At 41.7% G+C, this 104,851-nt stretch carries 96 protein-coding genes and 3 pseudogenes; 42 read left to right on the forward strand and 57 right to left on the reverse strand.

Going from position 1 to position 104,851, the window contains the following annotated elements; translation table 11 throughout:
* The 6 genes from PN457_RS02230 to PN457_RS02255 all read left to right on the forward strand — a co-directional run.
* A partial coding sequence (locus tag PN457_RS02230) for a DegT/DnrJ/EryC1/StrS family aminotransferase (RefSeq protein ID WP_271731037.1) occupies positions 1-682 on the forward strand: 682 nt, incomplete at its 5' end.
* A gap of 48 nt (positions 683-730) precedes the next feature.
* A complete protein-coding gene (locus PN457_RS02235; RefSeq protein WP_271731040.1) occupies positions 731-1,090 on the forward strand; it encodes an ATP-grasp domain-containing protein in 360 nt (119 codons plus the stop codon).
* A 119-nt stretch (positions 1,091-1,209) separates the two neighbouring features.
* Complete coding sequence (locus tag PN457_RS02240; protein ID WP_271731041.1) at positions 1,210-2,115, forward strand: LbetaH domain-containing protein; 906 nt, start codon at positions 1,210-1,212, stop codon at positions 2,113-2,115.
* On the forward strand, positions 2,112-2,741 hold the full coding sequence (locus PN457_RS02245) for a hypothetical protein (protein WP_271731042.1): 630 nt from the start codon (positions 2,112-2,114) through the stop codon (positions 2,739-2,741). The genes PN457_RS02240 and PN457_RS02245 overlap by 4 nt, the downstream gene beginning before the upstream one ends.
* A gap of 16 nt (positions 2,742-2,757) precedes the next feature.
* Positions 2,758-3,678, forward strand: coding sequence for a ketoacyl-ACP synthase III (locus PN457_RS02250; protein WP_271731044.1), 921 nt, complete (start codon positions 2,758-2,760; stop codon positions 3,676-3,678).
* 50 nt (positions 3,679-3,728) lie between these two features.
* The gene (locus PN457_RS02255) at positions 3,729-3,980 is read left to right on the forward strand and encodes an acyl carrier protein (protein ID WP_271731046.1); all 252 of its coding nucleotides are present in this window, start codon (positions 3,729-3,731) and stop codon (positions 3,978-3,980) included.
* 1,760 nt (positions 3,981-5,740) lie between these two features.
* Here the strand turns inward: PN457_RS02255 and PN457_RS02260 are convergent.
* Positions 5,741-7,060: a dihydroorotase gene (locus PN457_RS02260; protein ID WP_271731047.1), complete on the reverse strand. Its 1,320-nt coding sequence runs from the start codon at positions 7,058-7,060 to the stop codon at positions 5,741-5,743.
* A 262-nt stretch (positions 7,061-7,322) separates the two neighbouring features.
* On the opposite strand from PN457_RS02260, the gene lepB reads away from it, so the two are divergent.
* From lepB to PN457_RS02275, 3 genes are all read left to right on the forward strand, one after another.
* The gene (gene lepB / locus PN457_RS02265) at positions 7,323-7,946 is read left to right on the forward strand and encodes a signal peptidase I (RefSeq protein ID WP_271731049.1); all 624 of its coding nucleotides are present in this window, start codon (positions 7,323-7,325) and stop codon (positions 7,944-7,946) included.
* Positions 7,947-8,224: 278 nt separating this feature from the next.
* A complete protein-coding gene (ldpA, locus tag PN457_RS02270) occupies positions 8,225-9,310 on the forward strand; it encodes a circadian clock protein LdpA (protein ID WP_271731051.1) in 1,086 nt (361 codons plus the stop codon).
* A 76-nt stretch (positions 9,311-9,386) separates the two neighbouring features.
* Positions 9,387-11,123, forward strand: coding sequence for a R3H domain-containing nucleic acid-binding protein (locus PN457_RS02275; RefSeq protein ID WP_271731053.1), 1,737 nt, complete (start codon positions 9,387-9,389; stop codon positions 11,121-11,123).
* A 327-nt stretch (positions 11,124-11,450) separates the two neighbouring features.
* Here PN457_RS02275 and PN457_RS02280 read toward each other — a convergent pair.
* The 7 genes and pseudogenes from PN457_RS02280 to PN457_RS02310 form a co-directional block, all read right to left on the reverse strand.
* Positions 11,451-11,660 (reverse strand): annotated as a pseudogene (locus tag PN457_RS02280) (IS701 family transposase); the annotation flags it as partial.
* 3 nt (positions 11,661-11,663) lie between these two features.
* Positions 11,664-12,044, reverse strand: coding sequence for a type II toxin-antitoxin system VapC family toxin (locus PN457_RS02285; RefSeq protein WP_271731055.1), 381 nt, complete (start codon positions 12,042-12,044; stop codon positions 11,664-11,666).
* A complete protein-coding gene (locus PN457_RS02290; protein WP_271731058.1) occupies positions 12,044-12,349 on the reverse strand; it encodes a hypothetical protein in 306 nt (101 codons plus the stop codon). Before PN457_RS02290 ends, PN457_RS02285 begins: the two co-directional genes overlap by 1 nt.
* A 120-nt stretch (positions 12,350-12,469) precedes the next feature.
* Positions 12,470-13,099 (reverse strand): nucleotide exchange factor GrpE, encoded by a 630-nt coding sequence (gene grpE / locus PN457_RS02295; protein ID WP_271731060.1) that lies wholly within the window; start codon positions 13,097-13,099, stop codon positions 12,470-12,472.
* Positions 13,100-13,185: 86 nt separating this feature from the next.
* On the reverse strand, positions 13,186-13,677 hold the full coding sequence (locus tag PN457_RS02300) for a Dps family protein (RefSeq protein ID WP_271731062.1): 492 nt from the start codon (positions 13,675-13,677) through the stop codon (positions 13,186-13,188).
* Positions 13,678-13,705: 28 nt separating this feature from the next.
* Positions 13,706-13,969 (reverse strand): sulfiredoxin, encoded by a 264-nt coding sequence (locus PN457_RS02305; protein WP_271731064.1) that lies wholly within the window; start codon positions 13,967-13,969, stop codon positions 13,706-13,708.
* A gap of 429 nt (positions 13,970-14,398) precedes the next feature.
* Positions 14,399-17,761 (reverse strand): type ISP restriction/modification enzyme, encoded by a 3,363-nt coding sequence (locus PN457_RS02310; protein WP_271731065.1) that lies wholly within the window; start codon positions 17,759-17,761, stop codon positions 14,399-14,401.
* Between the two features lie 400 nt (positions 17,762-18,161).
* Here PN457_RS02310 and PN457_RS02315 point away from each other — a divergent pair, with 400 nt between their 5' ends.
* Positions 18,162-18,911, forward strand: coding sequence for a TspO/MBR family protein (locus PN457_RS02315; protein ID WP_271731068.1), 750 nt, complete (start codon positions 18,162-18,164; stop codon positions 18,909-18,911).
* 459 nt (positions 18,912-19,370) lie between these two features.
* Here PN457_RS02315 and PN457_RS02320 read toward each other — a convergent pair whose 3' ends face one another.
* The 6 genes from PN457_RS02320 to rimI all read right to left on the reverse strand — a co-directional run bounded on the left by PN457_RS02320 (position 19,371) and on the right by rimI (position 25,816).
* The gene (locus PN457_RS02320; RefSeq protein WP_271731069.1) at positions 19,371-20,498 is read right to left on the reverse strand and encodes a restriction endonuclease; all 1,128 of its coding nucleotides are present in this window, start codon (positions 20,496-20,498) and stop codon (positions 19,371-19,373) included.
* Positions 20,479-21,372 carry an adenine-specific DNA-methyltransferase gene (gene yhdJ, locus PN457_RS02325; RefSeq protein WP_271731071.1) on the reverse strand — a complete coding sequence of 298 codons (894 nt, stop codon included), beginning with the start codon at positions 21,370-21,372 and terminating at the stop codon, positions 20,479-20,481. The genes PN457_RS02320 and yhdJ overlap by 20 nt, the downstream gene beginning before the upstream one ends.
* Before the next feature lie 177 nt (positions 21,373-21,549).
* On the reverse strand, positions 21,550-21,903 hold the full coding sequence (locus PN457_RS02330; RefSeq protein ID WP_271731073.1) for a type II toxin-antitoxin system HicB family antitoxin: 354 nt from the start codon (positions 21,901-21,903) through the stop codon (positions 21,550-21,552).
* Positions 21,900-22,157, reverse strand: coding sequence for a type II toxin-antitoxin system HicA family toxin (locus PN457_RS02335; RefSeq protein ID WP_200987732.1), 258 nt, complete (start codon positions 22,155-22,157; stop codon positions 21,900-21,902). Before PN457_RS02335 ends, PN457_RS02330 begins: the two co-directional genes overlap by 4 nt.
* A 201-nt stretch (positions 22,158-22,358) precedes the next feature.
* A complete protein-coding gene (locus PN457_RS18445; protein ID WP_271731173.1) occupies positions 22,359-24,851 on the reverse strand; it encodes an ATP-dependent Clp protease ATP-binding subunit in 2,493 nt (830 codons plus the stop codon).
* Positions 24,852-25,273: 422 nt separating this feature from the next.
* Positions 25,274-25,816, reverse strand: a complete 543-nt coding sequence (gene rimI / locus PN457_RS02345; protein ID WP_271731076.1) for a ribosomal protein S18-alanine N-acetyltransferase — start codon at positions 25,814-25,816, stop codon at positions 25,274-25,276.
* A gap of 185 nt (positions 25,817-26,001) precedes the next feature.
* Here rimI and lysA point away from each other — a divergent pair, with 185 nt between their 5' ends.
* From lysA to PN457_RS02380, 7 genes are all read left to right on the forward strand, one after another.
* Positions 26,002-27,420, forward strand: a complete 1,419-nt coding sequence (gene lysA / locus PN457_RS02350; protein ID WP_271731078.1) for a diaminopimelate decarboxylase — start codon at positions 26,002-26,004, stop codon at positions 27,418-27,420.
* Positions 27,421-27,570: 150 nt separating this feature from the next.
* Positions 27,571-28,494 (forward strand): diadenylate cyclase CdaA, encoded by a 924-nt coding sequence (gene cdaA / locus PN457_RS02355; RefSeq protein ID WP_271731079.1) that lies wholly within the window; start codon positions 27,571-27,573, stop codon positions 28,492-28,494.
* Positions 28,491-29,240, forward strand: coding sequence for an isoprenyl transferase (locus PN457_RS02360; protein WP_271731080.1), 750 nt, complete (start codon positions 28,491-28,493; stop codon positions 29,238-29,240). Before cdaA ends, PN457_RS02360 begins: the two co-directional genes overlap by 4 nt.
* A 357-nt stretch (positions 29,241-29,597) precedes the next feature.
* On the forward strand, positions 29,598-30,662 hold the full coding sequence (locus PN457_RS02365) for a sulfate ABC transporter substrate-binding protein (protein ID WP_271731081.1): 1,065 nt from the start codon (positions 29,598-29,600) through the stop codon (positions 30,660-30,662).
* A 22-nt stretch (positions 30,663-30,684) separates the two neighbouring features.
* Positions 30,685-31,533 (forward strand): sulfate ABC transporter permease subunit CysT, encoded by an 849-nt coding sequence (gene cysT / locus PN457_RS02370; protein WP_271731082.1) that lies wholly within the window; start codon positions 30,685-30,687, stop codon positions 31,531-31,533.
* On the forward strand, positions 31,523-32,395 hold the full coding sequence (gene cysW, locus PN457_RS02375; protein WP_271731084.1) for a sulfate ABC transporter permease subunit CysW: 873 nt from the start codon (positions 31,523-31,525) through the stop codon (positions 32,393-32,395). Before cysT ends, cysW begins: the two co-directional genes overlap by 11 nt.
* A gap of 138 nt (positions 32,396-32,533) precedes the next feature.
* Positions 32,534-33,685: an alanine--glyoxylate aminotransferase family protein gene (locus PN457_RS02380; RefSeq protein ID WP_271731087.1), complete on the forward strand. Its 1,152-nt coding sequence runs from the start codon at positions 32,534-32,536 to the stop codon at positions 33,683-33,685.
* A gap of 49 nt (positions 33,686-33,734) precedes the next feature.
* Here the strand turns inward: PN457_RS02380 and pyrR are convergent, their stop codons facing one another.
* The 3 genes from pyrR to PN457_RS02395 all read right to left on the reverse strand — a co-directional run bounded on the left by pyrR (position 33,735) and on the right by PN457_RS02395 (position 35,805).
* The gene (gene pyrR, locus PN457_RS02385) at positions 33,735-34,277 is read right to left on the reverse strand and encodes a bifunctional pyr operon transcriptional regulator/uracil phosphoribosyltransferase PyrR (RefSeq protein WP_200987724.1); all 543 of its coding nucleotides are present in this window, start codon (positions 34,275-34,277) and stop codon (positions 33,735-33,737) included.
* Between the two features lie 86 nt (positions 34,278-34,363).
* Positions 34,364-35,335, reverse strand: a complete 972-nt coding sequence (cbiB, locus tag PN457_RS02390) for an adenosylcobinamide-phosphate synthase CbiB (RefSeq protein WP_271731089.1) — start codon at positions 35,333-35,335, stop codon at positions 34,364-34,366.
* Positions 35,336-35,361: 26 nt separating this feature from the next.
* Positions 35,362-35,805 carry an Rrf2 family transcriptional regulator gene (locus PN457_RS02395; RefSeq protein ID WP_271731091.1) on the reverse strand — a complete coding sequence of 148 codons (444 nt, stop codon included), beginning with the start codon at positions 35,803-35,805 and terminating at the stop codon, positions 35,362-35,364.
* Between the two features lie 393 nt (positions 35,806-36,198).
* On the opposite strand from PN457_RS02395, the gene PN457_RS02400 reads away from it, so the two are divergent.
* Both PN457_RS02400 and PN457_RS02405 read left to right on the forward strand, forming a co-directional pair.
* A complete protein-coding gene (locus PN457_RS02400; RefSeq protein ID WP_271731093.1) occupies positions 36,199-36,612 on the forward strand; it encodes an AbrB family transcriptional regulator in 414 nt (137 codons plus the stop codon).
* Between the two features lie 207 nt (positions 36,613-36,819).
* Positions 36,820-37,191 carry a hypothetical protein gene (locus tag PN457_RS02405; protein WP_271731096.1) on the forward strand — a complete coding sequence of 124 codons (372 nt, stop codon included), beginning with the start codon at positions 36,820-36,822 and terminating at the stop codon, positions 37,189-37,191.
* Between the two features lie 15 nt (positions 37,192-37,206).
* On the opposite strand, the pseudogene PN457_RS02410 reads toward PN457_RS02405, so the two are convergent.
* Positions 37,207-38,529: pseudogene (locus PN457_RS02410) on the reverse strand (ArnT family glycosyltransferase); the annotation flags it as partial.
* Between the two features lie 257 nt (positions 38,530-38,786).
* Between PN457_RS02410 and PN457_RS02415 the strand changes: the two are divergent.
* Positions 38,787-40,364, forward strand: a complete 1,578-nt coding sequence (locus tag PN457_RS02415; RefSeq protein ID WP_271731098.1) for a hypothetical protein — start codon at positions 38,787-38,789, stop codon at positions 40,362-40,364.
* On the opposite strand, the gene PN457_RS02420 is transcribed toward PN457_RS02415, so the two are convergent.
* Both PN457_RS02420 and PN457_RS02425 read right to left on the reverse strand, forming a co-directional pair.
* The gene (locus tag PN457_RS02420; protein WP_271731100.1) at positions 40,354-41,646 is read right to left on the reverse strand and encodes a recombinase family protein; all 1,293 of its coding nucleotides are present in this window, start codon (positions 41,644-41,646) and stop codon (positions 40,354-40,356) included. The two genes, PN457_RS02415 and PN457_RS02420, sit on opposite strands and share 11 nt — an antisense overlap.
* Complete coding sequence (locus tag PN457_RS02425) at positions 41,643-42,002, reverse strand: VOC family protein (protein ID WP_271731102.1); 360 nt, start codon at positions 42,000-42,002, stop codon at positions 41,643-41,645. The genes PN457_RS02420 and PN457_RS02425 overlap by 4 nt, the downstream gene beginning before the upstream one ends.
* A gap of 280 nt (positions 42,003-42,282) precedes the next feature.
* Here PN457_RS02425 and PN457_RS02430 point away from each other — a divergent pair, with 280 nt between their 5' ends.
* The 3 genes from PN457_RS02430 (at position 42,283) to PN457_RS02440 (ending at position 45,327) form a co-directional block, all read left to right on the forward strand.
* Positions 42,283-42,969 (forward strand): rhomboid family intramembrane serine protease, encoded by a 687-nt coding sequence (locus PN457_RS02430; protein ID WP_271731104.1) that lies wholly within the window; start codon positions 42,283-42,285, stop codon positions 42,967-42,969.
* A gap of 55 nt (positions 42,970-43,024) precedes the next feature.
* Positions 43,025-44,452 carry an IctB family putative bicarbonate transporter gene (locus tag PN457_RS02435; protein ID WP_271731106.1) on the forward strand — a complete coding sequence of 476 codons (1,428 nt, stop codon included), beginning with the start codon at positions 43,025-43,027 and terminating at the stop codon, positions 44,450-44,452.
* Between the two features lie 371 nt (positions 44,453-44,823).
* On the forward strand, positions 44,824-45,327 hold the full coding sequence (locus tag PN457_RS02440) for a transposase (protein ID WP_271731108.1): 504 nt from the start codon (positions 44,824-44,826) through the stop codon (positions 45,325-45,327).
* A gap of 198 nt (positions 45,328-45,525) precedes the next feature.
* Here PN457_RS02440 and PN457_RS02445 read toward each other — a convergent pair whose 3' ends face one another.
* Positions 45,526-45,801: a WGxxGxxG family protein gene (locus PN457_RS02445; RefSeq protein ID WP_271731110.1), complete on the reverse strand. Its 276-nt coding sequence runs from the start codon at positions 45,799-45,801 to the stop codon at positions 45,526-45,528.
* A gap of 133 nt (positions 45,802-45,934) precedes the next feature.
* Positions 45,935-46,402, reverse strand: a complete 468-nt coding sequence (gene smpB / locus PN457_RS02450) for an SsrA-binding protein SmpB (protein ID WP_271731112.1) — start codon at positions 46,400-46,402, stop codon at positions 45,935-45,937.
* Positions 46,403-46,823: 421 nt separating this feature from the next.
* Here smpB and PN457_RS02455 point away from each other — a divergent pair, with 421 nt between their 5' ends.
* Positions 46,824-47,507, forward strand: coding sequence for a response regulator transcription factor (locus PN457_RS02455; RefSeq protein ID WP_271731114.1), 684 nt, complete (start codon positions 46,824-46,826; stop codon positions 47,505-47,507).
* 2 nt (positions 47,508-47,509) lie between these two features.
* On the opposite strand, the gene PN457_RS02460 is transcribed toward PN457_RS02455, so the two are convergent.
* From PN457_RS02460 to murC, 4 genes are all read right to left on the reverse strand, one after another.
* Complete coding sequence (locus PN457_RS02460; protein ID WP_271731115.1) at positions 47,510-47,995, reverse strand: low molecular weight protein-tyrosine-phosphatase; 486 nt, start codon at positions 47,993-47,995, stop codon at positions 47,510-47,512.
* Between the two features lie 103 nt (positions 47,996-48,098).
* Positions 48,099-48,449 (reverse strand): YbaB/EbfC family nucleoid-associated protein, encoded by a 351-nt coding sequence (locus tag PN457_RS02465; RefSeq protein ID WP_271731116.1) that lies wholly within the window; start codon positions 48,447-48,449, stop codon positions 48,099-48,101.
* A gap of 93 nt (positions 48,450-48,542) precedes the next feature.
* The gene (gene murB / locus PN457_RS02470; RefSeq protein WP_271731118.1) at positions 48,543-49,565 is read right to left on the reverse strand and encodes a UDP-N-acetylmuramate dehydrogenase; all 1,023 of its coding nucleotides are present in this window, start codon (positions 49,563-49,565) and stop codon (positions 48,543-48,545) included.
* A gap of 119 nt (positions 49,566-49,684) precedes the next feature.
* Positions 49,685-51,148 carry a UDP-N-acetylmuramate--L-alanine ligase gene (gene murC, locus PN457_RS02475; protein ID WP_271731120.1) on the reverse strand — a complete coding sequence of 488 codons (1,464 nt, stop codon included), beginning with the start codon at positions 51,146-51,148 and terminating at the stop codon, positions 49,685-49,687.
* 411 nt (positions 51,149-51,559) lie between these two features.
* On the opposite strand from murC, the gene nadD reads away from it, so the two are divergent.
* Both nadD and PN457_RS02485 read left to right on the forward strand, forming a co-directional pair.
* Positions 51,560-52,186 carry a nicotinate (nicotinamide) nucleotide adenylyltransferase gene (gene nadD / locus PN457_RS02480; protein WP_271731121.1) on the forward strand — a complete coding sequence of 209 codons (627 nt, stop codon included), beginning with the start codon at positions 51,560-51,562 and terminating at the stop codon, positions 52,184-52,186.
* A gap of 116 nt (positions 52,187-52,302) precedes the next feature.
* Positions 52,303-53,316 carry a type I glyceraldehyde-3-phosphate dehydrogenase gene (locus PN457_RS02485; RefSeq protein ID WP_271731122.1) on the forward strand — a complete coding sequence of 338 codons (1,014 nt, stop codon included), beginning with the start codon at positions 52,303-52,305 and terminating at the stop codon, positions 53,314-53,316.
* A gap of 245 nt (positions 53,317-53,561) precedes the next feature.
* Here PN457_RS02485 and thiL read toward each other — a convergent pair whose 3' ends face one another.
* Together thiL and PN457_RS02495 are read right to left on the reverse strand one after the other, a co-directional pair.
* Complete coding sequence (thiL, locus tag PN457_RS02490; protein ID WP_271731123.1) at positions 53,562-54,572, reverse strand: thiamine-phosphate kinase; 1,011 nt, start codon at positions 54,570-54,572, stop codon at positions 53,562-53,564.
* A 78-nt stretch (positions 54,573-54,650) separates the two neighbouring features.
* On the reverse strand, positions 54,651-55,757 hold the full coding sequence (locus PN457_RS02495; RefSeq protein WP_271731124.1) for a peptidylprolyl isomerase: 1,107 nt from the start codon (positions 55,755-55,757) through the stop codon (positions 54,651-54,653).
* A 290-nt stretch (positions 55,758-56,047) separates the two neighbouring features.
* Between PN457_RS02495 and efp the strand changes: the two genes are divergently transcribed.
* Together efp and accB are read left to right on the forward strand one after the other, a co-directional pair.
* Positions 56,048-56,605: an elongation factor P gene (efp, locus tag PN457_RS02500; protein ID WP_271731125.1), complete on the forward strand. Its 558-nt coding sequence runs from the start codon at positions 56,048-56,050 to the stop codon at positions 56,603-56,605.
* 110 nt (positions 56,606-56,715) lie between these two features.
* Positions 56,716-57,195 carry an acetyl-CoA carboxylase biotin carboxyl carrier protein gene (gene accB / locus PN457_RS02505; RefSeq protein WP_271731126.1) on the forward strand — a complete coding sequence of 160 codons (480 nt, stop codon included), beginning with the start codon at positions 56,716-56,718 and terminating at the stop codon, positions 57,193-57,195.
* Between the two features lie 429 nt (positions 57,196-57,624).
* Here accB and PN457_RS02510 read toward each other — a convergent pair whose 3' ends face one another.
* The 9 genes from PN457_RS02510 to der all read right to left on the reverse strand — a co-directional run bounded on the left by PN457_RS02510 (position 57,625) and on the right by der (position 68,794).
* Positions 57,625-58,212, reverse strand: a complete 588-nt coding sequence (locus PN457_RS02510) for a GerMN domain-containing protein (RefSeq protein WP_271731127.1) — start codon at positions 58,210-58,212, stop codon at positions 57,625-57,627.
* A gap of 356 nt (positions 58,213-58,568) precedes the next feature.
* Positions 58,569-60,377, reverse strand: coding sequence for a proline--tRNA ligase (locus PN457_RS02515; protein WP_271731128.1), 1,809 nt, complete (start codon positions 60,375-60,377; stop codon positions 58,569-58,571).
* A gap of 172 nt (positions 60,378-60,549) precedes the next feature.
* Complete coding sequence (locus tag PN457_RS02520; protein ID WP_271731129.1) at positions 60,550-63,225, reverse strand: DEAD/DEAH box helicase; 2,676 nt, start codon at positions 63,223-63,225, stop codon at positions 60,550-60,552.
* 73 nt (positions 63,226-63,298) lie between these two features.
* Complete coding sequence (gene proC, locus PN457_RS02525) at positions 63,299-64,111, reverse strand: pyrroline-5-carboxylate reductase (protein WP_271731130.1); 813 nt, start codon at positions 64,109-64,111, stop codon at positions 63,299-63,301.
* A 112-nt stretch (positions 64,112-64,223) separates the two neighbouring features.
* Positions 64,224-64,826, reverse strand: a complete 603-nt coding sequence (locus tag PN457_RS02530) for a cell division protein SepF (RefSeq protein ID WP_271731132.1) — start codon at positions 64,824-64,826, stop codon at positions 64,224-64,226.
* A gap of 359 nt (positions 64,827-65,185) precedes the next feature.
* Positions 65,186-65,854 (reverse strand): YggS family pyridoxal phosphate-dependent enzyme, encoded by a 669-nt coding sequence (locus PN457_RS02535; protein WP_271731133.1) that lies wholly within the window; start codon positions 65,852-65,854, stop codon positions 65,186-65,188.
* Complete coding sequence (gene pipX / locus PN457_RS02540) at positions 65,851-66,129, reverse strand: transcriptional coactivator PipX (protein WP_271731134.1); 279 nt, start codon at positions 66,127-66,129, stop codon at positions 65,851-65,853. Before pipX ends, PN457_RS02535 begins: the two co-directional genes overlap by 4 nt.
* 284 nt (positions 66,130-66,413) lie before the next feature.
* Complete coding sequence (locus PN457_RS02545) at positions 66,414-67,343, reverse strand: energy-coupling factor transporter transmembrane component T family protein (RefSeq protein ID WP_271731135.1); 930 nt, start codon at positions 67,341-67,343, stop codon at positions 66,414-66,416.
* A gap of 86 nt (positions 67,344-67,429) precedes the next feature.
* On the reverse strand, positions 67,430-68,794 hold the full coding sequence (gene der, locus PN457_RS02550; RefSeq protein ID WP_271731136.1) for a ribosome biogenesis GTPase Der: 1,365 nt from the start codon (positions 68,792-68,794) through the stop codon (positions 67,430-67,432).
* A 157-nt stretch (positions 68,795-68,951) separates the two neighbouring features.
* Between der and PN457_RS02555 the strand changes: the two genes are divergently transcribed.
* Positions 68,952-69,677, forward strand: a complete 726-nt coding sequence (locus tag PN457_RS02555; RefSeq protein WP_271731137.1) for a cytochrome b/b6 domain-containing protein — start codon at positions 68,952-68,954, stop codon at positions 69,675-69,677.
* Between the two features lie 94 nt (positions 69,678-69,771).
* Here PN457_RS02555 and PN457_RS02560 read toward each other — a convergent pair whose 3' ends face one another.
* From PN457_RS02560 to PN457_RS02580, 5 genes are all read right to left on the reverse strand, one after another.
* Positions 69,772-70,407, reverse strand: a complete 636-nt coding sequence (locus tag PN457_RS02560) for a hypothetical protein (RefSeq protein WP_271731138.1) — start codon at positions 70,405-70,407, stop codon at positions 69,772-69,774.
* Between the two features lie 24 nt (positions 70,408-70,431).
* On the reverse strand, positions 70,432-71,667 hold the full coding sequence (locus PN457_RS02565; protein WP_271731139.1) for a hypothetical protein: 1,236 nt from the start codon (positions 71,665-71,667) through the stop codon (positions 70,432-70,434).
* Between the two features lie 489 nt (positions 71,668-72,156).
* On the reverse strand, positions 72,157-73,266 hold the full coding sequence (locus PN457_RS02570; RefSeq protein ID WP_271731175.1) for a hypothetical protein: 1,110 nt from the start codon (positions 73,264-73,266) through the stop codon (positions 72,157-72,159).
* A 135-nt stretch (positions 73,267-73,401) separates the two neighbouring features.
* Entirely contained in the window at positions 73,402-76,788 is a 3,387-nt protein-coding gene (locus tag PN457_RS02575; protein ID WP_271731141.1) for an acetate and sugar kinases/Hsc70/actin family protein, read from the reverse strand.
* Between the two features lie 131 nt (positions 76,789-76,919).
* Complete coding sequence (locus PN457_RS02580; RefSeq protein WP_271731177.1) at positions 76,920-79,481, reverse strand: P-loop NTPase family protein; 2,562 nt, start codon at positions 79,479-79,481, stop codon at positions 76,920-76,922.
* Between the two features lie 663 nt (positions 79,482-80,144).
* Here PN457_RS02580 and PN457_RS02585 point away from each other — a divergent pair.
* From PN457_RS02585 to recJ, 4 genes are all read left to right on the forward strand, one after another.
* Positions 80,145-80,354 (forward strand): hypothetical protein, encoded by a 210-nt coding sequence (locus PN457_RS02585; RefSeq protein ID WP_271731142.1) that lies wholly within the window; start codon positions 80,145-80,147, stop codon positions 80,352-80,354.
* 26 nt (positions 80,355-80,380) lie between these two features.
* Complete coding sequence (locus PN457_RS02590) at positions 80,381-80,974, forward strand: tetratricopeptide repeat protein (protein WP_334310742.1); 594 nt, start codon at positions 80,381-80,383, stop codon at positions 80,972-80,974.
* A gap of 306 nt (positions 80,975-81,280) precedes the next feature.
* Positions 81,281-82,513 (forward strand): exonuclease SbcCD subunit D, encoded by a 1,233-nt coding sequence (locus PN457_RS02595; RefSeq protein WP_271731145.1) that lies wholly within the window; start codon positions 81,281-81,283, stop codon positions 82,511-82,513.
* Between the two features lie 54 nt (positions 82,514-82,567).
* Positions 82,568-84,379 carry a single-stranded-DNA-specific exonuclease RecJ gene (gene recJ, locus PN457_RS02600; protein ID WP_271731146.1) on the forward strand — a complete coding sequence of 604 codons (1,812 nt, stop codon included), beginning with the start codon at positions 82,568-82,570 and terminating at the stop codon, positions 84,377-84,379.
* A gap of 110 nt (positions 84,380-84,489) precedes the next feature.
* On the opposite strand, the gene psb30 is transcribed toward recJ, so the two are convergent.
* Positions 84,490-84,612, reverse strand: coding sequence for a photosystem II reaction center protein Ycf12/Psb30 (gene psb30, locus PN457_RS02605; RefSeq protein ID WP_200987685.1), 123 nt, complete (start codon positions 84,610-84,612; stop codon positions 84,490-84,492).
* 125 nt (positions 84,613-84,737) lie between these two features.
* Between psb30 and PN457_RS02610 the strand changes: the two genes are divergently transcribed.
* The 3 genes from PN457_RS02610 (at position 84,738) to PN457_RS02620 (ending at position 85,908) form a co-directional block, all read left to right on the forward strand.
* The gene (locus PN457_RS02610; protein ID WP_271731147.1) at positions 84,738-85,088 is read left to right on the forward strand and encodes a YkgJ family cysteine cluster protein; all 351 of its coding nucleotides are present in this window, start codon (positions 84,738-84,740) and stop codon (positions 85,086-85,088) included.
* 92 nt (positions 85,089-85,180) lie between these two features.
* Positions 85,181-85,579, forward strand: a complete 399-nt coding sequence (locus PN457_RS02615) for a TMEM165/GDT1 family protein (RefSeq protein ID WP_271731148.1) — start codon at positions 85,181-85,183, stop codon at positions 85,577-85,579.
* 38 nt (positions 85,580-85,617) lie between these two features.
* Positions 85,618-85,908 (forward strand): TMEM165/GDT1 family protein, encoded by a 291-nt coding sequence (locus PN457_RS02620; protein ID WP_271731149.1) that lies wholly within the window; start codon positions 85,618-85,620, stop codon positions 85,906-85,908.
* 26 nt (positions 85,909-85,934) lie between these two features.
* Here PN457_RS02620 and PN457_RS02625 read toward each other — a convergent pair whose 3' ends face one another.
* The 8 genes from PN457_RS02625 to psbP all read right to left on the reverse strand — a co-directional run bounded on the left by PN457_RS02625 (position 85,935) and on the right by psbP (position 94,250).
* The gene (locus PN457_RS02625; RefSeq protein ID WP_271731150.1) at positions 85,935-86,426 is read right to left on the reverse strand and encodes a hypothetical protein; all 492 of its coding nucleotides are present in this window, start codon (positions 86,424-86,426) and stop codon (positions 85,935-85,937) included.
* Positions 86,427-86,679: 253 nt separating this feature from the next.
* Positions 86,680-87,456: an HAD family hydrolase gene (locus tag PN457_RS02630; RefSeq protein ID WP_271731152.1), complete on the reverse strand. Its 777-nt coding sequence runs from the start codon at positions 87,454-87,456 to the stop codon at positions 86,680-86,682.
* Between the two features lie 57 nt (positions 87,457-87,513).
* Positions 87,514-88,227: a DevA family ABC transporter ATP-binding protein gene (locus PN457_RS02635; RefSeq protein ID WP_271731153.1), complete on the reverse strand. Its 714-nt coding sequence runs from the start codon at positions 88,225-88,227 to the stop codon at positions 87,514-87,516.
* Positions 88,228-88,359: 132 nt separating this feature from the next.
* Positions 88,360-89,514: an ABC transporter permease DevC gene (gene devC, locus PN457_RS02640; RefSeq protein WP_271731154.1), complete on the reverse strand. Its 1,155-nt coding sequence runs from the start codon at positions 89,512-89,514 to the stop codon at positions 88,360-88,362.
* Between the two features lie 107 nt (positions 89,515-89,621).
* The gene (locus tag PN457_RS02645; protein WP_271731155.1) at positions 89,622-91,061 is read right to left on the reverse strand and encodes an HlyD family efflux transporter periplasmic adaptor subunit; all 1,440 of its coding nucleotides are present in this window, start codon (positions 91,059-91,061) and stop codon (positions 89,622-89,624) included.
* Between the two features lie 1,031 nt (positions 91,062-92,092).
* Positions 92,093-92,830 (reverse strand): phycocyanobilin:ferredoxin oxidoreductase, encoded by a 738-nt coding sequence (locus tag PN457_RS02650; protein ID WP_271731156.1) that lies wholly within the window; start codon positions 92,828-92,830, stop codon positions 92,093-92,095.
* Between the two features lie 147 nt (positions 92,831-92,977).
* Positions 92,978-93,571, reverse strand: a complete 594-nt coding sequence (locus PN457_RS02655; protein ID WP_271731157.1) for a Maf family protein — start codon at positions 93,569-93,571, stop codon at positions 92,978-92,980.
* 133 nt (positions 93,572-93,704) lie between these two features.
* Entirely contained in the window at positions 93,705-94,250 is a 546-nt protein-coding gene (gene psbP, locus PN457_RS02660) for a photosystem II reaction center PsbP (protein ID WP_271731158.1), read from the reverse strand.
* A gap of 378 nt (positions 94,251-94,628) precedes the next feature.
* On the opposite strand from psbP, the gene PN457_RS02665 reads away from it, so the two are divergent.
* Positions 94,629-95,255: a J domain-containing protein gene (locus PN457_RS02665; RefSeq protein ID WP_271731160.1), complete on the forward strand. Its 627-nt coding sequence runs from the start codon at positions 94,629-94,631 to the stop codon at positions 95,253-95,255.
* Between the two features lie 63 nt (positions 95,256-95,318).
* Here the strand turns inward: PN457_RS02665 and PN457_RS02670 are convergent, their stop codons facing one another.
* From PN457_RS02670 to PN457_RS02680, 3 genes are all read right to left on the reverse strand, one after another.
* Positions 95,319-96,965, reverse strand: coding sequence for an alpha-keto acid decarboxylase family protein (locus PN457_RS02670; protein ID WP_271731161.1), 1,647 nt, complete (start codon positions 96,963-96,965; stop codon positions 95,319-95,321).
* Between the two features lie 391 nt (positions 96,966-97,356).
* A complete protein-coding gene (locus PN457_RS02675; protein ID WP_271731163.1) occupies positions 97,357-97,734 on the reverse strand; it encodes a DUF2267 domain-containing protein in 378 nt (125 codons plus the stop codon).
* Between the two features lie 44 nt (positions 97,735-97,778).
* Complete coding sequence (locus PN457_RS02680) at positions 97,779-98,222, reverse strand: DUF2267 domain-containing protein (protein ID WP_271731164.1); 444 nt, start codon at positions 98,220-98,222, stop codon at positions 97,779-97,781.
* Between the two features lie 315 nt (positions 98,223-98,537).
* Between PN457_RS02680 and thrC the strand changes: the two genes are divergently transcribed.
* From thrC to PN457_RS02695, 3 genes are all read left to right on the forward strand, one after another.
* Entirely contained in the window at positions 98,538-99,842 is a 1,305-nt protein-coding gene (thrC, locus tag PN457_RS02685) for a threonine synthase (protein WP_271731165.1), read from the forward strand.
* Between the two features lie 88 nt (positions 99,843-99,930).
* The gene (locus PN457_RS02690) at positions 99,931-100,206 is read left to right on the forward strand and encodes a MoaD/ThiS family protein (RefSeq protein ID WP_271731166.1); all 276 of its coding nucleotides are present in this window, start codon (positions 99,931-99,933) and stop codon (positions 100,204-100,206) included.
* A gap of 55 nt (positions 100,207-100,261) precedes the next feature.
* Positions 100,262-100,810: a DUF2996 domain-containing protein gene (locus tag PN457_RS02695; RefSeq protein ID WP_417006586.1), complete on the forward strand. Its 549-nt coding sequence runs from the start codon at positions 100,262-100,264 to the stop codon at positions 100,808-100,810.
* Here the strand turns inward: PN457_RS02695 and PN457_RS02700 are convergent.
* Positions 100,807-101,304, reverse strand: coding sequence for a TM2 domain-containing protein (locus PN457_RS02700; RefSeq protein WP_271731168.1), 498 nt, complete (start codon positions 101,302-101,304; stop codon positions 100,807-100,809). The two genes, PN457_RS02695 and PN457_RS02700, sit on opposite strands and share 4 nt — an antisense overlap.
* Positions 101,305-101,837: 533 nt before the next feature.
* Between PN457_RS02700 and acsF the strand changes: the two genes are divergently transcribed.
* Positions 101,838-102,914: a magnesium-protoporphyrin IX monomethyl ester (oxidative) cyclase gene (gene acsF, locus PN457_RS02705; RefSeq protein WP_271731169.1), complete on the forward strand. Its 1,077-nt coding sequence runs from the start codon at positions 101,838-101,840 to the stop codon at positions 102,912-102,914.
* A gap of 230 nt (positions 102,915-103,144) precedes the next feature.
* Here acsF and PN457_RS02710 read toward each other — a convergent pair whose 3' ends face one another.
* Positions 103,145-103,717 carry a TIGR04376 family protein gene (locus tag PN457_RS02710; RefSeq protein ID WP_271731170.1) on the reverse strand — a complete coding sequence of 191 codons (573 nt, stop codon included), beginning with the start codon at positions 103,715-103,717 and terminating at the stop codon, positions 103,145-103,147.
* Positions 103,718-103,751: 34 nt separating this feature from the next.
* Positions 103,752-104,177 carry a hypothetical protein gene (locus tag PN457_RS02715; RefSeq protein ID WP_271731171.1) on the reverse strand — a complete coding sequence of 142 codons (426 nt, stop codon included), beginning with the start codon at positions 104,175-104,177 and terminating at the stop codon, positions 103,752-103,754.
* Between the two features lie 413 nt (positions 104,178-104,590).
* Between PN457_RS02715 and PN457_RS02720 the strand changes: the two are divergent.
* Positions 104,591-104,851 (forward strand): annotated as a pseudogene (locus PN457_RS02720) (ATP-binding cassette domain-containing protein); the annotation flags it as partial.

The raw sequence follows: 104,851 nt of genomic DNA on the forward strand, positions 1-104,851 counted from the left end.
TGATCTCAAGCTGATGTTTGATGCTTCCCATGCTTTTGGGTGTTCCCACGGTGGTAAAATGATTGGTAACTTTGGCAGCGCGGAGGTGTTTAGCTTCCATGCGACCAAGTTTATGAATACCTTTGAAGGGGGTGCAATTGTTACCAATGATGATGAGTTAAATCAGAAGCTGCGGTTAATGAAAAACTTTGGCTTTTCTGGTTTTGATAATGTCATCTATTTAGGTACTAATGGTAAAATGTCGGAGGTATCCGCCGCTATGGGGTTAACTTCCCTAGAAAGTATGGAGGAGTTTATTGAGGTTAACCGCCGCAACTATGACTGTTATCAAGAAGGTTTAGCTGGTATTCCTGGGGTGTCCTTGTTTCCTGTGAATCAGGCTGAAAAGCATAACTATCAGTATATTGTCTTGGAGATAGACGAGGAGAAAGCCCAAGTTAGTCGGGATATGTTAATCAAGATTCTCCATGCTGAGAATGTGATTGCGCGGCGCTATTTTTATCCCGGTTGTCACCGTATGGAACCCTATCGCTCTTATTTCCCCCATGCGGGTTTGTTGTTACCTGAGACTGAGAAGTTAGGTCAGAGGGTGTTGGTTTTACCCACGGGGACAGCGATTTCTGAGGAGGATATAGGAAAAATATGTCAGATTATCTACTTAACTAGTAAATCAAGCAAATAACTCATAAACTCTAATCTCAGTTTAAGATATTTTGATATAAAAAATGAAATGGTTAAAAATTTATTAAATACAAAAATTCTAATTACAGGAGCTTGTGGCGTTACTTCTCGATCCGTAGTAAGAAGTTTAAAAAAGAGTTCAATATTCAATAATGTGCGAATTATTGGTACTGATATTTGCGAAAATCCATATGGATTATATGAAGGACTTTATGATCGTATATATAGAGTTCCTTTCTGTAGTAATCCTGAATATCATAATATCATGACCTCAATTTGTGCTGAGGAAAAAATTGATGCTGCAATTATCATTCCAGAATTAGAAGTGCTTTACTGGTGTAAAAATCAAATTCCAGTTAAAACCTTATTACCGCCCCCTTTATTCCAGAGAAATGTTTTTTGCCATTAGAAGCTAAGAAATAAGTTGATAACCGGAGTATACACAATTATTAAATTTTTATAATTTTATTAAACTTAAAAAAAAGAAACCAGGTAACAAGGATTAAAGTCTAGGAGATATTAACAGTAATGCCCATAAGAGTGCCGGATAATCAATTATCACTATCTCAGCTTTTCCCCGACCAAAGAATTATTAAAGATGGCGATTTTTCCCATCTTAATAAACCCGATGCTGAAGATGAAGGAGCTTTAGTCTATTGTGAAAATGAAAAGTTTTTCCAGCAAGCGGTACAGAATCCTTATGTTTCAGCCATAATTACAACCAGGGTGTTTGCCGAAAGATGTCCCATTTCCTGTGTTATTAGTGACACTCCCAGGTTAGAATATTATCGTCTTTACAATCATCTCCAAAGCCAAGGGCTGTTATCGCCGGTGATGGAATTTGGCAGGGGAAATTTATGTCAAATACATCCCACAGCCCTTATTTCTCCTAAGTCCTTGATTGATGATGGTGTAGTCATTGAACCCCAGGTGATTATCGGGGATAATGTGGTGATTGGGAAAGGAACTTATATTGCAGCTGGTACGGTGATTGGTACAGATGGATTAATGCCACTTTGGGATACTGATGGTACTGCTTTGAGAGTACATCATGCGGGCAGTGTGGTCATTGGTAATCATACAAATATTTTAGCGAACTCAGTAATTGTCCGTTCCGTGTTTCCAGAACCCACAACTATTGGTAATAACACTTATATAGGCATCATGACAAATATTGGCCATGATGCCTATGTTGGTAATCAATGTTTTATTGCTGGTAATTGTGTCATTGCGGGTGTGGCTCGTATTGAAGACGGAGTAAAAATCTGGGCTTCATCTAGCATTACTCATGGTTGCCATGTGGCTAAAAATGCTCAAATCATGATGGGCAGTGTTGTCATTAGTAATGTGAAGGAGGGAGAGGTTATTTCGGGCAACTTTGCCTACAATCACCGCCAACATACTACTAAATATTTAAAGGAAAGCAAAGGATGATCATTATACCGGATTTTGATATAGAAATTCCCTTCAAAGGCACACGCAATTATTTACAGAGTTCAGATGTGTATAATGCTCTATGTAATGGGATTATGGAATTTACTGGTATTACTGATTTTCATCTAATGAGTAAAACTAAACTAGTATTTAGAAATTTTGCTCAACACCCCCTGCGCGCCGTGTTTCAATCACATCATACTAGTGCCAAGGCGGTATTTAGCTTTGAAATTAATGATGTTAAATATAGATGTGAATTGATAGAAAGGGAAGCAGAAGTACAAAATCGGATTGCGTTTAACGAAGAAGCAATTATCACCGAATGTGTCTTTGATTTAGATCACAAAACAGTTGCTTTTGCTTCTATCGCAGATTTTCCCTATACTCCCATAGAAATAGTTGTCGCCGCTAATAAAAGCTTACATATGCAGTATTTTTACCAAAATCCTGGGAAATGGTTATTCACGGAAATTTTTACCGAAAAACCTCTAAAAGATATATATTTTGACACCATGAAAATTATGTTAAAAACCTGTTTAGGTACAAGGTTAACCAAAAGTGCCATCATTTTAGATGATACCGAGTGCGGTTATATTTGTTTTTCCCTTAGCCCAAGTAACACCTGATGCAATTAACAAACCTATGATTGGTATAGAAGAAGTTGCTTATTATATTCCCCCAAATAGACATAGCAATTATAATTACCTGGAAAAATTTAGTTTAGATTCCTCTTTTATAGAAAATAAATTAGGAGTGAGACAGGTTGCTATTGCCTCGCCATCAGAAACCACCTTTGATTTATGTACCCAGGCTTACACAGAGCTTTTAAAAAAAGTTACGATTAATAGTAATGAAATTGACTGCATCAGCGTTGTTACTCAAACTCCCGGCGAAAATATTCCTCATATTGCTGGGAAGATACACGGATATATCAACGCCCCTCCCACTTGTGCTTGCTTTGATATATCCTTGGGGTGTTCGGGTTATGTTTACGGGTTAACTATACTTAAAGCCCTGATGGAATCACAAGGATATAATAGGGGGTTACTATTTACTTGTGATCCTTATTCTAAAATCATTAACCCCGATGATAAAAATACATCTCTACTATTTGGTGATGCGGCTACTGTAACCTTATTATCCCACGAGCCAGTTTTGAGCATAGGAGTCAGTACAAATAACACTTTAGGCAAAGGTGCTCAGGAATTAAAAACCGAGAATGGTAATTTAGTCATGAATGGCAGGGCTGTTTATAATTTTTGTGTGCAGAACATTCCTCAAGATGTTAAAAAAGCATTAAGTTTGAATAGGGTTAACATAGAAGATATTGATATGTTTATTCTACACCAGGGGAGTAAATTTATTGTGGATTCCATCCGCCAGCGGTTAGGGATAGCGGCAGAAAAAGTCCCTTTCTTTGCCCATGAGTATGGAAATACAGTTTCTTCTTCCATACCCATCATCTTATCTGATTTTATCGATAAAAATCATGTGAAAAAAATCTTGATTAGTGGATTTGGTGTAGGTTTGTCATGGGCTACTAATGTGCTGATGCGTATATAGTATAATATAATTTTAATCTAGTTTAATCTAGTGATTTTTGAGGAGAATTTATGAGTTACTGTACTGCCCAAGATATTATCGAGATTGTTCGAGAGTTGGATTTAAGTACCATTAAACCACAACAACAAATATTTGCAGATGTGCCACTAAGTCAACAGGGGGTTGATTCTCTAGACAAAATGAATATCTTTATGTTATTGGAGGAAAAATACGAGATTAAAATACCTGATGAGGACTTTGATGATTTGAACACTTTTACGATGATTTCCGATTATATTAATCAAACAATCCCCAATTGTTGATACAGAGTAAGAGCATCTTAATTAGGCTTGACATAAGGGCTGAGAGGAATCTAATGTAGAGTCAATGAAACATCCTCTGAGAACTCGAATCATGTAATCGTTATCCATACCAGTGCGTTTCATTTATTTTACCCGGAGTAATTATTGAGGAATGTGTAGCAATTGGTACTTTAAGCCTGGTGAATAAAAATTGTCAATCTTTCACAATTTATGCTGGTTATCCGATCAAACGAATTGCACCCAGAAAACAGGATATTATAGAAGTTGAGAAATCTTTTCTCAAAACAGAGAAACTTATCTCAGCACAAAAGCTCAAGCGAAAAATCGCCTGAGTAGTGAAACTAAGGTTATCAATTTGAGAAAAGGTTAAAGTATTAACACTGACAGTTGTCAAGGTGCAGCATTTTCCTAATAACCTTGCTTGTGGAATATTCATACTAAATGCATGAAGATACCACTATCTACCACTACCACGCTCATCAGCAAAACTTACAGTTATCATTGTTGTTTTCATGATTCCAAAATCAATTAAATATTCCTCAACATTTAAACCGGGGATAATTGACACCTACTAGCTGTTGACTGCGGTTAACTAGGGTTACCTATTCTCGCAGATAATATAGAACTATAGGTATGTCAACTAACTCAAACCATCCGACGAGATTGCTTTGATCAGCAATATCCCTAAAGTTGCCAGCAGTTTTTAATACTTACACTGTTTTTTTATCTGCCGCCACTACTGTTATTCCTATTGCTTCATTGTTTTGATTGTCCCGATAAATAGTGGTTAAGTGTCTGTCATAGGATGCTGATTCATCTGGTCTTGTTCCGATTTGCTCCCTAGTATTAAGTTAGTCAGCAAAGTTAAGGAAGAAAATCAAAAATAATCAGAAATATCAGAATTAAGTTTTCAGACCTTCAATTAAATGAATACAAAATTTTTATATGTATCAAACATAGTTTTGAAAAAAATGCCTGTTTACTTAACCCTAGTTATTGAATACCTGGTTTAAATCCAAAATCCGGATAGTTTACACACAAAAACTCATATTCAAAATATATATCCTCAACTTATCCTTGTCAGTGGTATTCCCCTGTGGGATTGGGGATTTACAGAGCAACAGTTACTGATAGTAGATGAATGAGATTAATTTATTTAAATGATTTTTATCAGAAGTTATACTTATAAATCTATGTAGGTGAAAATAGCTATAAACATCAGATTGTATATTGACATATAGTATTTCCCATGATCGTGAGTTACAAAGTTTTTTAGTTTGAGGGAACAGGGAATAGGGAATAGGGAACAGAATATCAGGGGGTATCGTGGTTTCGACTTCGCTCAACCACCGAAATCAATAAGTTCCGGTAAGCGCAGTCGAAGGGAACAATATCAGGGGGTATTGTGGTTTCGACTTCGCTCAACCACCGAAATCAATATCTTCCGGTAAGCGCAGTCGAAGGGAACAATATCAGGGGGTATTGTGGTTTCGACTTCGCTCAACCACCGAAATCAATATCTTCCTGTAAGCGCAGTCGAAGGGAACAATATCAGGGGGTATTGTGGTTTCGACTTCGCTCAACCACCGAAATCAATAAGTTCCGGTAAGCGCAGTCGAAGGGAACAATATCAGGGGGTATTGTGGTTTCGACTTCGCTCAACCACCGAGATCAATAAGTTCCGGTAAGCGCAGTCGAAGGGAACAGAATATCAGGGGGTATTGTGGTTTCGACTTCGCTCAACCACCGAGATCAATTCACTAGATAAAGCTTAAAGCCCGTCCCCGTACTTGTGTATTTACCTTACCTTGGTCATAAACAATTTCACCACCGACGATAGTGGTTACAGGCCATCCTGTGAGGTTCCAGCCCTCAAAAGGACTCCAACCACACTTAGTTAACAGTTCCTCCCGGCGTACAGGATGATAGGTGTTTAAATCTACTAGAACTAAATCCGCATCGTAACCAGGAGCGATCGCCCCCTTATTAGGGATACCATAAGCCACCGCCACGGCGTGAGACATCCAATTAACCACTTGAGACACAGTACAGCGACCTTCCTGAGCCGCAGTTAACATCACTGGTAGAGAAGTTTCTACCCCCGGCATTCCAGAGGGAGTATTGGGGTATTCTTGGGCCTTTTCTGCCAAGGTGTGGGGGGCGTGGTCTGTAGCAATAAAATCAATCACACCGTCGCGCAGAGCTTGCCACAGTACCTCATTATCATGGGGCGATCGCAAAGGTGGATTCATCTGGGCTAAAGTGCCAATTGTATCATAAGCACTAGTATTTAATACTAAATGCTGTGGTGTTACCTCTGCTGTCACCCAACTTGGTTTATCCTGACGCAGTAACTCAGCTTCCTCCGCCGTGGACATATGGAGGATATGCAGACGGCGTTGATATTTACGAGAAAGTTTTAAGGCTAATTGAGTGGCTAAAAGTGCCGCTTGATTATCTTGAATCTGAGAGTGAACCGCCGGATCATGAATACCGGCAAATTCCTGACGACGTTGGTTAATTCTCGCTTGGTCTTCCGCATGAACAGCGATTAGGCGATCGCCTCGAGCAAATATAGCATCTAAAGCCTCTTCTTGATCCATCAGTAACTGACCATGCATCGACCCCATAAAAACTTTAATTCCTGGGGTCGGCGTTGCCAAAAGTAAATCTGGCAGATTCTCAGGGGTAGCGCCAATAAAAAAGCCATAATTAACCACGCACTTACTGGCTGCACGTTGCAACTTATCATCTAAAGCTTGCTGAGTGGTAGTCAGCGGGCGGGTGTTAGGCATTTCCAAAAAGGAAGTCACACCACCTTTGGCGCAGGCGCAACTGGCTGTAAACAAGTCTTCCTTATATTCTAGGCCTGGTTCCCGGAAATGCACCTGGGGGTCAATAACTCCCGGCAACAAAGTTAACCCTTGAGCGTCAATTTCTGTAGTTGGTGCGGTGGTGGAAATCTGGGGCGCAACTTCGACTATTTGGCGATCGCGCGTTAGCACATCCCCCACCATTGACTCACCATTGGGGAGAATAATATTAGCGCCGCGAATTAGTAAACTATATGGAGATGACATGAGGTTAATAGGATTTGAACAGATACTCGTGCTTTTAGGATGAACTTGATTGCCAGTTAATTTCCCTGATTGGGATGTATTTTTACATATCCTGACTACCTTTGGCATCCCAAAGCACAAAAACTTAATTTTTAATGGCTTCAAGCTTTTATGATCAATGATCACTTCGACTCAGAAAACAGAATTTACTCGTTAAGATTAAAGAATATATTCTCCGCCAACGAGTTAATTACTGTCCTCCTGCCAAATTTTCAGTAATTTCATGCAAAATCAAGTGTCTGATAACAACTCCGCTCAACAATCTGATAATTCGTGGTTTGCCGAACTAGCTAGAACAGTTGTATTAAGCATTGTGCTAGCTCTAGGCATTCGTACCTTTGTAGCCGAAGCTCGCTGGATTCCTTCTGGCTCTATGGAGCCTACACTCAATGGTACTCCCGACCAGTGGAAGGCAGACAAGATAATTGTCGATAAATTGAAATATAGGTTTTCTCGACCACAGCGCGGAGATATTGTCGTCTTTTCTCCCACACAAACACTACAAAACGAACAATACAAAGACGCGTTTATTAAACGTATAGTAGCCCTACCAGGAGAAAAGGTACAACTTAAGGATGGGCAAGTGTACATTAATAATCAACCCCTGAAGGAACTTAGCTACCTGTCCTCCGAGCAGCGCACAGAAATTGATGTTTGTACATCAGTCGCCCAGCAAGCATACTTAGCACAAACGCAAACCATACCCCCTGACTCATACCTAGTTTTAGGTGATAATCGCAACAGTAGCTATGACAGCCGCTGCTGGGGTGTTGTTCCCCGGGAGAATATTATCGGTCGTGCTGTACTCCGTTTTTGGCCGCTAAATAATATTGGGGGACTGAATTAGCCGCTATTGTATGCCTAGATTCAATTACAGTCAAACCCCCCGGATGGGGAATTGCCCTCAATTCCTGGCGTTCATTCTTGTTCAGCAGCAATGAATACCAGGAGGTATGAATTTATGCAAAAAATCAAATAGTCACAGCCAAATATCTATCTATAGAGGCTTGACAGACTATTCACACAATGAGACTCTAACTACTAAGAACTTAAGATTCAGAAAATCAAGACTTTTTTATATATTCGAGACTACTATTTTTAGTTTGATAACAGCATAATAGAAATGTGACTGATTTGTTAGCCCCTTTACAATCCTTGAAAGCAGGAAACTGGTTCAAACTGATCTGCGGAGCCAGCTACCAACATTTGCCGGCCGTCAGAAGTTTAACATTAGCCTATACATTGGCGGGTGCTGACTGTATAGATGTGGCTGCTGACCCTGCTGTGATCGCAGCGGCCCAGGAAGGGTTACAAGTAGCCAAGAGTTTGGTCAAGGATGCACAACTGAGGGGTTATAGCTATCAGGGCAATGTACCTTTTTTGATGGTGAGCTTGAACGATGGGGAAGATCCCCATTTTCGTAAAGCCGAGTTTAACTCTAGTGAGTGTCCCCCAGATTGCTCTAGACCCTGTGAAACTATTTGCCCAGCACAAGCGATCGTATTTAACAGTATAAGTGAATTTTCGGGGGTTGAAGCCCAAAAGTGTTACGGCTGTGGACGTTGCCTACCCATTTGCCCATATGATAAAATTTATACAAAATCCTATATATCCAGTGGCACAGCGATCGCACCATTAGTGATTTCCCAGGTAGTAGATGCCTTAGAAATTCATACAAAAGTCGGAAATTTGGCAAAATTTAGGCAACTATGGCAAACAATTGCACCATGGGCTGACCAACTGCAATTAGTAGCCATTAGCTGCCCAGATGGGGAGGGAATAATTGACTACCTCCGAGAAATTACTGAGATAATCACACCCTTATCTGGTGCCTTAATTTGGCAGACAGACGGCCGCCCTATGAGTGGTGATATTGGGGATGGCACCACCTTAGCAACGGTGAAATTAGGGCAGAAAGTTTTGACAGCTAACTTACCGGGGTATGTCCAATTAGCAGGTGGCACTAATAGCTACACAGTTGCTAAGTTAAAAGCAATGGGGCTATTGAAATCTCTCAACAGTGCTCATGTTTCTGGCATCGCTTACGGTAGCTACGCCCGTGTGCTGCTGTCACCAGTGCTCGAACAGTTAGAGAATCAGGAGGTGAGTCAAACCAGTGTTAAGGCCAAACCGCGCCTGGAAGAAGAACCCGAATTACTCTGGCGAGCAGTCAAGCTTGCCCATTCCCTAGTTTCCCAGATCAAGTCATAGCAGGAGCTATAACTCCTCCTTCACTTTGGCCGCCTTCAGTGTAAACGTTATCTCTCAAAAGGTCACCATAGAAAGCATGACGATTAAAGAAGACCTTCAAAAGTTATTAGACATTTTACCCCAAGACCTGCAGAAAGTTCTAGAGAGTCATCCCCAACGAGATAATTTAGTAGAAGTGGTCTTGGATCTTGGGCGTTGTCCAGAGGCTCGCTTTCCCAATCAAGCTGAGTATCTGAGCGAAACACCGGTGACTCAAGCACAAATCGACGATTGTATTCAGCGCGTGGGAATTTTTAGCGGAGATAACCGAGCCGGAATTGAGCTAACTTTACACCGTATCAGTGCTATCCGTAACCGCAGTGGTAAAATTATTGGCTTGACCTGTCGTGTGGGTCGGGCAATATTCGGCACTATTGGCATGATCCGCGATTTAGTGGAAACTGGTAAATCAATTCTGATGCTGGGGCGACCAGGTGTGGGTAAAACCACGGCTTTAAGAGAAATTGCCCGGGTTTTGGCGGATGATTTACGTAAGCGAGTAGTAATTATTGACACATCCAACGAAATCGCTGGGGATGGTGACGTGCCGCACCCGGCTATTGGTAGGGCTAGACGGATGCAGGTCGCACAACCGGAACTACAGCATCAGGTGATGATTGAGGCTGTGGAAAACCATATGCCAGAAGTGATCGTTATTGATGAAATTGGTACGGAATTAGAAGCTTTAGCGGCTCGGACTATTGCGGAACGGGGTGTACAGTTAGTTGGTACTGCTCACGGTAATCAAATTGCCAACCTGATTAAAAACCCGACCCTTTCTGATTTAGTTGGCGGTATTCAGGCTGTGACTTTAGGGGATGACGAAGCTAGAAGGCGGGGTAGTCAAAAAACGGTTCTGGAGCGCAAAGCCCCACCGACTTTTGAAATTGCTGTGGAAATGTTAGAACGGCAGCGCTGGGTAATACATGAAAGTGTAGCTGATACTGTAGATACCCTCCTGAGAGGTCGTCAGCCTAGCCCACAAACTAGAACCGTAGATGACCAGGGGAAGGTTTCCATTACGCGGCAGTTATCCCTGGTTAAAGGTCTGGGTGGGGAGTTTCCCAGCACAGAGGAATCTTTGCCACCAGTGCGACCAACTAATGGCTGGCGTTCATCAGGACAAATGGTAGCACTACCTCCCCTGTCTTTAGAACGGGAGCGGGTAAGTGCACCTACTGAGTTTGACCGCTTGCTAGATGAGTCTTTTAACTATTCTGAGAGTTTTGATGTCAAGACCAGTAGATACACCGGCCCCAATGGTGAAGATTTACCACTACATATTTATCCCTATGGTGTCAGTCGTCACCAACTAGAACAGGTGATTGGTGTATTAAATCTGCCAGTGATTTTGACTAAAGACATTGACACATCTGATGCAATTTTAGCACTGCGATCGCACGTGAAAAACCAGGCGAAACTCAGGCAAATGGCTAAAGCCCGTCATGTGCCAATTCACATGATTAAGGCTAGTACAATTCCCCAGATTACCCGTGGTTTGCGGCGGTTGCTGAACATGGAAGATCCGGAAATGACCGATGAGCTAGAACTACAACTGTTTTTACACAGTGGCACTGATGATGAGGTGGATGCCCTAGAAGAAGCTAGACTGGCTGTGGAGCAGATTGTAATTCCTAAAGGACAGCCTGTAGAGTTATTACCCCGTTCTTCTAAGGTACGGAAGATGCAGCATGAGTTGGTAGAACATTATCGACTCAAGTCTGATAGTTTTGGGGAAGAACCAAATCGGCGGTTACGGATTTATCCAGCTTAATTCAAAACTGGGGATGGGGAAAATTACCCTACTTTCCTCATCCCCTATTAACCCTCTTTTGTCACTCTAGGCAGAGGAAAAGTGGAAATACGGGATATTGCAGTTTTGAAAAATTGAAGGAGTTAGATTATTGACAAGCATTTGAAGTTGAAAACAACCGTCAGATAATTGTCGTTATTTGCCAATATCTAATTTCTGATTTTTTCCCACATATAGTCATCCTATTTGAGTTGAGAAATTATCAGTGAGGAAAGGGAACAGGGAACAGGGAACAGGGAACAGGGAACACACCGAACAGAAATTGTTCATGAATCATTTAGGATTGCTATATCTATTTTCGTAACTTAAATCTGAGAATACACGCTTGAATCTTTGCCAATCAGAGTATTTTACTTCCGAGTCTGTAATTCCCCATTATCTGTGATTTGAGCGAATCGCTACCAGAAAATTAAGATTTAATTCATTGAGGACACTTACAAAATTTTTACCACTTTCACCATATAAACTATCTGCCAAGAGAAGATTAAATCTAAACCCCTGTTATGCAATTATTAATAACGGAACATCATACAATTTAAACTTATGGTCTACCGTAATTATTGTTAGACCTTCTACCAAAGCCTGAGCAATTAACATTCTATCAAAAGGATCTTTATGATGCATTGGCAAATCAGCAACCTTTATTGCATGTGCCAATTTCATCGCTAAAACCTCTAATCGACTAAAACGCAAAGCTTCCTCTAAATTATTAGGAGCTATTAACTTTCCTAAAGACTGTTTAATCGAAATTTCCCAAGCACTAATAGCACTAACAAAAATTATATTTTTAGGATTAATAATTACTTCTCGTACCTGAGTTGACAACTTAGAATCATTTTCTAAGAACCATAACAGGATATGAGTATCTAACAAAAAACTCATTAGTCTTCACCATAAAAAGCAGCAATCACCTCTTCCAAAGTATCATCAAAATCCTCAGAAATCTTAACTTGTCCTTGCCAAAAACCTGGAACTCTTGGTTCTAAGACTTCTTCACCATTGATCGCCATTGAGCCATGATTTAAACCCGCTTTTTCAACTGTAGAGTCTTCTGGCTCAAGAGGTAAAACTTTTGCCCAAGGAACGCCCTGACGAGTTAGAGTAATTTCCACATGATTTTGAATATCTGATAATAAATCAACTAAATTTTCAGATAAGTAAGCAATATCAAAAGTTTTTTCTGACATTTTTATTTGTGTCCTACTCACTACAAGTATTATATAGCAATCCGGTTTGACAATCTCGTTTCTTAGCCTCTAGCTGGGAACACAATTCTCAGAGGATGTCTGAAAAGTAAGAAAGCCCACCTAACTGACTTTAGCTCGATAAAGTAGCTTTTCGCCTTGTACATAGCCTGTGTAACGTACTCTCACTGTTGCGCCTGGTTCTGCTGTCCCTTCGATTAATTCGTGCATTTGGGGATTATATGCTACCTCTGCTCCCACTGGGGCGATCGCCTCTATTCCCCACTCCTGTAACAGTCTTTCTAAGGGTTTCTGCACCAAAGGGACAATTTTAATTGCAGCTAGCTGGGGATTTTCCTCAGCTTTATAGGCTACTGTGGGCCATTGTAATAATAAAGATTCCAGTAGTTGTAAACTCGACTGCTGGAACTCCTGTATTAACATTTCTCGCTGTTGTTCTAATTGCTGTTGCGATCGCTGGTACTCTGTTTTTAATGCTTCTATCTCCGTTTGGCTCCGGGGTAGGTCATCCTGAGTAGTCACCGGTGAAAAAGTCTCTATTAATTCACCCAATGAAATCTTCAGCACTTGGGATAACTTCAGCAGCACATCCACCCGCATTTGTGTTAATTTCCCTTGTCGCAGCCGTAAAATTTGCCGTTCTGAAACCCCAGCATCACGACTTAAGGCTTTAAAACTAGGGATATTTACACGCTGCATCAAATTTTGCAGCTTTTGGGTGTGATTACTCATTGGTTAAGCTGTGACATATTTAACTTACATACCATGGGCGGGCAGGATGCCCACCCCACAAAAGTTTCATGTAAATATTTTTTAGGTTATTCTTCCAGTAAACTTCTCAACATCCAAGCGGTCTTCTCATGAACTTGCATCCGTTGAGTTAATAAGTCGGCGGTGGGTTCGTCGTTCACCTCTTCCAATACAGGAAAAATAGAGCGTGCAGTTCTGACTACCGCTTCTTGTCCTTCCACCAGCAAGCTAATCATTTCCTTAGCTTTAGGAACTCCCGCAGTTTCCGCAATTGAACTGAGTTTAGCATATTCGCTGTAGGTTCCCGGTGCTGGGTATCCCAAGGCTCTAATCCTTTCTGCAATTAAATCTACCGCTAAAGCCAGTTCTGTATACTGTGTCTCAAACATTAAATGTAAGGTTTGGAACATTGGACCGGTAACGTTCCAATGAAAGTTATGGGTTTTGAGATACAGTGTATAAGTGTCAGCTAATAAACGAGATAACCCCTCGGCAATTTTCGCTCTACTTGCGTCGTCAATACCGATATTGACATTTTTAGCTGTTGCTTGAGATGACATATTTTTTCTCCTGTTTACTTCTATCCGATTATGCTAAGTGCATCTTGAGTACCCTAGGTGTAGCTTTACGGACTCTCGCCTTGATTGTTGCTTTACCTAAGCGCTGACAAGCTTCATAACGGTGACAACCGGAAAAACCATAATACTGTCCGTCCACTTCTAGGACATCGATGGGTTCCTGTTGTCCGATCGCTGCAATAGACTCCATTAAGGCTTGGACTTTATCAGGGTCGTTGACACGGGGTAAAGGGCGTTTGATTTGATTTAAGGGGATTTCTTCAACTCTCATCATCCTTCTTTGCTCTCCTGTCTTAATCATAGTCGTTATGAGTTTGATTTTACAATTAAGTTGAGTAAAAAATTGTAAATGTATATTAAATAACTACTTACCGTAAAGTAGGCGATCGCCTTCACACCAGCAATATCCTTAAATTTTGGAGCTTCTGAAAATTTAGTTATAGCAGTTTATACCTAGATAAAATACAGATATTAATTGTAGAACTATTGTGGGGTGGGCATCCTGCCCGCCCTGCCATACCCACTTAGAGGATGCTTGATAAGTTGTCAGCCGTAATTTTCATCACATCCTTACCCCCTTTAATTCCTTAAATCCAGTCCCCTTTCCCTTTATAAGGGAAAGGTGAGGGTGGGGTCAAATAATATTCGATACACTAATCATGACTTGACAAACATCCTCTTAGATGAAGTCCGCTGTAAGTGCTTACTCACCTTCTGCATCTATTTCTTGTATATTGAAAATTGGTAACTCTGTCTCCACTTCTAAAGAGTTGGACTTTTCTAACTCTGTTGGTTGTGGAAACTCCGTAGCTGCAAATAATTCACTGTTAATCACTTCCTCAAATAAGGAAGATAAACTAGGATATAAATCTACAGTAGCATCTAAAACCCACAGTAAATCAAGCAATTCACCATCAAATTGCCAAGCTTGAGGACGAATATCATCCAAAGGTGAGGACTTTTTACCAGCACCGTCTCTCATCCTATAAGCTAACCAGGACTTGACAACTTCTAAACCTGAAACACTAAAATTATAAACTTCTGGGCGGACATTTTCAAATACACCTTTACCAACTTTTAATTCTTGTGTACCCACATCATAAGAAAATTCCGTGGGATAATCATTGACTGTATTGGGTATTCCTACTTGACAACGAACTTTACCAACAGGAATTTTACCTGGTTTTTTACCACTGGGAACAAACCTTTCACCATAGGTATGTAACCAAACTAAAGTGCGTCCTATTTCCACTACTTTGATAAATAAATCCCTATTTTTAGTAATGGGAATCCTTGGTCCAGGTGTTTCTAGTTCATGCCAAAATTCTTTGACATATTTGGGAGTTGCTAGTATAGCATAACAATAAGCAAAAAAATCTTGTGGTGAAATATTGCAATTGAGTATATTACTAATAACTTCTAAAACTCCAGTCGTAATATTAGGTTGATTACCTTGCGAATTTCTCCAGAGAGGAATAATATTTTTACCCCCAAAAGAACCACGAAAATGATGTAAATCAGGAATTAAAGCAGTAACAACAGCAGCAGAACCTTCACCTATAACATTAGTTAATAAACTTGTCATATAAACCTGCTGATCACTGTGAGAACGTCGTAAATTGGGTCTAGGGCGATCGCACAATCTATTATCTAATAAAGCCCACTGGCGATCAAAACTGCGATAAGCATAACGAATTGGTTCTACAGGTAAATCCTTAGATAATAAATTAGCAATGGGAGCTAATAAATTTCCTTTATCTTCTAAAGATGAATACTGTTTACTAATTTTTCTAGCATCTGTTTCTTTAAACAGTTTTTTCTGTATCCCTGGCGATTTACTAGCATTAATCAAATTTTCCCAACGTTTATGTAAAACTTCCTTATTTTCACCAATAGTCCATTTTCTTTTAAATTGAATACCATTTTCTTGCCAAGGAAATAAATCAGTTAACTTTGCCCAATTCCAATAATCTGTATCACTAACAGGTAAAAATAAATCAGTCCAATTCTTGGGACATTCACGCCATTGTAAATCTTTAAAAGAGTGAATATTATCTAAAACTGCTAGTTTTTCTTGAGTTGTACCATCAATTCTAGTAAAATGAACTTTAGCAGCAACTTCAGGTTGAGGTTGGTTGTAACAAACCCCAATAGCAATAGCCACAGGAGTTTGAATTGCAAACACATTATCTGTTTTTCTAGCCCCTAAATTATCACCTTCCAAATCAATAATCCACAGTTCATCAAACGTTTGACGCATCACCTTACGCATTCCCGCAAATCCAGGGCCACGCAAATAGGAAGAAGCTGTTATAAAACTGATAATTCCGGCTTGATTTTCTGTGTTAGCTTCAAATACTTTCCACAAAGCCCATCGCCAAAAATAAACATAGTCATTATATAAATTTTTAGCATGAACACCATAACCCATTTCTGTTAATGGTTCTAGAAAATCCTCTAAAATAGGACGTTTTTTAATTAATTGCCGATTTTCATCTACCTTTTGCTCATCATCTCCAAATCTGACCCATCCACCCTTTCTTTTTTGATTAATTAAATCATCTTCATCAATTGTTTGACGGTTATAAGGTGGATTTCCTAAGCAAACCATCACCGGTGTATTTTGTTTAATTTTTTGAGCGCGTTTATATTCTTGACCTAAAGATTTGTAAATTAAAGGTAAATTACCACTTAATTCAGCATAGGGAGATTCTAAAGTATCACTCAAATAAACATGAACACCATTTTCAGGTAAAGTACCACCTTCACTTAAAATTTGTTGAGTGAGACGTAAATGAGCAACAGCATAAGGGCCAACTAAGATTTCAAAAGCGTGAATATTTGCTGCTGCATTTGTAGCAGCAGAAACTCTCATTCCTTTTCCTCTTAAATTACTAATTTGATCTAGTCCATGTTTAATAGCTGTTAAAATATAAGTTCCTGTACCACAAGCAGGATCTAAAGTAATAACTTTATCATCTACAAAGGAAAATTCAGCATCAAAATGCTCTCCTAATAATTCAGCTACTAATCTTACTTGTGTTTTAATAACAGGAATAGGAGTATAATAAACTCCTCTTTCTTTTCTCATCTTTGGATCATATTGAGCCAAAAAATCCTCATAAAAATATAACCAAGGGTCTTCAGAATCATTTTCATTTAGTGCTGTAATATCAATAGCTGCAATTATTCTTTCTAATAGACTTACAGAAACTTCTATTTGTTCGCGTGCTCCTTCATCACCTAAGATTTTTAAAGCATCAGCTAGTAAATTATGACCAGTTCTAATAGTTTTAACAGCTTGTGGTAAAGATAGATCATCAGCACCGGAAAACCTCGCCAATAAAAGTGCATAGGTTAAGGTTTGAGCATAAGCATCTGCAAATTGTTGATTATCCGCATCAGGAAACAAATAATGTCGCCAATCTTTAGCTACTTGACTTAAATTAGATTCAGGATTCTCAAGAGCATTCAAAACATCTTTTCTTAATAACCGACAAATAGGAGCAAGCATTTCTGCTAAAGCTTTTGGCGTAGAAGGAACAATTGGATGCCAATTGAAAAAATCTCGTAATAATATTAGTAAATCATTAGCATTTTGAGAACTAATAGCTGATGCACCCTTGCAAGTAATATCTCCTGAAAATTTAATGATCTTTCCGACCTTTTCACCTGTGCGATACAGTCCCCAAGTATTACCATCTGTGTAAATCACATTTGGGATATTTTTAAACTTTTCCCACTGTTGTTTATCATCTCCTTTCAATTTACTAGTATCTGCGCCCTTTCCTGGTGCTTTTAGTTCAATATGTCCAATTAAAAGACCATTAATTGTTATTCCCATATCTGGTCTTCCTGAAAGTAGCTTTTCTTGTACCTCAGTAACTACTACAATAGATAGATTCAGAATATTTGCTGCTGATTTTAACAAATTTTCTATAGGTGATTTCAGTTGATCTTCAGCACCAAAAGAGACAGAAGAAAGTGAGAATTTATTAGTTAATTCCTTTGCGTAAGCTTGAAGATTAGATAAAAATTGACTCTGATTATTTTTCGCCATATTCATAAATAAATAACAATTATTGATACATAATCTCTGTATCAAAACATTTCATATGTATTTTATAATGATTGGTGATTCATAGAAAAATATACAAAAAAATTAATACTTATATTACTTTTTAATAAAAATAATTGTGTAATATTTGTGCTTGTAAGTTTTACAGCCCCTGTCATCTGAGTTAGGTACACTAGAGCGTCCAGGATGCCCACCCCACAACATATATGATATTGTGGATCAAAATTAGTCAGCCAAATATTACCCCGTCTAGGGACAGAAGAACTAATAATCAAGTCTCCTGTCTGTAATTCTTGCCATTCTTGATTATGCTGGTAGTGCATTAACATTAGATGATCATATAATTAATTATTGTTAATACTTACCAACTACTCACCATCTCTTGATTATGAACCAAGCCAAAACAGGAATACTGGAAAAGTTCGTCAACACAGTTATGGGGGTCAAACCTGGTAAACAAAACCCCCCTAACACCTCAAAAGCGACCACACAAGAACTAGATATCAACGCAGTTTTAGTTTATAAACTAGGGACTATCCTACAAATAGCAGTGATGATTCTTGTGTTGCTGGGAATGGAAAAATTAATCATATTCATTGATCATAATTCCGGTTTCCCCAGTTGGGTTAGCACTGCATTAACTGCATTATTTTTTGCCGTCTTAAGTATCCGTTCCCGGATTTTTTCCCTTTTAGATAATACTCGTTCTCGTACCACCTATGACCAAGTAATTAGACCCAGATGGTCTCCCCCACCTTTAGCATTTCCCATCGTTTGGATGATCATAGCAGTTTTGCGGGTTATTTCCTCTGTATTAGTTTGGCAAACAATGAATCACCAATTTTTGGTATTACCTTTAATTCTGTTTGTGGTACATCTAGCTTTAGGGGATACTTGGAATACAATTTTTACCGTAGAACGGAGATTAGGCGCTGCTGTTCCGGTGGTGATTTTAGGTCCTTGGTTGTCTGCGCTAGTGGTGACAGCAATTTATTGGGAAACTAATCCTTTAGCAGGGATGATTTTATCATTTTCCTGTGTTTGGTTAACTGTAGCTGCTGTACTAGTGTGGAGAATTTGGCAATTAAACGGATCAGAGCCATTGTATCCCTTAAAGCTTGCATCTGGGGAGAAATAAATAGGGCTGGCTGAATAATAAATGTAAAACCTATATACAGCACTTTTCAAGTAAATAAAGTACACACCTTAATATCATAAATCTTGTGGGGTGGGCATCCTGCCCGCCCTTTTGTACCTACTCAGATGAAATGCGCTGTAAATCAAAGGTTTGAGGTTGCTAAAAAAGAAAACAGGTGCAGGGTTTTTGAAGGCTCTACCATCAAAAGTGTACATTTTGGGTTAAATAAATCAGAAAATTTAGGGATGACAGATAGCTGAAACTGTTCCCTGTTCCCTGTTCCCTGTTCCCTGTTCCCTACCCCCACGAAAAGACTTCCTGTTGCAAACCCTAAATCATTAAAATTTACCTGGGAAAACAAGGGACAATCTCACTTTATTTTTGAGTAGTGGATTCAAGATACCTGAAAACAGGTAGGGAAAAATTATTCTCTACCTCTTATTTAAAGAATTTTAAAACTTAGTCCTCAAATCCTTCTTCGTGTATATTGAACTCAACTCGACTTTGTAGAACTATTTCTTCAATTACTTTGAGTCCTTTACTCAATTCTAATACTTTATTAAGACGAAGAATTAATTCAGGGATATTTATTACTTCTTCCACGCATTCCATGTATTTATTGATAATATCCTTTATTTGATACCTTATACTTGCTTCTTGCTCTATTTTTTTCCGTACATATTCAACTGTTTGCTCAGTTTTAATAACAAAAGTAACTGGATATTTTTGTACTTTATCAATATCTAAAAAGTATTTTCCCGTATCTATACTTTCTGTCACTTGAAAAAAACGTCCCAGAGGCTTCATTACAAAATCTATACCGCCATCATTAGCATTAGTACGTCCTGTTTTATACAATATCAAATGCTCAATATTTAATTCATCCTCTGACCACCCCCAGTATATTTTCTGGTCAGCATAATACTGTTTTAAAATTGCATAACTAACAATCTCAAATACTCTAGCATCTATATTTGGCTTTAATAAACCTCTAATAAATTCAATTGCTTTTTCTGGTGATTGTTCCTGAATTGCCATCAGTGTTTCACAAGAAATCATAAATTCATTAAACGAGTCCATTCTTGCTTTAACATAAGCATTAATGATATCTCTAATAGGTTCCGCAATATTGATTACTTGATTATCAGCTTCGATTATTAAAAGATTTGGATTTATCCAATATCTATTAGTTTCTGCATCTCTTATTATTGGTAAATAAGGTGATGTGCGAAAAAATTTTTTAAACTCTTGATTCAAACGATGATTTAAAGCATGATTTTGAAGTTTACTACCGAAAGGTAGTTCTCTTTGCCTCTTCAAAAGCGCTTTATATTGTGCTCCTTCATAATCTTCGTAGCCATTTTTAATATGAAATTCTTTTTGCAAATAATCTTCAATTAAAACATATATAGCATAATGATTAGCAAAGCTAGCTCTTGATTTTGAACCTCGGTTTGCAGCTTTGGTTTTAAGATTGATATATTGCAATAATTGACTGTTACCTAAAATAATATCTCCATAACCAGGGAAATATTTATTAATAATAGTAATTATTGTTTGCGTAAAATCATGTTGTAGTATTTGCATCAAAAATACTCCCTTGTATAAAATTTAAATCAATTTCTTTACTATTTTTGTTTTTAACCTGATGATTTTTCTGAGGTGGTAAAAGTTGCTCTCCTTTATATTCTAGTAATTCTAAAACCCGTCTCAAACCAATTTTGAGATATTCTTCCTGTAGTTCAATACTGATAGATTTTCTCCCTAAGCGTTTAGCTACCGCAGCAGTTGTAAAAGTACCAGCAAAGGGATCAAGTATTAAACTTCCCTCATGACTACTTGCTAAAATAATTCTTTCTAGTAATGACTCCGGTTTTTGTGAAGGATGGTTTTCATATTCCGCCATGCGATATCTCACACGGGGAAAATACCAAGCATTACCGGGTACTTTTTCCGCACTATAAGGAGTAGGTACAGATTTTCTGTAATCGATTAATTTACGTTGTGCGCCTGTTTTGGCGGCAATTTTAATATTATCACTATTGAAAATATAATTGTTTTTATTTTTGACGCAATGGAGAATGGGTTCATACATTGAACCAAAGTATTTTGTAGCTTGTACTCCGGAGCTATCATAATGCCATATGATGCGACTGAGAATAGTTAACTTTTTTCTCAGGTAAATGTCAAAATAAGGCATTGCTTGGGTGCTGGTCATGAGATAAATTGTCCCATTTGGTTTGAGAATGCGAATACACTGATCAAGCCATTGATATGACCAATTTAAATATTCTGCTTCTGATTCCCATTTATCATGGAAATTGCTAAATTGCTTACCTATGTTATAGGGAGGATCAATAAAAATTAAATCTACGGAATCTGCATGAATATATTTTGATAAGGTGCTGATAGTATCACCATGAAAAATGGTATGTTGTTGATTTTGGTAGCGATCAATCATAATTATCCTTGACAAGTTTACCATGTTTACATAAACATAAAAGCAATAAAAGAATATATGGAGGTGATCACATCGGATCAATCCATACTTCAATATCACAGCTAATAGTATCAAAACGTAAAATCATGGTTAGGCGATACTTAATTTTGTTTTTTGGTACTTCAAATCCGCAATTCCTCAAGCATTTTCCAACGATTCCCCTTTCAGATAACATTCTAGTGCATCCGTCACCAACTTATTGAGATTCACCCCCCGTTGTTGAGCAAATAAAGCCGCTTGACGATGAAGTTGGCTACCTACACGCACATTAAAACTACCCTTAAACGGCTTCTCAGGCTCAATCCCTTTTTCTGCACACAGAGCCAAATAATCATCAATTGCTTCCTCAAAACTAGCCCTGAGACTAGCCACATCTTCCCCTTCAAAACTGATTAAACTGCGGATATGTTCCACTTGTCCGTAGAAGATTTTATCATCATCACTATAGTGAATCGACCCGAAATAATCCTTGTATTGCATCATGTTATTCATAGCAATTCTTCTCCTTGGAGAATCTTGATAATCTGTTCAATCTGATATCGTTTGAGAATATTTTGAGGATGGGGTTCATGTAAAGTAATAATCACTCCCCCATCATTGAGAAAACGCCGCCGAGAACCTCCCGTTTTTCCCGTCGTGCTGACCTCCTCAAACCCAAACCCCGAAAGCAAAGTAACTAACTCCTCCCAGGTGAAATCTTTGGGAATACTAAGAAACCGCTTAATTAATTTCTCCCTGCGGGTCATGAGAACTCCCGACTGCTTACTTCCATTATCTGTCCTCAGAAAAATTTTGCAACTAGAATTAGTTACATTATTCCATATACCTGATCCGAAATTAGGTTAGCCACAAAACCCTCCTTTCTTTCTCTTGTACCTGGTGCTTCACAAAAAAAACGGTAGAGAACGGAAATTCCCCACCGCTGATTTAACTTTTATAGTTTCTAACTAGGAATCAACACCCTGAGTTAATAACTCGCGGCGCTGTCCAGCACTAACTTGAACGTTACCACTCTCGTCAACATCAACTAAGGCTGTATCACCATCCTTAATGCGACCAGAAAGAATTTCTTCAGCTAGGCTATCTTCTAATAAGCGCATGATAGCTCGACGTAATGGCCTAGCGCCGTAGCTGGGACTGTAACCCTCTTGAATTAGTCTGTCCTTAAAGCGATCGCTCACCTCTAAAGTGATACCCTTTTCAGTCAGACGACCAAATACTTCCTTGAGCATGATTTCGGCGATTTCCGTCACCTCAGCCTTACTCAATTGACGGAAGACGATAATTTCATCCAGACGGTTGAGGAATTCAGGACGGAAGTACTGCTTGAGTTCTTCATTCACCAGAGAGCGAATGCGGTTGTATTGAGTCTCCGTCGCATCATCAGCGAATTCAAAGCCGATACCGCCGCCGCCTTTTTCAATTACCTTAGAACCTATGTTAGAAGTCAGAATTAACAAAGTGTTCTTAAAGTCCACCGTGCGACCTTTCGCATCTGTTAACCGACCGTCTTCGAGAATTTGCAGCAGCATATTGAAGACATCGGGGTGAGCTTTTTCGATTTCGTCGAATAGCACCACAGTATAGGGTCGGCGACGCACAGCTTCAGTTAACTGACCGCCTTCGTTGTAACCAACATAACCAGGAGGCGAACCAATCAACTTACTAACGGTGTGGCGTTCCATGTATTCCGACATATCCAGGCGAATCATTGCTTCTTCAGAACCGAAGAAGTAGGAAGCCAAGGACTTAGCCAACTCAGTTTTACCTACCCCAGTTGGACCGGAGAAGACAAAACTAGCGATGGGTCGGTTAGGATTCTTCAAACCGACACGAGCGCGGCGAATGGCGCGGGAAACAGCTTTCACCGCATCTTCTTGACCGATTAACCGCTGATGTAAGGTATCTTCCATGTGCAGCAGCTTTTCGGATTCTGATTCCGTAAGCTTGTTCACTGGTACGCCAGTCCAGGAAGCCACAATGTGAGCAATGTCCTCTTCGCCGACTACAGGCTCAACGGCTGGGATCCGGGCGCTATCACTTGGGCTGGTAGAGGTATTAGTTTTACCTTGGGCGATGGCGCGAATTTCGGCTTTGATTTCCATTTCGCGATCGCGCAGTTCCCCAGCTTTGTCAAAGTCTTGGGAGCGGACAGCTTCGTCTTTTTCTTTTAAGATTTGCCGTAGTTCTTTGTCTAACTCTTTAGCTGCGGGTGGTAATTGGGAGTTCATTAAACGTACCCTAGAACCAGCCTCGTCAATTAAATCGATAGCCTTATCTGGTAGATAGCGATCGCTAATGTAACGGTCAGATAATTTTGCCGCCGCCACCAAAGCCTCATCAGAGATTTTCAGCTTGTGGTGTTGCTCATAGCGTTCGCGCAACCCGTGCAGGATTTCAATGGTTTCATCTACAGAAGGTTCTCCCACCATCACCGGTTGGAAGCGTCGCTCTAGAGCTGCATCTCGCTCAATGTGCTTGCGGTACTCATCTAAAGTCGTAGCGCCAATACACTGTAACTCACCCCTAGCCAAAGCCGGCTTGAGGATATTAGCTGCATCAATAGCCCCTTCTGCAGCACCAGCACCGATGAGAGTGTGTACCTCGTCAATTACCAGGATGACATTACCCGCCGAGCGGATTTCATCCATGATTTTCTTGAGGCGTTCTTCAAACTCACCCCGGTACTTGGTACCTGCTACTAGCAAGCCGATATCTAGGGTTACCACCCGCTTATCTTCTAGGATGTCGGGAACATCCCTGTTAGCTATGCGGGATGCTAGACCTTCGGCGATCGCTGTTTTCCCTACCCCTGGTTCACCGATTAATACTGGATTATTTTTAGTCCGGCGCCCCAAAATTTGGATCACACGCTCAATTTCTTTAGCGCGTCCTACAACTGGGTCTAGCTTGTTGTCCGTCGCCATTTGGGTTAAATTCGAGCCAAACTCATCCAAGGTGGGAGTTTTGGTGCGTCCCGATGGCCCTGTGGCTGAAACCTCTGCTGTTTCTCCGAGCATTCGGATCACTTGGGTTCGTACCTTAGATAAATCTACCCCTAGGTTTTCTAGCACCCTGGCTGCTACACCTTCCCCTTCCCGGATCAGGCCCAACAGCAGATGCTCGGTGCCAATGTAGTTATGCCCTAATTGGCGCGCTTCTTCCAAGGATAGCTCTAGTACACGCTTTGCCCGTGGCGTAAACGGAATTTCCACGGCCACAAAGCCCGAACCCCGGCCTATGATTTTTTCTACCTCAATCCGGGCATCTTTGAGATTGACACCCATTGATTTCAACACTTTAGCCGCAACTCCCGTACCTTCCCCAATCAGACCTAGGAGGATCTGTTCGGTTCCCACGAAGTTGTGACCTAAGCGGCGGGCCTCTTCTTGGGCCAGCATGATTACCTTAATGGCTTTTTCTGTGAAGCGTTCAAACATGGCATTTTTCCCATCACCTGCGTCGTGCCGGTATGCTGATTTTAGCACAGGCTCTGCTTTTGGATGCCTGTATAAAGATTATAGGCCACGAAAAAATTTCGCCCCACATCCTGGCTTAATTGTTAGTTTTTTATTACTTTTTTTATGGTTGCTATACTTAGGGGCTTGATTTTACTAGTGTTTCCCTGCTTTACAACTATCCAGCAAGCCGCTATGCTTAGGCTTTTATTTAACTATTTCCAAATATAGACTTATAACATACTTATCAGTCTCTATTCAAGAATATGCTGGACTAATAATTTATTTGAAATTTAAAAAAATTATTGATTAAATATTTTAATAGTACATAGCAGCAAAAACATGAATTTTTTCTCCCTAATGTGATCCTCATCCGGGTTTAGCTAGGCATAATCACCCATGAGTCAACGCATTTGCCAAAAAGATTTCCTTAACCCATAGACCACAGTAGTATGCCAATTCTCCAAAGTTTCTGCTTGCGGAGATTGTAAATCTGACAGCCACAACACCTTAGCATCCTCTCCATTATCCTGGTAATAACCCCGCCGCCGTCCGGCTATCTTAAAGCCAAATTTTTCATATAAGGATATGGCCGCCAAATTAGAAGCGCGGACTTCCAGGGTGGCTCGCTCCAGTCCGCGATCGCTTGCGGTTTGAAGTAGAGAATACAGTAAAGCCTGTCCCAAACCTTGACGGTGATATTGGGGATGAATTGCCAAAATTGTAATGTGTGCTTCTTCTAAGATTGCCCAAAAGCACCCCATTCCTAGCAGTTTTGACCCATAAACCGGGGAAAATAAACCTAATAATACACTGTTAGGACTGTTTAACTCTCGTTGATAGCCATCCATAGTCCACAGACCGCCAAAACAGGCTTGATCTAGTTCCAGGATGGCAGTTAGATCATTTAAAGTCAGGGATTTCAGTTTTAAGTCTAATAAGATCACGTTAATGGCGAATGGGTAAATAAATATGAAGATTGAAACATCCTTGAGGGGAAAAAAGCGCCGTCAACTGAACCTAGGCATATCTCCTGTTTCCACGCTATTTTGGTTAAACTGAAAATCGGGACGCTGAATGACCCCACGCCCAAAAAAATTTCAACTTTGAGCAAGGACAATTTATAAAAACTATGGTATCCACTCACCCCACTGGCGTTCAATATGCTGGTAGTCAATATTTACCTCAAATTCAAGGACGTGAAAACATCAATGTTTCCCCCAACCAGGAACTTTTACCAGTTACCGCCAAACTTAACAGTCAGGACATCCTAGAAATTGGTGGGTGTGATGTCAAAACCCTGGTGGAGCAGTTTGGTTCACCTTTGTATATTTTAGATGAAGAAACCCTGCGTTTAGCTTGTCAGCAATATCGAGATACATTTAAAAAATATTACCAGGGTGAATCTCAGGTACTATACGCATCCAAAGCCTGGAACTGTTTAGCAGTTTGCGCGATCGCAGCATCGGAAGGATTAGGTATAGATGTAGTTTCGGGAGGGGAATTATATACAGCTATAAGTGCCGGTGTGAACCCGGAGAAACTCTACCTCCATGGCAATAATAAATCTCATGAAGAACTGCTTTTAGCTATAGAGTCTGGTAGCACCATTGTGGCAGATAACTGGCAAGAACTGCATACCTTGGTAAAGATGGCAGAACAAGCACCGGGGACATCCACCCCCATCCGGGTGATGTTGCGGTTAACCCCAGGAATTGAATGCCATACCCACGAATACATTCGCACGGGACATTTAGATAGTAAATTTGGCTTTGACCCTAATGATTTGGACGAAGTATTTACCTTTGTCAGTCAGCAACCTTCTTTAAACTGCGTTGGGTTACATGCTCACATTGGTTCCCAAATTTTTGAACGCCAACCCCATCGAGATTTGGCTGCTGTCATGGTGCAGTGGTTAAAAAAGGCGGCAAATTATGGTTTAAGCGTCACAGAATTAAATGTGGGCGGTGGTTTAGGAATTAGGTACACTGAATCTGATGATCCCCCCAGTATTACAGAATGGGTAAAGGCGATTTGTGAAGTTATACAAGCAGCTTGTACTGCCGAAAATCTCCCTTTGCCAAAATTGTTGTGTGAACCAGGGCGATCGCTGATTGCCACAGCGTGCGTCACAGCCTATACTATGGGATCATCAAAGGTTGTGCCCGACATTCGTACCTACGTGACAGTTGACGGTGGGATGTCTGATAATCCCCGACCCATTACTTACCAGTCAGTTTATCGAGCAGTAGTCGCTAACAAGATGTCTGCTCCCCTCACCCAAACAGTGACAATAGCTGGTAAGCATTGTGAATCAGGGGATATTCTGATTAAAAATGCCCAACTGCCGGAAACTCAACCAGGGGATATACTCGTAATCATGGGGACTGGTGCGTACAATTACAGTATGTCATCAAACTATAATCGCTTACCCCGCCCGGCTGCCGTTGTAGTAGCCAATGGGGAAGCAAATTTAATTTTGCGGCGCGAAAGTTATCACGACTTGATTCGACAAGATTGTCTACCAGACAGGCTCAACGTGCAGAACTAATAACCGGTTTGTATAGTCACTAGCTAGGAAAATATCACTAATAGCTAATGACTCAACACTTGCTGTTTCCTCAAGGGTTAACCTTTGGGGCATGAAAATAACAGCAAAATGACAGAATATTGAGGGATAACAAAGAGTAATCCAGATGTCATGAGAGATTGGTGGAAGCAATGGCTGACAAACCTGGGATGGTCGCAGTCCTTGCTGCTTGGGACTCTGGATATCTTGTTGGTGTTAGCGCTGACCTACATGATACTAGTTATTATTAGTGAGCGCCGAACACTGTGGATGGTGCGGGGTTTTATTATCTTAATGCTAGCTTCAGTACTCAGTGGCAGAATGGGTTTCCCTCTGCTCAATTTTGTTTTGGAAAAGTTAGTGATTGGCTGCGCTGTAGCAATGGCTGTGGCTCTCCAGTCTGAATTTCGCCGATTTTTGGAGCAGGTGGGACGCGGTGAATTTCAGCAGTTATTTAAACCATCCAGTTTAACCATCCCCAACTCTGATAGTGTAATTGATGAAATTGTAGATGCGGTCAAAGAACTTTCAAAAAACCGCATAGGGGCTTTGCTGATTTTGGAAACCACAGGTCCAATTCACGAGCGGGATTTTTCTGTGCCTGGAGTTAAGCTAAATGCTGATGTTTCTAAGGAACTTATACAGACTATTTTTCAGCCGAAAACTTTACTCCACGATGGGGCAACCTTAATCCGTGGCTCGCGTATTGTATCATCTGGTATAATTCTACCACTTTCGGGACGCACGGCCTCCCGCCAGTTGGGAACACGCCACCGGGCAGCCATGGGGATCACTGAGCGGGTAGAAAATTGTATCTGTGTGGTTGTATCAGAAGAAACGGGTTCTATTTCCTTAGCGGAACGAGGAACTCTCAATAGACCACTGACGATTAGGACACTCAAGGAGTCCTTAGAGGCTCGATTATCAACCACTGTAGACCGGGAAGCTGTTGCTCCTAGTCTCTTAGGTTGGGGTCGTCAGATAGGTAGTAAAGCAATAGTAATAATTTCAGGTTTACTTGGATTACCATCGACCGCTTCTCGAAATAAAAAATGACAGCACAACAAACTCAACTGCAATTTTTACCTTCTGACTTAAAACGAGAACTACTGCCAAAGCACGTCGCAGTGATTATGGATGGCAATGGTCGATGGGCTAAACGTCAAGGTCTACCCAGAATTATGGGACATAAGCGCGGAGTGGATGCGCTCAAGGATTTGTTGCGCTGTTGCAAAGACTGGGGGATTCAGGCACTAACGGCTTATGCTTTTTCTACCGAAAACTGGAAAAGACCCCAGGAAGAGGTAGATTTTTTGATGACTTTGTTTCAAAGGGTTCTCCGCCAAGAACTTCGGGAAATGCTCCAGGAGAATGTTCAAATCCAGTTTGTCGGGAATTTGGATGCTCTACCTCCATCGCTGCAAGCTGAAATCTCCCGCTCAATGGCAGAAACTCGCAATAATCGCGGTATTCGGTTTACTGTAGCTACTAATTATGGGGGACGCCAGGAAATTTTACAAGCCTGCCGGGCGATCGCCCAAAAGGTACAGCAAGGTGTCCTTAAACCTGATCAAATTGATGAACAGTTGTTTGAGGCTCACCTCTACACAGCAGGAATTACTGACCCGGATTTATTAATCCGCACCAGTGGCGAAATGCGACTTTCTAATTTTCTGCTTTGGCAAATGGCTTACGGGGAAATTTATATTACTGATGCTCTGTGGCCAGATTTTGACCGCACTGAGTTTCACCGCGCTTTGTTTGCCTACCAGCAACGAGATCGGAGGTTTGGAAAGGTTTAGGTTAAGGAGATTATAGCAAAATTAAAAAGTGAAAATACTTACTCCGAAATGGTTTGGTAATTTTATCATGTCCCCAGCGCCCTGTCCATTGCTATAAATGCCCGAACACTTAAGTTTTTAATAGTTTTTAATCACGAACCCCACAGGCACAGGGAACACAGAGGAAAAACATGGCTAATCACCATATTCTTGATTGGGATTTTGGAGATTGTCTTGCTATTCCATGGTAATATGTGTATGATTTATAACTAATATCAAAATACTGTAACTTGATAGATTAAATTAAGAGAGCAGAAAAGGGGTAAAAAATGCTACATTACTCCCTGACACAGAGAAATTTAGGAGTCTCAAACCGGTATGTGGGTGCATAATTGGAATCGATGGCAAAGGCAGCCTTTAAAAAGATATATTGCGCTATTTTTAATAGTAGTGTGTTTAAGTAGTGCGATCGCCGCTTGCTCTCCTAGTAATAGTGCTAACACCGGCAGAAAAGAACTAACTCTAGTGAGCTACGCTGTCACCCGTGCTGCGTACAAAAAGATTATTCCCCTATTTGTTGAATACTGGCGAGAAAAAACCGGAGAGATAGTCACCTTTGGCCAGAGCTACGGCGGGTCAGGCTCCCAAACCCGCGCCGTCATTGACGGTTTAGAAGCGGATATTGTCGCCCTAGCACTATCAGCAGACACTCAGCAACTCCAGGAAGCCGGGCTAATTAAACCAGGCTGGGAGAAAAAGACACCCAACGGCGACGGCATTGCCTACCGTTCCGTAGGGGTTATAGTTACCCGGGAAGGCAACCCCAAAAATATTCAAGACTGGGAAGACTTAGCCAGGGATGATGTCAGTGTGATTACTGCTAACCCCAAAACATCTGGTGGCGCTCGTTGGAATTACATGGCTTTGTGGGGAAGAGTGACCCAAACAGGCGGCACTGAAGAACAAGCCCAAGACTTTGTGACTAAGGTTTATGCTAACGTGCCCGTTCTACCCAGAGATGCCCGTGAAGCTACTGATGCTTTTTTCGCCCAAAAACAGGGAGATGTATTGATCAACTATGAGAACGAACTCATCTTAGCTAAACAACAGGGACAGAATTTACCCTACATAGTTCCCGACATTAATATCTCCATTGATAATCCCATTGCCGTAGTTGATAGCTATGTTGATCAGCGAGGTAACCGGGAAGTAGCAGAAGCCTTTGTACAGTTTCTCTTTACCCCCGCAGCCCAGCGGGAATTTGCCAAAGTAGGCTTCCGACCAGTAGTACCAGAAGTAGTCGCGGAATTTGCCGATACTTATCCCCAAATCTCAAACCTGTTCACCATCGACGATTTTGGCGGTTGGAGCCAAGTCAGCCCGAAATTCTTTGCCGATGGTGCAATCTTTGACGATATCCAAGCCAATATTGCCCGACCTTAGGGCTAACTTTTATCCTGAAGCCATGACAGTTTCCAACTCACAGTCCACCTTCCCCTTCGCCCTGCAAAAGCTGAAGCGGTTTTCTTTACCCTGGGGCATCACCATTACCTATCTATCCGTAGTCCTGCTGTTACCTGTAGCCGCCTTGATGCTGCGGGCTGCAACCCTTTCACCGGGGGAATTCTGGCGGCTAGCTACCGCTCCCGTTGCCCTGTCAACCTACACCATCACGTTTGGTACTGCCTTCTTGGCCGCTGCTATTAACTGCGTTGCTGGTACCGCTACTGCATGGGTGCTGGTGCGCTATGATTTCCCCTTTAAACGGGTTTTAGATGCCGTCATTGACCTGCCCTTTGCCCTACCCACAGCAGTTGCAGGTATTACTCTAGCTACTGTTTACAGTGAGCAGGGCTGGATTGGCTCATTTCTCTCCCCCTTGGGCATCAGAGTCTCCTTTACTCGCTTGGGGGTAGCGGTGGCAATGGTGTTTATTTCTGTGCCTTTTGTCGTTCGTAGCGTTCAGCCTGTACTGCAAGAGCTAGATTATACTATCGAAGAAGCTGCCTGGTCTCTGGGGGCTTCCCGCTGGGAAACTTGTTGGCGGGTGGTGCTACCACCACTTATACCTGCTATCCTCACGGGTACAACCCAAGCTTTTGCTAGGGCAGTGGGAGAATATGGCTCGGTGGTTTTGATTGCCGCTAATATTCCCTATCAAGACTTAATTGCCCCCATTTTAGTATTCCAACGCCTGGAACAAAACGACATAGCCGGGGCTACCGCGATTGGTACGGTGTTACTGCTGATTTCCTTGGTACTGTTGCTCATGGTCAACTTACTGCAAGCTTGGAGGCAAAGTTATGACGGTTGAACCTAAATCTAGCCAGTCTTTACCAAGATTGGTCAACTCCCAGAAGGATAGAGAGTGGGGTAAATTTGCTTTGATTGCCGCAGTAATCACTTATTTAGCGCTGGTGTTACTTCTCCCGACCCTTTATGTATTCATTGGAGCCTTTAGCCGGGGTATCGCCCCGTTTTTCGCCACTCTTATCGACCCGGATTTTACTCAGGCTTTGCGCCTCACAGCCATGGCTGTGGCAGTAGCTGTACCACTAAATGTAATTTTTGGTTTGTGTGCAGCTTGGGTAATCGCCCGCCGGCGGTTTCGAGGGCGCACTTTGTTACTCAGTATTATTGACTTGCCATTTTCAATTTCCCCCATTGTCACAGGTTTAATGTTGGTTTCCCTCTACGGACGCAATGGGCTACTTGGATCTGTGCTACAGTCTCTGGACATCAAGATTATCTTTTCCTTCCCCGGTATTGCTCTGGCAACTATGATGGGGGGTATGCCTTTTGTGGCTCGTGAAGTCATCCCTATTTTGGAAGAAGTGGGAACTCAAGAAGAAGAAGCTGCCAAAACCTTGGGGGCTGGTGAATGGCAGACTTTCTGGCGGGTGACATTACCTTCTATTCGCTGGGGATTGTTCTATGGTATTATTCTTACCACGGCTCGCGCTATGGGAGAATATGGTGCTATTGCTGTCGTCTCTAGTAATTTAATTGGCCGTACCCAAACTCTGACTCTGTATGTGGAAGGGGCTTACCGCAATTACGATTCCCAAAGTGCTTTTGCAGCTTCGGTGGTTTTAGCGGGACTTGCTGGTGCAACGCTGCTGATTAAGGAGCTGTTTGATCGTCGCATCCGGATAAAAGATCAAGAGAACAGTTAGTAATGCTGTGAAGTTTCTGGTTTTTCAATGATTTTGGCTCAGTACCTTCGAGCCTTGGTTAAAAGGTAATTTGGCTTTTTAACTTATCTATTTATTTATTGGCAAATATTAGTAACAAAGTATCAGCGAAAATAAATTATGATAGCCATGATGTCAATTAACAACAGTCAGCACTTACAACTTAAACCTCTAGAAATTCCCTTGCGTCTGCTATTGGGCCCTGGTCCGTCCAATGCCCATCCCGCTGTTCTTCAAGCTATGAATCACTCACTGGTGGGGCATCTTGACCCGGCTTTTCTGGAACTGATGGATGAGATTCAATCTCTACTCCGGTACGTATGGCAGACAGAAAACCACCACACCATAGCAGTTAGTGGTACTGGTTCAGCGGCAATGGAAGCAACCATCGCCAATGCTACAGCACCAGGTGATGTAGTTTTGATTGGTGTAGCTGGTTACTTCGGTAATCGCCTTGTGGATATGGCTGGGCGATATGGTGCGGATGTGCGCACTATTACTAAGCCTTGGGGGCAAGTTTTCAGCCTTGATGAAATCCGCATGGCTGTAGAACAACATCGTCCGGCAATTCTGGCTTTGGTTCACGCTGAAACATCTACCGGAGCACGTCAACCTTTAGAAGGAGTGGCTGAGGTATGTCGTGAATTTGGGACTTTGCTGTTGGTAGATACGGTGACCAGTCTGGGCGGTGTGCCTATATTTTTGGATGCCTGGGGAGTTGACTTAGCTTATAGTTGTAGTCAAAAAGGATTGGGTTGTTCTCCGGGTGCTTCACCTTTTACTATGAGCTCTCGTGCTGTGGACAAATTGCAGCAGCGCTCTACAAAGGTGACAAACTGGTATTTAGATATGTCATTATTGGGTAAATATTGGGGGAATGAACGCACCTATCACCACACAGCACCGATTAGTCTGTATTATGGCTTGCGGGAAGCACTGCGTTTAGTGGCAGAAGAGGGATTAGCTAATTGTTGGCAGCGTCATCAAGAAAATGCCGAGTATCTCTGGGAAGGCTTAGAAGATTTAGGATTAACTATGCACGTTGAGAAGGAGTATCGGTTACCAACTTTGACTACTGTGCGTATTCCTACGGGAGTAGATGGTAAAGCGATCGCTCGGCAGTTACTCAATGAACATAACATTGAGATTGGCGGTGGTCTAGGTGAACTAGCCGGTCAAGTTTGGCGGGTGGGACTAATGGGTTTTAATAGTCGTCCAGAAAGCGTTGACCGACTTTTAGGGGCATTACGGCAAGTTTTGCCAACAACTTAGGGGGTGAACACCATTGATAACTGGGTACCAATTGCTACTGGCAGGATTTCTAGTTATTTGCTGCCATCAACTCAACTGCATCTTTGCCATCCCAATCTTGTAAGTAAACTTTTACTATTTCTTCTTTGGCGGTAGGTAGTTGCTTACCAATAAAATCTGGGTGAATTGGTACTTCTCTATGACCCCTGTCTACTAAAACAGCCAAGCGGATCACTTCGGGTCTACCATACTCAGTCACTGCATTCAAAGCGGCGCGAACTGTGCGACCTTTAAAAATCACATCATCTACTAACACAACTGTCTTCCCTGTGAGGTCAAAAGGGATGTTGCTTTTTGCCGGAGTCCTTAACCCAATTTTATCAAGATCATCTCGGTAGAATGTAATATCTAATGCTCCCACTGCCACGCTGACACCTTCGAGTGTCTCAATCTGACGTGCCAATAATTCTGCTAAGAGCGCCCCTCTGGTATAAATACCAAGGAGTACCAGTTGGGATAAATCACGGGACTTTTCCACAATCTGAGACGCTAGGCGAGTTAATGTACGACGCAGGTCTTCTGATGAAAGAATTTCAACTACTTTGGCAGACATAGTTTAGGGAATGGGTAGAGAGGCCACTAATCGCTCATGTACAAGGCTATGGGAAAAAAATCTCCCCATGCCCTATTTCATCCATATTAGTTAAGTGTATTAGCAATTAGGGGTATAGCGATCGCTACGCATAACCATAACAAAAAAGAATATCGAGTCAGCAATAAGGCATTGTGAATTACGGTTGGGGTAATGGGATGAATGACATCTCCTAAGAGGGGTTTTTGTTGAGGTACTCCCCCATACCAATTGGTACCGCCCATTTGCACACCCAAAATAGCAGCATAAGCACACTCGCTCCAGCCTGAGTTAGGACTGGGATCTTTTACCGCATCGCGGCAACATATTCGCCAAACATATAAGGGTTTACCTGATAGTAGAGCCAAAGTAATCACCGTTAAGCGACAGGGTAGCCAAGTTAAGTAATCCTCTAGCCTGGCACTAAACCACCCTATATAAGTATAGGGTGCTTGGCGATAACCTACCATGGAATCAAGGGTACTGCTAGCTTTGTATGCCAAAGCCAGAGGAATTAAACCCACACCCGGCACACAAGCGCCCACAATGGCATAAAAAAGTGGAGCCATAACTCCATCTGTAGCATTTTCTGTGACAGTTTCTAACACAGCGCGCAAAATTTCTGGTTCTGAGAGATGTTGTGAATCTCTACCGACATAATTACTTAAAATATAACGGGCTGAGTCTAAATCTCCTGCTGTTAATGGTTTTAAAACCTCCTGTGCTGCACTCCGAAGACTTTTCAAAGCAAAACAACTAGCTAAAATAATGGTTTCTAAGACATTTCCCCATAATGGATGGAGCCATTTGGCAGTTTGAATTATTAACCAACCCAAACAGCCGCTACCAATTATTAAGGTTATGGCTAAGATAATTCCAGCTATCCGTTGAGCGAGAGAATTGTGACAGACCTTGAGAAAAAATTTAGTCAGGGGAGAAATTACCCACCCCATAACTTGGACTGGATGAGGCCAACCCCAAGGATCGCCAATTAAGTAATCTAATAGTGCAGCAAGAAACAAAATAACAGATGATGTCATTATATATGAAGGCGAATCACCAATTACTAAACGACAAAACTAGCTTCTTCCCCAAGAGAAGCTTGCCAACTACGCGCATCATAATAAAGATCCGCCAGAGTAATACTGTATAAAGCCTCTTTGAGCTTTTGGTTGAGTCTTTGCCAAAGAGTGAATGTTACCCAATCTTCAGTTTGGGCTGCGCTTGGGGTCTGATGTGGTAAACGAGTCATATTTTCACCAACTGACTCTAAAATTTGACCTATAGAAATTTGTGCCGGCTTTAATGCTAGTTGGTATCCACCAATGCTACCCCGAATTGATTTCACTAATCCAGCCCGGCGCATTTCTATTAGTAACTTCTCAAGGTAAGGCGCGGGGATATCTTGGCGAAGTGCGATCGCTCTCACTGGTGCTGGTCCATAACCTGGCTGTAAACTTAAATCTAGTAATGCCTTGACACTGTAATGTCCTTTGGTAGTTAGTTTCATGGTCACGAGTTTTGTTTATTTATGAGTTATCAGTTCTTTTGTCTTCACCGCTGACCGTTGAATAATTACTAATGCTCAGGATTAAATGAGCATTTTTCTATATCATCTTTTGTTCTCATGAGCAAGGGATTTAAGTAAATAAGCCTTGAGACTGGCTTTAGGAAACTTAAACAAATATAATCTACTAGTCTTCACAAACTAGATATAGTTAAGAGCATTCCAAAGAATAGATTCCGTTGACAATGTTGGTAATTGTGCAACAATTTCATCTATGAGTGTAATATACTTATGAAAGCTGAGATAAAAACTCAAGGATTTTGTTCCTACTAGCTCGATGTCAGCTAAAATAAATCCAATTCAACTACTCCAACCATTCATTTTTCATCTAAGTTGATGCCTAAACTGAAAAAAATAGAACCCCTAATGGGTGAAGAACTGCTCAAAAAAGTTAAAGAGCTAGAAACCCTGAGCAAAGAAGAAAAAGCCAAGCAGTGCGGCTACTATACCATTACCAAAAATGGTATAGAGCGTGTGAATATGATGAAATTTTTGAATGCCCTCATTGATGCGGAAGGCATTCAGTTAGACAGTTCACCCAGTGCGAATGGACGTGGCGGGCGCAGTGCTAGCTATAGAATTAGCGTGCAATCAAATGGTAATTTACTTATAGGTTCAGCTTATACAAAACAGATGAATCTCAAACCAGGAGATGAGTTTCTCATCACACTGGGGAAAAAACATATTCGTCTGAAACAGCTAGATGCAGATGCTGCCGAAGACATGGAAGCCATAGAGATTACAGCATAATCAATTGTCAGTTGTCAGTTGTTGATTTTTTCTAGTGACTACTGACCATTAGACAGATACTAATGATTTACTCTGAGCAGAGATGAAAGGCTGTCGCGTTAGTTATAAGGTGGTTGCAATTCACCTCCGGTTAAGTATGGAACTATAACCGGAGTCCTCTTGCTCCATTAAGATAGAGCTAGTAAATGGACTAAGCGGAGGAGGTAGATGAATATACACACCTTTGATAAGGATTATATTAGTTGCCCAATTTGTCAAAGAAATCCTAAGCACAGAATAGCCCAGTCTCATGTGGGCTTGTTTAGCTGTCCTTATTGTCAGCAAAGGCTAGTAGTCTGTCGCAGTGGCCATTATGTCCGTGATCCGTTTATACTTAAACAAATAATGCTTTGTTCGTCTCTACGTCGTCAAAGTAGCCCTTTAGCTAGAATTACACGAGATTTTATTCTCAACAAGCGTCCTGTCTTAGGGTTGGCTGTTGGTCTGGCTATTTTCTTGACTATGATCACGATGACGCAGCAAAATACCAGCTATGAAGGGCAACTTCCTACCACTGAGAAAATTCCAGAACAAGATTAATCAATTTTCTGATTACCAAGCCCAGTAGTTTGATTTCATTAATAGCAGTAGAGAAATATAACTTCCCCAAAGTAAAATTTTCAGGAATTCCCCATTACCTCGTTCTGCTAAAATAGCAGCTAAAGTCATGGTCAGAGCCACAGCTGCAAAAATCAGCTGTAAATCTGTTTTCTCTACTGTGCCGGCACTGAAGTAAATACTAGCAGCAGAAGCCACTACAGCTAGTATTGACAAACTGGTTATCCAAAGACGGGGATAGGATGATGCTACAGGAAGATTTTCTATTTCTGCTAACTCAGCGCCAAAAGCTAAGGCTAGACTGGGGTAAATGGTTAATAAGTACTCAGGAGGTTTTATACTCATCAAGGATATTAGCAATAAATAGACGAGACTCCATACCAGTAAGAGTTTCGCCCAGCTAAGGTTAAGATTTGTCCAAATTAAGCGCGCAGTTTGGGGCAAAAAAATTAACCAGGGCCATGTCCATTTGAGAATTTCCATGACATAGTACCAGGGTGGAGCATTATGTCTGTTAATGCCTGTGTTGATGGGGGTTAATGATTGATTGACCAGGACAACAGAAGCAAAACTGTAACCATAGTGCAACAGTTGCATACTATACCAAGCAGCCACAGGTAATATGCCAATGGTGATTCCTATCCAGAAGTAGAAACTGGTGAGCAATCTGGGTGTATCCCAAAATAGAAAGACAATGGCGATCGCACCCAGTAATATGCCTAATAGCCCCTGAGTGAAGCAAATTAATCCCAGTGCAATTCCAATACCAAGACAGTAACGCAAATCCCGCCGCGATCGCAATAGGCACCAAATCATGATGATAAAAAAGGTTACCACCGCTCCATCTAAAATAGCCAATCTGCCATAACGGACTACGGGGAGCATTGTCAGATAAATCAAGGAGCTATAAATAGCTACCCAACGTTGACGAAATATCTCCCGACTCAGAGAATAGAGCCATGGCACAGAAAATGCTGTCAAAATTGAGCCGGGTAAGCGTGTAGTCCATTCATTCACGCCTCCCAAAGAATAAGCCCAAGCAATCAACAAATGTATCAAAGGTGGTTTGTTATAATAGGGTTCACCTAGTAAGGTAGGATAGAGCCATCTCATGGAACCCGGTGGAGCACTCCAGATTTCCTTGGCAACCTGCGCCACAGTAGCCTCATCCCCATCTCGTAAGGATAATCCTCCCAGATTAATACTAAACAGTAAGACTGCGGCCAACAGTAATACCATGAGCCATGCCCAATCAATCCATTGATTAACCGTGCGATGCTGTTTTTCTAGATAGTCCGAAACAAAACTTCTTTCTTGCATATTCTCTGATCATCATTTTACTTACTGTTTTGATTACACACCAGACCTGAATACATCTCTAATGTTACCCATCAGTCAGAATATCTATTTTGAATAATTCCTAAATTCTCAGGTTACCTCAATTTTCCCTGTGCATAAATAATTTTTCGAGAAATTCAGTTGAGTGTTCTTTAATTTATTTAACAATAATTAGCTGGTAGAAATGATACAAATATTAGCAAGATGAGTATGCTAACTATCTGTTGAGGAAATTGTCAATGAGTTTAGCTTTTATTTTAGATATAACAATTGGTTTAATTTTTATCTACTTAATTTTCAGTTTGCTAGCTTCCGAAATTCAGGAAATGATCTCTACGGTTTTACAATGGCGGGCAGTGCATCTAAAGAAATCCATTGAAATTCTTGTAGCAGGTGATGCAGAAGATTCAGATGATGATAGGATCATTAACTTTGTTAATGAATTATATAACCATCCCTTGATTAAAGCTATCAACCAAGAATCAAAAGGTATTTCAAATTTACCTCGGCGGTTTACTTGGTTATTATCATCTCTTCTGGGACAACTTCCCCTATCTGGAGGAAAAAAAAAGAAAAGTTTTTTTGGATATGTACAATACCAAAAAGGGAATATCAAAGATAACAATAACCAATCACATCTTATAAAGCACAGCGCCCCTTCTTATATGGCAGCGGATACTTTTGCTACGACCCTCATAGAAACATTAGGTATACCAGAACTAGTTCATAAGTTAACTGAATCAAGACTGATAAATTTTAAAGATGAACAGTTACATGAGATCCAAAATATTTTATTGAAGTTTCACACACAAGTAAATAGTATAGATGACCACATAACGCAATTTTCAGTTAATATCTACCAAGAATTTACAGAATTAGTTGAGAAAAGCTTTACCGAAATTATTGATGATTTCTGTAAACAAAAAGCTGACTTGCTGATTACCATGAATCGCATGGCACAAAGTTTAGATAAATACATATATATTTTTCAGGAAGATATGCCAGATGAGTTTTTCGCCGGAAAAGCCTTACAAAAACTGAGATTCCTCCGAGGGGATATGTTTAACGAGCTTGAAAAAACTATTTCCCTCAAAGGTTTAAGACCTCATATTAATGAAGTTGTGCAGTTAATCAATATAGGTAGTGAGGTTCACCAAGGATTACTAAATGAATTTAAAAACCAAAATATTGAAGCCGATAAAACATTTGAAAAGTTGAGGGCAAAACTGCCGCAATCTGTAATTAAGAATATGGCTAGTTTAGCAAAGCGTGCCGAAACAAAAGCTCAAAATACACAAGAAGCAATTTATATATTACAGCAAGAACTAGAACAGACATTTAATCAATCAATGGAGCGATCTGCCGGAGTATACAAACGAAATGCTAAAGGAGTAGCACTTTTAATTGGCTTTAGCATGGCAGTCATTGCAAATGCTGATGCATTTCATATTGTAAACAGACTATCAAAAGATTCTGCTGTCAGGATTGCTATTGTGAATAACGCTGGGCAAATAGTGAAGAATAATAATCTTAATGCATCTGGAAATTTAGCAGAAGTCAAAAAACAAACTGAAGATGTATTAGCAGAAATTGTCTTACCTATTGGTTGGAGTGCTATGAATTTAAAACAACAACTTGACTGGGAGCCTAGTAAACAGGGTTATTTCTCCATCAAGAAATTTTTAACTATGATTTTCGGTTGGTTTGTAAGTGGAATTGCAATTGCCATGGGTGCACCATTTTGGTTTGATTTGCTGGGTAAATTTATAAATGTGCGCAATACAGGTAAAGCAAATACATCTGCTGCTAAAAAATAAAAATTAGGCGTAACTCCCAGTCTTGATCGTGGCGAATAATTTGAATTTGTTTGATAAATTCTCGAAAGTAAAACCTCCTTTCTGCTTCTGATAAGTCTAACCAAAATTGGGGAATGGAAACAGCTTGAGCAACAGAACGCAAGTTGACTGGGGGAAGTGTTGCTAGTTTTGCTTGGAGTTGAGAAATTCCTGTGCGCAGTTTGTAAGCCCTTAACTTGGCTGTTTCGTCATCCAAAATCCCCGTTTCCACTAAAGCTGGTAACTGCTGGAGTATTTGTTGCTGATTTGCGATCGCTTGTACCAGACTATTCTTAATATTATCCAATTGGGGAAAGTCCATTCCGTCCACAGCCAGAGCTAAGTCACGGCAAATAATTTTAATAGTATGCTGTAATACGTCATGGTAGGCGATCGCCCGACATTTAGTCCGTCGCTTACAGCTAATAGGACGTAAATAAAGATACTCTTTATCTTGGTTGCGCCCGGTGACGCGGGTAACTGTTGTATGTGACTGACACTCACCACAAATAACTAAACCAGCTAAAGAACGGGGTGCGCTGGCGGTTCGAGAAGGTAAACGACTGTTGCGGCGTAAGATGCGGTCAACTTGAGCCCCTTCTTCCCTAGAAATAATGGGGATATGGGTATCAGAAATAATTTGATGATGGTGATAAGCTGTATCACCGCGATAAACGGGATTAGTTAGCCAGCGTCTCCCTGTAGTAACAGAAATTTTCTTACCATATTTCTTGGCTAAATAACCAACTGCACCCCGTAGGGAACCGTAAAGTAAAAAGTGTTCAAAAAAATCTTTAACTACAGTTGCTGTACTGCGGTCAATAGTATATTTTTCTTTACTACGACGATAGCCATAGGGAGCTTTACCCGGAGGAGGTGAGGCTTGTAGACGATTAGATGCGTGTCCTTGGCGGATACGGCGGCTATGCTGCTGATTTGCGATTTCCTGAAGCAATTTCCACAAATCCGAGTCTACACGCGAACTTTGGGAAGTATAGGGTTGTTCCGTAGCAATAATCATGATCCCCATTGCTTCGAGTTCATGCAAGCGATCGCTCACTTCCTCCAAAGTATCCCCCAATTCCCCTAAACTACGGATGAGGAGATAATCTGCTGGTTGAGTTTTACAGTCTGTGATTAATTTTTGCAACTGCGATCTCTGACCCAAATCTTCATATATAGAATCAACCTCCCAGCCCCAATCATGGGGATGAGGAGAAGATTCTAAAAGGGGGTTACTGTAAGCATAAGCAATAATTTTCATTGCTGACTCAGTTCGATGATATTCCCATCCGGGTCTTGAGTGAACAAAGCAGCGCGACCCGAAGCACTAACTTGAATGGGATAGTTGTGATGGAGTAATTCTTGTTGAGCATGATCCAAATCAGCTACACAAAAGGCTATATGAGGATTGCGTCCCCATTTTTGATTAGGTTTATCGGTAGGGACAGTATTTGCAACTATGAGATGAAGTTGATAGTTCCCCACCTGATACCATACACCGGGATACTTTAAGGATCGCTCGATTTTGGACAATCCCAATATTGTTCCATAAAAATTTTCCGCTTTTTCTAAGTCAGTCACGAGAATTGCTGTATGGAGAGACTGGATAATCTGCATTGTCTATCTACTCATCAAGTAATAATCAAAGTTTGTAGTGAGAATTTTACCCCCATCTATTATCTATGATGCGGGATTTGGTTTATAGTTGGTAATTGAGCTTATCTTTAATAGGTGGCGTGGCGTAGCCATACCTGCTGGTAGAAATCTTTGCTTTCCAGGACAAACTATTTATTATTATGGGGGCGAGACATCATCGCCTAATTCATACTGTTGAGCAATTTGCTATGGCAAGACAGGCTATATTGCAATTAACCGATAATAATTAGGAAAAACACCTGTGTTTCCTCTCTATGATGAAAACCCCGCGCGAACCACTCCGTATTTAACTTACGGGTTGATTGGTTTGAATATTGTTGTCTTTCTTCATGAACTCAGTCTATCAGGTCAAGAGCTAGAGCAATTTTTCGGGATGTACGCCGTCATACCACAACAGTTAACCACTAATTTTTCCCAAGAGTGGACAGCTCTATTTACATCACAATTTTTACACGGTGGTTGGTGGCATCTGCTCTCAAATATGGTATTTCTCTGGGTCTTTGGTAACAATGTTGAAGACCGTATGGGACACTTCAAGTATCTAATTTTTTATTTGTCGTGCGGTGCTTTAGCAGCCTTATGTCAGTGGTTTATCAGTATGAATTCTACCATTCCTTCTTTAGGCGCTAGTGGTGCGATCGCAGGGATTCTGGGTGCATACGTGATGCGGTTTCCGCAATCGAGAATTTTAACCTTAGCTTTTCTCGGTTTTTTTGTCACTACCATCAGGATACCGGCAATTATTCTCATAGGGATTTTTGTCATCCAGAATGTGATATCCGGTCTAGCCAGTCTGCAAGCCGCTGCTAATATGAGTGTGGAAACAGGCGGAGTTGCTTACTGGGCACACATTGGCGGCTTTGCTTTTGGGATTATTCTGGCTCCGTTATTCGGGTTATTTCGACATGACGGCACCGGCGCTAGTTGACACCCCTCCCCCAATCCCTCCCTGTTGAAAATTAATATTTTGTTGTTAACCCATAATGAATTTACTCTGGCAACGATTTACTTTATCTGATTTACCAATCAAAGAATATCTGGAAACAAGCTACTTACGCCGCTATTTGGTGGGGTTATTACACTCTTGGCGGCAAAGTAGCATTTTGATGCAGTGGGGAGACAGCATCGCAGTAGTTTTCCTTAGCTTGCTATATGCTCTTGCCCCTTTTGTATCCAGTAGCTTAGTCGGACTGTTACTATTAGCTTGTGTCGGATTTTGGCTGTTGTTGACCTTATCTGATGAATCAGCACCGGCAAATACGCCGTTATTTACCCCCATTCATCTGCTGGTGTTACTTTACTGGGCAATTGCTCTAGTCTCTACAGCGTTATCACCAGTCAAGCAAGCAGCGTTTAAAGATTTGGTAGTATTAACACTTTATCTACTGCTGTTTGCCCTGTGTGCTAGGGTGTTGCGATCGCCTCGTGTGCGGTCTTGGATAATTATCCTGTATTTACATATATCTTTAGTAGTAAGTATATACGGGTTGCGGCAGTGGTTTTTCAAAGCTCGATCACTAGCAACTTGGGTAGACCCAGAATCTCCTCTAGCTCAGACAACTAGGGTTTATAGTTATTTAGGTAACCCCAATTTATTGGCTGGATATCTTGTACCGGCGGTAGCTTTAAGCCTAGTAGCAATTTTTGCTTGGGATAGCAGGATCAAGAAAGCTTTAGCATTAACTATGTTTACAGCTAATGCTGCTTGTTTAGTTCTCACTTTTAGTCGTGGTGGCTGGATTGGTCTAGTAGTGGCTGTACTGACTGCCATGGCCTTACTAGTTTACTGGTGGAGTGTGGAAATGCCTCCTTTTTGGCGTACTTGGTCACTGCCGATAATTCTGGGAGGTATGATTGGGTTACTGTTGCTAGCAGTGATATTTGTCGAGCCAGTGCGCCTGAGAGTTTTAAGTATTTTTTCGGGTCGTCAAGATAGCAGTAATAATTTTCGTAGAAATGTTTGGGATGCTGTGTTTGAGATGATTCGCGATCGCCCCATGATTGGGATTGGCCCCGGTCATAACTCTTTTAATCAAGTTTATCCACTCTACCAACGTCCTCGTTATACGGCTTTAAGTGCCTATTCTGTTTTTTTAGAGGTGGCTGTAGAAACTGGTTTGGCGGGTTTAGGCTGTTTCTTATGGCTGATGATTGTGACGTTTAATAAAGCATTTGTACAAGTGCGACGATTGCGGCAATCTAGGAGTGTAGAGGGATTTTGGTTGATGGGAGCATTGGCTACTGTAACGGGGATGCTAGCTCATGGGACTGTAGATACTATTTGGTTTCGTCCTGAAGTCAATACGCTTTGGTGGTTAATGGTGGCTATAATTGCTAGTTACTGGACACCCATACCTGAAGACCACAGTCAAAATGTGACTTCAACTCACGGAAAACCCAGACCAAGCTAAAGTCCAATCAACAGCAGAATTCAGGAGCCACAAATGAACTCACCGTGGCGAAGTAATTGTGAAGTTTTATAACCAAAATGCCGAAAACCCTTGAGGAACAGGCGGATGCAGCCATATTCTGTACTTTAGGCAATGGATGTTCGCGCAGCGTCTCCCCTTGGGAGAAGGCTGTTTAATGCGTTTACGCCTGAGTAATTTTGTGATATATTGATATCAACACCGAACGGTAAAGAACCTGTATAAAAATCTAACTGCCTAACGGCAATCTGCAACTTGACAAGTGTAGATATGGGTTTCTATTCCATAGTTCTACTCCCTTCCGCTGCGAATAGGTAAAATCTACCAAAACAAGATGCCGTCAACGTAGAAAGATGCGTATTGCTGCTAATCGTGTAAGAGAAAGAATTGAGAATTTAATTAAACATTTGCATAACAAAGCTGTTAACTTGCTTGTTAATTCCTACAAAGTAATTTACTTACCAACCTTTGATTCTAGTCAAATGGTGATTAAAAGACGTAAGGGGAAGAAACGCAAAATCAACAGTAAGTCTGTACGGCAAATGCTGACTCTTTCCCATTACAAATTTGAGCGACATCTCAAGCAAGCTGCACAAAGAAAAGGTGTAATAGTCGTTCTTTGTAACGAATCATATACATCAAAAACCTGTGGTAACTGCGGTCATGTTCACCATAAATTAGGTGGAAACAAAGTTTTTAAATGTCCACATTGCGGAATACAGATTTCTCGCGATGTAAATGGCGCACGCAATATTTTATTGCGTGCTTTGCAAGCAACTGCCTTCACCGTGACCCATGATTCTATCGTGCTTTCTGAGGAGTCAGAATTGACGGATGCCGTAGTTAATCTAGTTTAATCGCTTTGATTAGCTTAAAAGTTGCACGAACAGTATTAAGTCCAACAAAATTAGGAATCATCCAGCTAGGGGAGGGCTTCCCCAAAGTAACGTGATTAAGAGAGAACCTCCTCTGGGTTAGATGCCGCAAGGAGTCTAATCTAAGTGGACTCGTTAAACCAACAATATCCGCAGCTTCAGCCCGGAAAGTATCAAGGCTTAGTCCCTATATGTTGTAGTACTAGGAGCAGTGGGTTCACGATAAGCAGTAGGTTCCCCGCCACTTTTTCTACCAGCTAAACCAGCCAAACCAAATAGCCCAATTAATCCTAACCAACCCCAATCAAAATCCTGGCGTTCGTAAACTGTTGTTCTGGGTGTAGTCTCAACTCTCGGTTCAGTAACTTGGGCATTTACAGGTAGAGTTAAAGGCAATATTGCCATACTCAAAGTGAGAAAGCCAGCACCAACTGCTTTGGTCAAAATAGGTGTCATGGTGAAAATCTCTCATCCCTTCCAACTTTACCCACTAGTTTATCGATTCCCATAACTCACCCAATCAATCCGTAGCCATAAACTCGGCTTTCTCTAAACTCACACTGAGGATATATAGAGAGGTCAATGAAGCTTAATAATTTTTCATCGCTCGTTGCATATCACGTTGATCTTGCCGTTTTTTGAGGGATTCACGTTTGTCATGGATTTTTTTACCTTTACCAAGGGCTATACTCACTTTTACCCAGCCTCGTTTGAGGTACATTTTTAATGGCACTAGTGTTAAACCTTGCTGTTCCACCTTCCCAATTAACTTACGAATTTCTTGCCGATGTAGTAACAGCTTGCGGGTACGACGCGGCTCATGATTAAAATATTGACCACTAGCGTTGTAAGGAGAAATATGGACGTTGATTAGCCATGCTTCGCCATCACGAATCAACGCATAACCATCTTGGAGATTAACTCTACCGGCTCGAATTGATTTAACTTCTGTTCCTGTCAACTCAACTCCCGCTTCAAAGGTTTCTAGGATTTCATACAAATAACGGGCTTGACGGTTGTCACTAATAACTTTGTAGCTTTCGCTCTTTTCGCTCATTGAAAAACTTTTTTGTACTTAAATGTGCTGGAAAAATGTTTGGATTGGCTGTAAGTGTGATATTCATATCAGCGTTAGTCCATATTCTTTTAATTTAACTTTTTTCAATTGTCAATTAAAAGTTAGAGGAGAGTAAATATTAATTTACACTATAGCGAGTATTATCTGTAGATGGTTGGTTTATTGTTAAGAGTTAAAAAGCTACCTATAGCCTTTCAGCATTCCAAATCGAACTTGGTTGTAATTTGGCAATACTGACTCAGTATTTAAGGTTTTCCTCATAAATCAAAAATAAGAGACTCAAGAGCTGGTAATCGTGTCATACTATGAAACATAAGAATACTATTTCTGCTTGCGTTCACTGATGTACCTCGGATAAATCCGTTAATCTGAGTTAAAAAATGCTAGGGGTGTATTGTCCATGCCCTTGACTATTCTTGTTGTGGATGACGACCCGGGCACTCGTCTATCCATTAGTGATTATCTTGAACTGTCTGGCTACTCCGTAGTGACGGCGAATGACGGTCAAGAAGCTTTGAGAATGGTAGAGAATTACCATCCTGATTTGATTGTTACTGATATTATTATGCCACGAATAAACGGCTATGAACTGGTGCGTCGGGTACGGCAGCAACCGACATTCCGGTTATTACCTGTAATTTTATTAACAGCACGCACTAAAACCCAGGAAAGAATTCTTGGCTACCAGTCTGGCTGCGATTTGTATTTACCTAAGCCATTTGAACTCGAGGAGTTAGCAGCAGCAATTCGTAATCTTTTAGAGCGATCGCAAATTATTCGATCTGAATACCGCCGGTCTTATAAAGAGAATTTAGGCAATTTCATACCTTCCAAAGAGGTGACAATGCCAAATTCTCTATGGGCGGGTATTGGGGAATCCCATCAGTTCCTATCCTTGACCCCCAGAGAACAAGAAGTTTTGGAACTGTTGACTCATGGTTTATCTAATGCTGATATAGGAGGTGAACTACACTTGAGCCCGAGAACTGTAGAAAAGTATGTTAGCAGTTTATTAAGAAAAACTGAAACCAGCAACCGAGCGGAGCTAGTGCGCTTTGCTATTACCCATGGCTTGGTTGAATAGATTTAGCTTTCTACTTGCTGACTGGTAATGTATGTGAGTAGACCTTCACAAGCATCCACAAGTAAATCAATCACTTGATGGAAGCCTTCCACTCCACCATAGTAAGGGTCTGGAACTTCCTTGAGGGTATAGCGAGAGCAGAACTTACACATTAAGTAAACTTTATGGTCATACTGCCCACTGGGGTCAAGAGCCAGGATATTCTCATAGTTCTCTTGATCCATTGCCAATATCATATCAAATTCCTGAAAGTCTAATTTTTGAAATTGCCGCGCGTGACCACGCAGTTTAATCCCTAACTTTGCACTAGCAGCCGCACTCATGCGTCTATCTGGCGGACTACCAATGTGATAACTGGATGTACCAGCAGAGTCGCAGAGGATGCGATCGCTCAATCCAGACTGGTCAATAAGATGATTCATAATATTTTCTGCCGATGGGGAGCGACAGATATTCCCCAGGCAAACAAACAGCAGCTTATAAGGCATAAAAATTCTACTTAGCAACCCTCCAGGGTCAAAAATCTACAGACACTAGTTTAATGGTTTTTGAGTGTAGAGACGCAACCCATGGCGTCTCTACAGCTAACGATTAAAAATTAGGGAGTTCCAGACCGCTGGTCAAGACTTCCATTTGTTCGCGCATTGTTGCGGTGGACTTGCTATAGGCATCTTTCATGGCGACTGTTACGAGGTCAGAAAGTAATTCTGCACCCTGTGCTAGGGCCTCTGGGGCAATTTCCACCCGTCTGGGTTCTTGGTTACCACTGACAATTACCTTCACGAGTCCACCGCCGGACTCTCCCTCAATCTCCATTTGCTCCAATTGTTCTTGAAGCTGCCTGGCGCCTTCTTGAACTTGCTGCGCCTTTTTGAAAGCGTCGGCGAGTTCTTTCATTTTTCCTAGACCACCAAAACCGAATCCCTGTCCTTTTCCTGTCATAACTGATTTTCCCAGCGTGCGTTTAATATTAAACCAAATTTCATTATAGATGGGGTCGGTAGCTTGCCTGTTTTATTACTAATCTTTATTCCCCTAAGCAGCCACCTGAAACTCACCGATCATTTTTACTTCTGGCTCTAAGCAAATTGACCAATGTTCTTGTACTTGCTGTTGAATATGACGAATCAGACAGAAAATATCGCTGGCCTTAGCCCCACCACGATTGACGATGAAATTAGCGTGTAATAGTGCTACTTGCGCTCCGCCAATTTGGTGTCCTTTTAAACCTGTTTGTTCAATTAACCAACCAGCAGCATAAGGTGTAGGATTACGGAAGACACTGCCACAGCTAGGGAAATTGTAGGGTTGGGTATTTAGTCGATGTTTTTTGTGTTCCTTTGTTACTTGCAAAACTCGTGCTGGATCGATACCTGGTTGGAGTTGAAAGGTGGCTTGGGTAACAATGCGTTGGCAAGGGTTCCCTGTAGAAGATTCACGATTTTGCAGTGATGAAGTTCGATAGCTGTAACCTATCTGGTCCGCCGTCAGAGTTTCTAAGGTACCATCGGGTAAAAGTACCTGAGCACTCACTAACATATCTGCAATGCAGCTATGATGGGCCCCGGCATTCATGACCACAGCACCCCCAACTGTACCGGGGATACCAACAGCCCACTCTAATCCTTCCCAACCTAATTTTGCTGCTTCCCATGCCAGATTGGGAATTGATTCTCCCGCCGCCACAGTTAATTGACCTGTTTGGGGATCAAAGTGACTATGGCGCAGATGACGAGTAGAAATTACTAAACCCGGTAAACCGCGATCGCTCACCAATAGGTTGGAACCTGCACCCAGTACTATTACGCCTAAATCTTGTGTTTTAGCATACTCAACACTAGCCTGTAGTGCTTCTAAATTACGAGGAGCAACGTACCATTCTGCCGCTCCCCCTACTCTATAAGAAGTAAATGCAGATAAAGAAACTTGTGACTTAATAGCGCAATCCGTATCTTTTAAGTAAATTATTTTACTATCACCTAAATCTTGTCTTTCCTGCTTCTCTGTAATTGAGTCAAAAACTGTGCAGACATTTCCAAGTGCCTGGGAGATTTTCATCTTGAGATAAATTTGTGAAATTTTTACATTTAAGTGCCGTAAAAATACGGCAATAGAATCATTGCCAGAGGAAAAAACCTTGGGGTAACTCAGTGTCCACCGTAATTGTTCTTCCTCATCTAGGATGTGGCTGTAACAGGTTCACAAAGTGTAGTAATTACTTCAGGGATGACCTGATTTAAATTCCCAGCACCTAGAAATAGTGCTAAATCTCCGGGACGCAGGGTTTGTACCAAGAATTCACTCATTAAGGGTAAATGAGGTTCATAAAGCACCTGTGGATGCTGTTTGGCTATTGCTACTGCAAGTTGTTCACCGCTAATTTGCCCTAAATTAGGTTCGCCAGCACTGTAAATATCTGTAAGTATAACTAAATCAGCATGGGCGAAAGACTCAGCAAATTCTTCTAAGAAGGTGAGTGTGCGACTGTAGCGATGGGGTTGAAAAATAGCAACTACTCTTTGCCCTGGTCTGGACTGGAGACGTGCTGCAGCAAGAGTAGCGCGAATTTCACTGGGGTGGTGGGCATAGTCATCGATAAAGGTAATACCGCCAACTTCTCCGCGCAACTCGAAGCGTCTTCTAGCACCTGCAAAAGTGGCAATGCTCTTGGCAATTGTGCCAAACTCTAAACCCAAGGCTCGACCAACAGCTACTGCCGACAGGGCATTGCTGAGATTATGCCGACTGAGCAAACGCAAATTCAATACTCCCAAGGGTTTGCCTTTCTCCCAAACCAGGGCTGTGGTACCATCAGCGCGATAATCAATATTAGTAGCAGTATAATCAGCATCTGTTTCTGGATTGAGGCTGTAGCTAATTGTCGGTTGGAAACGATGGCGTACCGTATCACAATCAATACAACCTATAAGGATTTTACAACTAGAGGCAAATTTTTGGAAGATGCTAACTACTTCTTCTAAGGTCTCATAGTGGTCAGGATGATCAAGTTCAATATTAGTAATAATGCCAATTTCGGGACTGTGTTTCACCAGGGAACCATCAGATTCATCTGCCTCAGCTACCAAATACTTGCTTTCCCCTAATCGTGCATTTCCTTCCCAAGCGTCAACCTCACCACCCACCAGAATTGTGGGGTCTAAACCAGCTTGTAAGAGCATATAGCCAATCATGCTACTGGTAGTAGTTTTACCGTGGGTTCCTGCAACTGCGATGCTATAGTAGTCTGAAATCAAGGCTGCTAGTACATCTGAACGATGCAAAATTGGACATCCTAATTCCAGTGCTGCTTTGTATTCCAAATTGTTGGCATTAATTGCCGTTGAACAAACAACTTGAGGCAGTGTTGAGTTACTACCTGCGGCTAATATTTCTGGTGAGTTTAATATTACTTTATGAGCTGATTCACGAGATCGAAAGAACTCGAGATTACTAGCCTCCTGTCTGCCAAAAATATGTGTTCCGATCGACTCCAACTTGCACGTAATATGACTCGGACGAAGGTCAGAACCTGATACTGGCATTTGACGCTTGGCCAGAATGTATGCTAGGGCAGACATACCGATGCCACCAATTCCAATGAAATGAAATGGTCGGCCGCTAAAATCTACATAATTATTCATTGATGAGTCCTCTGACACCACACCATAATCACAAATGACACGCGTATCATACCAGGAATTTGATTTTTAGACTAACTGCACTTGCATTTTGTTTATACCTGATATTCAGATTATTTTCCTCTGTTTTTTTGCTGATTGAGAATGATTTTACCTTTCTTGAACGTTTTGGCTATTTCGGAACTGTTATTAAGATTATTCTGAGAGTTGATGCCGCATCGGGACAGAAAATATTGTATTTCGCAATACCTTTTACTCAGTTCTTGAGTGATGTTGGCTACAGTCATACATTATTAATAGTGGAAATAGTTTTAAATTGAGAAATTTTCCATGAAACTTCTCCAGTCAGCTTGAGCCAGATAGTATATTTGTATTATCATCTGGCGATATGGAATCAAGTTTAGGTATGACTGAATGCAGCACATCGGAATCTTTGGTGGCACATTTGACCCAGTTCATTGGGGACATTTACTCGTAGCCCAAACAACTTTATATCAAGTACCTCTGTCAAAGGTGATTTGGGTACCATCACTAAACCCACCCCATAAAAAAGTGGCTTTGTTTAAAAATCGCTGGGAAATGTTGAAATTAGCCACAAGAGGAAACTCAGCATTTACCGTCTCCTCCATCGAGGCAAAACGCTCTGGAACCTCCTATGCCATCAATACCTTCATGGACTTATCTAGTTGTTATGCAGATACTCACTGGTACTGGATTACGGGTTTGGATACATTTCAAACTTTACCCCGTTGGTATCGTGGACGGGAACTAGTACAAATGTGTGATTGGTTAATCGCTCCCCGACAGCTAGGTGGTGAGACGACAGATCAAAGCGAGCTGATATGCAAGCAAGTGGAGCAACAACTCACACAGCAGTCGCTAACTATTCGCTGGCAACTATTGGACATACCTTTAATAGGAATTTCCTCAAGTCTGATTCGGAGACTTTGCCGGGAAAGCCTGTCAATTGGTTATTTAGTCCCGGAATCCGTCAGATCCTACATTAATACTCACAACCTCTACTCAGATAAATCTGAATAAAATATGTGTTTTTTTGATCGATCTGAAAATTTATGGTTATTAATACTCCCCCCTTTGCGATATGATTGGGGTCAAAGATATCAATTTATAGGCATAAATACAGAGGGTAAGACACTGTGATTAGAGTCGCAATCAATGGTTTTGGGCGCATCGGACGTAACTTTGCACGCTGCTGGGTAGGCAGAGAAAATAGCAACATTGAGCTTGTTGCTGTCAATGACACATCAGACCCTAGAACTAATGCTCATCTCCTCAAGTATGACTCAATGCTTGGGAAGTTAAAGAATGCTGATATTACAGCCGATGACAACTCCATCATCGTTAATGGTAAGACTATTAAATGCGTATCAGATCGCAACCCAGAAAACTTACCTTGGAAAGAGTGGGGAATTGATCTGATTATCGAAGCAACAGGCGTATTTACCAGCCGAGAGGGAGCGCAAAAGCACATGAATGCTGGAGCGAAAAAAGTTCTGATCACCGCACCTGGTAAAAACGAGGATGGTACTTTTGTCATGGGAGTGAATCATCACGAATATGACCACAACCAGCACAACATCATTAGTAACGCCAGCTGTACTACCAACTGCTTGGCTCCGATAGCCAAGGTATTAAACGACAAATTCGGGATCATCAAAGGTACGATGACCACCACCCACAGCTACACCGGCGACCAGCGTTTGCTAGACGCTTCTCACCGGGATTTACGACGCGCACGGGCTGCAGCTATTAACATTGTTCCCACCTCCACTGGTGCAGCAAAAGCAGTAGCACTAGTAATCCCAGACCTCAAAGGTAAACTTAATGGTGTGGCTTTGCGGGTACCAACTCCTAACGTTTCAATGGTAGATTTCGTAGTTCAAGTTGAAAAACGTACTATTACTGAAGAAGTGAATCAAGCTCTCAAGGAGGCTTCTGAAGGTCCACTCAAGGGCATTTTGGACTACAGCGAACTACAATTGGTCTCTTCAGATTATCAAGGTACTGATGCATCTTCGATTGTCGATGCCAACTTGACTTTAGTCATGGGTAATGATATGGTGAAGGTGATGGCTTGGTACGACAATGAGTGGGGTTACAGCCAAAGAGTTCTAGATTTAGCAGAACTGGTAGCCCAAAAGTGGGTTTAGTCATTAGTAATTAGTGATGACTTTGAAATCATCTGTAACTGAAGCAAGAGCAACAGATCTTGCGATAGGAAAGAAACGATAAATAACTAGTTTTTTGTTGTCTGCTGTTGGACAGCCAGTGGACGTTAAATAGATGCTTGTGGAGGTGAGTCTGGTGGGGTTTTCAAAACAAAGATAACTGGAAGCCAGACAAACCTCTCAAGCAAGAATCTCCTGTTACAGCCAAAGGCACAACGGTGAGAGTCTCAATCGGTAAAATGTTGAAATCCGCGGAAAATTTGTAATTTTTCGCGTTTTTTTTGCTCTTTATCTTGTACGACTACTTGGGAACCTGTGGTAATAGTTCCCACTATGGCAGCGCTTTCACCGAGTGTTGTCACCAAGTGATTGGCAATAACTTCTGGTAGGCACAGCACTAATTCAAAGTCTTCACCGCCGTAAAGGGCATATTCTAGAGCTTTTTCTGGTGTCAGCCAATGCTGAAAACTACCTGGTAAGGTGATTAGGCTGCTTTGTAGGATAGCGCCAACACCACTGGCGCGGCAAATTTGCAAAATGGCATCCGCCAAGCCGTCGCTGCTGTCCATACCGGCTATAGGGGGGTGGTGGGATGGAAAATAGGATTCGAGAATTTGCCAGAGTATGGGTAAAACATCTAATCTGGGTTGTGGGCGCTGGTGTACTGTGATTAGTGTCCTTTGTTCTGCATCGGTGAGGTTTTGCCTCAATTCGGGATGTAAGAGCAATTCTAAGCCGGCTTGGGATGCTCCATGAACACCAGTGACCATGATCGCATCACCCACTTGCGCCGCAGAACGTCGGATAATCCTTTGGGGATGAACTTGACCAAAGGCAGTAATGGCTATGGTGGTGACCGGCGATCGCACGATGTCACCGCCAACAATGACGGTATTGTATTTCTGGAGGCATTCTGTCATTCCTTGATATAAGCGCTCAACCCAACTCACCATCACCTCACCCGGTAGCGCCAAACCGATGGTAATGCCCATAGGAGTGGCCCCCATTGCTGCCAAATCGGATAAATTAGCAGCCACAGCCCGCCAACCAGCATCTTCTGGGGATGTGGTGACATCACTAAAATGCACACCATCCACCAGCACATCTGTTGTGACTACTAAAGATTTTTCTGGTGAGGTTAAAAGGACAGCTGCATCATCCCCAATCATTCCTGGGGGGCAGAAACGCTGCAATTTCTCTAAAATACCTTGTTCGCCAATATCTTTAACTTGAGTCATCAGTGATTAGTCAAATAAAAGAGGAGTATAATTAAAAACTCCCCCAACTTTCGTATTTATCTAGAAATCTCTACCTTTCTAGGCGGCTGACGGCTGAACCAAGTTTTCTATTCCTTGAATCACAGCTGCCGATTCAATTTTGTCACCTTCTTTGAGTTTATCCAAAATTTCTTTACCATCAATGAGATAGCCAAAAACGGCATAGCGACCGTCTAAGAGGTTTCGTCCGGCAGGAGTGAGTTCTGGCTCAAACAAAAAGAAGAAAAATTGAGAAGAACCTCCATTTACTTCACCTTCTGGGCGAGCCATTGCCAATGCCCCAAAGGAAGAAAAAGGCAGAACTGGCATATCGAGATAACGCCCAGCTTCTTCAAGAGTAATGCCATAAGTGGGTTCTTTCTCGCCTTCCACTAATATTTCTAAAGGAATAGCGCGGTATTTGCCAGTTTTCGGATCAATGAAACCTAATTCTTTTCCTGGTGGATCTCCGGTTTGCAGCACGTAAGACTCTTCTGAACGGGTAAATTCTAAACCGTCATAAAAACCTCGTTGCACTAAATCCACAAAGTTACCAGCTGTGACGGGGGCGCTATAACCGTCTACCACCACAGTCAAGTCACCTTTGTTAGTTTTAACAGCCACTGTAGCCCGACCTTTGAGTTGAGGCAGGTTACTATACTCAGCAGGTACTTCAAAGGGGAATGCAGTCACCATTGATTCTTCTAACTGGGTGACTACATCGAGGAGTTTATTTCTACCTTCTAGAATTTGTTGTTTATCTTTAAGTTGTACCGCTGCTTGGAGTGAATCGACCCCAGATTTTAACTGGTTAATCCAAGCTTCGGCTTGAGGTTGGCGTTCTTCGGGAACGCTTGCTAGGATTTGGTTAGGTCTATCGAGAATCCGTGACGCTGTTTTCAGGTCGCTAGAGATAGCACCCCATCGCCGATTTGCCCGCAGTTGGGTAGAGATATCCTCTAAACTGGCTTGCAGTCGCCGGACTGGTTTATTCTCTATCGGGAGTGCATACCTTAATAAAGCCTTGCCTTCAGTAATAGCATTTCCAGATGGCAGGGCTGCGTGACTAGGAGGAGTCCAGGTCGCTGTATTTATGCCTAAAAATATTGTTATTAACAATATTCCCATTAGGCTGTTTTTCAGCCAGGATTTTAATATGTTAAACATGATGGAATAACTCAAATGCAACATCACATTGTTGGCTGGGCTTAACCCATCAATCATCTTCCCACAGTACGAGTGCTGAGTAATGAGGGAATTTAGGATCGGGGCTAAAATTATCTATCACGGTCTAGTTTGTCCTGTAGGGTTTGTGAGTTGCTTGTTGCTGCCAATCAAAAAGACCGCGCTGACTCACCATACCTGAATGAATTGACTAATTACTTGATGATTAACTACTAATTACGACTCTTGAAGGGTACAATAAATGCCGATTGTCTTCCAAAACTTAAAGCTTCATGATCTCTAGTAACGACTTTCGACCCGGTGTATCAATTGTCTTGGATGGGTCTGTATGGCGAGTAGTAGAATTTCTCCACGTTAAACCAGGCAAAGGTTCTGCCTTTGTACGTACAACTCTCAAGAGTGTCCAAACTGGCAAGGTGCTAGAAAGAACATTCCGCGCCGGGGAAACTGTACCACAAGCCAATTTGGAAAAAAGCACGATGCAGCATACCTATAAGGAGGGCGATGAGTTCGTCTTTATGGATATGGAAACCTACGAAGAAAGCAGATTGAGCGCAGCGCAAATAGGCGATCGCGTCAAGTACCTGAAAGAAGGTATGGAAGTTAACGTTGTTCGTTGGGGGGAGCAAGTTCTAGAGGTGGAATTACCCAACTCTGTGGTGTTGGAAATTGTCCAAACCGATCCAGGTATCAAGGGTGATACGGCTACAGGTGGAACTAAGCCAGCTACTCTGGAAACAGGAGCAATCATCATGGTGCCATTGTTTGTTGCTCAGGGTGAGCGTATCAAAATTGATACCCGTGAAGATAAATACTTAGGCAGGGAATAAGTTGACTTTGTGACCACCAAGCAATTTTGATTTCAGTCCCTATATATAGGGATTAAATCCCTGCCACATTGATAATTTTGACTTACGGTTAGGTCGAGGTAATAAAAACTGTGCCATTGGAATTTAATGAAATCCGCCAACTACTGGCAACTATCGCCCAAACAGACATTGCAGAAGTAACACTTAAAAGCGATGACTTTGAACTAACAGTACGCAAATCAGAGCGAGAGAAACTTACCGAATCGCCAAATCAGATCGTCGAGGTGGGAACAAGTCGTGTTTTGGATAATACTGCCACTGCTTCTACTGTGCAGTTACCAGCAAATCCCCCATCACTGATTGATAAAAGACTAGTAGAAGTTCCTTCCCCCATGGTAGGAACCTTTTATAGCGCTCCCGCACCAGGTGAAGCACCTTTTGTGAAAGTGGGCGATCGCGTCCGTAGCGGTCAAACAGTCTGTATCATTGAAGCGATGAAACTGATGAATGAAATTGAGGCAGAAGTATCCGGACAAATCATGGAGATTCTGCTGCAAAATGGCGAACCGGTGGAATATGGCCAAGTTTTGATGCGAATTAACCCCGATTAGGTATTAATTTATCAAGATATCAATCACGCAAGAGTGAGATCCCCTACCTTTTCTGCCGCGTACACACCAGCCCAAAAAGCGAGAACTCAAAGGTTCTACCCCTCTGCTTGGCAAGGAGAGGGGCTGGGGGTGAGGTCAAACCCCACTAATAAAGTCTTTTACAGCGCCTTTCATCTGAGTTAGGTACAAAAGGGCGGGCACCGATGCCCACCCCACAAGATTTATGATATTCAGCTGTGTACTTTATTTACTTGAAAAGTGCCGTATGTATTGATTTAAACTGAGTAGCTTTTTTGGAGGGTGTGTTGTCGCGTAGCGCAACGTACCATCCTGAATTTTCGGTGCGTTAGGACTAAAGTCCATAACACACCGTACCCAAATCAAAAGTTTTAGACTTGTGTGTACACATTAGACCTTTGCAGGAGGGGATTAAAGCGGATAGTTTTGCTCAAAGCTTTGACGAGTCAATGGCTGCAACACTTCCACACCCTCCCCACCTAAAAACTCCAACTGTTCTCCCTCGACCTCAATGTATACTTTCGCATTTGGATCTAGTGTTGTGGCTGTATAAATAACTTGTCCAATGCGACCGACCATCGATGTTGAACCGCCACCTTTAGTAAAATCTTCAGATAAATTAACATGAACCTCACCATTCTCCATTTTCAGCCCCAGCAACTTGGTTTCTGGGGGGATGGTTGTAGAATCTGTCCCTTCTGTTGGTCCGGCCAATAAAGCTTGGAAGGCTCTTTCTAAAACTTGGTTGGGTTGCGTAGCAGCTATTTCCACCGGTTGGGGAACCAAATCCAACCCTGTATCCCTTGGTTTAAGCCAGTAAACATGAGGTGTTTGCCCTTGCACAGGATCTCTTGGCGTAATAGTTTGAGATGGTCTGATTGGTGTAGGAGGCTGATTAGAAGCAAGCCAAGCTACACCACCACCCACTAATACAACTGCTGCTGAGACTGCTGCAATTACACCAGAAGAAATACGTTTAGATCCTTGTTGGTTGTTCATATTTAAAAGGTTCCTGACAGGAGACTGAGATAGTGTGGTTCACAAGAGCAGCCTGATAAAAGACGATATCCATGAGTGGGAGTTTCTTGAAATCTCAAGAAGGCTTGATTTGTCTGAATTCTATTGACTTGATATTTTGCTAATTTGAAGACAATTTCGGAACGGAAATTAAAAATCCCCTGGGTGAGGGTATTTCAGCAAGTCATCCTGCACCTATAGTAACTTGATTTCAGCTTTAATTTTAGCTAACCTGTCCACGGGTAACCTCCATTCTCAAGCCGGGGGCGGGCTTAACCTTTGATTATTGGTCATAGATACAATCGCAGGCAAGATACCTGCCCCGGCAAGGATGTATATTATACTGCTAATGCCTCATTAACCCACTGTTCCAGAGTATTAACTACTTCCTCGATGGCTATTTCTTGAGTTTCATGGGTGGCGCGTTTCACTACTTCTACTTTGCCATTGTTAATAGCCCGACCTGTAACTATTCTGTAGGGTATACCAATTAAATCGGCATCTTTAAATTTTACTCCAGCCCGTTCATCCCGGTCATCAAGTAATGTTTCCACACCAGCTTTGTTAAGTTCAGTGTACAGTTTTTCGGCTACTTCCACCTGTTGAGCGTCTTTAACGTTAGGAATTGTGACAATTGCATGATAAGGTGCGATCGCTACTGGCCAAATAATCCCATCTTTATCATAGGATTGTTCTACAGCCGATTGTGCTAGTCGTGATACACCCACACCATAACAGCCCATAAATAGGGGGTTTTCTTCCCCTTGTTCGTTCGTATACATTGCTACCATAGTTTGGGAGTACTTAGTACCCAATTGAAAAATATGTCCTACTTCAATCCCTCTAGCGGTTTGAAGAATTTGATTAGGGTCATGAACAGCGCGATCGCCCGGTCTAGCCTTACGTATATCTACCACTAAACTAGGTAACTCGAATTGTTCTCCCCAATTAGCACCAACAACGTGATAACCTGATTCATTAGCACCTGTAACAAAGTTTTTTAAATCGACGGCCGTTTTATCAACTAACCGGACAAACTGAGGATGTAAATCCTTACGAGCCGCAATATAATCATCTCCCAGATTAGGGGCAATATAACCTAAAGGTAAAGATTTAGCCGCCCATGTTTGCTGCATTTCGGCATTGGGTACATCCAAGCTAATAATAGCCTTAGCACCATAGTTAGAAGCAAGTTTAGTCAATTCATTCTGCAACTTCACCTCATTCACTTCTTGGTCACCGCGGATACTCACCAAAAACAATACAGTCACACCATTGTCATAAACAGTTTGGTAAAGGACATTTTTCACAACTTGAGTAGGAGAACAATTGAGCAGTTGACATACTTGCTCAATAGTCTGTGTTCCTGGTGTTTCCCGTTTCTCATAGGTTGTAAACGGAGAGATTACCGCATCCACAGCTAAAGAAACCGCCTTTTCCACATTAGCGGCATATTTACCATCTGGAGTGTAAAGAACTTCATCCTCTCCAGCATCCGCCAACACCATAAATTCTGTAGAACCAGAACCGCCAATAGCCCCAGAGTCAGCTTCTACAGCCCGGAATGCTAAACCAGAACGGCGGAGCATATTGCTATAGGCCTGATACATATCTTGGTAGGTTTCCTTAAGACTGACCTCATCCACATGGAAAGAATAACCATCCTTCATAATAAATTCCCGCCCCCGCATCAACCCAAACCGGGGGCGAATCTCATCGCGGAATTTAGTTTGAATTTGGTATAAATGTAAAGGTAATTGACGATAGGAGCGAATCATATCACGAGCAATAGTCGTGATCACTTCCTCATGAGTGGGCCCTAATCCCAACTGTTGTTCACGGCGGTCAACCAGGGAAAACATAATCCCCTCAGCCTTAGTGTAAGTATCCCAGCGTCCCGACTCCTGCCACAACTCAGCCGGTTGTAACTGGGGTAAGAGACATTCTTGTGCTCCAGTGGCGTTCATTTCCTCCCGGACAATTTGGGAAACCTTTTGTAATACCCGCCACATTAACGGCAAATACGTATAAATACCGCTACCGATACGACGAATATAACCCGCCCGCAGTAATAGTTTATGGCTAGGAATCTCAGCATCAGCCGGATCATCCCTGAGTGTAACAAATAACATTTTTGATAGTCGCATCGTTATTTTCCTTTTGAAAAATTGCTAGTGTTTAAAATTAATTACATCTGAAGTTTGCCATAAACATATAGGATTTTGGCAGGAGATTAGGTAGTATATGAATCTTAAAACTCTTGTGGGGTGAGCATGGTGCCCGCCCTGGTATACCTGACATCGATGAAATGCGCTGCAATTAATCAGCCGCCTCATTAACTGGGAACCTATCAATTAATTGCATCGCCCGATAAGCATTACGCTGGAAATCTTTAGACAAATGGGGAACATGGGGGATCTGGGATAATAAATCTAAAGTCCGGCGTAAAATTCTCACGACATCGCCTTCATCCAAAGTAGTATTCTCACAGAGTTCTGTCCACTGTTTCCCCAGAGACCACTGTTCTACTATGGCAATTAATTCAAATTCCAACCAGATGGGCAAAGCGACATTGTACCGCCTTTGCAGTTGAAATATTTTGCGGCGAATTCCCCGCAGTGTTGCCAAAGCTTCTACGACTTCGTTACTAAGTTCAAAGTGAACTCTACTATCTGGGCGGGGGGGTTCGATGACTAAAGCTGCAACTGCGGCGGCTAGATGGTGGGGATCTAAATTGTCCAATTGACCACTAGCGAACACCAAACCCAGCCATAATTCATTTTCTCCGCGAATGGCGGCAGCAATTTGTCCTAACTGTGTGGGGACTAAGTTATCTAAACACTCAAAGTATTCCAAAATAGAAATTAAATTAACAAATTCTTCCCAATGGTGTTGTGAGTGTTGCGCGACTTGTAATTCTAATTCTTCGAGTTCGGCTTCTAATTCCACATAACGAGCGCGGCGTTTAAAAATCTTGCTGACATTGCCAGATTTATGGATGGGATTAGCTTCTAATTCCTCTTGGACTGCGGTAACGCGACCCAGTTGTGCGGCTACTTCTGGGGACATATACAATGAGGCTTGTACTGGAGGAATACGTTGAGCGATCGCAAATGTTTCGTGATTACCGCGAAGTGATTTCCCCGGTTTTAACTGTAAATCTGGGGGTGGTACGATCTGCTCTGGTACATCCACCCGTGGCAACTCAGCATACAAATCGATTACATCGGCAGTTGTGACTACATACCAGCGATTATCTTGTCCTAAACACACCAAGTAAGGAGCTTCTGAAGCAGCACTAGGTGTTTTTCCCACTAAGACCGCTGTTATAGGTATAGACACATCTACGTCTTTCCCCTTGAGACTCAACAGAGTTCCTGTCACTGCAAAGCTCAACATCATCACAAATTCTTCTTGGCGACTTTCTAGAGCTTGTTCTTGCAGTGTTGTCAATAACTGGCGTTCGACTTTCAAACGTTGCCGCAATTTCTGATAAACTGCTAGTTCATGTTCATTAACCGTGGCGATTTGTGCTTTGAGTTCGGCTAATTGGGTTTGTAGCGAGGCAATTTCTTCATACTCTGGTCTTAAATGCAGTGTTGCCATGTACTGCCCAAAGCTGCGTTCTATCAGTTCCCTGGCTTGTTCAAGTGTGTGGATTTGCAGCAAGTTTAGTACCATACCATAGCTAGGTGTAAACTGACTCACCAGGGGGTCTGGTTTAGATGTAGCTAAATACGCCGCTTCTTTTGAGCCTTCAAAGGGGGTTTGTACTGTAACTACATGACCTTGTAGATCCATGCCTCGGCGACCTGCCCGTCCTGCCATCTGGAGGAATTCAGAAGCGTTTAGTAGGCGATGTCCAGAATCAGTACGTTTGGAAAGGGTAGAAATTACTGTTGTCCGGGCTGGCATATTGATCCCTGCTGCCAAGGTTTCCGTAGCAAATACTACTTTAATTAGCCCCTGCTGAAATAGTTCCTCTACTAGTCCTTTCCACGCAGGTAAAATTCCGGCATGGTGAGCAGCAATACCTCTGTATAGAGGGGCAATTTGTCCAGAACGCCCAGCATCAGGATTTCGGGTTAAAAAATCATCAATTTGCCGCCGTAATATTTGCGACTCATCATTATTGACTAGCCATAAATCACCAACTTCTGCCACCGCCTGATCACATCCGCGACGACTGAATATAAAGTAAATCGCCGGGAGCATATCCCTTTGCTGTAGCTGACTGAGGGTGTAAGCTATCCCCGGTGCTTCTGGTCTGCCGGTTCTGCCCCTGTCTTGTTGTTTTCTTTTGCCTCTATTGGCCAGACGGGGGTTAATTTTAGTTTTACTTTCATTGAGCAGAGGAAACAGCCCCTTGGGATTGCAGTAGTAAAATTCTAGGGGAACGGGACGAAAATCCGAATAAATCAGGTCTGTCGGACCGTGAACGCGATTTAACCAGTCAGTGAGTTGATCGCTGTTGGCAACAGTTGCGGAGAGGGCTACTAGCTGAATTTCACGAGGACAGTAGATGATGGATTCTTCCCAAACTGTCCCCCGCTGGCGGTCATTCATGTAGTGACACTCATCTAGCACTACGGCCTCAACGTCTACTAGGGAAATGCCCACCTGCCCTATGGGTGTGCCATAGAGCATATTGCGGAAGATTTCTGTGGTCATCACCAGAATTGGTGCATCCCTGTTAATGGAATTATCTCCAGTTAACAATCCCACCAACTCATAGCCAAATTCCTCACGAAAATCACGTAATTTTTGATTGGACAGAGCTTTCAGGGGCGTGGTGTAAAATACACGCTTACCCCGGGATAAGGCTCTATAGATGGCATATTCCCCAACTAACGTTTTGCCCGAACCTGTAGGGGCACATACGACTACGGAGCGTCCAGAATTTAGGGACGCGATCGCATCTTTTTGGAACTGATCCAGTGCAAAGGGAAATATTAACCCTAAGTCTAGTTCTGGAGATGGTGCGGGATAATTCACTCAATCAAATTTGCAACCGGACTTTTTTACTATATTAACGGGTATTTGCCCTTGGTCATGAGGCGATTTTTCCTCACTGCCCCAACTCTTGCGATCGCAGTGCCGACGCTTTGACTGCTTCAATTAAAGCCGAGCGAAATCCTGCCCTTTCCAGTTGGGCAATACCAGCAATAGTGGTTCCACCGGGACTGGTTACCCTGTCTTTGAGTTCTCCGGGGTGGATTTTGTGTTCTTGCAGGAGTTTTGCTGTGCCCAATACAGTTTGCACAGCCAGCTGATTAGCCAGACCCCTGGGTAAACCTGCGGCTACTCCTCCATCAGCCAATGATTCCACCATTAAAGCTACGTAAGCCGGACCACTACCAGACAGTCCTGTCACTGCATCCATGAGCATTTCTGATACATCTACCACTTGCCCCACTGCCGAAAAAACTTGCTGTGCTAGTTTGTGATGCTTACCATTAGTATATGCTCCTAAACACAAAGCTGTAATTCCCTCCCCCACTGTGGCGGGGGTGTTGGGCATAGCTCTAATTACTGGTAGTTCAGGGAATGCTGATTCTAGTTGGCTTAAAGACACTCCTGCCAAAATCGAAATTACCAGGGGCGATATTTTTGTAGTCAGGACATCTGCTAATTCTTGAGCGATCGCACTGAACACCTGGGGCTTTACCGCTAATAATACTACTTCTCTCGATTCCGTGAATACAACACAATTATCTGTATTTACATTTACATTATATGTTTGCCTTAAATAATTTTGGCGTGTCGGTTGGGGTTCACTCACCATCACTTCCGATGGTTGATAGATTCCCCGGTCAATCAAGCGGGATAATAGCGCTTCTCCCATTACTCCGCCACCAATTAAGCCCAATTTAATAGTCATTAAGTTATATAGTCAATCAGAGCAGATTTAAACCCTTCATTGATGGCATAATACCATTTTGGTTAAACCTGCTCCTACAATCATCAAAAATTTGAGTTGAACTAATGGAACTTCATTGCACCATTCTGTTAAGGTCTGTACCCCATTGACTAGAAGTATTTGAGGGACGTGAAGGACGAGGGGGCGCTTGTGGTACTTCATGCAGAACTGTCCCCGGGGTACTAACTTGCACACAACTGGGGGTAAACAAAAAGATACTTTCTCCAATGCGCTCTTGATGTCCGTCCAGGGCGTAGGTTCCCCCAGCTACGAAATCTACAGCTCGTTGTGCTTGATCAGGATCCATGATCGTCAAGTTTAAAACAACTGACTTACGCTCTCTGAGTGCTTTAATAGCTTCGGGCATTTCTTCAAATGTTCGAGGCTCAAGTACTAACACTTCTGAAATTCCGTTAATTGCTCCTGGCATGTTAATCACATTCCCCATGGTAGGCTTCGATCCTGAGGCTATATCATTACCCATTGTAGTCATGGGTTCCTGCCAGCGTCGATTTTGAACACTAGCCGGTGCTGGTGGTGGTGCTTGGGGATTTTCCTCTTGATACAGGTTCTGGTAGCGACCAGGATCTGTTTCCGGTTCCTCTTCGTAATATTCGTATTCCACCTGTTCATTGAGACCTACAAAGTCTCGAAGTTTAGTAAAAATGTTATTCATTTTTATGCTCCTGATAAAAGTTACCCTTATTGATTTGGCCAGTAATTAATGTAGCCATAGTAGCTCAGTACACAGCTAAGATTGAATAATTTTCTTGCCGTTTATAGCTTTTATTGCAAATAGGGTTAGTCAATTGAAATTTGAGGGAACGCCTGTAGATTAACTTACACAAAATAACGCGTCAAGATTACAGCGTAATTATTGTTCCGGGTAAAAATTTTCTTTCCCGGATTTTTTTGCTACTCATCTTGACTGAATTTTATTTTTTGTATGCTCATACATAACCAGGGATGAACATATCTGTGTATTTTATCCCTAGTAATATTAATACCAGAAGCAAAAAATTAATGGTTCATATCCTAACTTCTCTCACCAAATAAGATAGTACCTAATCTTACCATAGTTGCCCCAGCCTGTACTGCCAGTTGGTAGTCCCCCGACATACCCATGGAAACTTCCCGCATTTTTAGGTGCGACCAGTTTTGCTGCTCGATTTCTTTAGCTAATTTATATGTATTTTTAAATACATCCATTGTTTCCGCTTCATTCAATCCTAAAGGGGGAATTGTCATTAAACCCTGAATTTGTAAATCCTCACATTTGTTCAGAGCCGGTAAGTCGGCTAGTAGTTGGGGAACGCTCCAACCTGACTTATTAGGGTCAGGGAGGATTTTCACTTGTAGGCAAACCTGAGGACTGACTCCTAACTGTGCTGCCAATTGATTTAAACGTTCTGCCAGTTTTAAACTATCCACTGAGTGAATCCAGTCAAATAATTCCATGGCTTTTTTAGCTTTATTGCTTTGCAAACTGCCAATAAAGTGCCATGTAATATCCGATAAGTCTTGTAACTGGGCTTGTTTACTGGCTGCTTCTTGGATGCGGTTCTCGGCAAAATTACGAATTCCGGCATGATAAGCAGCGCGAATTGCTTCAGGGGGAAATGTCTTACTCACAGCCACCAATCGCACTGAAGCAGGTAGTGAACCACAAATGTTAGTAATACGTTCGCTCATGGAACTGGTCATTGGAATGTGCGCTGGAAAACACTCTGAAGTTGATCGTACTCCTGGGATGGACCACTGCGACGCAGAGTACGCAAGCGATTTTCCAACAACATTCGGGCTTCAGTACGTCCTATGGACTGAAATTTGAGACCTTTAATATCGTTGGACACCACAAAAAATAAACGTTGGGCATAAAGTGTAGTGAATAGATCCTGGTTGTCATCGACCATACAGATCCGATAAAGCAAACCCCAAGTTGGATGATTGATGTAGGTTTCTAAGTTTTCTGGATTCATTTAACAGTCAAGTTGGGAGTATATATCTCTTCGTAGTTCAGTACAAATGTTCACAAGATAATACACCCCTTTTGCCAGCATCTTTCGTGAGCTTATAAGAAAATTAGTGATTCTGGCCTTTGAATGGCAGTTATCAAAACCTGCGTCCTGTGTGTAATTGGCAGATGAGGTTGGTAACAGGAAAGTAGAAATGCACAACAAACCACTAAGGTAATTACTTTAGTCTCTTTCCATATTGCCATAATTATTCGCCTGTGGCACAAAATAGCTCAGAGGATCAGCGACTAAGCCATATTTCCTATAACTAGCCTAGCAACCCAAAATAGGGTAAGCATAGCGATCGCCAGCCAATCTCTAGCCCTCAGACGTAATTCATGCCATTTGACTTGATGCTCACTAGGACTAGTAAACCCCCTTACCATCATAGCGTTAGCCATTTGTTCGGCTCGTAGTAGGAGATTTTTTAACAGTCTCTGTGCTACAATCATCCAAACCTGAGCTGCTCTTTTCCAGCCCAGTTTTTTCCAATTAATCGCCCTAGTCATCACAGAGCGAATTAAATTTTGCACCTCTTCCAGAACTAGGGGGATAAATCGCAACGACAAAGTTAAGGTGAGGGTAATTTCAGTTACCGGCACTTTCAACCTTGCCAAGGGCTGCATTAAACTTTCTATAGCAGTGGTGATTTCTTCGGGTGCGGTTGTCAGCAGATACAGGTTACTGCTATAAATCACAGTAAATATAATTGTACTGACTCTAATAGCCAAATCAATTGAGCGACGAGTTACCTTAACCGGCCCTTGATGAAATAGAATGTAGCTGTAGTTTTTGTTTTCCCGTGTTGGTACTGAAACAATCTCGGCGTTATTACTGGTACTTCCTGGAGGAATTAATATCTGTTCGCTAGCGGGTAAACGCTGCTGATACCTTACACCCAGACCATCGGGACTAATACTAATAATCCCAAAGACAAACACAGACAATGTTAACAGCCATACCATTTGCTGTTTCCAGACTCGCTGGGGTATTCTGGCCATTACAGTCAAAATAATTAACAGTGCAACTAGTAGTATTCGCCACTCGTTATTAGCAAAGGTGTAGCTAGTGAGAAAACTCATCAACCAAGCAATTTTCACCCGTGCATCAAGTTTGTGTAGCCAAGTTTGCGGCTGTTCTAGGTACAGTCCAAGGGGTAGCGATCGCAATAAGTCCATTTATCAGTGCTAAGTAGTAGAGAGTCAGGCTTGATATTGACTATTTTGGCCTGACATAGGCGAAATATAACCCTGAGAAGTTAAACTTATTTGACACGAGTTGCTCTGTTGACGCTACCTAGTTCCATCTCTCGGACTTTTTTACTGCGCCAAATTAACCGGATAGGTGTACCTTTAAATCCTAATTGTTGGCGGAATTGCCGTTCAATGTAGCGGCGGTAATTGTCATTAAAGCGTTTAGCTTCGTTGACGAATAGGGCGATAGTTGGTGGTTGCACCGCCACTTGAGTCCCATAATAGATTTTACCTTGACGACCGCCACGCGTAGCCGGGGGTGAATGCCAACTTACAGCATCTGTGAGCACTTCGTTAATTACAGAGGTAGTTACACGGCGTTTGTGTGACTCAGCAGCTTCATTCACCAAGTCTAAAATCTTATTTACCCGTTGTCCTGTGGAAGCACTAACAAAAATGGTTTCTGCCCATTCTGTAAAATGTAACCGGGCTTCCAGACTCTTTTCGTAGTCGTAAATGGTGTATGAATCTTTTTCGATGGCATCCCATTTGTTCACGACAATTATACAAGCTCGACCCTCGTCTATAATCCGCCCGGCTAATTTTTGGTCTTGGTCTGTGACTCCATCTAAAGCATCAACCACTAATAAAACCACATCGGCGCGGCGAATGGCCTTAAAAGCACGGTTAATACTAAAGAACTCTGTACCGTATTCTATTTGTTTTTTTCTGCGAATGCCGGCGGTGTCAATCAAGCGATAAATTTGCCCATTGCGTTCAACCACGGTATCAATAGCATCGCGGGTTGTGCCGGAAATAGGGCTAACAATTGATCTTTCTTCTCCCACAAAAGCATTTAATAAACTGGATTTACCCACATTGGGTCGGCCGATAATCGCCACCTTAATCTCGTTAGTTTCTTCTACTTCCGTGACCATGGGGATGTGAGTAATTAACTCATCGAGTAGTTCCCCAGTACCACTACCATGAATTGCCGAGATAGGAAAAGGTTCCCCCAAGCCTAAAGACCAAAATTCAGATGCTTGAATTGCGCCTTGTTCTGGGGATTCACATTTGTTCACAGCCAGTAACGCCGGTACTGGTTGCTGACGTAACCATGTAGCAATTTCTTGATCTGAACCTGTCAGCCCAGTTTGACCGTCTACAACAAAAATTGCCGCACTGGCTTGTGAGAGCGCGGTGAGTGCCTGTTGGCGAATTAGCGGCAGAAATTCCGTATCATCGTTAAATACTAAGCCCCCTGTATCTACAACGATAAAATCCCGATCGCGCCAGTAAGATGGCATATAAGTGCGATCGCGTGTTACACCCGGTTCATCGTGGACAATCGCCGTTTGCTCCCCGGCGAGACGATTAACCAGGGTAGACTTGCCCACATTCGGGCGACCGATAATAGCAACAATTGGCAGTCCCATAAAACCAGGGTGAGTGAGAGTAATAGGCTATTATATCATTTATTTATTGTAACCATTTTCAGTTCTAATGTAGTTTATCGAGGCTGATGTAGTGTTTTGAGTCAGAACTACCGAGTAATAAGCTTATAATTCTACCATAAACAGCTTGGCATTATCTATGAGTCGTTCAGCCCCTTATCAACCTTTGTTGTTGCGAGTTCTCCATGGTATTAATGGAATTTTGGTCATTACTTCCATCATTACTGGCTTCCTAGTTTACAATACCTTCGATGGCAGATTTGGCAAAGTCCTCATTCCTAGAATTGATCCAATTCAAGATATTCATGGAACTGTAGCTTTATTCTTTTTACTGTTATTACCAGCTTTTGTACTTTATAGCTTTCATGCGGGACAAAGGCGGCTATTACAACCCGACTCCATACAAAATTTAACACAGGTTGGTAAACCCATTTGGTGGGTAAGTTCACAACGGATTATCAATACTCTGATGTTGCTGTCCTCGGTTTTGGCGGTAATATCTGGCAGAATGATGAAAGAGGAATGGCTACCTACAAGAGAACTTGATCACTTATGGTATTACTGCCATCTGATAACTTGGGTAATTATGGTTTGTTCTTTAGCGATTCATCTTTTGATGTCTGCTAAAGTAGGTGGTGCGCCATTGTTACTATCAATGTGGTCATGGAAATTCCGCCCAGGAGATAGTCCGAAAAACTGGTATAGTCGTTTGCGTAGTTGGTTGGGTAATTTTCCCACTAATAATTTCAGTAACCAAATTAACCAGTTAATCCAGAGTAATTTTTCCCTGAGAATTATTGAGGGTGTTGTGTTGCTTGGAATTATAGCGGCATTTGTGCTGCCACTGTTTTTCTCTGGTGGATAATAAATATTATCGAAAAAATATTTACTATTGAGCATATTCGCCAAAGAATCCTCTGACTAAAGCCAGAGGAAGGTAAATAACCATGTCTAAAATTTTACTTTTGATTGAGAGCAACTCTTAACTGACTCAGCAGATGATTAACGGCGGTAAAACTTGGGTTTTTCGCCAATGCTTGCAGAACTACGGGGCTACTTTCCTGCACAATTTGATTATATGCAGTCAGAGCATCATTAAACTTATTAATATCCACATTTTGGTCTGGTCCTGTCAGTTCACTTAAAGCATTTACCAGTGATGTTACTGGTGATGGTGACACTTCTAAACTCACTATAGAAGATTTGACCTGATCTACATTATTTTCACCCTGTAAGATATATTCAATGGAATCAGATGGCTTATTTTTAGCCAGACTTGTACTGAGTAGATGATCGAGAACTGCATTTAAATCATTCTGAACTTCCGGGGAGACCCTCAAAACTCCCGCCGAAAAATTACCATCATTAACAACTTGAACATTAACCCCGGTTGCCGGTACAATATCACCCATTGAGGAAGTAGAATCTATACCAGTTCCCGGTACAATCTCCTTATCTCCAATTAAAGAGGCAGAATCTGGAGAACTACCCGGTACAATCTCCTTACCAGCATAGGCTCTATGAGGCGCAGCCGCCAGATAAGTAAAACAAGCCAATGCTACCGCCAAATTTAGCAAGAATGTTTGTTTCTTCATGATTTTTATGATTGATGAAATTGCTTAAAACTTGAAACTGTACCCTGCACTCAGCGCAAAACCTAAGCCAGTATCAAAATTACGACTAATGTCTGTCAGAATAGCATTGATAACTATAGGTCTATTTCTGAAAGGAGCAATAGAGGTACCTACATTCACACGATTTCCCGTCCAGCTACTGACTAGGGATGCTTCAGGTATGACTCTTAAACCTAGACTCCCGAAAATATTAGCATTATTTCCCCCCGCGGCTCTTGCGCCTAGAGAACGAAAACCGCCGTTACCAAAACCCACAGAAATAGTCAAAGGTAATTGATGATGTGGGTTATCTGGTTGCAGTAGAAACGCCCTAGTAACGACTCCATAAATAGTGTCTTTATTATCGGAAGATTCTCCCCATTTGAGAGCATTTGACCAACCCACGGCTACAGATGTACGGTTACGTAAGTATTTGTGGAGTTTTAACCCCATATAGCCGCTAGTCCCCACATCAAACTCTCCACCTTTAAAGTAAGTACCCCCGGAACTAGCAAAGTTAACATTAACTTCCAACCCTACAGATTTCAACGGATCTCCTAACCCAAAACCAGCGGAGTAAGAGCCATCTCGAAAGCCATCGGAATCTTCCTCTAAAGGGAAAAGTAAACCAACACCAACATAGACTTGACCACCACTTGCACCATAACCAGAAGGAGTACCAGCTGTTGAACCAGGGAAAGCCCTTGGCGGTTCAGTTTTGATGATGCTTTCTTGGGTGTTGATGATGGGATCAATTAATAGTTCTTGGCGTAATGTATCACTATTGCTAGGGATATCCTCCTCAGGTGATGAAAGTTCTACATCTGTGCTCAATTCCGGTTGTTTTTGCGACAGTAAATTAACTAAATTAGTTGGCTGTGGGATTTCTTCTGGTGATTCTCCATCAATATTATCGTGGTGGGATGTCAATAAAATTTGACTGGTGTTTATTTTGCTGTTTAGTACATTCTTAGATGAAAAACCCAGATGAGCAACAGAATAATTCCTGATTTTTTCAAGTTCAATGTTAACAGCTAAATCCTCACTGTTACTTGTGTGTAATTTAACAGGATTATTACTTTTTCTTGATGTTAATAATCTTTCAGTGACGGTGATATATGACTTCTTGTTACCTGGGTATATTGATGATTTATGGCTATTTTCACCATAAAAAACCTGATTTATTTGATTTGGTAAAATCATATTCTTCTGTGCATTATCCGCAGCAGATACAGACTTCATGGTAATAGCGGTCAAAATCAGAAGACAACTTAGTAAGACTGTCCCTAAGTTACAAAAAACATAGTCAAGTCTAATAAATTTACAGATGTCATTACTATGGCTGGTTTTTTGTATCTTATACATCACAATATTGGTGAGATATTTACAGCATATTGCTTTGTTTGTGATCACAAAGACATGATGAACCAGCCCTGAGCGTTAGCGTCGCGTTTAGTAGATAAGCTACAGGTTCATAGATTTAGACAGACTAACACAGATAAATTTGTAATTTATTTAGATGAAAAATGTTAGATTAATCTTTATTTTTTGTTCAAAGTAAATTTATATAACCCTTGTCATCTGTATGGGGTTTTGACACTCCCTACGCCTAAAAGCGGGTCTAGTATTAGTGAGGTTTTTTGCTTTTGAGAACGAAAAAAGTAATACCCTATTCAACGCCTTAGTAGGAAAAGCTTTCTGGGGGGAACTGTAAGGGTAAAAAATAGAAGACTAACGCAAAGAGCGAAATATAACCCTTCCTGGGGTTTCTTCTTGATTAATGCTCGCATATACCCGCAGACAAGTTAACACTTCCCCTGGAACACCGCCACAGTTGAGTTGGAGGTCATCTTTAGAGAAAGAACAGACATCGGCATAAAGTCCAGATAACTGCCGAATCCGCACATCATAACCCATATTCACCGCCGTTTGAGCCTTTTTTTTTAAAATCCGTCGTGATTCTTGCTGTAAATTACCCCACCAGGAATAACGCTCTGCGGGTGGGACAAATACTAAGGAGTGTATGGCCTCATCTATATCTATCCAGGCACGCAGACTTAACAACTCATCAGAATTTGACTCGGCTTGTTGCAAACGCTGCCAGCGATCGCTTAAAGTATTTATATATTGAGTGCGTTGTTCTGGCTGGGAGTGCAAGGGCATAATATCAAAGGTAAACACAGTCTTTAAAGCATGATGTAAGTCTGGGTCTATTTCAGTAAATCTCAGGAACAGCTGCACAAAGCCAGCGATACAGTATAAATTACCATATTGGTCAGTTGGATTAACTCCCGTATTTAATAAGGCTTTCTCAGATAAAGATAACCCCGGCGCTGTTACACTCCCCTTCAGTCCGGGATAAATTATTTGATCACGGCTAAAAGGAAGTTCAGCAACGTGTAAATTATCTGGTAGTGCGCCTACTTGTTCAGCTAAATCTAAGACGCGCGATCGCCAAGCTGTGGCGATATTTTCCGGAACTCGCAGCAGTTGGCGGTGAATTTCGTTCCATAGGTCAGCATCGGTTTGGCTTTGTAGTTCAGCAGTACCTAAATATAACTTTAGTTCGGCATCAGCATTAAAAACCGACCGCAGATGAGTCAATTTTAACTCAGTTGGGAGCAATATCATGGCGATCGCATCTTCTGGGGGAGAATCTGTCCGTGGTTGCAATAACCCGGAGATTTCCCGTAATAACTCCTCACATATTTGAGTACCGGGGTCGAGGGGAAATTCTGAGATAGCTTGAGTTAAAGTCGCCTCTAGTCCACGTAAACTACATTTAAGTAATTTAGCCAACTCTGACCCTTGTATTGCTAATAACTGGCGTAATTGCTGCATGAGTATTAATACTAAAACTGATGATAGCGTTTCAAACCCCACCCCAACCCTCTGGTTATCAAGCAGAGGGAGCAAGAGGTGAAATATTATCAAACTCAGATGCTCCCGTCAAAGTACCTACTCAACCGAGGAAGTTTAATGTACACCACAAAAAGGGTCGCGTTCCTTATCCACTTCGTTAGGTTGTAGTTCTAATTCGGCCTGATAAACACATCCTGGCTGTTTAAGACATTCTTGACTAGTGGAGGTCCAATAGGGAACCTCCCCTGCGTGTATTCTCAGAAAACCTTTGTTATCTAGAGTCACGTAATATTTACAAGGGTAATTGGTGGCGACATCTGGTTTACTTAATGCACCGATGCGGATCCATTTTTTGGTGTTAGTGGTGGTATCTGTTTGATAAATATAAAATGTGTGCTGACGGCTTTGGGGAAAGGGAGGTAAAGGGTGACTGACTAAACCGGTTTGTGACTGCTGTTCCCCATGATGGACATAGTGAAATTCTCGCAAAAATTGACTATTATCTTTTCCTGCTTCAAAAACTAAATGATAGGCGTTGGGCTGGTCAACAGTTGCTGACTCAATCACATTGACTGCAATATCACCATCATTTAAGTTGTGCTTGGGACTTTCTAAGGCAATATTCCACTTTAACTTACCATCAGCAAATAGGGCTGCTGTTTCGGAAGCTGCTAATAGTGCAGCACCCACATCAATACCAGGAAGGTCAATTAAATAATGGGGGTTCCCTTGACAAAGTAAAACCCTAAATTCTAGAGTCTGGTCAATTTCAAATTGAACTTTGATTTTTTTAAGAAACTCAGTTTCTGACATTCCTAGTTTTTGCATCAGGTTTTTACCGTCAAAGCTCCCCCACAGTCGTAAGTCTCCCTCCTCGTAGTCTTGGCGGTAAATAATATTAATTAATTGTGTCCCTTGCCATTCTGTGCGTACTTTGGCGGCTGTTTCTGTGGGACTGATTTGATAAAGTTCCTGTCCAGCTTTGAATATGGTTAAAAGTTCGTTGCTTTGGGTTTTGCGTTTGAAGTTACAAGGTAGATAATAAAAGAGATTTTTCACGTCTATTTCTAACTGATTTGCTCCTTTGCGCAACAATTCCTTAGACTCTTCGGGGTCAAATCTCAGTCGGCGGAGTTTCTCAGCGTAGCAAGCACCGGCGGAAGTAGCGAGTTTTGTAAATTCCAAGACAAAGGTAATTCTTTCTGGGTTCCAGACGAAGTAAGGGGATTTACTAAATTCTTCGTAGATGTAGCGCTGTACTAATTCCAGGTTGCAAGTTTTACCAGATAAAATCAACCAGTCAACTTTATGAGTATTCCAAGCATCTATATTTTGCCCATGGAAACCCAGGCGACTTTCCATGAGTCCTTTAGCGATACCAATTCCCTCCTTAATAGTGGAAGCGGCGGCGCGTTCAAATTGTTCGCTGTCGATGATAACGCCAATATTATCAGTGGTTCTGACTTGAAATTTAATTCCACTTTGAGTGAGAAGTTCACAAATGTGAGTTTCGGAAATAGTGAAAGTTAAAAGATGATGCTCTGATTTTTGCCCCAGTTTGAGTTTAGCTGATTCAGCATGCTCCCAGAGAGTATAAAAGGTTTGTAGCCGCTGGGGTACTTGTTGCCATCTCGTGGGTAATACTTTCTCGGCAGTATCTAGGGAATCTTTATAAGCAGCATCACCATCAGGGTTTTCTTTATCTATACATTTTAATAAACTGCCACTTTTAAATTTTCCTTCTTCAATAAAACGTTCATTTAATTCTGTGTTAATTAAATCTTCTAGCTTTTCGCTTTCGATGTCCCCTGTAGTTATTGCCGTTAACAAAAAGTCTGCGATCGCTACTTTTAATAACCTAAATATTCGCAGGGTAATTAATTCACCGCCCAACTGTAAATGCCCTGATGAGCCTAACAGTTTGGGAGTAAGTTTATAGTAACGTCCTCCTAATCCTCTATCTTCATAGTCTGCAAAGGTTGGGGTATTATCATCTAAAGTCAATTCAATCAAAGCTAAGTCTGTGGTTCCCCCCCCGATATCCAAGACGAGGACATTTTGCGACCATTTGTTTTCGACTTGACGACAACGGGTTTTAAATGATTCAATGCCAATATTGAGATTACCACCAAATTCTCGCCATAAAAAGAAGATTGCCACTGAAACAGCCTCATCATAGGCGGTTTGGACATCATCAATACCCAACTGTTCCACTAATTCTTTAACTTCCTTACGGACTAATGGGGGGGCGACAGTAGGGTAAGTTACAACAGCTGTAACGAAATCTCCATCAGAAAACTTGCGCCTAGCGCGTTGGCGGTAATCTTCGGTTAAATCGATTAAATGAGCCCAAGCTGCTTGGATAAGTTGGTTAACATGAATTATTTCTTGCTGAGTATTTAAAATCACTGGGAAAGTGCGATCTTGTCCAAAGTAGCGCTTGGGTGAGTGGTGAAATCTGCTGATAATTTCTTTTAAAGAGACGCTGCTACCTTGGGCGATGGCTTTTTTTCTATTATCCCTGGCTTCTCTACCCATGCGTAGTTGTAAATCTGTCAAGGTAAAGATTTCCAATTCGCTGGGTATTTCTGTATCACGGCGATTAATATCTAAGACGACGGGGATTAAGTTTTGCGATTCTAAAGTAGGTACACGAAAAACTTCATGGTATATTTGGTAAAGTTTTTTGCTAGCGGCCCGCCGGAATTTCTCGCTGTTACCTAGACATAACTCTATTTGGCGAATTGCTTCTAAGAATCGCTCTTTTTGGTCAGTTTCAAAAACTGATGCTAGATTATAGGGTTCCATTTCTAGGTTTTTGCTCACATCAGCAATAAATTTCTCCCAGTCATGGGGGTTGACATCGGGTAAAGCTACCGATGGGGGGGAACTCAACCACTCGGCCATGCGATGGCGTAACCTGATTTCTTGTTCCCTGGGTAAAATTTCGGCGATGGGAACCTCAATGGGATCAAAGAGTGTGACTGTAGAGTTGGATGTACCAAAATCCAATGCTAACCATCCGGGAAATCTTTTTTTTGGTTGGTTTTCAATATAGGGACTGGTTTCTATGGGGATGGTCACGGCTTCGGCCTCAATGATTTCTTCATCATCCATTAATGGTGACCAGAGATAACATGAAGCTTCAGTTTCCCGGGGTTCAGAAAGTACGGGATCTCCTAAAGCGTCAGAATCGAAATACTCAACACTTACGGACAAAGTACAATTAATTGGTTCTCGAAAAGGGCGAGTTAACTTACAAGGATATTGCTCTAATTGCCCGATTTGGGAAATTTTAGGAGTTACAGAATCAAATGGTTTATATGCTTTTTTAATTTGTAATGCTAATTCCTCCGGCGTACCGGTGACAATGCAATTAATTCTAGCAATGTGAGGGACATTATCCCCTGCTGCTAGCAGTTGGATGGTGGGTAGTTCCAAATATTCTTTTTCTTTAATATGCACTTGAAAATTAGGTGCGAGCCGAATCTCTACAGGCATTTATTTCTCCTGAAATTAATAATAAATTGCCAATTAAAATCTAGTATCTGTGGTTAAAGTTACCGAAAATGTACCGAACTAACTAGAAATATCGAAAATAGTAAACAATTAAGGCTTTGAACCCTAAACAATCAAGAATTTTTTGTAACTAGAAAATTATCCTCTTGATAAGAAATTGTGGCAACTTCTGCGAGAATCTGCAACCAATGGGGAATATTAACTTTAGCTGGGGAGCTTTCTGCCGCAATATATCTGAGTAAAGCCTCTTTTTTAGAAATATTTTGCATGCTGGGAATAATTTGATCTAAAATACCTTCTAGTTCAGCATTTATCTGCTGATTGACTTGGCTGACATATTGCACCAGATGCAGGCTAGCAGTTGTAATGATTTCATCTCGTAGTCGCAATACAAAAAGTTGGTGATTACCTGTTCTGGGTAAGTCTGGACTTTTTTCAGGAGACCAGTCAAAGATTTGACCAATATTGTGTTTTTCATCTCTACGGGCTAAGGGGAATATGATTTGGGGTGAAATTGATTGTTCTTTGCTATTAATTTCGGCGATAATTGCTTCTAGCCAGTGATTAGGGTCACATCCTAACAGCAACTTGTAAAAAATATCGGCTTCTTCTATACCAAATTCTGTTTCAATATCTTGTTCCATTTCTGGATTGAGATTAGTCTGCAAATAATCCCGCTGTGGGGCTATCTGCTGGGATAATTTATTTAATAAGTCGGCTAATGCTTGATGAATGCGCTCTCGGGCAAATTCTTCTAATTCCTTGACAGTTTTCACAAAAGCTGCATAAAAATCTTCACTCTTTGTAGGTAGGCTGCTATTAACTCTATTACCTCTGTCAAATAGTTTACCCGCTGCCCCTTTAAATTCCGCAATGGTGATATTACCATTGTTGGCTTTGTTAAATAGTAATGTCCACTCGTTCCAGTTGAGTATTTTAAATGTGAGTTCGTCTTTAACTACATCACTGACAATATTTCCCCACCGGTCTTTGAGTGGTTCTTTACCTAAATCTTTCTGGAAGTTGCGATAGGTTTTATCTAAACTTTCAATAGCAGACCGCAACTCAATGAGGTTGTGAGTATCGGATGTGGGAATACCTTGCTCGTGGATTTCGGTAATAATATTATTGAGGTATTCTTGTTGTAGCATTAAATTATCAGCAGCCCTATGGGTATCTTCATACAGCTGTTTTACTCCGTGATTGGCTACATGATTTTGAATTAATTCGCGTAGTTTGGCAATACCACCATCTTGGGCGAAGTAACTCAGTTGTCTACCTAAATGGCTCCGCGGATCAGATTCTAGCAGACGTGTGCTTAATAGTTGCCATTTTTGTTGCGATCGCCTAGACCGTTCCAGATAATCTGGATAATCTAAGTTAGTGAGAAATTCCGGTGAACCTGCTTTAACTTTACTAGAACGTTTTGCCAACTCAGCCAGTCCTAGTAGTGGGGATAACAAAACCATCCGTTCTTGTTCAATGATGAATGCACTAGCAGCATCAAGGGTTGTTTGCAGAACTTTCAATTTACTTAAAACATCGTCTTCTTTTACAGGTTCAGTATCTGTGATGAATTGGTCAAGTTCTCTTTCATGACCTTGACTATCTAAAGGTAACTGATCAAAACGACCCACCCCCACCAAAATTAAATCTTTGAGGTCTTGTCCTGGGCGTTGCTGCTGCATCATAGTAAAGATTTTATTGGCGCGATCGCTACCAGGGGTTTTCCCATTTAAAAGGATTAAAATTGTCTGTACTTCTGCTAGTTCCCGCAGTGATAAAAAGGTATCCCTAGCTCCAGAATTAGCAGCACCTAACCCAGGGAAGTCTAAGAGAATAAATTGGGAAGCACCGCTAAAATCCCAGATTTCCCGTGATATTTTCACTTCAATGTTGACACGGTGGATGAGTGAGAAGCTGTTATGTAATAATTTAGTTGTGAGGTTCTGGGGTGGGCTGGGTAATCGAATATGAGATGAGGGTAAGTCCTCAAACCGAAGAGTTTGGATAGCTAATGGCTGTTCAGGTAGCTGTAGCCCTTCACGGGCGATGTTACCATCAATTTGATAGTGGATACCACACATTGCTTGGCCATATGCTTGATAAGTGCGAAGGAATAATACCAACTCTCGTAATAAATAACGTAATTCTAAATTTTTGCTACTGTTCCATGCTTCTTCGCACCAGTTAATAATATCTTTGCCAGTCTTTAATGTTGACAGGGGTATAGGCGGTAGTCCAGATGCAGCACTGCGGCGACTTGCTTCCTGCAACATGAATTGCAGGCACTCATTCACCCCTTGATGAGAAAGATACTCTACCGTATAATTATTAGCCTGAGTAGTGACAAAGCCTGATTGTGGTACAATATGGATGGCTGTGACATTACCTGTAGTTGGGTTCTCACTAATTGGCAAAGCGTCAGCATATCCAATCAAGCTACCTAAAAGCAAAGTTTTACCGCTGCTGAATTCTCCCATGACCCCAATTCTAACTGGAGATGTGGCAAGTTCTACAGTTTTCTGTGCAGCTTCTCGGAGGCGCACAAGACAATCATCTAGCCTAGTGGGTATCCAATCTTCTTGTTTAGAAGGGTATTGGGGTACTGAGTCTAGTTTTTCCAAGATAAATTGTCCGTATGCTTTAAAACAATCTAATTGTTCCATTTCCATAGAAATTCTTTCCATGTCGCATCAATTTCTGTGAGCTTTATAACATAAAACAATCTAAATGGCAGATATTGATAAAAGTTATCATCATATTTTTCCTGAGTACCAGATTATTTAATACTGTGCATGGATTAATTCTACTGAGTTAAACAATTCTTAACCGGATGCTTATTTAAACAGTTAAAAATAAAAAAAATATCAGCAGAATAAATATTATTGAGGGAATATTCACAACTATGAAATTACTGACTTCTATGAACGAATATCTATCGCAGGTGTTCCATGAGATTTGCGCCCATGATGTTTATACTCTCAGCGGCTGTTTTATATTACACAATATGAGTTGTAGTAAGAATTAAACAAGTCCTTCCGGGTGATGTCTGGGTAAGGATGAGCCAAAAGTTACGGTTATTGTAGTGGGGGGGGAGTGTCTACGCAGCCACATTGACAGTATATTTCATCATATTTCATCTTCTTGTGGGGTATGCCAATAGGGGACAGGATACTGGCGTCAGAAGAATTTTACCATTTATACATTTATATATTACGTTTTTACCTACAATTTGCTGTATCATATTCAGATGTATGCTTGGATAAGTTAGAGGGTGCTATATATATTTCTTCTGTCGGCAGTTAATAGATTGATAGTTGAATGGGTGTAAAAGGATGATGTATGAAGATTATAACGCAGTTGATGCGGTAAATGAACTATTGAGGAAAATTAGAATTAAAGAAAGTCAATTAAGACTTGCTAAAACATCTAATCTGCTGTATACATCTGAAGTATTACAAAATCAAATATTAGAGTTACGGAAAGAATTATCCGATTCAGAGAACCCGGAAATTACAGCATTAATGAGTTTATTGGATGATTAAATGTTACAATCATGAATTCCAATAATATGCTAGAACAAAAACTGAGGCGTTGGGATGATGTGATCGCCAATCATCCCCATGAGCCTCAAGCCTATGTACAGAGGGGTATGGTTCATTTTCAGCTAGTAAATATTAATGCTTCTATTGCTGATTTTGACATAGCAGAAAAACTTGATCCCCGGTTAACACCATATTTGTGGCAAAGGGGACTAGCATATTATTATGCTGGTAGATTTGCAGAAGGCGCTAAACAGTTTGAGACAGATTTAACTGTGAATTTTCAAGATGTGGAAGAAACGGTTTGGCGCTATCTTTGTACTGCTGAAGCTGATGGTGTCACCGCGGCGCGTGAGTGTTTATTAGAAGTAAAAAATGACCCGCGATTGGTGATGCGGCGGGTATATGATTTGTATGCGGGGCGCTGTTCTCCCAATGTTTTAATTCAATTGGGTAAAAACGCAGATAAGCGTACTAAATTTTACAGTTATCTCTATGTGGGATTATATTTTCAGGCGGAAAAGCAACTGGAGTTAGCACAGCAATATATTAATCAAGCGGTTAGTAACAAGATTGATGATTATATGTGGTATCTAGCTTGTGTACATCAGAAGTTGCGATAAACACAGGATGACGTGAGTGATTGCAACTAGAGTGAGGGGAATTGTTGCTCTTGACTGGATTTGTAAAGATATTTATATTACTCTATACAAAAATTGATTGATTCCTGGCGATCGCATTAGCAATTGTTATGCAACTTATAAAAGTTTATAGCGATCGCTGGCGCTGCAAAACAATGTATAATTATTGCAGCCATATCAGAATCAAATATGAATAATCAAAGCAAATCAGTTGCAGGCACTGGTTAATTAATGGCATCTTAATATTCAAATTAACCAACGGTGTGATGACTATGACACTTGACAAAGATGATTAAAATCTTGCATCTTGCGGATATCCACATGGGGAGCGGTTTCTCCCATGGGCGCATGAATCCAGACACAGGACTAAATACACGGTTAGAGGATTTTGTCAAGACTTTATCCGGATGTATTGACCGGGCGCTACAAGACCCGGTAGATCTAGTCTTATTTGGCGGTGATGCGTTCCCGGATGCTACCCCACCGCCATATGTACAAGAAGCCTTTGCAAGTCAGTTTCGCCGCCTGGTTGATGCAGATATTCCTACAGTGCTGTTGGTGGGGAACCATGACCAACATTCTCAAGGAACCGGAGGCGCAAGTTTAAATATTTATCGCACTTTAGGGGTGCGGGGGTTTTTGGTGGGTGATACTTTAACCACTCACTGTATTAATACCCCTAGTGGTAAGGTGCAGGTGATTACTTTACCTTGGCTGACTCGTTCTACGTTGATGACCCGTCAGGAAACTAAAAATGCTTCTTTGGCTGAGGTAAACGAAATGTTAACACAACGTCTACAAGTGGTTTTGGAGGGAGAAATTCGCCGCCTTGACCCTGATGTTCCTACTGTGCTTTTGGCTCATTTGATGGCTGATAATGCTACTTTGGGCGCTGAACGCCTTTTAGCGGTGGGGAAGGGTTTTACTTTACCCCTATCTTTACTGACGCGACCTTGTTTTGATTACGTGGCTTTAGGACATGTTCACTGTCACCAGAATTTAAATAAGTCTAATAACCCACCTGTCATTTATCCGGGAAGTATTGAACGGGTCGATTTTAGTGAGGAAAAAGAAGATAAGGGCTATGTAATTATAGAGTTGGAGCGGGGAAGAGCTAATTGGGAATTTTGCCCTTTACCTGTGCGGAGTTTCCGCACTATTGAGGTGGATATATCACAAGCAGATGATCCTCAAGCTGCTTTAATCAAGGCGATCGCTAAATATAATATTGAAGATGCTGTGGTGCGGTTAATTTATCAAATCCGCTCGGAACAGATGGATGTCATTGATACTGCGGCTATTCATGGAGCTTTAAGTTTAGCTCACAATTACACAATTAAAGCAGAATTAGTCAGCCAATTGGCGCGTCCGAGAATTCCAGAATTAACCGCTAGTAGCAGTATTGACCCCAGGTCGGCCTTGCAAACTTACCTAAATAATCGTGAAGATTTAAAGGATATTGCTGCATCTATGTTGGAAGCAGCAGAAAATTTACTCGCTGATGATGTGGTAGTCTTTTAATGCTGGGGCGATCGCTGTGTGCTTTAATGATGAGAAAAGAGTGCTTGAATAATTGTGCTAGAGGAAGCCTTACCAAAATCAACCATATCTCAACAGCGCCTACCACCTCAGCGTTGGCAAATTTATCGCCAGCAACCAGAATGCGCCGCTAGTCTGGCGGGGGTAACTAATGTTGCACCTATTATCGCCCAAATACTAATTAATCGTGGCATTACTACCCCAGAAGCAGCACAAGGGTTCTTAAATCCTGAGTCCTTAAATTTACCTTCGCCTTTAGAAGAATTTCCTGACTTGGCGATTAGTTTGGATTTATTGCAGCAAGCGATCGCATCCCATGGTAAAATATCCATCTGTGGTGACTATGATGCCGATGGTATGACTAGCACGGCTTTACTGTTGCGTAGTCTGCGGAGTTTTGGGGCTGATGTGAATTACGCCATCCCTAGTCGGATGCGTGATGGTTATGGGATTAATCAACGCATTGTTGAAGAGTTTCACGATGAAGGTATAAACCTAATTCTGACTGTGGATAATGGGATTTCCGCTTATGAACCCATAGCCAGAGCCAGAGAACTTGGTATGAATGTGATTGTCACCGACCACCACGACATCCCCCCCAAATTACCTCCAGCTAACGCCATCCTGAACCCCAAACTAATTGCAGAGTCTTCACCTTATCGGGGTGTGGCGGGTGTGGGTGTTGCTTATATTTTAGCAGTATCTCTAGGGCAACGGTTGGGAGCGATTAAAGGCTTAGTGCAGCCCATGTTGGCTTTATTTACCCTAGGTACAATCGCTGATTTAGCACCTTTAATAGGTGTAAATCGTCGCTGGGTAAAACGTGGATTAAAACATTTACCTCAGTCTAATTTACCAGGGATTAAAGCCCTAATTCAGGTGGCTGGTTTGCAGGTCAGGGAAGAGGGACAAGGGGAACTATTCCCAGGGGGAAATACTTCTTCTAAATCTTTAAAACCAGAAGATATCGGCTTTCGCTTGGGACCACGAATTAATGCTATTGGTCGTATTGGTGACCCTCAGACGGTGATTTCATTACTAACTACCGATGATATGACGGTAGCCTTAGAATGTGCGCAGCAGTGTGAGCTAACTAACACTAGTCGTCAGCAGATGTGCGAGGTAATTGAACAACAAGCGATCGCTTATGTAGAGGAGTGGTTTGTTTCTACTCTCCCAAAATACCGGGTATTAGTGGTTGTACAACCTGATTGGCATCATGGTGTAATTGGTATTGTCGCCTCTCGCTTGGTGGAGCGCTACGGTGTGCCTGTGTTTATTGGCACTTATGAAGCTGGTGGACATATTCGCGGTTCCGCTCGTGGTATTCCTGAGTTTAACGTGTTTGAAGCGTTACAATATTGTCAGGGTTTACTGGGTAAGTTTGGCGGACATAAGGCAGCCGGGGGTTTTTCTTTGGCAGCAGATAATTTAGACTTATTGCGATCACGATTATCTGAGTTTGCTAATCACTGTCTAGAACTACACCACCTCAAGCCACTAGTTAAAATTGATGCTGAAGTTGACCTGAGTCAAATCAATCAGCAGCTCTACCAAGAACTAAATGCTCTTCATCCTTGTGGGATGGAAAACCCAGACCCCTTATTCTCGACAGGGAATGTACAAGTGATTTCCCAGCAAATTGTTGGTAAAGGTCACATTAAATTAACACTCAGTCAAACTATTAATCATCAAGAGTATAAAATCAAAGCGATCGCCTGGAGGTGGGGAGACTACTTCCCCCTACCGCCACGATTAGATATTGCCTACAAGTTACGAGAAAATTACTTTAATGGTACTACTACCATTGAGTTGGAGTTAGTCGGTGTCAGACCATCGTCAGCTTAGGATGAGCTCAACCAAGGTATGAAAAGCTTATCCAAGCTGTCTTTCAGCCTCTGGTGGTCATGATTTCGGAGTTATAAGTTTCAAAACTGATAACTCCGGATATCACAGTCCTACAGGTCGCCGTTGCGAAATGCCAGTACAAAGATTACCACCGGACCAGCAATGAGGATTAGTCCTACAGAAACTAACTGGAAGATAACTTCCCAATTGATACTGCTCAAAGCGTCAAACATTTTTCCCTGATCCCCTTAACTTTTGAAAAACACAGTCACTCAATTGCAAAACTCGCAATTTATCATATCTGGCTTGGGGCTGTTACATTTAATTTACTTAACAAAACTATAGGAAAGTCCATAAAATGGCAAACTGGCAATGTGTGAAACAATGTGGCGCCTGCTGTAATCTTGAACCCGCAGATCGTCCAGATTTAGAGGAGTATCTTACACCGGCAGAATTAGAGCTATACCTGAGTATGGTGGGCGAGGGGGGATGGTGCGTTAACTTTGACCATGACAGCCGAGAATGCAGTATATATGCCAATCGTCCCCGTTTTTGCCGTGTAGAGGCAGATATATTTGAGGATATGTATGGAATTGAACCCGAAGAACTCAATGATTTTGCTATTGACTGCTGTCGTGAGCAAATAGAGGGAGTCTATGGCGATCGCAGTTTGGAAATTATCCGGTTTAATCAAGCCGTGGGATTCTGAATTTATGTCACTTTCTGCAATGGCCTTGCAATTTATCAAGATCATCTGAGAAGATGAGAGAATTATGAAAGACCTTCAGAAAACTACCGCCCGTGAAACTTGACTCTGTACCGATAAATTCTGTCACTGCTGAGACTGACAACCAGCCAGAAATCAAAGACAGGGATTCATCTGACCTAACTGTAGTTACAGATAGTCCCAAACAGCAGGAGTCGGTGGTGGCAACTTTTGCTACTACCTTCCTGACTATATTTTTGGCAGAAATTGGAGATAAAACCCAGCTATCCACCTTATTAATGAGTGCAGAATCTCATGCGCCCTGGGTAGTTTTTATTGGTGCTGGAGTAGCCCTAATTACTACTAGTCTATTAGGCGTGCTTTTAGGGGGTTGGATTGCTAATCGCCTCAGTCCCAAAGTCGTAGAAAAATCAGCCGGGATGATGTTATTGCTGATTTCTGTCATGCTGTTTTGGGATGTATTTCATAATTAACTAACTCACCCCCCCACTCTCTAACTATCCACAAACTTATGGACTGGCATCTTTTAGGACTGAGCTTTATTACTGTATTTCTCTCAGAATTAGGTGATAAAAGTCAATTAGCTGCGATCGCACTTTCTGGGCGTTCCCAATCTCGGCAAGCGGTATTTTTTGGTACTGCTGGCGCGCTATTGCTCACCAGCTTTTTGGGAGCAATAGCCGGGGGCGCTGTGGCGGAATTATTACCGACGCGCTTATTAAAGGCGATCGCGGCTGTAGGGTTTGCAGTTCTGGCTGCGCGTTTGCTATTGTTTAGCGAAGCCTCAACCGATGCTGAATAAGGCAATTTCAGATTACACAGAACCTACTAAACTTGCTGTTGCCAGTAGCCCTTTAAAAGTGCTCCTGCAGCTAATACTTTGAGCATTTCTAGGAAAAAATAACCACCGTGTAGTAAATTCATTTCCCCTGGAATTGTGGCGGTTGTGGCAAACAAGTTGAGATTAACACCCACAGCGCACATTTGCGGAGTCAAGAAATAGGTATCCACTAAGGTGACAGCAAGTAACATGACCGCAAATACAATCACCCTAGGATTCCAGCGCGATTTGGCTTGACTCAAAGCCAGTACGCCAGTTAATACTACAGCAGCCGATAATAATTCCATGCGATTAAAGTTCCAAAAAATCGCATAACCTGCTGTGGCAAAGTCTGTTTGACTCATCATACCAGAAAGGTAGAGGCTAGGCATGATTACCCAGTCTAGAACTAGACTAGAACTCAACCAAAAGCCCAAAGCCAAGATGATAGCCGTTTCCCAAGTTGGGCGCTTGAATTCAACTGTAGATATGGTATTCATAAAAAATAATAATTGCTGTCCTTCTATTTTCAGAGTTTAACTGAAAAAGTAGTTCTCACTACAGTTATAAATTATCTGTTACAAATAGCTTGATAACTTCAAAAAGTAATGATTTTTATCTTTTTGTCGTATTAATAAATAATATGAATTTTTGTTAATACAACAAAAATTCAATTGTTTATTAGTTTCTCCCCGTAACCTACACTCAAGTCGGGGAAAATACCCGCAGCTTAATTTACCGTAATGGATCAAACTAAGTTGCCTTCCTATGTAAGATATAATTACATAATTCGCAAAATCCTTCTCCTTCAGCAGACTGGGTAATATAACTAGGTTGATGTTCTAGCTGGTGTGCATATTGCATGACATTGGCTACACCCACGGAAATAGGAAACTGACTTTGATTGAATAAACTTTGATCATTGGGACTATCACCAACAGTGACCACTTGCTTGGGTGAAATTTCAGGTAAGTATACTTGCAAAACTTGCAATAATCCTATAGCTTTATCTTGTTCTTGAGGTTTAATGTGACACTGCACAGTACTATAAGTAAATCCCCAGCCCCTTTGTTGACAAAGATTACCCAGTCTTTGTAATTCCTCTGGAGTCAAAGCCCCGATGTTAAAAGTCCAATCTGTGACCCGGAAACGATTGTCCGCTGATTCCTCAATTTGAGGAAAGATTGTTTTTAAGAACTCAAAAGTGACAGCTAAACTGTGGCGATGGGCTTTTAAGTCCTGAATGGCTGTTAAGGTTACTGGTTCCTCCTTCCCAGATGGATAAAATAAACCACCGTTTTCGGCGATCGCACCGATAACAGGCATCAAGTGGCTTACTCCACTCATCCATCCTGCGGAACGTCCAGTAACAATTAATACTTTTATGCCGGCAGATGCTAGCTTTTCTAAAGCTTGCAGTATTGTAGTAGAAAATTTGCCTCCTTGAGTGAGAGTACCATCCATATCTGTGGCAACAAGGGCAATATTAGTTAATGAAGCCTCAGAAAGTGGTTTGAGCCGACTATACATAGTGCGTTTTCCATCAGCGGTAAAAAATAACTATCATACAGCTAGATGGGACTCAAATTAATGCTTGTCACTGTTAATTACTGTTTGAGAATCACGAGCTAAAAGACCATCTTCCATTTCCACAATGCGATCGGCTATATCTAAGATGCGGTTATCATGAGTCACTAGCAAGATAGAAGTTCCTTGTTCTTTAGCCAGACCCTGCATGATTTCCACCACATCCCGTCCTGATTGTTTGTCTAAAGCCGCCGTTGGTTCGTCTGCTAGCACCAATGGAGGATTATTGACAAGAGCCCGGGCGATCGCTATTCTTTGTTTTTGTCCTCCAGAAAGGCTCTCTGGGTAGTAACTCACTTTGTCCTTTAAACCCACTGCACTCAGCATAGCTTCTGACTTAGAAATTGCCTCATGGGGAGTGACATGATCACTCAATTCCACCGCCATCTGTACATTTTGTCTAGCACTTAAGAAACCCAACAAATTGTGAGCTTGAAAAATATAACCGATATTACGGCGAATTTTTACTAGTTGATTTTGACTAGCGCCAGACATTTCTACATCTAAAAACTTGAGGCTTCCCTGTTGTACAGACCGCAAACCACCAATCAAGCTTAGTAAGGTTGTTTTACCTGAACCTGATGGACCAGTCATAATCACAATTTCCCCCGGGTAAATCTCTAGGTTAATGTCGAATAAAATTTGTTTCCTGAGCGCGCCTTTGCCATAGTAGTGATTGAGATTTTTTATAGCAATTACAGGTTCTTGTCTCATATTTAGGTGGGTGAGTAGGTGTTAGGATTTCCGTCTCAGAACTGTAGTGCCTGTAAATACTGAATATATATCAAGTACCAATTATAAATCGAAATTCTGCATCTAGATCGAGAATTTCGATTTATTTTGAAATTAAAAGATGTCTGCTGGATCAGCAGAACGTAATTTACGTACAGCGATCGCACCAGAGATAAAACACATAAGTATAGTTAAAATTAACACAGTTATTGCCCGACTATAACTCATAAAGATGGGTAGTAGTGTAGCTTCTCTAGCCCTAGAGTAGAGGAACATAGCAAAAATCCATCCTGGAGCATATCCTAAACAAGCTAATAAAAATGCTTCTTGGAGTATGACCATCAACAAGTATTTCTGTGTATAACCTATTGCCTTTAAAGTTGCATATTCTGACAAATGATCGGAAACCTCAGTATAAAGGATTTGATAAACAATTACAGTACCGACAATGAAGCCCATTATCGTACCTAAACTGAATATAAATCCAATAGCAGTACTAGTTGCCCAGTAATTGCGCTCAAAATCAATAAACTCTTGTTTCGTTAAGACATTAACATCTTGAGGTAAATGATTACGCAATTGTTGAGCGACAACATTAGGATTTTGTCCTGCTCTTAATCTAATCAGACCAATATCAATCAATCCTCTTTGGCGGTTTCTAAATATCCGCAGAAAATTAACATCACTGGTAATTAAATTACCATCTGCCCCAAAAGATGTACCTAAAGTAAATAATCCACCTACTTTAACTCGTCTTCTTTGTACTTCGGCGATTAAAGTATTTCCTCCCTTGAATTGGGAAGCAATGGGGCCATATTCCTCCCGCGAAGAACGGTCAAATAAAACTACATCAGGCTGTTTCAATTGCTCCAAGTGACTTTGAACACCAGGTAAATCAAACAGATTAGATTCTGGATTCATGCCAAATATGAGAATACTCCGAGGACGACCTGTAATAGGATTCCTCCAGGTTGTATAATCCAAATATATCGGATGCACCGACTCTACCGCTTGTAATTCTAAGGCTTTATACAATCTCCTTTGAGAAAATTGTTCCATGGCTAATAAAGCATTAGATTGTTGGTTAATTAAAACAATGTCCCCATTTAAGCTACTATGTAACCGCACATTACTATAATAGAGAGCATCCCGGAAACCAATTTGCATAAACATCAAAATATCAGCAAAGGCAATTCCTGCCAAAGCGACAGCTAGGCGACTTTTGTCTCTGGTCAGTTGCAGCCAAGACAGGGGTATTTTACGAGCCATTATGCTTAATTAAGAAAGCTGTTCAAGGAATTAGGGATGGCAAGATTCCAGCAAAAACCTGAAATCTTTGATAGGTTAAATTCTTCTTTTCGCATTGGTGTTAATGCTCAATCAGAACTGATTCCTTTATTAATTTGGGTAATTACTTTAGCATTGGTAAAACCAGAAACTCGCTCACTATGTTCTGGAGTCAGGGAAATTCTCACTTCCACAACTCTAGCGTCTACATCTGCTACCGGGTCTGTACTCAAGATGTCTTTTTTGCCGATTTTTCTGCCAATTTCTGTGACAGTTCCTTTTAATTCCCCAATAAATGCTCCATTTTCGCTGGTGATACTAGCAGTTTGACCTATCCGCACTTGAGCAATACTGTCTTCTGAGACCTCAGCAACAACAGTCATCTCATTAGTTTCTCCTATCTCAGCAATACCATTGGCGCTGATAGCTTCTCCTGATTTTGTATGCACTGCTAAAATCTCTCCAGCAATGGGCGCTTGAACATAACTTAATTTCAGTTCTGCTTCTGCTCTTTTGAGATTAGCCAGAGCATTACTAACTTGAGCTTCTCCCCTTTGAACATCAGTAGGGCCGAATTCTTGAATTCTCCTGAGTCTGGCTTTTTGTTCGTCAATTTGACTTTGCAAAGCCATGATGGTTTTATCGCGGTTGACTTTGGCTTCCACCAGCTGCTGTTGCAAGGTGGTGATAGTTTTTACCTGGTTGGCTCTGGCCTCAGCCAGTTGTTGTCGTAAAGTCGCCTCTACCTGTCGCAGGGTAGCTTGGGTTTCAATAACTTGCTGATTGGAAGTTACCGCAGCCAATGTTCTTCTATCCCTCTCCTGCTGGGAAATAGCACCTTCACGGTATAACATCTCATATCTGGAAGCATCAACCGCAGCATTGCGCTGTTCAGCTTGAATGCGTTGGATACTTGCTCTTAAACTGTCTTGTTGTCCTCTCAGTTCAGCTTCTAGACGATTCACTGTTGCTTGTAGAGCCAGTTTTTCTCCACTCAACTGGGCTGCTATGCGAGCAATCATCGCTTGTTGAGCATCGCTTTCTCCGTTTAACTCAGCTTGTAAACGAGCAATCACTGCTGTTTGAGCTTCCAGATCTCTGGGGGAGCCAACTCTGACTTGGGCTAAATTAGCCCGCGCTTCTTGCAGTCTGGCTTTTGCTTCCTCCACTGCTGCTAGTTGGGTGTCATGGTTGTCTAAAATTGCCACCATTTGACCTTTTCTTACCCGCTCACCTTCTCTCACAAAGATCTGCCGCACCCGTGAGGAAGATTGCAATCCAGCTGCAGGCGCAGAGAGTTTTAAAACCTGTCCTTTTGGTTCTAAACGCCCCACAGCGCTAATGCTGTTAGTCATTGGCTTGATGGGTACAGAGGAGCCTAGTTTTTTTAGCTGCTCCACTTTAGCTGTAGTTAGTAGCCCAGCAGCGATGAGAATTGGTAAGGCTACAGCAATACCCCACCAAATCTTAGGTTGTTCCGATTCCAGTAGCAGCTCTGTTGAGCTTGGCTTCTCAGTCACCCTTGACATGGTTGTTGCCTGTTTGTTGAATTGTGCTTATAGAAATAAAAAAACCGAATCAGCGGTTGCTATACCTGAAGATGCGTGAGACTTTACCTATGTTTTGTTTCTCGGTTTCTATGCATTACACTCTTTTTTCAAATTGGGATGACAGCCCATTTCATGTGCATGAGCTACCCAGGGTAGGGAAGATGCCTAATCGAAAATATTGATGGTATTAAGATGTGTAGTTCATTTACTTCCAGCCTTTTTCAGGCTAATGAAATACACACCAATTTGTTCCGGTGTTCCCTGAAACTAAAAAACTTTGTACCTCACGACCATGGGAAATGCTATCAACAAAAATAAAAGTGCTGTAAATTCAATCCCATAGTTTTTACTCACTAGCACGCTGATAATTGCTAAAAATCTCCTATCTGATGCACCCTCAACCCTAGATATGTCTAACATGATGCAGTGTTATTGCAAGTTACATCTGCCAACTCTCAGGATGATTGCAGCCTGGTATAAATTTATTAAATGAAATTCGCCATCGCCTATTTACCCGGAAAATATCCCTATTTTTTGGCTTTTTCGCCCCTATACTCACAGTTTATCAAAGAAATTTTCTGCTAACAAAGTGAGCATTTTTTAATACCAATTCTCTGTGAATTTTTGGGAATAAGCGATGATTATTGCCAGCCATTGCCCTTGATTCCACCATAAACACCAATACCACAGGCTCACAAACCAAGGCTATATATACAGGTTAATTAGGCACACCTTGATTCAAAAATGTTAGTCAATGATCTGCTACCAAGATATATCAAAAACACAATTCCTAACATTACGGTTTCCTTAAATTTTCTTTCAACTAATTAGTAGGTTTTTTACCTGTTCCTTGATATGGCGAATATTTCTAGACTTTGCTACTTTTGTCTAACTCCATTCAAGTTTCTTTGCATAAATTCTACATTCATCAGTTATGAGAAAAGGTAACGGAACCTACAGATGGGGAGATTAACAACACTTGACATAGTATCTCCCCTCTGCTACAATAACTATTCTTGTAAGTCAAATAAGACTGTGGTCATATAATTTTCGGCCCAGTCTGAACCAAAGGCTTTTTCTAGTACCCGGCGGGTTTTATCGTTTTGTTGCTGTTGGGTGCAGTATTCCCGTTGTCCTGCTAGGATTTGCAGTGATTTTTCTGGTGAAACTGGACTGGAATCTATGGCTTGGGTACAATGAATCTCTAAAAGGTCTTGGACACGAGACAGAAACATTTTCTCTTCTCCTGGGGAAACAGGACGAACAAAAATGCAAAATTCCGAGAATATATGACCCCACTCGGGTAATTGACGGGGTTGGGAAAACTTCACATCTGTGAGTGCTGTTAGTTTGGTATTGTATGATTCTGGTAACTTACCTTTTAAGTCTACGGGAGATAGGTCTGCGATCGCCGCACTAATTTGACCTCGACCCCCAACTAAGTCACAACCAAACATTGGTAAGTCATATTCTGGACGGGGAAACATTACACAATGCAAAATATCTAGCATAGTTCCCACCCTTGCTAGTTCTAAGTGCATTTTGCGGAATTGAGTTGTTTGATAACAGCGATTTTCTATGATTAGTTTTTCGCCTTCTAATCTACCTTCTACATAACCCAGTTCAGCAGGTAATTGGTAAGGTGATAGTTCTAAGTGTTTATGCCAAACAGCCTCAATACAATCCGCTAGTTGATGAATTAAGGGATGTTGTTGTTCTCGCAGCGAAGTAGTAGGAGTAAATGACATTTTTTTTGAGCAAATTCAATCCTAGGGTTAATTGTCAGTCTACCTTCTGCTGTCACACTTGGGTTCTGGGAATTTGAGCCAGTATTTTTTGGTTTCTCCCCCAGACGCACCAGTCCAGGGAGGCACAAAATTTTAATTTAGCAGCGGTTAATGCCAGAAATCAGTAACTTCGTATCCCAAATCTTCTAGCATCTGCCGCAGCAGAGGTAAACTCAGTCCAATGACATTGCTGTGACAACCGGCGATTTTTTCCACGAATAAACTACCAAACCCCTCCAGGGCGAAAGCCCCCGCACACCTGAGAGGTTCTCCTGTAGCGACATAGGCTTGAATTGTGCGATCGCTCATTTTAGCGAAATATACTCTTGTTACCTGACACCTAACTAAAGTCCGATGTTGGTAGAGGTCAATTAACACATGACCAGTATACAGGTCGCCGAATTTACCTTGCATTAATTGCCAACGGGCCATAGCTTCAGCATCATCGGCTGGCTTACCATAAATTTTACCATCCACAGCCAAAACCGAATCACAACCCATAATCAAAGCTGATTCAAACTGTGGAACTACAGTTTCCGCCTTGCGTTGTGCGAGAAGTTGGACTAATTCTGCTGGTTCATTGACTTGAATTTGCGACTCATCAAAATCACTAGGTCTAACTATCACTTTCATCCCAACAGTTTGCAGCAAGCGGTGGCGGGCTTGGGAAGCTGAAGCGAGTACAAATTGAGGTGTTGTCATAAGACTTTTGCTAAAATATGGCAGTCAAAACCACAGAAACTAAAAGAAATGCTGGCGGGGAGCATGACTTGCGTGTATTACAGCTCCCCATACTATAGTCAGTTGTATTTAGTCCAGGGGAGAAATTACCTTGTTAATACACCGAGAAAGAATTTACAACATTTGCCATCAAGCCTTTAACCCTCTGCCAACGCCTTTCGGGAATTGATGCATTAAAGGTAAACAATTTACCACGGCTGACAGCAACACTGGCGACATTATGTCTGTCTTCCAGATTAGGAAGTTTTACCTCATACTCTAGAATATAGTATGTTTTCCCATTAGATTCTCGTTGCAAAGCGTTGACTAATTCCGCCGAACGACCAGACTCTGGGGGAGCAAGAACCGCTTTTCCTAATTTGTATCCTATTTCTGTGGGTGTTCCCAGTTCTGTCAAATCTTGATCATCAGGAACCGGGCTAATAACTACAGAAACATTTTCAGATATTTCTATCAAATCGTGGAACACTACATCAGGGCCATTGTCAACTTTAACTTGTAACCAGCCATTAGGGTATAAAAACTCATAACCATCATAAGAGTCTACAAAACTTTTCAGTCCGGCTGCGGCAGCTACACCAGGATTACTGAGGCTGATACTCAAAACTAATAGCAAAATAAATACAATTCTTTTCCACATTTGTTAAGATTCCTGTAGTCGGGGGAAAAAATCAGACAAGCCTGATTTCTGGTTTTTATCTTTGTCAGGGCGTTTGGGGGAGCTATGAGACTCACACCTTAATCTTTAACTCAGTTTAGGATACATGGAGGCACTCATGCTAATTTTACGGCTCGTGATGACTAAAGACCCTGGGGTTAACTCCAGGGGTTAAAATTCCGGGAAAACAGCCCAATATGAACTAATAAATCTATAATTAGTGTTTATATAGCCTTTTTCAGGCTCTTGAAGTACACACCAATTCCCTGTTCCCTCAAACTAAAAAAAATGTACCTCACGATCATGGGAAATGCTATAGTGAGAATTTTAAGATTGGAAGCTAATAGCTGATAGATCACGATGGATCTTGAAAATTGCTACAATTTCTTGGGTTTAAAGTCAGGAGCCTCTTTGGCTGACATCAAAGCGTCTTACAGACGATTGGCACAGCAATATCATCCCGATGTTAATCCCAATGACATCAAAACTAAAGATAAGTTTATTGCCTTAACAGAAGCTTACAAGTTCCTCTTAACGGTAGTTCCTGCTGAGGATATCTCCCCACCGTCAAGTAATTCTTCTGAGTCCGGGCGTAATCATATCAAATCCAGACCTGCCCAAAAACCGCCCACCACAAGCGTTAGATTAGAAAAGCCCCCAAGAGCAAAGCCGCCTAATATTGCCGAAATAGAACAGCGCCTGAAGTGGAAGACTTATGAACAGCTGCAACGATTTCTCAAGGAAAAAAGATTTTCCCAAGCGATCGCCCTAGTGGAAGCTTTAGCAGCACGGTTACCCACAGATAAAGAAGTTCGCCAATGGCAAGCCGTCGCTTATCAAATCTGGGGACGGGTTTTAATCTCCCAAAATCAATTGTTAAAAGCGAGAATTTATCTCAAAAAAGCTCTGAATACAGATCATAATAATCAGACTCTCTGGCGGGAAGTCCAACAAGACTTCCAAAAATTAGAGCAGCTTTGTTTTTAATCCCCTATGTGGATTTATGGCAGATAATTCAGTAATTACACTGTTATGATAGAGTGACATTTATCATTTTTTACTCATAGCTTCACCTAGCCGCATTAGTCCTGGGGAACAATCAAACCTGTCTAGGTGAATTTCAATTAAAGAAACACATTCAGTATTCACCTTGGCTTGAGCTAAAGCTATCTCTAATTCCCCTTCTGTAGACACTTCACAACTCCAACTTTCGCCAAATATTTGTGGTATTTGATGATACTTCCATGGTTGGATATCATTATAAAGGCCATCTTTAATGACGCGCTCAATGGTATAACCATCATTATTAATGAGGAAAATAATCGGGTTCAGCCGATGGCGGATAATGGTGGATAGTTCTTGAGCAGTCATTTGAAAAGCTCCATCTCCCACAAAAATTATCGGGCGGCGATCGCGATCGGCCATAGCGGCACCCAAACAAGCAGGGATAGAATAACCAATCGATAAATAAAAGGCTTGGCCAATAAAATCTGTCTCTTCAGGCATTAATAAATCCATTGTAGAGATAATTGCATCTCCAGTATCAGAAATGACAATACAAGCATCTTCTAGAAAATGGTTGATGCGTTCATAAAACCGCCCATTAGTCAGTTTGTTTTCAGGTTGGGGTGTAAAACTGGTGGCGATGACATCCGCAGCAGGGGTAAAGTCTAAAGTTTGAGCATCTTTTTTGTGTAGCTTGTTAATTAAACCATCAATGAAATCTCCCAGATAAACAGGTTGGTAAAAATGATGCTTAATCTTGACCTTCTCTGAGTTAGCATTAATTAACTTGTGGGCATTCAGGTCAGCTGTATATATGCCCAAATTCATATCAGACATAATTGCACCCAGACACAATACACAGTCAGCGGTTTCGATGCGTTGACGCACATTATCTCGACTCAAAGCACCTACATAATTGCCAATAAATTGGGGGTGCATCTCAGAAATGCAAGATTTACCCAGCATGGTTGTAGCTACCGGGTAACCAGTAGTTGCTAAAAGTTGCAACAGTTGCTTTTCCAGATTAAATCTATGAAACTCCACACCGGCTAAAATTACGGGGAGGTGTGCTTTGTTCAATAATTCTACTGCTTCTTCTACGGCTTCTTCTAAAGCTTCTGGTAATGTTTCTGGGGTTGTTAACTTCAATGAAGAATAGAGCTTACCCTGGGGAACATGGCAAGGTTGATGTACTAAATCCAGGGGAATTTCAATATAAACAGGTCGTTTGTAGTGGAGACAAGCCGCCAGAGCTTGGTCAATTTGATTTGCGGCTTGACTGGCTATAGTCAGACTGACAGCAGCAACTGTGATTTTTTCCATAATGGACAGTTGCAGGTTATAGTCTCCCGTGGTGTGGTGTAGAAGCAAGTTAGTTTTCTTCACCGAACTATTAGGCGCACCACTAATGACTACCAGAGGAACCCTTTCCGCATAAGCGCCAACTACCGCATTAACTAAGCTAAAGCCACCCACACCGTAGGTAATACAAACAGCACCTAAACCTTTAACCCGTGCGTAGGCATCTGCTGCATAACCGGCATTGAGTTCATTACAGTTACAAATTAAATTTATAGGAGTTTGGGTTAAAACATCCATCAAGTCTAAAACATAATCTCCTGGCACGCCAAATATATGTTGAACACCGAGGCTGTGTAATCGATGAAATAAATATTCACTAACTGTGGTCATGGTAGTAGGAAATTAGTTAATCATTAATATTATTTATGCCCATTTATACTTAGAGAAACAGCCTGTATATTATACAGGATATTTGATTTGATTGAGTTACACCAGTGGGGGCAGGATGCATATATCACAATATTTTTACAATTAATATCTATATCTCATATAAGTAGAATATATTGTATATATAATCACAAAATTATCATATTGACAATCCAGAGTTTTTTGCTGGATATTTCAGCCCAGAAAGGAGCCGGAGGTTAAAACCCCTATCTCATGGCGCTAAGGTTTTACACTTGTGGGAGTTGAGGGTAGGTGAAGAAAAGTTTTTTACCTCACCCCTGTTTACCTGTGATTAGAGTCTTGGGAGTGAGGTTGTGTATTTTATGCAGCATTCCTAAGCGGCTTCAATTAAGGCGCTCCAGTCAGCAGGTAGGCGGGATGTTAATTCCTGGATTTTGTCTTTGACAGCTTCTTTGGTGACTCGCAGAGTTTCCTGAATTAGCTCACTAGCTTGAATATCATCTAACTTGAATTGTTCGCAAATCACAGCAATATACTCATCAGCGGAAATAGGCAGCTTTCTGACTTGGTGGGAGTGCAGTCTTTGATAGTTAAGAGGCTCAGGAAGGTTGTCGGTGAGTTGGTGTGCTTGTTCTTCGTCTAGTTTGCTGGCTAAAATTCCCAGAACTGCTTTGACGGCTGCATCAGCTGTTTCTCTATCTGGGATGAAGGAGAGTTTACCCGCAGCATCGAGAAATTGTTCATATTCCATTGTGTCCCTCGTTGAATTTGTATAATAATTCTTTGGTAAATCAATTAAACTCGGACTTCTTCAGGCCAGAGTTCTCGTAATGCTGGGGGCATCATATTAATCACATCGTCAATTTCGCCTCTGGTGATCCGTTCAGCTAGTAGCTGGAATACGGCACGGACTACACTTTCTGCGTCTATGTCTGGTTCGGTTCTGCGGAAGTCATCACGGATATGCTGTAAAAATGCTTCTTTATTCCTTTCTTTGGTGGGGGTGGCTCCGGGTCGCCAGTTTTCGTAATAAAACCCCCCTAGGAGGATGGGTAACTGCGCTCCTAAATGTGCTGCTTCTGGTACGGTTAGGCGATCGCGCAGAGCGTGCAATGTGGAACGCAAGGCTTGAAAGACCTGGTGTTTACTTTCCCAGCCTAGTTTATTACACAGGTCATTGACCCAAGGAATTGTAGTTTGAACTGTCGTATCAAAGATATCCAGTCCTGTGATTGTCATATTGATGGCTCCTGTCAAGTGCCTTGATTTGGCAAGGGTGGGGATTTAGGGCACAACTCCCGACTCTATTGGATTTCAAGGCTTTTTATGTCCTTTAGTCCATCCTAATTAGTCAGCAATTCTTTCTCCTCTGACTAATGGGGTGTCATTCCTGATTTACGGCTCTATCTCAGGGATTTTTTCCCTGTTAAAACATACTGTGATTTAAATTACACCATTATACCCGACTATTTTTATCGGGTATGTTTGACGGGTATTTTGAGTCGTGTTAGCATCAACTCACAGTTGACTGACAAAACAGGGAAGGCTTCATTTATGACTCAGGCAATCACCAAAGATACCCAATCAACAACCTCGACTTTAAAAGCTTTAAAGTGTAAAGAATGTGGTGCGGAATACGAACTTAAAGCCAGTCATGTTTGTGAGTTATGCTTTGGTCCACTGGAAGTTAAGTATGACTACAGTGAGTTGCGGCTGAGTGTGACCCGTGAAAAAATCGCTGCTGGACCTAACTCTATTTGGCGCTACCGTCCCTTTTTGCCTGTCGCAACTGACAATGTTATAGATGTGGGAACAGGTATGACTCCCCTGGTACGTTCCCACAGGTTGGCTCGTCGCCTGGGTCTGAATAAACTTTATATTAAAAATGATGCTGTAAATATGCCCACCCTGAGCTTTAAGGATCGGGTGGTGTCGGTGGCTCTCAGCCGGGCGCGGGAATTGGGTTTTAGTACTGTGTCCTGTGCTAGCACTGGTAACTTGGCAAATTCTACAGCCGCGATCGCCGCTTATGCTGGTTTAGATTGTTGTGTATTCATCCCTGCAGATTTAGAAGCTGGTAAAGTCCTAGGTAGCTTAATCTACAGTCCCACACTGATGGCAGTTAAGGGGAACTACGATCAGGTAAATCGTCTCTGCTCGGAAGTTGCCAATACACACGGTTGGGGTTTTGTCAATATCAATTTACGTCCTTACTATTCTGAAGGTTCCAAGACTCTCGGCTTTGAAGTAGCAGAACAATTAGGCTGGGAACTACCAGATCACATTGTTGCGCCCCTAGCTTCTGGTTCTTTGTTTACAAAAATTTATAAAGGTTTCCAAGAGTTCGTAGAGGTCGGTTTAGTAGAAGGTAAGAATGTCCGCTTTAGTGGCGCTCAAGCCGAAGGTTGCTCACCCATCGCCGAAGCCTTCAAAGAAGGTCGCGACTTTATTAAACCGGTAAAACCAAATACAATTGCTAAATCCATCGCCATTGGTAACCCAGCAGATGGGATTTATGCTGTAGAAATTGCCCAAAAGACTGGCGGTAATATAGAATCAGTTAATGATGCAGAAATTATTGAAGGCATCAAGCTATTAGCAGAAACTGAAGGTATTTTCACAGAAACAGCAGGCGGAACAACCGTGGCTGTGCTGAAAAAATTAGTCGAAGCTGGCAAGATTGACCCAGATGAAACTACCGTGGTTTACATTACCGGTAATGGATTAAAAACCCAAGAAGCAGTTCAAGGTTACGTCGGTGAACCTTTGACAATTGATGCCAAACTTGATAGTTTTGAACGTGCCTTAGAGCGCTCTCGTACACTTGACCGCTTGGAATGGCAACAAGTTCTAGTTTAGTTAGAAGTTGTGAGTTAAGGGTTTTTTCTCACTTTCAATTCCTAGCTACACTCTTAACTTTATTATTCACTCGCAAATTTTTAGCTCTATGGCTGTTACAGTTTTAGTTCCCACCGCCCTACAAAAATTTACTAATAACCAAGCTACCCTGACTTGCACTGGTAGTAATGTGTCCGAGCTGTTCGATTCTCTAGAAGAAAACTGTCCAGGGATAAAATCCCGGTTGTGCGATGAGAAAGGACAGGCGCGACGGTTCCTCAATTTCTATGTTAATAGTGAAGATATCCGGTTTTTAGATGGGATAAATACACCCCTGAAAGATGGGGATGAGGTAAGTATTGTCCCAGCGGTAGCTGGTGGTTGATTAGCTAGTGACTAGTCATTGGGGGTGCATAGCAGGTTGAGTTGACAGCGATCGCCTGGCTGTCCTATGTCAAAATGAAGTTAACCGACCACGAAAAACCGAGCGATCGCTCCCCAAGCTAAACAAAGGATTGACCAGAGCAATGGCAGAAGAAAAGAATCAAAATCAAGGGGGAGAAGTAGCCCCCAAAGCCGCAAAACCCGCTGCGGCGGCGAAAAAGGAAAAACCCCCAGCTGTGGAAGATAAGCCCTTTGTGGAGTTTATGGAGCAGCACTACTTACCAACTTTGCAAAAAGCGATCGCCGAGCAAGGTGTACAGGACTTACAGCTGTCCTTTGCTAAACAGAAACTTCCCATCGCGGGGTTTCAGTCAGCCGAAGAGTGTTGGCAAGTTATCGGTAGTTGGCAAAATGGCCAGCGTCAGTTTAATGTATACTTCCCAGAAGAAAGCATCACTGGCAAAAAGGGATTTTCCTGTAACGAAGGTAAAAAACCCAGCACACTGGAGTCATTCCTAATTGATGAGCGCAAAATTACATTAGACCTTTTGGTATTTGGTTTAGTGCAGCGTTTAAACGGTCAAAAGTGGCTAGGTAGAAATTAGTTGAGCTCGTCAAAGTAGTAGGTGACAACTCCAGTAGTGGGGTTGTTACCTATTCTGACATAGCCTGATGTTAACATTTCCTTCAGGGTAGCTTCTACTTCTGCAAAGCCTGCACCTGTAGCACTTACACCTTGAGTAACGGTCAAAGTACCACCCTTAGCTTCTGCGGCGTGAAGCAGTGCAATCATTAATTGCTCACCAGTGGGGTGATGGACTTGGGCGGCGATCGCCTGTTGATTCATAGGTACACCCAGGGGAGATAAACCCGCTTTAGCTCTGAGATTCTGTTCATAGTCATTAACCATATTGGGGATGAGGAACAAATCTACAAATTGCCCTACACCAAATACACCCCCAGTAAACAGCCACAACAGACCGGTTCCGATTTTACCGTTGTATAAACGATGCAATCCTCCTAAGCCAAAAACCAAGGCTGCACTCAAGATATAAGAGACAAGAAGACGGTCATTATGCTGATTTTTTTCAGGATTCATCTTATTTTCCACCCTAGAGATGAGATTTGATGTTGATTTACTTCCAGGTTAGCCGGGGTAATTTCAGGGTCTGATTCAATCCAATCATTGATATAGCAGGGGATACATTAAATATTAATACTTAATTATAATGTAATAAAAATAACTAGCATTAATTGAATTACAGAGATTTGTCTAATGATCATATCTGTGTGCTATCCTCACAACAGTCTAACAAACTCATTCACCAGGATAGGGAATATTAATTGATTTGACCACCAATTGCTGATGATTAGTTCCCCCCAGCAGCAAATATTGTTGCAACTCTTAACTTTTTATATACTAAATTTTAGGCTGCATATTGGTAGACTGAACTTTATACAAATAAACTATTCTGGTCTCCTGCGCCTTGCGAGAGCATGACCCCGATACCAATTGACTCAGACTGGGTAACAGATATAATCGTCTGGACACCCAGATGTATTCTCACTTGCACTAAAAAATTGGTATAGGCTTTGTAATCAAGATCCTAAAGACAAAAGAGCAATTAAAACATGGTAGATTCCCTCAAAAAACCAGGCTTTGAAGAAATCCGTCCAGGGGTAAAAGTCCCGGCTAAAGAAACCCTATTAACACCCCGTTTTTACACCACCGATTTTGATGAGATGGCTAAGATGGACATCTCAGTTAATGAAGACGAGTTACAAGCCATCCTAGAAGAGTTCCGTGCTGACTACAACCGCCATCACTTCGTTAGAGATGGGGAGTTTGAGCAGTCCTGGGAGCATATTGACGGGGAAACTCGCCGATTATTCGTGGAATTCCTAGAACGTTCTTGTACAGCAGAATTTTCGGGATTTTTACTGTACAAAGAACTGGGTCGCCGTTTAAAGGGAAAAAGCCCCGTATTAGCTGAGTGCTTCAACCTCATGTCGCGAGATGAAGCTCGTCATGCAGGGTTTTTGAACAAAGCTATGTCAGACTTCAATCTGTCCCTAGATTTGGGCTTTTTGACTAAGAGCCGCGCTTATACCTTTTTTAAGCCAAAATTCATATTCTACGCTACTTATCTTTCAGAAAAAATTGGTTATTGGCGTTATATCACTATTTATCGTCATTTAGAAGCAAATCCTGAAGATAGAATCTACCCAATTTTCCGGTTCTTTGAAAACTGGTGTCAAGATGAAAACCGTCATGGGGATTTCTTTGACGCTATTATGAGATCCCAGCCGCAAATGTTGAACGATTGGAAAGCCAAACTGTGGAGCCGCTTTTTCTTGTTGTCAGTATTTGCTACTATGTATCTGAATGACATTCAGCGTAAAGACTTTTATGCCTCTATTGGTCTGGATGCCAGAGAATACGACATCTATGTGATTAAAAAGACTAATGAAAATGCGGGTCGAGTCTTCCCCCTGATGCTGGATGTAGATAACCCAGAATTTTATCAGCGTTTAGATGTGTGTATCCAGAATAATGAAAAATTAAGTGCGATCGCTAACTCTAAAACGCCCAAATTCTTACAATTCTTCCAAAAAATGCCCATTTATATCTCTCATGGGTGGCAGTTTTTGCGTTTGTACTTAATAAAACCCATTGATACTGTTTCTACCCATGGTGCAGTTCGTTAGGTGAGATAATTAATTTTTGTTTGGGAAATTTTTGTGATTTTGTGGTTTTGTGATCTACAGAACCACTTTTTTATGATTCGATGAGATGAAATTTAGAAAAAAACGTCATCACGTAGTGATACCAGCGAGGTATACCGTGATTGCTCAAGGTTTTAATAAGAAGCTTCTTAGGGTAACATTCTACAAAGCAAACAATTACTTGGCAAGGTTCTATCCCCAACCGCTGATAATTATGGATGTTTTAAATTATCTTTCATTGTTTTTAACTCGTCTTCAATTTCCCAACGGCGAAACTTTTCTTCTAAATCGTCGAATCCTGTGGTATAATTACTAGTATAATTCCACCAGCCGTCGTTTTTTAAATGCTGCTGGCTTTGATCGCGCGCTGTTCGGGCTTCTGTGGCTTTGGCTTGTACCTCCTGACGGCGGGCTTGAATTTTCCGCAGTAGTTCTTGAGATTGGGTGATGCGTTCTTTTAACCCCTGCATTTGTCCCCAGCGCTGGTTACCTTCCCGTAATAGGGCGGCTTCCCTTGCTTGTGCTGCTGCGGCTAAATCCGGTCTACCTGCATTTTGGGCTTTTTGTACCCGGATGTGCCAACGCTGAATTTCTTGGGCGGTGGATAGGATTTGATCTTGCGATCGCTTTTCTTGTAATTTTAAATCTGCAATCAGTTTTAAAGTATCCTCTTCTTGCTGTCGCAACTGTTCTAACAGCGCTTCTAATTCCAGATGGGGATTATTACGCAAGAATTCTTCTAAACGGTCTTCTAGAAACCGACTCAAATCATCAAATAAGCCCACGGGTAAAACTCCAGAAGTTGTGAATGTATCTATTTTATTCTAGATTTGTGTGGATGATAAAGCCGGTAATCATACGGACTACATTGGTAAACTCTTGGGGGTTAGCTTGTAAGTAAGCAGCATAACTTACAGGGTCATGCACTTCCACCATTTTCTTAGGTCTATCCAGTTTAATTACCTTGTTTTCTGGGGTGAGTTCACCGACTACAGAGAGTAAGGTTCTAGCCCTTTTCTCATCAGGTCCTTTGAGGACTTGTAACACTAGTCTACCATCAACAATCTTGCTAGTAGATACGCCCTTGTTTTTGTAGTCCTTCAGGTGTTGACCATCAATACATAAAAAAGTATGCCCTCCAATGGTAACGTTATTGTCATGAACAACAAAAGCCCAAGATTCTAAAGGTGTAAGGTCTGGGTTGATGGTTTCCTGGTGACTATGATTAGTTGGGGTTGAATTCATATATTTTTTAATGGGTTTGGCTAAATTATACCCCACAGATCCCCGACTTCTAGCTAAGTTATTCTAGACTATCTCTAATGATCTAAGAAATCGGGGATCTTGCACCCCTCCCACAGATCCCCGACTTCTTCCATAACCTAGGGACTTATTGAATATTTGGGAGAGAAGTCGGGGATCTTGCACCCCTCCCAGATACCGTCAGAGCGATCTGCTTGCAGCAGCGCTTCGCTATCGCCTTTAACTGCTCTCAAGATAATCAAACACATAATTTTCTAGTCAGATTTATCTGACTTTAGCTATTAGACGGGGGTTTATAACCCCCGGTTCCCCGTGTAGCATAAAACGGAATTTTTCAACCCAGGGCGATCGCTTTAGGTATTATAATAATGGCACTATACCCTATGAAATCAACCATGACTTACACACCTGATGATGTTTGGCGCTTATTAGGTGAGTTGATTGTAGCTCAAAAGGAAACAGAGCGCCGCTTTCAAGAAACAGAGCGGTTATTAAAAGAACAATCTCAAGAAACAGAGCGGTTATTAAAAGAACGATCTCAAGCAACTGATAAGCAGATTAAACAGGTAAGTCAACAACTGGGTAAGTTAGGTAATCGTCTAGGGGAGTTTGTAGAATGGCAAGTACGCCCTGCTGCGGTAAGATTGTTTCGAGAA

Origin of the sequence: Anabaenopsis arnoldii (assembly GCF_028331025.1) — a bacterium.
GTDB classification, from domain to species: Bacteria; Cyanobacteriota; Cyanobacteriia; order Cyanobacteriales; family Nostocaceae; genus Anabaenopsis; species Anabaenopsis arnoldii.

Coding starts and splice junctions, on each gene's coding strand:
- lysA (WP_271731078.1), top strand. CDS start 26,002: ATGGTATCCACTCACCCCACTGGCGTTCAATATGCTGGTAGTCAATAT.
- PN457_RS02240 (WP_271731041.1), top strand. CDS start 1,210: ATGCCCATAAGAGTGCCGGATAATCAATTATCACTATCTCAGCTTTTC.
- PN457_RS02555 (WP_271731137.1), top strand. CDS start 68,952: ATGAGTCGTTCAGCCCCTTATCAACCTTTGTTGTTGCGAGTTCTCCAT.
- PN457_RS02675 (WP_271731163.1), bottom strand. CDS start 97,734: ATGGAATATGAACAATTTCTCGATGCTGCGGGTAAACTCTCCTTCATC.
- cysW (WP_271731084.1), top strand. CDS start 31,523: ATGACGGTTGAACCTAAATCTAGCCAGTCTTTACCAAGATTGGTCAAC.
- PN457_RS02635 (WP_271731153.1), bottom strand. CDS start 88,227: ATGAGACAAGAACCTGTAATTGCTATAAAAAATCTCAATCACTACTAT.
- cysT (WP_271731082.1), top strand. CDS start 30,685: ATGACAGTTTCCAACTCACAGTCCACCTTCCCCTTCGCCCTGCAAAAG.
- devC (WP_271731154.1), bottom strand. CDS start 89,514: ATGGCTCGTAAAATACCCCTGTCTTGGCTGCAACTGACCAGAGACAAA.
- PN457_RS02255 (WP_271731046.1), top strand. CDS start 3,729: ATGAGTTACTGTACTGCCCAAGATATTATCGAGATTGTTCGAGAGTTG.
- acsF (WP_271731169.1), top strand. CDS start 101,838: ATGGTAGATTCCCTCAAAAAACCAGGCTTTGAAGAAATCCGTCCAGGG.
- PN457_RS02530 (WP_271731132.1), bottom strand. CDS start 64,826: ATGAATAACATTTTTACTAAACTTCGAGACTTTGTAGGTCTCAATGAA.
- PN457_RS02250 (WP_271731044.1), top strand. CDS start 2,758: ATGATTGGTATAGAAGAAGTTGCTTATTATATTCCCCCAAATAGACAT.
- PN457_RS02610 (WP_271731147.1), top strand. CDS start 84,738: ATGGCAAACTGGCAATGTGTGAAACAATGTGGCGCCTGCTGTAATCTT.
- yhdJ (WP_271731071.1), bottom strand. CDS start 21,372: ATGATTGATCGCTACCAAAATCAACAACATACCATTTTTCATGGTGAT.
- psbP (WP_271731158.1), bottom strand. CDS start 94,250: ATGTGGAAAAGAATTGTATTTATTTTGCTATTAGTTTTGAGTATCAGC.
- PN457_RS02435 (WP_271731106.1), top strand. CDS start 43,025: ATGAATTTACTCTGGCAACGATTTACTTTATCTGATTTACCAATCAAA.
- PN457_RS02420 (WP_271731100.1), bottom strand. CDS start 41,646: ATGAAAATTATTGCTTATGCTTACAGTAACCCCCTTTTAGAATCTTCT.
- PN457_RS02670 (WP_271731161.1), bottom strand. CDS start 96,965: ATGACCACAGTTAGTGAATATTTATTTCATCGATTACACAGCCTCGGT.
- PN457_RS02365 (WP_271731081.1), top strand. CDS start 29,598: ATGTGGGTGCATAATTGGAATCGATGGCAAAGGCAGCCTTTAAAAAGA.
- PN457_RS02620 (WP_271731149.1), top strand. CDS start 85,618: ATGGACTGGCATCTTTTAGGACTGAGCTTTATTACTGTATTTCTCTCA.
- PN457_RS02310 (WP_271731065.1), bottom strand. CDS start 17,761: ATGAATATGGCGAAAAATAATCAGAGTCAATTTTTATCTAATCTTCAA.
- thiL (WP_271731123.1), bottom strand. CDS start 54,572: ATGACTCAAGTTAAAGATATTGGCGAACAAGGTATTTTAGAGAAATTG.
- PN457_RS02545 (WP_271731135.1), bottom strand. CDS start 67,343: ATGGACTTATTGCGATCGCTACCCCTTGGACTGTACCTAGAACAGCCG.
- PN457_RS02260 (WP_271731047.1), bottom strand. CDS start 7,060: ATGTCATCTCCATATAGTTTACTAATTCGCGGCGCTAATATTATTCTC.
- pyrR (WP_200987724.1), bottom strand. CDS start 34,277: ATGTCTGCCAAAGTAGTTGAAATTCTTTCATCAGAAGACCTGCGTCGT.
- PN457_RS02575 (WP_271731141.1), bottom strand. CDS start 76,788: ATGCCTGTAGAGATTCGGCTCGCACCTAATTTTCAAGTGCATATTAAA.
- murB (WP_271731118.1), bottom strand. CDS start 49,565: ATGAAAATCTCCCAGGCACTTGGAAATGTCTGCACAGTTTTTGACTCA.
- PN457_RS02445 (WP_271731110.1), bottom strand. CDS start 45,801: ATGACACCTATTTTGACCAAAGCAGTTGGTGCTGGCTTTCTCACTTTG.
- PN457_RS02460 (WP_271731115.1), bottom strand. CDS start 47,995: ATGCCTTATAAGCTGCTGTTTGTTTGCCTGGGGAATATCTGTCGCTCC.
- PN457_RS02440 (WP_271731108.1), top strand. CDS start 44,824: ATGCGTATTGCTGCTAATCGTGTAAGAGAAAGAATTGAGAATTTAATT.
- PN457_RS02630 (WP_271731152.1), bottom strand. CDS start 87,456: ATGTATAGTCGGCTCAAACCACTTTCTGAGGCTTCATTAACTAATATT.
- PN457_RS02315 (WP_271731068.1), top strand. CDS start 18,162: ATGAACCAAGCCAAAACAGGAATACTGGAAAAGTTCGTCAACACAGTT.
- PN457_RS02455 (WP_271731114.1), top strand. CDS start 46,824: ATGCCCTTGACTATTCTTGTTGTGGATGACGACCCGGGCACTCGTCTA.
- lepB (WP_271731049.1), top strand. CDS start 7,323: ATGCAAAATCAAGTGTCTGATAACAACTCCGCTCAACAATCTGATAAT.
- PN457_RS02245 (WP_271731042.1), top strand. CDS start 2,112: ATGATCATTATACCGGATTTTGATATAGAAATTCCCTTCAAAGGCACA.
- PN457_RS02715 (WP_271731171.1), bottom strand. CDS start 104,177: ATGAATTCAACCCCAACTAATCATAGTCACCAGGAAACCATCAACCCA.
- PN457_RS02535 (WP_271731133.1), bottom strand. CDS start 65,854: ATGACCAGTTCCATGAGCGAACGTATTACTAACATTTGTGGTTCACTA.
- smpB (WP_271731112.1), bottom strand. CDS start 46,402: ATGAGCGAAAAGAGCGAAAGCTACAAAGTTATTAGTGACAACCGTCAA.
- PN457_RS02690 (WP_271731166.1), top strand. CDS start 99,931: ATGGCTGTTACAGTTTTAGTTCCCACCGCCCTACAAAAATTTACTAAT.
- grpE (WP_271731060.1), bottom strand. CDS start 13,099: ATGAGTAATCACACCCAAAAGCTGCAAAATTTGATGCAGCGTGTAAAT.
- nadD (WP_271731121.1), top strand. CDS start 51,560: ATGCAGCACATCGGAATCTTTGGTGGCACATTTGACCCAGTTCATTGG.
- murC (WP_271731120.1), bottom strand. CDS start 51,148: ATGAATAATTATGTAGATTTTAGCGGCCGACCATTTCATTTCATTGGA.
- PN457_RS02405 (WP_271731096.1), top strand. CDS start 36,820: ATGAATATACACACCTTTGATAAGGATTATATTAGTTGCCCAATTTGT.
- proC (WP_271731130.1), bottom strand. CDS start 64,111: ATGACTATTAAATTGGGCTTAATTGGTGGCGGAGTAATGGGAGAAGCG.
- PN457_RS02565 (WP_271731139.1), bottom strand. CDS start 71,667: ATGAAGTCTGTATCTGCTGCGGATAATGCACAGAAGAATATGATTTTA.
- PN457_RS02495 (WP_271731124.1), bottom strand. CDS start 55,757: ATGTTTAACATATTAAAATCCTGGCTGAAAAACAGCCTAATGGGAATA.
- PN457_RS02395 (WP_271731091.1), bottom strand. CDS start 35,805: ATGAAACTAACTACCAAAGGACATTACAGTGTCAAGGCATTACTAGAT.
- PN457_RS02665 (WP_271731160.1), top strand. CDS start 94,629: ATGGATCTTGAAAATTGCTACAATTTCTTGGGTTTAAAGTCAGGAGCC.
- PN457_RS02335 (WP_200987732.1), bottom strand. CDS start 22,157: ATGACCCGCAGGGAGAAATTAATTAAGCGGTTTCTTAGTATTCCCAAA.
- PN457_RS02680 (WP_271731164.1), bottom strand. CDS start 98,222: ATGACAATCACAGGACTGGATATCTTTGATACGACAGTTCAAACTACA.
- PN457_RS02380 (WP_271731087.1), top strand. CDS start 32,534: ATGATAGCCATGATGTCAATTAACAACAGTCAGCACTTACAACTTAAA.
- PN457_RS02595 (WP_271731145.1), top strand. CDS start 81,281: ATGATTAAAATCTTGCATCTTGCGGATATCCACATGGGGAGCGGTTTC.
- efp (WP_271731125.1), top strand. CDS start 56,048: ATGATCTCTAGTAACGACTTTCGACCCGGTGTATCAATTGTCTTGGAT.
- PN457_RS02400 (WP_271731093.1), top strand. CDS start 36,199: ATGCCTAAACTGAAAAAAATAGAACCCCTAATGGGTGAAGAACTGCTC.
- PN457_RS02650 (WP_271731156.1), bottom strand. CDS start 92,830: ATGTCATTTACTCCTACTACTTCGCTGCGAGAACAACAACATCCCTTA.
- PN457_RS18445 (WP_271731173.1), bottom strand. CDS start 24,851: ATGTTTGAACGCTTCACAGAAAAAGCCATTAAGGTAATCATGCTGGCC.
- pipX (WP_271731134.1), bottom strand. CDS start 66,129: ATGAATCCAGAAAACTTAGAAACCTACATCAATCATCCAACTTGGGGT.
- PN457_RS02585 (WP_271731142.1), top strand. CDS start 80,145: ATGATGTATGAAGATTATAACGCAGTTGATGCGGTAAATGAACTATTG.
- PN457_RS02360 (WP_271731080.1), top strand. CDS start 28,491: ATGACAGCACAACAAACTCAACTGCAATTTTTACCTTCTGACTTAAAA.
- PN457_RS02590 (WP_334310742.1), top strand. CDS start 80,381: ATGCTAGAACAAAAACTGAGGCGTTGGGATGATGTGATCGCCAATCAT.
- PN457_RS02465 (WP_271731116.1), bottom strand. CDS start 48,449: ATGACAGGAAAAGGACAGGGATTCGGTTTTGGTGGTCTAGGAAAAATG.
- PN457_RS02320 (WP_271731069.1), bottom strand. CDS start 20,498: ATGCAAATACTACAACATGATTTTACGCAAACAATAATTACTATTATT.
- PN457_RS02305 (WP_271731064.1), bottom strand. CDS start 13,969: ATGATGAGAGTTGAAGAAATCCCCTTAAATCAAATCAAACGCCCTTTA.
- PN457_RS02645 (WP_271731155.1), bottom strand. CDS start 91,061: ATGTCAAGGGTGACTGAGAAGCCAAGCTCAACAGAGCTGCTACTGGAA.
- PN457_RS02275 (WP_271731053.1), top strand. CDS start 9,387: ATGACGATTAAAGAAGACCTTCAAAAGTTATTAGACATTTTACCCCAA.
- PN457_RS02290 (WP_271731058.1), bottom strand. CDS start 12,349: ATGTCAGAAAAAACTTTTGATATTGCTTACTTATCTGAAAATTTAGTT.
- PN457_RS02425 (WP_271731102.1), bottom strand. CDS start 42,002: ATGCAGATTATCCAGTCTCTCCATACAGCAATTCTCGTGACTGACTTA.
- PN457_RS02330 (WP_271731073.1), bottom strand. CDS start 21,903: ATGAATAACATGATGCAATACAAGGATTATTTCGGGTCGATTCACTAT.
- PN457_RS02570 (WP_271731175.1), bottom strand. CDS start 73,266: ATGCAGCAATTACGCCAGTTATTAGCAATACAAGGGTCAGAGTTGGCT.
- PN457_RS02700 (WP_271731168.1), bottom strand. CDS start 101,304: ATGAATCCTGAAAAAAATCAGCATAATGACCGTCTTCTTGTCTCTTAT.
- der (WP_271731136.1), bottom strand. CDS start 68,794: ATGGGACTGCCAATTGTTGCTATTATCGGTCGCCCGAATGTGGGCAAG.
- PN457_RS02515 (WP_271731128.1), bottom strand. CDS start 60,377: ATGCGACTATCAAAAATGTTATTTGTTACACTCAGGGATGATCCGGCT.
- PN457_RS02300 (WP_271731062.1), bottom strand. CDS start 13,677: ATGTCATCTCAAGCAACAGCTAAAAATGTCAATATCGGTATTGACGAC.
- PN457_RS02560 (WP_271731138.1), bottom strand. CDS start 70,407: ATGAAGAAACAAACATTCTTGCTAAATTTGGCGGTAGCATTGGCTTGT.
- PN457_RS02580 (WP_271731177.1), bottom strand. CDS start 79,481: ATGGAAATGGAACAATTAGATTGTTTTAAAGCATACGGACAATTTATC.
- cbiB (WP_271731089.1), bottom strand. CDS start 35,335: ATGACATCATCTGTTATTTTGTTTCTTGCTGCACTATTAGATTACTTA.
- thrC (WP_271731165.1), top strand. CDS start 98,538: ATGACTCAGGCAATCACCAAAGATACCCAATCAACAACCTCGACTTTA.
- PN457_RS02235 (WP_271731040.1), top strand. CDS start 731: ATGGTTAAAAATTTATTAAATACAAAAATTCTAATTACAGGAGCTTGT.
- PN457_RS02655 (WP_271731157.1), bottom strand. CDS start 93,571: ATGACAACACCTCAATTTGTACTCGCTTCAGCTTCCCAAGCCCGCCAC.
- PN457_RS02625 (WP_271731150.1), bottom strand. CDS start 86,426: ATGAATACCATATCTACAGTTGAATTCAAGCGCCCAACTTGGGAAACG.
- PN457_RS02510 (WP_271731127.1), bottom strand. CDS start 58,212: ATGAACAACCAACAAGGATCTAAACGTATTTCTTCTGGTGTAATTGCA.
- PN457_RS02285 (WP_271731055.1), bottom strand. CDS start 12,044: ATGAGTTTTTTGTTAGATACTCATATCCTGTTATGGTTCTTAGAAAAT.
- PN457_RS02415 (WP_271731098.1), top strand. CDS start 38,787: ATGAGTTTAGCTTTTATTTTAGATATAACAATTGGTTTAATTTTTATC.
- psb30 (WP_200987685.1), bottom strand. CDS start 84,612: ATGTTTGACGCTTTGAGCAGTATCAATTGGGAAGTTATCTTCCAGTTA.
- cdaA (WP_271731079.1), top strand. CDS start 27,571: ATGAGAGATTGGTGGAAGCAATGGCTGACAAACCTGGGATGGTCGCAG.